Origin of the sequence: Cognatundibacterium crateris (assembly GCF_010078235.1) — a bacterium.
GTDB classification, from domain to species: Bacteria; Pseudomonadota; Gammaproteobacteria; order Burkholderiales; family Burkholderiaceae_D; genus Undibacterium; species Undibacterium crateris.
In genome coordinates this window covers 229,827-345,169 of sequence record NZ_JAABOS010000002.1, presented here as the reverse complement: position 1 = coordinate 345,169, position 115,343 = coordinate 229,827, and the positions used below count along the sequence as shown (strand labels likewise).

Annotated in this window: 105 protein-coding genes (2 of these 105 cut by a window edge); 54 read left to right on the top strand and 51 right to left on the bottom strand. The window is 51.7% G+C overall.

The window, feature by feature from the left end:
• The 5 genes from EYB48_RS04755 to EYB48_RS04735 all read right to left on the bottom strand — a co-directional run.
• Positions 1-605 carry the 5' portion of an ABC transporter substrate-binding protein gene (locus tag EYB48_RS04755; protein ID WP_162019157.1) on the bottom strand. Its footprint begins 697 nt before the window's first position, so 605 of the gene's 1,302 nt are visible here — the first part of the coding sequence; the start codon lies at positions 603-605; its stop codon lies off the left edge, out of view.
• Positions 606-700: 95 nt separating this feature from the next.
• On the bottom strand, positions 701-1,759 hold the full coding sequence (locus EYB48_RS04750) for a branched-chain amino acid ABC transporter permease (RefSeq protein ID WP_162019156.1): 1,059 nt from the start codon (positions 1,757-1,759) through the stop codon (positions 701-703).
• Positions 1,760-1,930: 171 nt separating this feature from the next.
• Complete coding sequence (locus EYB48_RS04745) at positions 1,931-2,827, bottom strand: branched-chain amino acid ABC transporter permease (RefSeq protein WP_186904022.1); 897 nt, start codon at positions 2,825-2,827, stop codon at positions 1,931-1,933.
• Between the two features lie 27 nt (positions 2,828-2,854).
• Positions 2,855-3,643, bottom strand: coding sequence for an ABC transporter ATP-binding protein (locus EYB48_RS04740; protein ID WP_162019154.1), 789 nt, complete (start codon positions 3,641-3,643; stop codon positions 2,855-2,857).
• A 9-nt stretch (positions 3,644-3,652) separates the two neighbouring features.
• Positions 3,653-5,599, bottom strand: a complete 1,947-nt coding sequence (locus EYB48_RS04735; protein WP_162019153.1) for an AMP-dependent synthetase/ligase — start codon at positions 5,597-5,599, stop codon at positions 3,653-3,655.
• A gap of 311 nt (positions 5,600-5,910) precedes the next feature.
• Between EYB48_RS04735 and EYB48_RS04730 the strand changes: the two genes are divergently transcribed.
• Positions 5,911-6,609, top strand: a complete 699-nt coding sequence (locus EYB48_RS04730; RefSeq protein ID WP_162019152.1) for a Crp/Fnr family transcriptional regulator — start codon at positions 5,911-5,913, stop codon at positions 6,607-6,609.
• On the top strand, positions 6,606-7,436 hold the full coding sequence (locus tag EYB48_RS04725; protein WP_162019151.1) for a Rossmann-like and DUF2520 domain-containing protein: 831 nt from the start codon (positions 6,606-6,608) through the stop codon (positions 7,434-7,436). Before EYB48_RS04730 ends, EYB48_RS04725 begins: the two co-directional genes overlap by 4 nt.
• On the opposite strand, the gene EYB48_RS04720 is transcribed toward EYB48_RS04725, so the two are convergent.
• Together EYB48_RS04720 and EYB48_RS04715 are read right to left on the bottom strand one after the other, a co-directional pair.
• The gene (locus tag EYB48_RS04720) at positions 7,421-8,881 is read right to left on the bottom strand and encodes a sensor domain-containing diguanylate cyclase (protein ID WP_235934908.1); all 1,461 of its coding nucleotides are present in this window, start codon (positions 8,879-8,881) and stop codon (positions 7,421-7,423) included. The two genes, EYB48_RS04725 and EYB48_RS04720, sit on opposite strands and share 16 nt — an antisense overlap.
• A 268-nt stretch (positions 8,882-9,149) precedes the next feature.
• Positions 9,150-9,716 carry a glycine zipper 2TM domain-containing protein gene (locus EYB48_RS04715; protein ID WP_235934907.1) on the bottom strand — a complete coding sequence of 189 codons (567 nt, stop codon included), beginning with the start codon at positions 9,714-9,716 and terminating at the stop codon, positions 9,150-9,152.
• Positions 9,717-10,048: 332 nt separating this feature from the next.
• Between EYB48_RS04715 and EYB48_RS04710 the strand changes: the two genes are divergently transcribed.
• The 12 genes from EYB48_RS04710 to EYB48_RS04655 all read left to right on the top strand — a co-directional run bounded on the left by EYB48_RS04710 (position 10,049) and on the right by EYB48_RS04655 (position 24,476).
• On the top strand, positions 10,049-11,080 hold the full coding sequence (locus tag EYB48_RS04710) for an AI-2E family transporter (protein WP_162019149.1): 1,032 nt from the start codon (positions 10,049-10,051) through the stop codon (positions 11,078-11,080).
• Between the two features lie 133 nt (positions 11,081-11,213).
• Complete coding sequence (locus tag EYB48_RS04705) at positions 11,214-11,516, top strand: antibiotic biosynthesis monooxygenase family protein (protein ID WP_162019148.1); 303 nt, start codon at positions 11,214-11,216, stop codon at positions 11,514-11,516.
• A 140-nt stretch (positions 11,517-11,656) separates the two neighbouring features.
• The gene (gshA, locus tag EYB48_RS04700) at positions 11,657-12,955 is read left to right on the top strand and encodes a glutamate--cysteine ligase (protein ID WP_162019147.1); all 1,299 of its coding nucleotides are present in this window, start codon (positions 11,657-11,659) and stop codon (positions 12,953-12,955) included.
• A gap of 72 nt (positions 12,956-13,027) precedes the next feature.
• A complete protein-coding gene (gshB, locus tag EYB48_RS04695; RefSeq protein ID WP_162019146.1) occupies positions 13,028-13,969 on the top strand; it encodes a glutathione synthase in 942 nt (313 codons plus the stop codon).
• Positions 13,970-14,084: 115 nt separating this feature from the next.
• Positions 14,085-14,483 carry a PTS sugar transporter subunit IIA gene (locus tag EYB48_RS04690; protein ID WP_162019145.1) on the top strand — a complete coding sequence of 133 codons (399 nt, stop codon included), beginning with the start codon at positions 14,085-14,087 and terminating at the stop codon, positions 14,481-14,483.
• A 37-nt stretch (positions 14,484-14,520) separates the two neighbouring features.
• The gene (locus tag EYB48_RS04685) at positions 14,521-14,790 is read left to right on the top strand and encodes an HPr family phosphocarrier protein (RefSeq protein ID WP_162019144.1); all 270 of its coding nucleotides are present in this window, start codon (positions 14,521-14,523) and stop codon (positions 14,788-14,790) included.
• 96 nt (positions 14,791-14,886) lie between these two features.
• The gene (gene ptsP, locus EYB48_RS04680; RefSeq protein WP_162019143.1) at positions 14,887-16,641 is read left to right on the top strand and encodes a phosphoenolpyruvate--protein phosphotransferase; all 1,755 of its coding nucleotides are present in this window, start codon (positions 14,887-14,889) and stop codon (positions 16,639-16,641) included.
• A gap of 236 nt (positions 16,642-16,877) precedes the next feature.
• Positions 16,878-18,029 carry a homoserine O-succinyltransferase MetX gene (gene metX / locus EYB48_RS04675; RefSeq protein ID WP_235934906.1) on the top strand — a complete coding sequence of 384 codons (1,152 nt, stop codon included), beginning with the start codon at positions 16,878-16,880 and terminating at the stop codon, positions 18,027-18,029.
• Positions 18,026-18,634, top strand: a complete 609-nt coding sequence (metW, locus tag EYB48_RS04670) for a methionine biosynthesis protein MetW (protein WP_162019141.1) — start codon at positions 18,026-18,028, stop codon at positions 18,632-18,634. Before metX ends, metW begins: the two co-directional genes overlap by 4 nt.
• Positions 18,635-18,765: 131 nt before the next feature.
• Positions 18,766-19,674, top strand: coding sequence for a M48 family metallopeptidase (locus tag EYB48_RS04665; RefSeq protein WP_162019140.1), 909 nt, complete (start codon positions 18,766-18,768; stop codon positions 19,672-19,674).
• Between the two features lie 643 nt (positions 19,675-20,317).
• On the top strand, positions 20,318-22,699 hold the full coding sequence (locus EYB48_RS04660; RefSeq protein WP_162019139.1) for a TonB-dependent receptor: 2,382 nt from the start codon (positions 20,318-20,320) through the stop codon (positions 22,697-22,699).
• Positions 22,700-22,802: 103 nt separating this feature from the next.
• The gene (locus EYB48_RS04655; protein WP_162019138.1) at positions 22,803-24,476 is read left to right on the top strand and encodes a bifunctional metallophosphatase/5'-nucleotidase; all 1,674 of its coding nucleotides are present in this window, start codon (positions 22,803-22,805) and stop codon (positions 24,474-24,476) included.
• 61 nt (positions 24,477-24,537) lie between these two features.
• On the opposite strand, the gene EYB48_RS04650 is transcribed toward EYB48_RS04655, so the two are convergent.
• Positions 24,538-25,314, bottom strand: coding sequence for an exodeoxyribonuclease III (locus EYB48_RS04650; protein WP_162019137.1), 777 nt, complete (start codon positions 25,312-25,314; stop codon positions 24,538-24,540).
• Positions 25,315-25,645: 331 nt separating this feature from the next.
• On the opposite strand from EYB48_RS04650, the gene EYB48_RS04645 reads away from it, so the two are divergent.
• From EYB48_RS04645 to EYB48_RS04630, 4 genes are all read left to right on the top strand, one after another.
• Entirely contained in the window at positions 25,646-26,488 is an 843-nt protein-coding gene (locus EYB48_RS04645) for an ABC transporter permease (protein ID WP_328823249.1), read from the top strand.
• On the top strand, positions 26,478-27,806 hold the full coding sequence (locus EYB48_RS04640) for an ABC transporter ATP-binding protein (protein ID WP_162019135.1): 1,329 nt from the start codon (positions 26,478-26,480) through the stop codon (positions 27,804-27,806). The genes EYB48_RS04645 and EYB48_RS04640 overlap by 11 nt, the downstream gene beginning before the upstream one ends.
• Entirely contained in the window at positions 27,803-31,438 is a 3,636-nt protein-coding gene (locus tag EYB48_RS04635; protein WP_162019134.1) for a glycoside hydrolase family 99-like domain-containing protein, read from the top strand. The genes EYB48_RS04640 and EYB48_RS04635 overlap by 4 nt, the downstream gene beginning before the upstream one ends.
• Positions 31,439-31,665: 227 nt before the next feature.
• The gene (locus EYB48_RS04630; protein ID WP_162019133.1) at positions 31,666-32,778 is read left to right on the top strand and encodes a glycosyltransferase family protein; all 1,113 of its coding nucleotides are present in this window, start codon (positions 31,666-31,668) and stop codon (positions 32,776-32,778) included.
• An 89-nt stretch (positions 32,779-32,867) separates the two neighbouring features.
• Here EYB48_RS04630 and pyrE read toward each other — a convergent pair whose 3' ends face one another.
• The 4 genes from pyrE to gatC all read right to left on the bottom strand — a co-directional run bounded on the left by pyrE (position 32,868) and on the right by gatC (position 36,905).
• Entirely contained in the window at positions 32,868-33,533 is a 666-nt protein-coding gene (pyrE, locus tag EYB48_RS04625; protein WP_162019132.1) for an orotate phosphoribosyltransferase, read from the bottom strand.
• A 12-nt stretch (positions 33,534-33,545) separates the two neighbouring features.
• Positions 33,546-35,012 carry an Asp-tRNA(Asn)/Glu-tRNA(Gln) amidotransferase subunit GatB gene (gene gatB, locus EYB48_RS04620; RefSeq protein WP_408058260.1) on the bottom strand — a complete coding sequence of 489 codons (1,467 nt, stop codon included), beginning with the start codon at positions 35,010-35,012 and terminating at the stop codon, positions 33,546-33,548.
• A 118-nt stretch (positions 35,013-35,130) separates the two neighbouring features.
• Positions 35,131-36,585, bottom strand: coding sequence for an Asp-tRNA(Asn)/Glu-tRNA(Gln) amidotransferase subunit GatA (gene gatA / locus EYB48_RS04615; RefSeq protein ID WP_162019130.1), 1,455 nt, complete (start codon positions 36,583-36,585; stop codon positions 35,131-35,133).
• Positions 36,586-36,602: 17 nt separating this feature from the next.
• Entirely contained in the window at positions 36,603-36,905 is a 303-nt protein-coding gene (gene gatC, locus EYB48_RS04610) for an Asp-tRNA(Asn)/Glu-tRNA(Gln) amidotransferase subunit GatC (protein WP_162019129.1), read from the bottom strand.
• A gap of 372 nt (positions 36,906-37,277) precedes the next feature.
• Between gatC and EYB48_RS04605 the strand changes: the two genes are divergently transcribed.
• The 6 genes from EYB48_RS04605 to EYB48_RS19355 all read left to right on the top strand — a co-directional run bounded on the left by EYB48_RS04605 (position 37,278) and on the right by EYB48_RS19355 (position 44,406).
• On the top strand, positions 37,278-38,321 hold the full coding sequence (locus tag EYB48_RS04605) for a rod shape-determining protein (protein WP_110256286.1): 1,044 nt from the start codon (positions 37,278-37,280) through the stop codon (positions 38,319-38,321).
• 161 nt (positions 38,322-38,482) lie between these two features.
• The gene (gene mreC, locus EYB48_RS04600) at positions 38,483-39,592 is read left to right on the top strand and encodes a rod shape-determining protein MreC (protein WP_162019128.1); all 1,110 of its coding nucleotides are present in this window, start codon (positions 38,483-38,485) and stop codon (positions 39,590-39,592) included.
• Positions 39,589-40,107, top strand: coding sequence for a rod shape-determining protein MreD (mreD, locus tag EYB48_RS04595; RefSeq protein ID WP_162019127.1), 519 nt, complete (start codon positions 39,589-39,591; stop codon positions 40,105-40,107). Before mreC ends, mreD begins: the two co-directional genes overlap by 4 nt.
• Positions 40,108-40,134: 27 nt before the next feature.
• Positions 40,135-42,132 carry a penicillin-binding protein 2 gene (gene mrdA / locus EYB48_RS04590; protein WP_162019436.1) on the top strand — a complete coding sequence of 666 codons (1,998 nt, stop codon included), beginning with the start codon at positions 40,135-40,137 and terminating at the stop codon, positions 42,130-42,132.
• Between the two features lie 2 nt (positions 42,133-42,134).
• A complete protein-coding gene (gene rodA / locus EYB48_RS04585; protein ID WP_162019126.1) occupies positions 42,135-43,247 on the top strand; it encodes a rod shape-determining protein RodA in 1,113 nt (370 codons plus the stop codon).
• A 10-nt stretch (positions 43,248-43,257) separates the two neighbouring features.
• The gene (locus EYB48_RS19355) at positions 43,258-44,406 is read left to right on the top strand and encodes a septal ring lytic transglycosylase RlpA family protein (RefSeq protein WP_268895115.1); all 1,149 of its coding nucleotides are present in this window, start codon (positions 43,258-43,260) and stop codon (positions 44,404-44,406) included.
• 43 nt (positions 44,407-44,449) lie between these two features.
• On the opposite strand, the gene rsmI is transcribed toward EYB48_RS19355, so the two are convergent.
• Complete coding sequence (gene rsmI / locus EYB48_RS04575) at positions 44,450-45,370, bottom strand: 16S rRNA (cytidine(1402)-2'-O)-methyltransferase (RefSeq protein WP_162019125.1); 921 nt, start codon at positions 45,368-45,370, stop codon at positions 44,450-44,452.
• A 48-nt stretch (positions 45,371-45,418) separates the two neighbouring features.
• Here rsmI and EYB48_RS04570 point away from each other — a divergent pair, with 48 nt between their 5' ends.
• The 5 genes from EYB48_RS04570 to EYB48_RS04550 all read left to right on the top strand — a co-directional run bounded on the left by EYB48_RS04570 (position 45,419) and on the right by EYB48_RS04550 (position 49,800).
• Positions 45,419-45,802 (top strand): YraN family protein, encoded by a 384-nt coding sequence (locus tag EYB48_RS04570; RefSeq protein WP_162019124.1) that lies wholly within the window; start codon positions 45,419-45,421, stop codon positions 45,800-45,802.
• Positions 45,803-45,893: 91 nt separating this feature from the next.
• Complete coding sequence (locus EYB48_RS04565; RefSeq protein ID WP_162019123.1) at positions 45,894-46,490, top strand: phosphoheptose isomerase; 597 nt, start codon at positions 45,894-45,896, stop codon at positions 46,488-46,490.
• The gene (locus EYB48_RS04560; RefSeq protein WP_328823248.1) at positions 46,483-47,142 is read left to right on the top strand and encodes a BON domain-containing protein; all 660 of its coding nucleotides are present in this window, start codon (positions 46,483-46,485) and stop codon (positions 47,140-47,142) included. The genes EYB48_RS04565 and EYB48_RS04560 overlap by 8 nt, the downstream gene beginning before the upstream one ends.
• Positions 47,143-47,195: 53 nt before the next feature.
• Complete coding sequence (locus EYB48_RS04555) at positions 47,196-47,789, top strand: LemA family protein (protein ID WP_202927670.1); 594 nt, start codon at positions 47,196-47,198, stop codon at positions 47,787-47,789.
• 28 nt (positions 47,790-47,817) lie between these two features.
• Positions 47,818-49,800, top strand: a complete 1,983-nt coding sequence (locus EYB48_RS04550) for a M48 family metallopeptidase (protein WP_162019121.1) — start codon at positions 47,818-47,820, stop codon at positions 49,798-49,800.
• A 65-nt stretch (positions 49,801-49,865) separates the two neighbouring features.
• Here the strand turns inward: EYB48_RS04550 and EYB48_RS04545 are convergent, their stop codons facing one another.
• Entirely contained in the window at positions 49,866-50,558 is a 693-nt protein-coding gene (locus EYB48_RS04545; protein ID WP_202927669.1) for an NUDIX hydrolase, read from the bottom strand.
• A 244-nt stretch (positions 50,559-50,802) separates the two neighbouring features.
• On the opposite strand from EYB48_RS04545, the gene prs reads away from it, so the two are divergent.
• The gene (gene prs, locus EYB48_RS04540) at positions 50,803-51,657 is read left to right on the top strand and encodes a ribose-phosphate diphosphokinase (protein ID WP_162019120.1); all 855 of its coding nucleotides are present in this window, start codon (positions 50,803-50,805) and stop codon (positions 51,655-51,657) included.
• A gap of 2 nt (positions 51,658-51,659) precedes the next feature.
• Positions 51,660-53,129: a nicotinate phosphoribosyltransferase gene (locus tag EYB48_RS04535; protein WP_162019119.1), complete on the top strand. Its 1,470-nt coding sequence runs from the start codon at positions 51,660-51,662 to the stop codon at positions 53,127-53,129.
• A 117-nt stretch (positions 53,130-53,246) separates the two neighbouring features.
• Here EYB48_RS04535 and EYB48_RS04530 read toward each other — a convergent pair whose 3' ends face one another.
• From EYB48_RS04530 to EYB48_RS04510, 5 genes are all read right to left on the bottom strand, one after another.
• Positions 53,247-53,672: a BLUF domain-containing protein gene (locus EYB48_RS04530; RefSeq protein ID WP_162019118.1), complete on the bottom strand. Its 426-nt coding sequence runs from the start codon at positions 53,670-53,672 to the stop codon at positions 53,247-53,249.
• Between the two features lie 71 nt (positions 53,673-53,743).
• Positions 53,744-54,469, bottom strand: a complete 726-nt coding sequence (gene folE, locus EYB48_RS04525; protein WP_162019117.1) for a GTP cyclohydrolase I — start codon at positions 54,467-54,469, stop codon at positions 53,744-53,746.
• A 52-nt stretch (positions 54,470-54,521) separates the two neighbouring features.
• Positions 54,522-54,764: a cysteine-rich CWC family protein gene (locus tag EYB48_RS04520; RefSeq protein ID WP_162019116.1), complete on the bottom strand. Its 243-nt coding sequence runs from the start codon at positions 54,762-54,764 to the stop codon at positions 54,522-54,524.
• The gene (locus tag EYB48_RS04515; RefSeq protein WP_162019115.1) at positions 54,761-54,973 is read right to left on the bottom strand and encodes a zf-HC2 domain-containing protein; all 213 of its coding nucleotides are present in this window, start codon (positions 54,971-54,973) and stop codon (positions 54,761-54,763) included. The genes EYB48_RS04520 and EYB48_RS04515 overlap by 4 nt, the downstream gene beginning before the upstream one ends.
• 67 nt (positions 54,974-55,040) lie before the next feature.
• Entirely contained in the window at positions 55,041-55,601 is a 561-nt protein-coding gene (locus EYB48_RS04510) for a sigma-70 family RNA polymerase sigma factor (protein ID WP_162019114.1), read from the bottom strand.
• A gap of 133 nt (positions 55,602-55,734) precedes the next feature.
• Here EYB48_RS04510 and argB point away from each other — a divergent pair, with 133 nt between their 5' ends.
• The 5 genes from argB (at position 55,735) to EYB48_RS04485 (ending at position 60,126) form a co-directional block, all read left to right on the top strand.
• Entirely contained in the window at positions 55,735-56,667 is a 933-nt protein-coding gene (argB, locus tag EYB48_RS04505) for an acetylglutamate kinase (protein ID WP_230403863.1), read from the top strand.
• A gap of 3 nt (positions 56,668-56,670) precedes the next feature.
• Positions 56,671-57,411: a pyrimidine 5'-nucleotidase gene (locus tag EYB48_RS04500; RefSeq protein WP_162019113.1), complete on the top strand. Its 741-nt coding sequence runs from the start codon at positions 56,671-56,673 to the stop codon at positions 57,409-57,411.
• A gap of 385 nt (positions 57,412-57,796) precedes the next feature.
• Positions 57,797-58,639: a PhnD/SsuA/transferrin family substrate-binding protein gene (locus EYB48_RS04495; protein WP_162019112.1), complete on the top strand. Its 843-nt coding sequence runs from the start codon at positions 57,797-57,799 to the stop codon at positions 58,637-58,639.
• A gap of 282 nt (positions 58,640-58,921) precedes the next feature.
• Complete coding sequence (slmA, locus tag EYB48_RS04490) at positions 58,922-59,497, top strand: nucleoid occlusion factor SlmA (protein WP_162019111.1); 576 nt, start codon at positions 58,922-58,924, stop codon at positions 59,495-59,497.
• 173 nt (positions 59,498-59,670) lie between these two features.
• The gene (locus tag EYB48_RS04485; protein WP_162019110.1) at positions 59,671-60,126 is read left to right on the top strand and encodes an Mpo1 family 2-hydroxy fatty acid dioxygenase; all 456 of its coding nucleotides are present in this window, start codon (positions 59,671-59,673) and stop codon (positions 60,124-60,126) included.
• On the opposite strand, the gene EYB48_RS04480 is transcribed toward EYB48_RS04485, so the two are convergent.
• Positions 60,120-61,421, bottom strand: coding sequence for a sensor domain-containing diguanylate cyclase (locus EYB48_RS04480; RefSeq protein WP_162019109.1), 1,302 nt, complete (start codon positions 61,419-61,421; stop codon positions 60,120-60,122). The genes EYB48_RS04485 and EYB48_RS04480 overlap by 7 nt on opposite strands.
• A gap of 244 nt (positions 61,422-61,665) precedes the next feature.
• Between EYB48_RS04480 and pabB the strand changes: the two genes are divergently transcribed.
• Positions 61,666-63,546: an aminodeoxychorismate synthase component I gene (gene pabB, locus EYB48_RS04475; RefSeq protein ID WP_328823247.1), complete on the top strand. Its 1,881-nt coding sequence runs from the start codon at positions 61,666-61,668 to the stop codon at positions 63,544-63,546.
• Positions 63,547-63,561: 15 nt separating this feature from the next.
• On the opposite strand, the gene EYB48_RS04470 is transcribed toward pabB, so the two are convergent.
• The 6 genes from EYB48_RS04470 to gpmA are packed head-to-tail and all read right to left on the bottom strand — an operon-like array spanning position 63,562 to position 69,419.
• On the bottom strand, positions 63,562-64,350 hold the full coding sequence (locus EYB48_RS04470; protein ID WP_328823246.1) for a spermine/spermidine synthase domain-containing protein: 789 nt from the start codon (positions 64,348-64,350) through the stop codon (positions 63,562-63,564).
• The gene (locus EYB48_RS04465; RefSeq protein ID WP_162019108.1) at positions 64,347-64,994 is read right to left on the bottom strand and encodes a glutathione S-transferase family protein; all 648 of its coding nucleotides are present in this window, start codon (positions 64,992-64,994) and stop codon (positions 64,347-64,349) included. Before EYB48_RS04465 ends, EYB48_RS04470 begins: the two co-directional genes overlap by 4 nt.
• 46 nt (positions 64,995-65,040) lie before the next feature.
• A complete protein-coding gene (locus EYB48_RS04460) occupies positions 65,041-65,802 on the bottom strand; it encodes a HesA/MoeB/ThiF family protein (RefSeq protein ID WP_162019107.1) in 762 nt (253 codons plus the stop codon).
• 42 nt (positions 65,803-65,844) lie between these two features.
• Positions 65,845-67,314 carry a S41 family peptidase gene (locus EYB48_RS04455; protein ID WP_162019106.1) on the bottom strand — a complete coding sequence of 490 codons (1,470 nt, stop codon included), beginning with the start codon at positions 67,312-67,314 and terminating at the stop codon, positions 65,845-65,847.
• Positions 67,315-67,328: 14 nt separating this feature from the next.
• The gene (locus tag EYB48_RS04450; RefSeq protein WP_162019105.1) at positions 67,329-68,666 is read right to left on the bottom strand and encodes a murein hydrolase activator EnvC family protein; all 1,338 of its coding nucleotides are present in this window, start codon (positions 68,664-68,666) and stop codon (positions 67,329-67,331) included.
• A gap of 6 nt (positions 68,667-68,672) precedes the next feature.
• Positions 68,673-69,419, bottom strand: a complete 747-nt coding sequence (gpmA, locus tag EYB48_RS04445) for a 2,3-diphosphoglycerate-dependent phosphoglycerate mutase (RefSeq protein ID WP_162019104.1) — start codon at positions 69,417-69,419, stop codon at positions 68,673-68,675.
• A 211-nt stretch (positions 69,420-69,630) separates the two neighbouring features.
• On the opposite strand from gpmA, the gene EYB48_RS04440 reads away from it, so the two are divergent.
• From EYB48_RS04440 to EYB48_RS04420, 5 genes are all read left to right on the top strand, one after another.
• Positions 69,631-70,032 (top strand): rhodanese-like domain-containing protein, encoded by a 402-nt coding sequence (locus EYB48_RS04440; RefSeq protein WP_162019103.1) that lies wholly within the window; start codon positions 69,631-69,633, stop codon positions 70,030-70,032.
• Positions 70,033-70,045: 13 nt separating this feature from the next.
• Positions 70,046-70,312: a glutaredoxin 3 gene (gene grxC, locus EYB48_RS04435; RefSeq protein ID WP_162019102.1), complete on the top strand. Its 267-nt coding sequence runs from the start codon at positions 70,046-70,048 to the stop codon at positions 70,310-70,312.
• A 208-nt stretch (positions 70,313-70,520) separates the two neighbouring features.
• Positions 70,521-70,994 (top strand): protein-export chaperone SecB, encoded by a 474-nt coding sequence (gene secB / locus EYB48_RS04430; RefSeq protein WP_162019101.1) that lies wholly within the window; start codon positions 70,521-70,523, stop codon positions 70,992-70,994.
• A gap of 49 nt (positions 70,995-71,043) precedes the next feature.
• Positions 71,044-71,493: an SH3 domain-containing protein gene (locus EYB48_RS04425; RefSeq protein ID WP_162019100.1), complete on the top strand. Its 450-nt coding sequence runs from the start codon at positions 71,044-71,046 to the stop codon at positions 71,491-71,493.
• Positions 71,494-71,614: 121 nt separating this feature from the next.
• Complete coding sequence (locus EYB48_RS04420; protein ID WP_162019099.1) at positions 71,615-72,625, top strand: NAD(P)H-dependent glycerol-3-phosphate dehydrogenase; 1,011 nt, start codon at positions 71,615-71,617, stop codon at positions 72,623-72,625.
• Here the strand turns inward: EYB48_RS04420 and EYB48_RS04415 are convergent.
• The 10 genes from EYB48_RS04415 to EYB48_RS04370 form a co-directional block, all read right to left on the bottom strand.
• Entirely contained in the window at positions 72,611-72,829 is a 219-nt protein-coding gene (locus EYB48_RS04415) for a hypothetical protein (protein WP_162019098.1), read from the bottom strand. The genes EYB48_RS04420 and EYB48_RS04415 overlap by 15 nt on opposite strands.
• 68 nt (positions 72,830-72,897) lie before the next feature.
• Positions 72,898-73,422 carry a GAF domain-containing protein gene (locus tag EYB48_RS04410; protein ID WP_162019429.1) on the bottom strand — a complete coding sequence of 175 codons (525 nt, stop codon included), beginning with the start codon at positions 73,420-73,422 and terminating at the stop codon, positions 72,898-72,900.
• A gap of 215 nt (positions 73,423-73,637) precedes the next feature.
• On the bottom strand, positions 73,638-74,972 hold the full coding sequence (gene hslU / locus EYB48_RS04405; RefSeq protein WP_162019097.1) for an ATP-dependent protease ATPase subunit HslU: 1,335 nt from the start codon (positions 74,970-74,972) through the stop codon (positions 73,638-73,640).
• Between the two features lie 51 nt (positions 74,973-75,023).
• Complete coding sequence (gene hslV, locus EYB48_RS04400) at positions 75,024-75,560, bottom strand: ATP-dependent protease subunit HslV (protein WP_162019096.1); 537 nt, start codon at positions 75,558-75,560, stop codon at positions 75,024-75,026.
• Positions 75,561-75,753: 193 nt separating this feature from the next.
• Positions 75,754-77,205, bottom strand: coding sequence for an STAS domain-containing protein (locus EYB48_RS04395; protein ID WP_162019095.1), 1,452 nt, complete (start codon positions 77,203-77,205; stop codon positions 75,754-75,756).
• A gap of 284 nt (positions 77,206-77,489) precedes the next feature.
• Positions 77,490-79,481 (bottom strand): TonB-dependent receptor, encoded by a 1,992-nt coding sequence (locus tag EYB48_RS04390; protein WP_162019094.1) that lies wholly within the window; start codon positions 79,479-79,481, stop codon positions 77,490-77,492.
• A 91-nt stretch (positions 79,482-79,572) separates the two neighbouring features.
• Entirely contained in the window at positions 79,573-79,968 is a 396-nt protein-coding gene (locus EYB48_RS04385; RefSeq protein WP_162019093.1) for a hypothetical protein, read from the bottom strand.
• Between the two features lie 214 nt (positions 79,969-80,182).
• Positions 80,183-80,587, bottom strand: coding sequence for an RNA polymerase-binding protein DksA (dksA, locus tag EYB48_RS04380; protein ID WP_162019428.1), 405 nt, complete (start codon positions 80,585-80,587; stop codon positions 80,183-80,185).
• A 207-nt stretch (positions 80,588-80,794) separates the two neighbouring features.
• The gene (locus tag EYB48_RS04375) at positions 80,795-81,877 is read right to left on the bottom strand and encodes a CobW family GTP-binding protein (protein ID WP_162019092.1); all 1,083 of its coding nucleotides are present in this window, start codon (positions 81,875-81,877) and stop codon (positions 80,795-80,797) included.
• Between the two features lie 47 nt (positions 81,878-81,924).
• Entirely contained in the window at positions 81,925-82,392 is a 468-nt protein-coding gene (locus EYB48_RS04370) for a Fur family transcriptional regulator (protein WP_162019091.1), read from the bottom strand.
• Between the two features lie 253 nt (positions 82,393-82,645).
• Here EYB48_RS04370 and EYB48_RS04365 point away from each other — a divergent pair, with 253 nt between their 5' ends.
• Positions 82,646-84,613: a PhoX family protein gene (locus tag EYB48_RS04365; protein ID WP_162019090.1), complete on the top strand. Its 1,968-nt coding sequence runs from the start codon at positions 82,646-82,648 to the stop codon at positions 84,611-84,613.
• A gap of 107 nt (positions 84,614-84,720) precedes the next feature.
• Here EYB48_RS04365 and EYB48_RS04360 read toward each other — a convergent pair whose 3' ends face one another.
• From EYB48_RS04360 to dapF, 3 genes are read right to left on the bottom strand one after another with little or no spacing between them, the layout of a single operon-like run.
• A complete protein-coding gene (locus EYB48_RS04360; protein WP_162019089.1) occupies positions 84,721-85,659 on the bottom strand; it encodes a tyrosine recombinase XerC in 939 nt (312 codons plus the stop codon).
• A 6-nt stretch (positions 85,660-85,665) separates the two neighbouring features.
• Positions 85,666-86,325: a DUF484 family protein gene (locus EYB48_RS04355; protein WP_162019088.1), complete on the bottom strand. Its 660-nt coding sequence runs from the start codon at positions 86,323-86,325 to the stop codon at positions 85,666-85,668.
• A gap of 46 nt (positions 86,326-86,371) precedes the next feature.
• Positions 86,372-87,223 carry a diaminopimelate epimerase gene (dapF, locus tag EYB48_RS04350; RefSeq protein WP_162019087.1) on the bottom strand — a complete coding sequence of 284 codons (852 nt, stop codon included), beginning with the start codon at positions 87,221-87,223 and terminating at the stop codon, positions 86,372-86,374.
• 204 nt (positions 87,224-87,427) lie between these two features.
• Between dapF and EYB48_RS04345 the strand changes: the two genes are divergently transcribed.
• Entirely contained in the window at positions 87,428-87,898 is a 471-nt protein-coding gene (locus EYB48_RS04345) for a porin family protein (RefSeq protein WP_235934904.1), read from the top strand.
• Positions 87,899-87,973: 75 nt separating this feature from the next.
• Here the strand turns inward: EYB48_RS04345 and EYB48_RS04340 are convergent, their stop codons facing one another.
• Entirely contained in the window at positions 87,974-90,289 is a 2,316-nt protein-coding gene (locus EYB48_RS04340) for a methyl-accepting chemotaxis protein (protein ID WP_162019085.1), read from the bottom strand.
• Between the two features lie 310 nt (positions 90,290-90,599).
• Here EYB48_RS04340 and EYB48_RS04335 point away from each other — a divergent pair, with 310 nt between their 5' ends.
• The 3 genes from EYB48_RS04335 to EYB48_RS04325 all read left to right on the top strand — a co-directional run bounded on the left by EYB48_RS04335 (position 90,600) and on the right by EYB48_RS04325 (position 96,279).
• Positions 90,600-94,181: an indolepyruvate ferredoxin oxidoreductase family protein gene (locus tag EYB48_RS04335; protein ID WP_162019084.1), complete on the top strand. Its 3,582-nt coding sequence runs from the start codon at positions 90,600-90,602 to the stop codon at positions 94,179-94,181.
• Between the two features lie 242 nt (positions 94,182-94,423).
• On the top strand, positions 94,424-95,896 hold the full coding sequence (locus tag EYB48_RS04330) for a peptide MFS transporter (protein WP_202927667.1): 1,473 nt from the start codon (positions 94,424-94,426) through the stop codon (positions 95,894-95,896).
• On the top strand, positions 95,893-96,279 hold the full coding sequence (locus EYB48_RS04325) for a DUF423 domain-containing protein (RefSeq protein ID WP_162019083.1): 387 nt from the start codon (positions 95,893-95,895) through the stop codon (positions 96,277-96,279). Before EYB48_RS04330 ends, EYB48_RS04325 begins: the two co-directional genes overlap by 4 nt.
• Before the next feature lie 59 nt (positions 96,280-96,338).
• On the opposite strand, the gene EYB48_RS04320 is transcribed toward EYB48_RS04325, so the two are convergent.
• Positions 96,339-96,950, bottom strand: a complete 612-nt coding sequence (locus EYB48_RS04320) for a glutathione S-transferase family protein (protein WP_162019082.1) — start codon at positions 96,948-96,950, stop codon at positions 96,339-96,341.
• A gap of 231 nt (positions 96,951-97,181) precedes the next feature.
• Between EYB48_RS04320 and EYB48_RS04315 the strand changes: the two genes are divergently transcribed.
• Entirely contained in the window at positions 97,182-98,477 is a 1,296-nt protein-coding gene (locus EYB48_RS04315) for an acetyl-CoA hydrolase/transferase family protein (RefSeq protein ID WP_408058259.1), read from the top strand.
• Between the two features lie 95 nt (positions 98,478-98,572).
• A complete protein-coding gene (locus tag EYB48_RS04310; RefSeq protein ID WP_162019080.1) occupies positions 98,573-98,803 on the top strand; it encodes a DUF4124 domain-containing protein in 231 nt (76 codons plus the stop codon).
• On the opposite strand, the gene EYB48_RS04305 is transcribed toward EYB48_RS04310, so the two are convergent.
• From EYB48_RS04305 to EYB48_RS04295, 3 genes are all read right to left on the bottom strand, one after another.
• Positions 98,800-99,390, bottom strand: a complete 591-nt coding sequence (locus EYB48_RS04305) for a hypothetical protein (RefSeq protein WP_162019079.1) — start codon at positions 99,388-99,390, stop codon at positions 98,800-98,802. The two genes, EYB48_RS04310 and EYB48_RS04305, sit on opposite strands and share 4 nt — an antisense overlap.
• A 162-nt stretch (positions 99,391-99,552) precedes the next feature.
• On the bottom strand, positions 99,553-100,407 hold the full coding sequence (locus tag EYB48_RS04300) for an AraC family transcriptional regulator (protein WP_162019078.1): 855 nt from the start codon (positions 100,405-100,407) through the stop codon (positions 99,553-99,555).
• A gap of 61 nt (positions 100,408-100,468) precedes the next feature.
• Positions 100,469-100,903, bottom strand: a complete 435-nt coding sequence (locus tag EYB48_RS04295) for a GyrI-like domain-containing protein (RefSeq protein ID WP_162019077.1) — start codon at positions 100,901-100,903, stop codon at positions 100,469-100,471.
• A gap of 251 nt (positions 100,904-101,154) precedes the next feature.
• Between EYB48_RS04295 and EYB48_RS04290 the strand changes: the two genes are divergently transcribed.
• The 4 genes from EYB48_RS04290 to EYB48_RS04275 all read left to right on the top strand — a co-directional run bounded on the left by EYB48_RS04290 (position 101,155) and on the right by EYB48_RS04275 (position 107,147).
• The gene (locus tag EYB48_RS04290) at positions 101,155-102,120 is read left to right on the top strand and encodes an alpha/beta fold hydrolase (RefSeq protein ID WP_162019076.1); all 966 of its coding nucleotides are present in this window, start codon (positions 101,155-101,157) and stop codon (positions 102,118-102,120) included.
• Positions 102,121-102,280: 160 nt separating this feature from the next.
• Positions 102,281-104,689 (top strand): TonB-dependent receptor plug domain-containing protein, encoded by a 2,409-nt coding sequence (locus EYB48_RS04285; protein ID WP_162019075.1) that lies wholly within the window; start codon positions 102,281-102,283, stop codon positions 104,687-104,689.
• A gap of 755 nt (positions 104,690-105,444) precedes the next feature.
• Positions 105,445-105,687, top strand: coding sequence for a helix-turn-helix domain-containing protein (locus EYB48_RS04280; protein ID WP_162019074.1), 243 nt, complete (start codon positions 105,445-105,447; stop codon positions 105,685-105,687).
• Between the two features lie 68 nt (positions 105,688-105,755).
• A complete protein-coding gene (locus EYB48_RS04275; RefSeq protein WP_162019073.1) occupies positions 105,756-107,147 on the top strand; it encodes a CoA transferase in 1,392 nt (463 codons plus the stop codon).
• A 15-nt stretch (positions 107,148-107,162) separates the two neighbouring features.
• On the opposite strand, the gene EYB48_RS04270 is transcribed toward EYB48_RS04275, so the two are convergent.
• The 4 genes from EYB48_RS04270 to EYB48_RS04255 form a co-directional block, all read right to left on the bottom strand.
• Positions 107,163-107,705 carry a DUF2726 domain-containing protein gene (locus tag EYB48_RS04270; RefSeq protein WP_328823243.1) on the bottom strand — a complete coding sequence of 181 codons (543 nt, stop codon included), beginning with the start codon at positions 107,703-107,705 and terminating at the stop codon, positions 107,163-107,165.
• Between the two features lie 420 nt (positions 107,706-108,125).
• Positions 108,126-108,854 (bottom strand): alpha/beta fold hydrolase, encoded by a 729-nt coding sequence (locus EYB48_RS04265; RefSeq protein WP_162019072.1) that lies wholly within the window; start codon positions 108,852-108,854, stop codon positions 108,126-108,128.
• A gap of 87 nt (positions 108,855-108,941) precedes the next feature.
• Positions 108,942-109,631, bottom strand: a complete 690-nt coding sequence (locus EYB48_RS04260; RefSeq protein ID WP_162019071.1) for a DUF1045 domain-containing protein — start codon at positions 109,629-109,631, stop codon at positions 108,942-108,944.
• The gene (locus EYB48_RS04255) at positions 109,631-110,515 is read right to left on the bottom strand and encodes an amino acid ABC transporter substrate-binding protein (protein WP_162019070.1); all 885 of its coding nucleotides are present in this window, start codon (positions 110,513-110,515) and stop codon (positions 109,631-109,633) included. Before EYB48_RS04255 ends, EYB48_RS04260 begins: the two co-directional genes overlap by 1 nt.
• Before the next feature lie 681 nt (positions 110,516-111,196).
• Between EYB48_RS04255 and EYB48_RS04250 the strand changes: the two genes are divergently transcribed.
• Positions 111,197-112,351, top strand: coding sequence for an alpha-D-ribose 1-methylphosphonate 5-triphosphate diphosphatase (locus EYB48_RS04250; RefSeq protein ID WP_162019069.1), 1,155 nt, complete (start codon positions 111,197-111,199; stop codon positions 112,349-112,351).
• An 89-nt stretch (positions 112,352-112,440) separates the two neighbouring features.
• On the opposite strand, the gene EYB48_RS04245 is transcribed toward EYB48_RS04250, so the two are convergent.
• From EYB48_RS04245 to queC, 3 genes are all read right to left on the bottom strand, one after another.
• Entirely contained in the window at positions 112,441-113,868 is a 1,428-nt protein-coding gene (locus tag EYB48_RS04245; protein ID WP_162019068.1) for a bifunctional serine/threonine-protein kinase/universal stress protein, read from the bottom strand.
• A 2-nt stretch (positions 113,869-113,870) separates the two neighbouring features.
• Positions 113,871-114,614 (bottom strand): metallophosphoesterase family protein, encoded by a 744-nt coding sequence (locus EYB48_RS04240; RefSeq protein ID WP_162019067.1) that lies wholly within the window; start codon positions 114,612-114,614, stop codon positions 113,871-113,873.
• 239 nt (positions 114,615-114,853) lie between these two features.
• Positions 114,854-115,343 carry the 3' portion of a 7-cyano-7-deazaguanine synthase QueC gene (gene queC, locus EYB48_RS04235; protein ID WP_162019066.1) on the bottom strand. 233 nt of this gene lie beyond the right edge of the window, so the window shows 490 of its 723 coding nt (coding positions 234-723); the start codon falls outside the window, past its right edge; its stop codon occupies positions 114,854-114,856.

Here is a 115,343-nt window from a genome sequence, read left to right as displayed (position 1 = left end):
ATTTTGATGAGTTCAAAGCCGTACTGCTTGGCCTGGGCTTCCAGTACCGGGATAGGTTCTTTACCGAATGCCGAGTCGTGGTACAGGTGGACGATTTTTTTTCCTTTGAGTTTGTCCAGGCCACCGGCTTTATCACCCAGGTATTTGGTCATGGCCGCAGCCTGATTCCAGTAGCTGGTGATGAGTGGGAAAATATATGGGAACACTTTGCCGTTAGCCGCATCGGAACGGCCATAACCGAGCGTGGTCATGGGGATTTTGTCGTCTGCCACGCGATCCAGGATGCCATACGCGATACCGGTGGACAGCGGTTCTATCAGTGAGGCACCACCCTGGGCTTTTTTCAGACGCTCATAACATTCCACCCCGCGTGAAGCGTTGTATTCAGTTTCGCATTCTTCCCAGCTGATTTTGACGCCGTTCAGTCCGCCTTTGGCATTGACCAGATTGAAGTAATCAATCGCGCCGCCAAAGAAGCCCGAGCCGCCCGCTGCATACGGTCCGACGCGGTAGGACAGGACAGGAATAAACTGCTCATCAGCCTGCGCTGTGACAGTCAGACCACATAGTGCAGAAGCCAGTAATACAGATTTCATCAGTTTCATGGTGTCTCCTTCGTGTTGTCAGTTACTGCGTTGCGGCCCTGACCCGGATGGGTGGCGGGCTCTTTTGTGGGTTAAACCAGGTAAAGCTCACATCCTTAATGCGGGAAAGGCCATAGCCTTAATTTTTCTTTGGCGATTTGCCATAGACGCGCCAGTCCGTGCGGCTCCACGATCAGGAAGAAAATGATCAGTGCGCCAAACACCATCAGCTCCAGATTCGATGCCACATGGGTAGGCAGCGCCAGTGTATGTGCCAGCAGATTGAGCACTACCGGCAGCAGCACGATAAAGGCCGCACCCAGAAAGGAACCCAGGATAGAGCCGACGCCACCGATAATAATCATGAACAAAATACGGAAAGACAGATCAAGGTTATAGGCCTCAGGCTCGACCGTGCCCAGATAGGCATACGCATACAAGGCACCGGCGATGCCGCAGTAAAACGAGGACACTGCAAATGCCAGCAGTTTGGTGCGCATCAGCCGGAAGCCGATCACTTCCGCTGCCACGTCCATGTCACGCACTGCCATCCATGAGCGTCCTACATTCGAGCGCACCATATTCTTTGCCAGCAGGGCCAGCACCGCGACGATCAGCAGGGTCAGCAGATATTTTTTGAGCGGTGTGTTGAAGGCATAACCCGCAATGACGATTTCCTGCGCGGTGATCACGCCCGATGTGCTGTAGTTGGTGAACCACTGAATTTTAGTCAGACACCAGACCACAAAAAACTGCGTCGCCAGCGTCGCTGCGGCCAGATAAAAGCCACGGATACGCAGCGAAGGCAGGCCGAAAGCGATACCGACCAGTGCAGCACAGATACCGCCCAATACAAAGGCCAGTAACACCGGTATGCCGGGCAGACGCAGCATGAAGTTATACGAAGCAAAGGCGCCGACCGCCATGAAGGCCGCAGTGCCGAGCGAGAGCTGACCCGCATAGCCGGTCAGGATATTGAGACCGAGTGCCGCCAGCGAAAAAATCAGGAAGGGGATGAAGATCGCAGAAAATGCATAATCCGATGCCAGCCAGGGTACGGCGATCAAGGCGAGCAAGAGCAGGATCGCGATCCCTATGCGGTCCTGGCGCAGCGGGAAGATCTGACTATCCGACTGGTAGCTGGTTTTGAATTGTCCGGCTTCACGATAAAACATAGTCTGTCCTTATAGTCTCAATACGGATGCGGCTTTCAGGGCGATTTGGGCTGGAAAGGCAATCCCGCTGCGGGTGTGCTGTTTTAAAAGTCCAGTTCAAACGCAGTAAAAAGCGCATTTCAACTCTCATTTCAATTCTCATTTCATCAGCCAGATCAACTGTGTGCGGCTTTAAATACGCCGGATAATTTTTTCACCGAACAGCCCCTCAGGTCTGACCAGCAGGAATAGCAGCGCCAGTACATACGGGAACCAGCCCTCAATCCCACCGCCCACCAGCGGGCCGATATATACCTCGGCCAGCTTTTCAGACGCACCGATGATGAGTCCGCCGACAATCGCGCCCGGCACCGAGGTGAAGCCACCCAGGATCAGCACCGGCAAGGCTTTGAGGGCGACAAAGGTCAGCGCAAACTGCACGCCATTACGCGCACCCCATAACAAGCCGGCCACCAGTGCCACAAAGCCGGCTACGGTCCAGACGATGGCCCAGATCTGCTGCAACGGAATACCAACTGCCAGTGCGGCCTGATGGTCGTCAGCCACGGCGCGTAAAGCACGTCCGATTTTTGTTTTGGAAAACAGCAGCGCCAGTGCCGTGACCAGTAAGGCGCAGATCAGCGCCGCGATCACATCAAACTGCGAAACCAGGATGTTGTAGTGTTCCATCACATATTCGATAGGCACATCTTCTATCGGCAGAGTGAGTTTATGCGGTTGCGAACCCCAGATCAGCTGCGCTAATCCTTCGATGAAAAACGTCAGTCCTATGGTCGCCATGAACAGGGTAATTTCCGGCTGATTCACCAGCGGCCGCAATACCACGCGTTCTATCGCCAGACCCAGCAGCACCATCACCAGCATGGTCAGCGGAATCGCGAGCCACATCGATAACTGGAATTTCTCGCTGAGCCCGACGCAGGTCAGCGCCGCAAAAAATACCATCGCACCCTGAGCGAAATTGAACACGCCGGAGGCCTTGTAAATCAGTACAAAGCCGAGCGCCACCAGTGCATACATCACACCGGATAACAAACCGCCGATCAGCACTTCAAAGAAAAAATTCAGATTCATGATTTGCCCTTAATGACAGTCTCAGTGCGCCACGCCCAGATAGGCGTTAATCACTTCCTGGTTGGCCAGCACTTCTGCCGGTGTGCCATCGCCGATTTTTTTGCCATAGTCGAGCACCACCACGCGGTCGGAAATATCCATCACGACGCCCATATCATGTTCGATCAGGACGATAGTGGTGCCGAACTGATCATTGACATCCAGTATGAAGCGGCTCATGTCCTGTTTTTCTTCCACATTCATGCCCGCCATCGGCTCGTCCAGCAACAGGATTTCCGGCTCTGCTGCCAGTGCCCGGCCCAGCTCCACGCGCTTTTGTAAACCATAGGACAGGCGGCCTACCGGCGTTTTCCGGATATGCTGAATTTCCAGAAAGTCGATGATTTGTTCGACCTTGTGTCGATGTGCGATTTCTTCTTTTTGTGCAGGTCCCCAGTACAGCGCCTGCAGTAAAAAATTACTGCGCATCTTCAGATTGCGTCCGGTCATGATGTTATCGAGCACACTCATGCCTTTGAACAGCGCGATGTTCTGGAAGGTGCGTGCAATACCGCTTCGTGCAGCAGCATAGGTATTCATGTCCTTGCGCACTTGTCCACGATAAGTGATCTGACCCTGCTGTGGCCGATACACGCCATTGATCACATTCAGCATAGAACTTTTGCCTGCGCCGTTAGGCCCGATGATGGCGCGGATTTCATGTTCCCTGACATTGAACGAGATATTGGTGAGTGCCTTCACCCCGCCGAACGCAAGGGAGATACCTTGCAGGTCGAGGATGACGTCGCCGGTTTGTCTGCTGTGATTCATGCGCTCTCCTCAGGCAGCGTGCTGACGGGCAGCGAAAGTGGTGGCATCGCTGATGTGCAGATCAGCACAGACTTTGCCCTGACGGCCATCTTCAAATTTGACCTGGGTTTCTATGTATTGCGAACGCAGCCCGGCATACATCGCATCGATCAGGACCGCATATTTATCGGCCACAAAGCGGCGTCGTACTTTGCGGGTGCGGGTCAGTTCATCATCATCCGGGTCCAGTTCTTTATGCAGTACCAGGAAGCGTTGTATCTGGGTGTCGGCCATACCGGCCTCACTGGCCAGACCGGCATTCACTTTTTCTATGCAGGACAGGATCAGTTGATAGGTCTCGGCCTTGGCGGCCAGATCGGTATAGCCGGAATACGCAATGCCGCGCCGTTCGGCCCAGTTGCCGACCGCTTCCATATCGATATTGATGAAGGCACAGACATGCGCACGTTCATGACCGAAGGCGACCGCCTCTTTGATGTAGGGGAAAAATTTCAGTTTGTTTTCGATATAGTTGGGTGCAAACATGGCACCCGATTGCAGCTTACCGACATCGGCCGCACGGTCTATGATTTTCAGATTGCCATCCTGATCCAGGATGCCGGCGTCGCCGGTATGGAAGTAGCCCGCACTGTCTATCACTTCTGCTGTTGCGTCTGGCCGTTTGTAATAGCCAGTCAGCATCGCTGCGGATTTCACCAGCACTTCCCCATTGTCTGCCAGCCGCAGATCAACGCCGGGCGCGGCGCGGCCTACACTGTCAAACTGGATTTTTCCATCCGGTTGCAGGCAGACATAGGCACAGGTTTCGGTCGCGCCATACAGTTGTTTCAGGTTGATACCTATCGAGCGGTAGAAGCGGAATAAGTCTGGCCCGATGGCAGCACCGGCGGTGTAAGCGACGCGCACGCGCGACAGCCCCAGTACGTTTTTGAGCGGTCCGTAAATCAGGAATTCACCAAGCTGATACTGCAGCCTGTCAGTCAGTGCGACCGGTTTGCCATCCAGGATGTCAGCGCCACAGCGGCGCGCGACTTCCATGAAATGCTGAAACAGTTTTTGCTTGAACTGACCGGCATCTTCCATCCGTATCATGACGGTAGTCAGCATGTTTTCAAACACCCGTGGCGGGGCGAAATAATAGGTGGGGCCGACTTCGCGTAAGTCGCTCAATACGGTTTCTCCCGATTCCGGGCAATTCACGGTAAAGCCGCTCACCAGCGCCTGCGCAAATGAAAACAGGTGGTCACCGACCCAGGCCATGGGCAGATAAGACAGGATGTCTTCGTGTTCATTTAAGCGATCGAAGGCCACGCCACCTTCGGCCGCAGTCATGAACGCGCGGTGGCTTTGGCACACGCCTTTGGGCTTGCCGGTGGTGCCTGAGGTGTACAGCATGACGGCGGTGTCTTCGGCGGCACCGGCTGCAATCTGCTGCAGATAGAAATCGGGATGGGCTGCATCATAGTCACGCCCAGCCTGCTGCAGACTGGCATAAGACACCAGCTCAGGCTGCTGATAATGGCGCATGCCGCGTTCATCTTCAAAGCAAATGTGGGCGATGCCTGCATAGTGGCTGCGGATTTCCAGCAGCTTGTCGACCTGTTCCTGATCTTCCACCACCGCATAGGTGATTTCGGCATTTTCGAGTACATAGGCCATGTCGGCAGCGGGCGCATCCTGATACAGTGGCACGGCGATTCCGCCCAGACTTTGGGCGGCCAGCATGGCCCAGTACAGGCGCGGACGGTTATCGCCGATGATGGCCAGATGCATACCGCGCTGAAAGCCACGTGCGGCCAGGCCACAGGCGAGGGCACGCACTTCCGCATTGACCTGCTGCCAGCTCCAGGTTTGCCAGATGCCCAGATCTTTCTCACGAAAAGCCGGATGATGCGGACGCAGCTTGCCATGCGCCAGCAACAAGGCCGGAAAGGTCTTGTTCGTTGTACTTGTCATGTCTCCACCATCTGCCTTCCGGCATAGCGCGCAGACTCCGGTTTCTGTGTACCGATAATCCATGCGTTCAGGTTTGTAATACTTATTCAAGTTAGTTCGGGAAGTGTCCTGAGCTTTACTTACGACAGTCTTACTTGTGTACACAGAGCGGGTTCGGCATCAAACAACAGCGCATGCCCGCAGAGGAGGGCTTACAATGCTGCTCTGTGACAGATTACGGGCTGAGTCTAGCGGTGTTCTCCAACTCCCTGCTGTCGTTTGACTGACAATCTGAGTAATTGAGACAACTTTCGGTGGTGCGTTGCACAAACATGAATACATCCAACAGCGATCCAGAACTGCGTTTTCAGCACACCATGTGGGCCAGCATGCTGGCGCCGGAACATATGCAAAAAGTCAGGGACGAAGTGACAGAGCGCTTTGTACCGGCCGGTGCGTTTGTGTGTCGTAAAGGCGATACGGTGGATCACTGGATGGGTGTGATCGACGGTTTTTTAAAGATGAGCAGCATCTCGCCGGAAGGAAAAACCGTGACCTTCAGCTGTATGCTGGCAGGCGGCTGGTTCGGTGAAGGTTCGCTGCTCAAGACTGAGCCCCGGCGCTATGATGTGGTGGCTTTGCGCGATACCCGGGTTGCCTTCATGCCGCGCACGACCTTTAACTATCTGCTCGATCACAGCATCCCGTTTAACCGCTTCCTGCTACATCAGCTCAACGCACGGCTGGGTTTGTTTATCTCGCTGGTGGAATACGACCGTATGCTGGACCCCGATACCCGGGTGGCGCGTTGTCTGGCCGCGATGTTTCATCCTTATCTGAATCCTGCCAGCAGTATGCAATTGCAGATTTCTCAGGAGGAGATAGGCTATATCAGCAGCGTGTCGCGTCAGCGCGCCAATCAGGCGCTGCAGTTGCTGGAGAAAAAGCAGTTATTACGGGTCGATTATGGCGGCATCACGATACTCAATCTGGATGGCTTACGCAGTTTTCCGCAGGAGGCTGAACTGTGAAAACACTGTCCATCATTGGTGCGGGCCGGGTCGGCCAGACGCTGGCGCGGGTCTGGCATCAGCAGGCGGTATTTCGTATCGGCCAGGTCATTAACCGTAGTCCGGCCAGCACTACCCATGCGTTGACTGTGATCGGTGCCGGGATCGCTGCAAGCTGGCCAGATTTGCAGCCAGCCGATATCTGGATGTTGAGCGTGGCAGATGATCAGATCAGTCAGGTGGTCGCGCAACTGGTGACCAGCGCTGTCTTGCGGCCTGGTGATGTGGTGTTTCATTGCAGCGGTGCCAAAGCCTCGCTGTTGCTGGCACCGGCGGCACAAGCAGGCGCATGCACTGCAAGCGTACATCCGGTGCGCAGCTTTGCTGATCCTGTGCAGGTGGCGGCGGATTTCGCGGGCACCATATGCAGTCTGGAAGGCGATGTACAGGCCTTGATACTGATAGAGGCCGCCTTGCAAGCCGTCGCAGCGCAAACTGTGCGGATAGAAGCAGAACACAAGCTGGTGTATCACGCGGCAGCCGTGATGGCGAGTAATTATCTGGTGACGCTGATGGATACGGTATTAGCGACGTATCAGGCGGCGGGCATTCCACTTGAGATGGCACAGGCGATGGCGGCGCCGCTGGCAAGGCTGTCGCTGGAGAATGTGTTTAGCTTAGGCGCAGAGCGCGCGCTGACCGGGCCGATTGCGCGCGGCGATATGGCCTTAGTGCAGCAGCAGGCGACGGCCTTGACGCAGGCCTTGCCTGCAGCCGGTGCGCTGTATCAGGCGCTGATTGCACCGACTCAGGCACTGGCCGCCCGCCGTACTCACTCTGAGAAATAAACGCTGTTGCGTCCGTTCTCTTTCGCCTGATACAGCGCCAGATCGGCTCGTTCAAATACGCTGTCTTCACTCTCGTTTTCACGGCACTGTGCGACCCCCATACTGACGGTGACAGACAGGCGGCCGCGGGTTAAGTCGGTAGTGCGTGAAAAATCATTATTGGCGATGGTGTTGCGCAGATTTTCTGCAATCGAGGTGGATTTTTCCAGCGTACAGTTTTTCAGCAGCACCAAAAATTCTTCACCGCCCCAGCGGCAGATCACATCGCTTTCCCGCAATGAACGTTTGGCGATGGCAGCGACTTCCTTCAATACGTGATCACCCACCATGTGACCTTGCTTGTCATTGATTTTTTTAAAGAAATCCACGTCGAACAGAATCACGCACATAGGCTGGCGCGTACGTTCGCTATCGAGCAGTGCTTGCTGAAATACGAAATCAAACGCATGGCGGTTCAGCAGATTCGTCAGCGCATCAGTGGAAGCAGATTTTTCCAGACGTGTCTGGTAGCGCCGCACAGAAATCAGCACTATTCCCGCGACCAGCAGAGTAATGCCTGCACTGATGGCGATATTGAGCAGGAAAACGTTCTGCAAAGGCTTGATATCGGCATTGGTTTCCTGCTCCACCAGTAAATACCAGCCCAACTCAGGGATGTAGCGTGAATTCAGCAATACCGTACCATTATTGCCCATGTACTCCAGATGGGAGGAGCTACTGCTGTGGTTACTAAGTATCTTATCGCTGATACTTTGTATGCCGCTCATCGCTTGCAGGCTGCCGCCGGTTTTACCGAAATTACTGCCGTTCAGCGTCACTTTGCCTTTCTGATCGACGAAAAATATTTTCCGGTCAAAGCGCTTCTGATAGCTATCGATCAGATGCTTTAGGGTATCGAGGGTCAGTCCTACGCCGGTCGCACCGAGAAATTCACCCTGATAATCGAATATGCGGTAATTGACGAAAATCGTGACCGTATCATGATTTGCCTGATCCTGATCGACATTGGTTTCATACTGGGTCTTGAGATTTTTGACACGGAAAAACCAGGAATCACGCGGGTCGCCTTCTTTAATTTTTTTGAGCAGACCTTCGGAATGATAGTAATTGCGGCTTTTTTCTGAAATCAGAAAGCTGGATACCGCATTGTTTTTTTGTTTGATTTCTTTCAGATATTTGGTAATCAGTTCCTGATCTTCTTCGCCATTCAATATCCAGTCTCGTAGAAAAGTGTCATGCGCCATTTGTGAAGAGACGAAAACCGGACGCAGGATGTCTCGCTGGATCTCAGAATAGACATTGTCACCAGTCAGCGGCAAGGTTTGTTCGGAGATGCTTTGCTGTATCGTGTCACGCGAGACGATATAAGCAGCAAAAGTGGTGAACACAAAACCGGCAATCAGGATCAGGGATAACCATACCAGCAGACCGTATTTTTTTAACATGTTTTTCATGGACTGGAGACGGAGCGTAAGCGATGGATTTGCCGCATGATCATACTATAAAGCGCTGCGCTTTCTGTGGCTTATGCAACTTGTTTTTGGGAAATATTGACGAAAAAAATGCCGCAAATCGCGGCATTTTTTTCATTTCGGACTATTTTTAACTGTTTTGCCAGTTTTTTCAGGCAAAGGACTGATGCAAAATTACCACGGTCGCTGAGCAATATCGCGAAAAGTCATCAAACTACAGGCAGCTTATACGCTCTGCCTCTCAAGGACGCGGTGTCAGCGCAACATGCAGGCGCAGACGTGAACCCGGGTCATACGGCATGACCGTGGTATAGGTGCGGTTATGGTATTCATAAGTAACCGCATAGCCATTGGTACGTGTTTCCCAGCTGTCTACATTCCGGCATTGACGCACAGGACGGGTTTCATAGCTGGATTGGTTATTGTAATTGTTGCTATTGGTATTGTTGTTATCCATGCGGTCACCGACCAGCGCGCCGGCAATTGCACCCGCTGCGGCAGCTGCAATACGGCCATTGCCACCGCCAACCTGGCTACCCAATAAACCACCGGCCACGCCACCCAGAATAGCACCGCCATTGCTGCGCTCTGCCTGACGTTCCGGCTGGCGATAACGTTGGGTGGTTTCGTATTCGGTACGGCAATCCTGACGCGGTACGTTGATTTGCTCCATTTGTGGCGTGACGCTGATTACACGTGCAAAATCTTCAAAGTCGGCTGCATGTGCAGTTTGCACCGCGCCGCCCACCGCGATCAGTGCGCTCAGTATCATCCAGTGTTTACTTGTCGTTTTACGTGTCGTTTTCATATTAGCCTCATTGCGAATTGTCACGAATTAGTCAGCATTAAACGCCACAAGTTCCGAAAAGGAATACAAACTTAGTGTAACTTAGTTTAACGGCGCATATCCTGCTACCTTTGGTATTGCCAGTATCGGCATCTTGCTTGTGAGTAGTGTTACTCATTCCCGTATTATTGCAATCGGAGTAATTCTGCCAGGTTTTTACCGTCGCTGACCGGACTGGCTTTATGCTTAAATGAGCGCCTTATCAATGTACACCTTACTTTGCCGCTACGAACATGTTGCCTGGTGCAATCATTGACCACGCGCTGCAATCTGTAACTCTTGAAAGGATAAATATGGCCGCTAAGCCTTTGACACCCGCACTGCAAAGCTTGAATTCCTGCGATTATGCTTCTTATGTACTGGCTGGCGTGGGTCTGCTGCTGGTGTTAAAAGCGGGTCTGGTGCTGGCTTTGTTTGCGGGTTTGCTGGTGTATTCCCTGATTCATGTGATGACGCCGGGCATCGCGCGCCGTTTCAGTCACCGGCAACCACGTATGATTGCTGTGGTTTTTCTTTCTTTTATATTGATCAGCGCCATTCTGGCGTCGTCCTGGGGCTTGCATGTGTTTTTCCGTAGCGATGCCGGCAATCTGCATAGTCTGCTGCAAAAACTGGCGGATATTATCGAGGCTTCGCGCCATCAGGTGCCTGAGTGGGTGGGTGCTAACTTGCCGGAAGATGTAGCCGCTTTGCAGGAAATACTGATACATTGGCTCCGAGAGCATGCTGGCGAAGCCAAACTACTGGTACCCGAAGCAGGTCATATGTTGGTGCATCTGCTGCTGGGCCTGATCATAGGCAGTATGGTGGCTTTGCGCGATGTGAGTAGCGATGTGCAACACAAACCATTCGCCGCAGCCCTGATACGCCGCATCAGTAATTTGGGAAATGTGTTTCATAAAATCGTGTTTGCCCAGGTGCAGATTTCCCTGATCAATACCGTCATGACGGCGATTTACCTGGCTGTCATACTGCCCTTGTGCGGCATACATCTGCCACTGGTCAAAACCATGATCGCAATTACTTTTGTGGCCGGGCTGATTCCTGTGGCGGGCAATATTATTTCGAATACGGTCATTGTCATTGTTGCCCTGTCTCATTCCCTGCATGTGGCGCTGGGTTCTTTGTTATTTATGGTGGTGATCCATAAAGCAGAATATTTCCTGAATGCCAGAATTATCGGCGCGCAAATCAATGCACGTGCCTGGGAATTACTCACTGCGATCTTAGTGATGGAGACCTTGTTTGGTGTGCCAGGATTGGTGGTGGCACCGGTGTTTTATGCATATCTCAAGCTGGAATTGAGTCAGCGTGAACTGGTCTGAGCCTGAAAATTTTTCATCGCAAGGGGATTTTGGCCTGTAGCGGATTATCTTGCGGCGCAATAAAGTATGGAGTGATGCCATAATGGAGAGCAAAGATTTCTTCTACTTTCCTCCATTTGCCAGAGAGCCCCTCATGATTCTTGAACTCGCAGATATCCGCATCCATCCTGGACAACAAGCTGAATTTGACCAGGCTATACAACGTGGCCTGACCGAAGTGATTTCTCAAGCCAAAGGTTTTGCCGGGTATAAAGTCAATAAAGGCATAGAATCCCCAGAGCGCTATATCTTGACGATATTCTGGGAAACCCTGGAAAATCACACGGTTGATTTCCGGGAATCTGCGGCATTTTTGCAGTGGCGTGCTATCGTGGGCCCTTACTTTGCCGCACCGCCCGTGGTGGAGCATTTCACTCTGCTGACCAAATCATCCTGAAACTTGTAGGGATATAGCTAGAATTGACTTGATTCCTGCGGTTTCGTCCCAAGTTAGTTCTATCTTTATTGATTCGGCGCATTTCATAGTATTTTTACTATGGCCGCCGGGTCACCGGCAGCTCAAACGCAAAGGTCACTATGGTTCCGCATCTGGTCACGGCTCTCAACGGGCCCCTGCACGATCTCGAAAAGAAAATTCTGGAAGCAACGCCCGCCATCGAGCGTTGGTTCCGTCTCGAATGGCAGGAACATACCCCACCATTTTATTGCTCGGTAGACTTACGTAACGCCGGTTTCAAGCTGGCGCCAGTCGATACCAATCTGTTCCCGGGCGGATTCAATAATCTGGCCACGGAGATGTTGCCTTTGTCGGTGCAGGCAGCGATGGCCGCCATCGAGAAATATTGCCCTGATGCAAAAAATCTCTTGCTGATTCCGGAAAATCACACCCGTAACATGTTCTATTTGCAGAATGTGGCAAGGATGATCAAGATTTTCCGCCAGACTGGCCTGAATGTACGCCTGGGCTCTTTGTCCGCCGAAGTGACTGAGCCTGTGACCATAGACTTGCCAGATGGCGAGCAACTGATACTGGAGCCGTTGGAACGTTCTGCCAATGGACGCAGGCTGGGCTTGAAGAACTTCGACCCGTGTACCATCGTGTTGAATAATGATTTATCGGCTGGTATTCCCGCTATTTTAGAAGAGCTCAATGAGCAGACTCTGCTGCCGCCGCTGCACGCCGGATGGGCCATGCGGCGTAAGAGCAATCACTTTGCCGCTTACGATGAAGTCGTGAAGAAATTCGCCAAGATGGTGGATATTGATCCGTGGATGCTGAATCCGTTTTTCCTGAAAGTGAAAGACGTGAATTTCCATGAACGTACTGGCGAAGATGCGCTGGCCGCAGCGGTCGATACCATCCTGGCCAAGATACGCAAAAAATACAAAGAATACGGCATCAAAGAGAAACCCTTTGTCATCGTCAAAGCCGATGCCGGAACCTATGGCATGGGCGTAATGACGGTGCACAATTCGGATGAGGTCCGCGACCTGAACCGTAAGCAACGCAATAAAATGTCCGTCATTAAAGATGGCGTGGAAGTGCGTGATGTGATTGTGCAGGAAGGCGTGTACACCTTTGAACAGGTGCATGAATCGGTCGCGGAACCCGTGGTGTATATGATAGATCGCTATGTAGTCGGTGGTTTCTACCGCTTCCATGAAGACCGCGGCGTCGATGAAAATCTGAATGCACCGGGCATGCATTTCGTGCCGCTCGCGTTTGCACAGCAACACGCGGTACCGGATATGCGGGCCAAACCCGGCACTGCTGCGCCGAACCGCTTTTATATGTACGGTGTGGTGGCGCGTCTGGCTTTGTTAGCGGCGTCGCTGGAGCTGGAAAGAACGGATCCGAATCCTGAAATTTATTAATCTCAGGACTACAGCACGAAGGCACTTGTGCTGTGGCAGACTACCAATGATGTCTAAACTGGAATACAGGCTATGAAAATTGCATTTCTGACCGACCCTTTAGCGCAGTTTAAAACCTATAAAGATTCCACTTTCGCCATGATGCGCGAAGCTGCAAAGCGCGGATACACGATTTACGCCTTCGGCCCTGAGCAGTTGGCGTTGGAATCCGGCCAGGTGGTGGCGAATGTGGCACGTATCACGCTGACGGGTGACGCAGACGATTGGTATCGTGCTGAAGCGCCGCAAGCCATGCCGCTGCACGCATTCGACGCTGTGTTACAGCGCAAAGATCCGCCGTTTGATATGGAATACATTTACGCCACCTATCTGTTAGAGCTGGCTGAATCCCAGGGCGCACGCGTTTTTAACAAACCGGCTGCGATCCGTAATCACAATGAAAAACTCAGTATCGCCCAGTTCAGTCAGTTCACCACACCGACCCTGGTCACGCGTGATGAGCAGCGTATCCGTGCATTTCACCGTGAACATCAGGATGTAATACTGAAGCCCCTCGATGGTATGGGTGGTGCTGGCATTTTCCGTATCGGTGCCGATGGCATGAATCTGGGTTCAGTGATTGAAACCCTGACTTTGCAAGGCGCGCGCACTATCATGGTGCAGCGTTATATTCCGGAAATCGTGCATGGCGACAAACGCATTTTGTTGATTGGCGGCAAGGTCGTGCCGTTTGCACTGGCCCGTATTCCTCAGAATGGTGAAGTACGTGGCAATCTGGCTGCCGGTGGCGTCGGTGTGGCGCAGGAATTGTCGGCGCGCGATCTTGAGATTGCGCAGACACTGGCACCTGAATTGTATAGACGTGGATTGTTGCTGGTAGGATTAGATGTGATCGGTTCCTGTCTGACCGAAGTCAATGTGACCAGTCCAACCTGCTTCCAGGAAATTACGCAGCAAAAAGGCTTTGACGTGGCGGCGATGTTTATCGATGCGCTGGAACAGGCGCTGGCATAGGGCTGGCTTCGTATTGACGCGGCGTTGGACTTGACAAGTAGTCTGGCTCAGCGAAAACTCAGGCTTTTGCAGAGTCGTTGGAGACTCAGCGTTTACAACAGGTAATCAGGTAACTATGGTCGGTATCCTTTTAATGACACATGCTCCGTTGGGCTCGGCATTTTTACAGGCTGCCTCCCATGTATTCCGCGCGATACCTGAACGTCTGGAAGCCATTGATGTGATCGCCGATCAGAACACAGATCAGGTGCATCAGCTGGCGTTGGAAGCGGTACAGCGACTCAATAGTGGGTCAGGTGTGTTGGTGTTGACCGATATCATGGGGGGGACGCCATCGAATTGTTGTCGTCAGCTGGGTGAGCCTGATCAGGTCGCCGTCATTGCGGGTATCAGTCTGCCTATGCTGCTGCGGGCCTTAACCTACCGTCATGATGCGCTGGACGTGGTGGTGGAAATGGCATTGGCAGGTGGACAAAACGGGGCAACGCGGGTCGATAGCCGGGTACGCATCTGACACAAACCAGAACGATAAAAAAACAGAAAGAATAAGCATGATTCAACAAGAAATTGAAATCGTTAATAAGCTGGGTTTGCATGCACGTGCATCGGCAAAATTTACCCAACTCGCGAGTAAGTTCAAAAGTGAAGTCTGGGTAACCCGCAACGGACGCCGTGTGAATGGCAAGTCCATCATGGGCGTGATGATGCTGGCAGCTGGAAAAGGCAGCAAAATCCTGCTGGAAACCGATGGCCCCGAAGAGCAGGCTTGTTTTGACGGACTGCTGGCTCTGATTAACGATAAGTTTGGTGAAGGCGAATAACAGCGCGAGATACACAGGGCACAGGCAGCCCGGCTGTCTGTCTCCTTAACCTGAGCTTACATCAGGGCACAATAACGAAAATTTGGGGGATACAGCATGGCATCATTTACATTGCAAGGCATCCCGGTTTCGCGTGGTATCGCGATAGGCAGGGCGCATCTGTTACGACCTGCTGCACTGGATGTGCAGCATTATCTGGTGGCTCAGGAGCAGGTTGAGGCCGAAGTGTTACGGCTGCAGGATGCGATTGCTCAGGTACATAAAGAATTACAGGCCATCTGGGCCGATCTTCCTCAGGACGCACCGACCGAGCTGGGTGCGTTTCTTGATGTCCACGCGCTGATCCTGTCTGATCCCATGGTGTCAGAAGCACCGCTCGATATTATTCGTACCCGCCATTACAACGCAGAGTGGGCCTTAGTCAGTCAGGTCGATGAATTGTCAGCCCAGTTCGATGAAATCGAAGACGACTATCTGCGTGAACGTAAAGCCGATATCCAGCAAGTGGCAGAACGTGTGCTCAAGGTCCTGACTGGCTCTGCCAACGCCGTTCCGCGCTCAGATGGTATTGATGAGCGCAGTGCCAATATGATCGTGGTCGCCAGAGATATCTCTCCGGCTGACATGATGCAATTCCGTGATGATGCTTTCAGTGGCTTTGTGACTGATGAGGGTGGACAAAATTCACATACCGCCATCGTCTCGCGCAGTCTGGGCATCCCAGCCGTGGTCGGCATGGGCAATGCGTCGCGCCTGATTGAACAGGATGACTGGCTGATTATCGACAGCGATGCAGGCGTGGTGATCGTTGCTCCGACGACTCAGGTGCTGGAGCAATACCGTGAACGTCAGAGTCAGTTATTACGGCAAAAGAAGAAGCTGTCGAAACTGAAGAAAACGCCTGCCATCACGCAGGATGGCGTGGAAATCACGCTGCTCGCTAATATCGAATTGCCCGAAGATACCGCGCATGCGATGGATGCCGGCGCCAGTGGCGTTGGCCTGTTCCGCTCCGAATTCCTGTTCATGGAACGCAGTGGGCACGAACATAAATTGCCCACTGAAGATGAACAGTTTGCCGCTTACAAGGCGGCCGTGACTGGCATGAAGGGTCGACCAGTCACCATACGCACGCTCGACGTCGGTGCTGATAAACCTTTGGACGCAAGTGAACACCAGATACTGAATCCGGCCTTGGGCTTGCGGGCGATACGCTACTGCTTGTCTGAACCGCAGTTATTCATGACGCAGCTGCGTGCCATTCTGCGGGCTTCTGCATTTGGGCCAGTGAAAATGTTGATTCCTATGCTGGCACATAGCATGGAAATCGAACAGTCGCTGGCTTTGATTGCGCAGGCTAAAGCTGAGCTCACCGCGGAGGGCATAGCATTTGACGCAGCGATACCGGTTGGTGCCATGATAGAGATTCCCGCTGCAGCGCTGGCCTTGCCTATGTTTGTCAAAAAACTGGATTTTCTGTCGATAGGAACCAATGACCTGATTCAGTACACGCTGGCGATAGACCGGGCTGATCATGAGGTTGCGCATCTGTATGACGATTTGCATCCGGCTATTCTGCAATTGATGCAGATGATCGTCAGTACTGCTGATAAAGCAGAGATACCAGTCTCGATTTGTGGTGGAATGGCGGGCGATATCCGTTTAACCCGTCTGCTGATCGCCATGGGTTACCGCGAGTTATCGATGCCTGCTGCCTTATTGCCTGAAATTAAACAGGCTGTCTTGAATACCACCCTGGAAAATCTACAGGCACCACTGAAGAAAATTTTACGCAGTTTTGATCCCCTGCAAATACGGGAACACCTGGCGGCAATGGAGCAGTCCGGCTAGCCGCTGTCCGGATGTAAGCCCGATTCCGACGCTGTTGTTTGACGGCAGAGCCGGACTTGTTTATCCTTACTCAGTAGCGCCGATTTGAGAATCAGCTTGCGGGCGCTTTCCGGATATCTTCCGGATAATAAATACGGCTAAAGCGAGCTTGAATGCAGCTTATCCTTCCCCATTCAGCCCACCTTTTAGCCTTCCTTCACAGTTATTTTGACGGGATATTCCCGATGGAAGAGTGTATGTCTGACTCCCCCGGATCTGTAGGCATCGTGACGCCACAAGCGTTTCGTTTCGAACAGCCACTGGCATTGCAAAGCGGTGCCAGTATCGCCGGTTACACCTTGATGGTGGAAACTTATGGTGAACTGAATGCGGATAAATCCAATGCCGTTTTAATTTGTCACGCCCTGAATGCCTCGCATCATGTGGCTGGTGTGTATGCCGATCAACCGAAAAATCTGGGTTGGTGGGATAACATGGTCGGCCCCGGAAAACCGGTCGATACCACGCGCTTCTTCGTGATCGGTATCAATAATCTGGGTTCCTGTTTTGGCTCGACTGGCCCTATGCATGAGAACCCGGCGACTGGCAAACCGTATGGCGCAGATTTTCCTGTGATTACCGTGGAAGACTGGGTCAATGCCCAGGCGCGGGTGGCTGATCAGTTTGGGATACAACAGTTTGCTGCCGTGATGGGTGGTTCGCTGGGCGGTATGCAGGCGCTGGCCTGGAGTATTTTGTATCCGGATCGCTTGCAACATTGCGTGGTCATCGCTTCCACGCCCAAACTGTCCGCCCAGAATATTGCCTTTAATGATGTGGCACGTCAGGCGATACTGACTGACCCGGATTTTCATGGTGGTGATTTTTATGCCCATCAGGTGGTGCCGCGCCGTGGATTGCGGGTAGCCAGGATGATAGGTCATATCACTTATTTATCCGATGACGATATGGCGGAAAAGTTTGGCCGTGATCTGAAGAGCGGAGATTATCAGTTCGGTTACGGTGTCGATTTTGAAATTGAATCCTACCTACGCTATCAGGGCGATAAATTCTCAGACTATTTTGACGCGAACACTTATTTGCTGATTACCAAAGCGCTGGATTATTTCGATCCGGCGCGCCATACCGGTGGCGATCTGGCGCAGGCTTTGGCACAGACCAAGGCGAAGTTCCTGATTGCCTCATTCACCACAGACTGGCGCTTTTCACCTGAACGCAGCCGTGAAATCGTGCGGGCCTTGGTCAGCAACCGCCGCACCGTGACGTATGCAGAAATCGATGCACCGCATGGACATGATGCCTTCCTGCTGGATGATGTGCGTTATCTGAAACTGGTGGGCGCTTATTTTGACCGTATTGATGCAGGATTGAAAGGACAGGCAGCATGAATTTCGCAGAATTGAACCAGCTACGTCCTGACCTGGCTTTTATCGCTGATTGGGTGCAAGCAGGATCGCAAGTGCTGGATGTGGGTTGTGGCGACGGTGTGATGCTTGATTATCTGCAGACAGATAAGCAATGCAGCGGCTACGGCATAGAAATCGCAGATGACAAAGTGCTGGCCAGCGCGAAGCGCCATGTGAGTGTGATTCAGCAGGACATGGAGCATGGTCTGGGCATGTTTAATGATAATGCCTTCGATACCGTGCTGTGCTTATCCTCGCTGCAGATGATGAAGCATGTGGAGCCCTTGTTGCGCGATATCGCCAGAGTAGGGCGCGAAGCGATCGTTTCGTTTCCCAATTTTGGTTACTGGCCACACCGTAGCGCATTATTACTCGGCAAAATGCCCGTGTCGAAATCCTTACCTTATCAGTGGTACGACACGCCTAACGTGCGTTGCGCAACGATTTATGATTTTGCCGACCTGGCCAATGAAGTCGGCCTGGAAGTCATGCAATGCGTGGCTTTGCATGAAGGGCAGCCTATCCATGTATTACCAAACTGGCGCGGCAGTCTGGCGGTATTTCGCTTGAGAAAGAAAAACAGCTGAAGCCTGCAGTGCAGCGACGCTGAGTCCATTCATGGGGTTTGGGATTGTGGAATGTGAAACTTTGCCATACTTTGCTTGAAAACCGGCAAGGCTGTTACCATCTTGTTTCCATTTCCCATGAATGTATGTTTATGAAACCGCCCTATTTGAAATCATTGCTGGCAACATGCCTGAGTCTCACGCTGGGTATGGCGATTCCGGTGCTTGCGCAGGACAATGCGCAGCATGAGGGTGTCAGTGTCGGCAATATGTCTATCATGCGCAAGTTTGCACCTACCGGTACCTTGGAAAAACAGGCCGCTGCGCAATATAGCCAAACCTTGCAACAAGCTCAGCAGCAACGTGTCCTGGGTCCGGATGATCATCCTCAAGTTGTTCGTTTGCGCAGCATTGCCAAAAAGCTGATTCCGTTTGCGTTGCCTTGGAATGAGCGTGCTAAAGACTGGAAGTGGGAAGTCAATTTGCTGGGCTCCAAGCAAATCAATGCGTATTGCATGCCTGGAGGAAAAATTGCTTTTTACACTGGTATCCTCGACATCCTGAAGCTTACCGATGATGAAGTTGCGATCGTAATGGGACATGAAATCGCGCATGCCTTGCGTGAACACGGCGCTGAGCGTGCGGGCAAAGCTGCAGTTGCTAATTTTGGTGTGAAACTGGCAGAAATTGTTGCTGCAGCCAAGGGCTATGATCCTTCTATTGCAGGTACCGTGGCGGGTGGATTTGCGAATGTCAGTATGCTCAAGTTTTCACGCGATGACGAAACTGAGGCTGATGTAGTTGGTTTGGAAATTGCTGCCCGCGCTGGCTATGATCCGCGTGCTGGTGTGAGCTTGTGGCAAAAGATGGGCATGGTCAATAAAAACTCGCCACCACAATGGTTATCCACCCATCCTGCAGGAAAAACGCGCATCGATGAAATTCGTCGTCACTTTCCTGAAGTAATGCCTTTATATGCACGTGCAAAATCGCTGCCTTTGGACAGGATTCCTGCTTACCAAACCAATGTAAAAGGCATTGCCCCAATCAGCTATCCATAATCAAGCTACAGGTGGCAGAGTGTCGTCTGCGGCCTGGTTTTTGCCAGACTTTAGCCCCATGTCATGAAAATTAATTTTCATGACATGGGGCTTTTCTCATGAAAAGTCGGTAAAATCCGGGTAATACGTCAAAATAATGACAAAAATATTAACTTTGTGGTGTGTATGTGACATATTTTTTGCAGAAAAACCACTTTGTCATCAACCTTTCACAATTGGGTGTAACACTTTGTAAGGTGTAAAAATTTCTGTGCTAGACTTATTTCACATATCAATATATCTGTTTCAGTAAGTTTGCAAAGCAGCAAATTTTTTGTTGAAGATGCCCCAAAATTAGACGATGTCAGAAATCGTCTGTTTTTTTGTTCCAAATAGCAATCGTTTGCGCAATATGAAAAAGTAGCTGTTTTCCGCAGTTGCACAAAGTATAGCAATCGTTTGCGCCTGATCGGATCAGGCCCTTGGGATAGGGGCTATCACCGAAATGAAATAGTTATAGCAGACTCAATAGTTTTCAAAAAACCGATATTCGGGAATACAAAGTGTGGTGATGGAGATGTCATCAAGCTGTGTTGAAGGCTTGAGATGATAGACAAGGTTTAACGCAATCTTTATTTATCTGTAATCTGATCAGGAGCAGTCAATGAAACAAACTAAGCAATCGTCTGCATTTCCATCGCGTTTGTCGATGGTCGCAGTAGCATGTCAGATCGCATGCCTGGGCATGTCTTCCGCTTATGCGCAACAGGCCACTACCAGCAATGATCCGGTAGATTCCAAACAAGTGACCATCACTGGCAAAAAAGTCGGTATGGGTCTGATGGTGCAGGAAAACGCGCCTAAAGCACGCAGCACGATCACCGCAGAAGAACTGGCTAAACAGCGTCCAACCGGCAATGCGTATGAAGCACTGGAACTGATGCCAGCGGTTAACAGCTACAACTACGACGCAACTGGTTTGTTCGGTGGTGGTCTGACTCTGCGTGGTTTCAACAGCGACCAGATCGGTGCAACCATCAATGGCGTGCCGGTTAACGATTCCGGTAACTTTGCAGTTTACCCACAAGAATTTGTTGATCAGGAAAATACCTGCACACAATTCGTGACTCAGGGTTCTACCGACGTTGACTCCCCACAAATTGGTGCGACCGGTGGTAACTTCGGTATCACAACTTGCGATCCATCCAAAGAAAAACGTTTCCGCTTCATGCAGACAGTTGGTGGCTTGCACCTGACTAAAACTTATCTGCGTTACGACACCGGTATGGTGTTGGATAACAAAGCGCGCTTCTTCATTTCTTATTCCAATGCACAAGCAGACAAATGGAAGGGTGATGGCGGTGCACGTCGCGACCACGTCGATATGGGCTTCCGTACTGACTTCGATCGTTTCAACTCTGTTTCCGGTACCATCCTGTACAACCGTGCAGTGAATCAGAACATCAGTTCTTTCAGCCTGGCTGATCTGAACAAAAATGGCTACTACTACGACTACTCAACCAAATTCATTGGCCATGTCACACCGACCAAGGGTAAGGCAGATAGCGACCCAAGTCAGGCAAATGCAGATTCTTACTACATGCTGACACAAAATCCGTTTGAAAACGTGATTGCATCTACTACCATCAAGGCACGCTTTGGTGAGAACACTGACGTAAAAGTTATTCCTTACTACTGGTATGGTTATGGTAACGGTGGTGTGCAACAAAAACTGGTTTCTGAAAATGGTTTCCTGAATCCGGCAACTGGTAAAAATACTGTTGGTGTGGACTTGAATGGTGACGGTGATACTTTGGATAAAGTAATCGTTGCTAACGCAAGTGTGACGCGGACTAACCGTCCTGGAGTTACTGCGTCGTTGACGCACCAATTCGATAACCATCAAGTATTGGTTGGCTTCTGGTACGAACGTGCAACGCACGAGCAATTTGGTCCTATGGTTGCTGTTGGCGCAAACGGTGAGCCGGCAGATATCTGGTTGAAGGAAGGTCGTATCCAGCGTCCGGATGGCAGTTTATATCAATCACGCGATTGGAAAACAATTAGTACTGGCTATCAGATTTTTGCTCAGGACACCATCAGCCTGATGAATGATGCGTTGACACTGAACTTTGGTGTACGCGCTCCGACAATGAAGCGCGATTTCACCAACTTCGCTAACGAAGGTGCAGGTACCAGCTACAACATCAGCAAGTCTTATTCTGAAATTTTGCCGCAATTGGGCGCACGCTACCAGATCGATAATAACAATCAGGTATTCGCAAGTCTCGCAAAAAATATGAAAGCACCGCCAAACTTCATCTATGCAACGACTGGTAACGTCGTGCTGGTGAATGGTGTAGCAACAATGCCAGTTGATGTCAAAGCTGAGACTTCCTTCAATCTGGACTTAGGCTATCGTCATCAAAGCGACAAGTTGACTGGTCAGGTCACTGTGTACGCAGTCGATTTCCGCGACCGCCAGGCGACAGCTTATGACGTAGTAACAAACACCAGCAGCCTGACCAGTGTCGGTAAAGTCAAGACTAAAGGTTTCGAAGTTGAACTTGGTAATACGCCAGTCAATGGCTGGTCTTTCTATAGCTCTTTAGGCTATGCAAAATCTGAAATTCAAGCAGATTTGCCAGTCAGCAAAACAGCATTTTTACCAACTGCTGGTAAAGAAATGACGTTGACACCGAAGTACAAAGCAGGTCTGAGTGCTCAGTATGAAACCGGTGTATGGTATGCGCGTCTGAAAGCTAAATACACAGGCAAACAATGGGCGACCATGACCAATGATGAATTGGTTCCTGCGTATACCCTGGTAGGTTTCGATGCTGGTTATCAGTTCCCAAATACTGGTTGGATGAAAAAACCAACTTTGCGTCTGAACGTAGCTAATCTGCTGGACAAGCAATACCGCAATCCATCCAGCTTCAACGTAACGAATGCTAAGGCATACGGTAGTGCTGGTGCGAAAACAGTGTTCTACTACCTCGGTGCACCACGCTTCACATCGATCACTTTCTCCGCAGATTTCTAATCTGTTCTGAGTCAGTATCCTGCTGCTGTCTTTAGCAGCAGACAATTCAGAAGGTCTGCAAATCTCAGGGTTTGCAGACCTTTTTTCTTGCTATTCCGGAGTCATGATGTATTCATCCAAAATTCTTTCAGTCAGCTTGTTAGCCTTATTGTTACCCGCTTGCGCGCTGAAACCAGCAGCACCTGAGCAGGTAACCATATTTAGTATTAATGATTTTCATGGAAACTTGCAGTCAGAGCAGCCGGTACCTTATCAGTTCCCTCAGAGCCTCAATGGGAAAGTGGTCAATGGTGCCGCTGGCGGGTATGCGTTTCTGGCTGCAAAACTGAAGGAGCGGCGTGCCGCGGTGGGGGCCAGTATCTTGGTCGGTGCAGGCGATTTGATGGGCGCATCGCCGATGGGTTCCGCTTTGCTCAAGGATGAGCCTGTGGTGGAGGCACTTAATCGTATTGATTTAAGTGTGACGGCCGTTGGTAATCATGAGTTTGATTCCGGTACCGCAGATCTCATGCGTCGTATTCAGGGTGGCTGCCCGCAGGCAGGTTGTGCTTTTAGCGATTTCAGCGGCGCACGCTACGCTTATCTGGGCGCGAATGTGATCGATAAAACGACCAGACAAGCATGGTTGCCGCCTTATGTAGTACGCCAGGTGGGTAATCTGAAAATCGGTTTTATCGGTGCCGTGACTGCGGATGTGCCTAACCTGGTTGCAGGCGACGCAGTGAAGCAGCTCGAATTTGAAGATGAAGCACAGGCGATTAATCGCTATGTGCCTGAACTGCAAAAGCAAGGTGTAGACGCAATCGTTGTGTTAATCCACGAAGGCGCCAATTTCAAAGGTTCAGAGAATGATCCGACTTATCGCTGCGAAGGTTTGCAGGGACCTGTCATAGGCATTGCCAATCGCATCGACCCAGCAGTGAGTCTGATCGTGTCCGGACATTCACATCAGGGCTACACCTGTAAAATCGGTAACAAACTGGTGGTGCAGGGACGTAGTTATGGGGCATTTTTAACAGAGTCAACCCTGAGTATCGATAAGGCCAGCCGGCGTGTGGTCAAAGTGGAAGCGGTCAACCATCTGATCGATCAGCAGCAAATCGTGCCAGACGCTGCTGCGCAAAAGCTGGTGGCAGAAGTCTCGCGCCTGACAGCATCGATGCGCTCTCGGCCGGTGATTAGCCTGAATAAACCATTGCTGCGTTTTAGTCAGGACAAGGTGTTCGATAGTACGCTGGGTAACCTGATCGCTGACGCGCAATTGCATCATGCTCAGCATATCGGTCAGGCGGATATCGCGTTCATGAATTCTGGTGGAATACGTAACGACTTACCTTCGGGGGCGAATGCCGGTCCGGTACAAATCAATTTTGGCGATCTGTACGCTGTGCAGCCTTTTGGTAACGGCGTTATCCGTTTAAAAATGACAGGCGAACAAATCCGTAATGTGTTGCAGCAGCAATGGCAAAACCGGCCAGCTGGCGATGTGAAAAAATTGTTTGTTTCGGATGGTTTCAGCTATGAATGGCATCAAAATGCCAGTGCTGCTGAGCAGCTCCAGAATCTGCGTTTACATGGTGAGCCGCTTGCAAAGGATAAAATGTACACCGTGATTGTGAACAGCTTTCTTGCCGACGGTGGTGACGGATTTACCGTATTCCGGCAGGCCAGTGAGCGTTCTCTCATAGGGCGGGACCTCGATGCGATGGAGTCGTACATCCGCGAAGCTGGTCGAAAAATTGAGCAAATACCGGTCGACCGGGTAATCCTGAAATAAAAAAAAGGCTGGAATTTTCCAGCCTTTTTTTCAACAGTTAGTTGCTTGAGGTGCTAATTGTTCAGTCCTGATAATGGATTATCAGTGGCGAGTGATCTGAAAAGCGTTCGTCCTTGTAAATACTGGCTGCGTGCGCTTTTTCTGCAATACCAGGGGTTGCCACCTGATAGTCAATACGCCAGCCTACGTTATTTGCCCAAGCCTGACCACGGTTGCTCCACCATGTATAGCATTCGCTGGTGGTATCCGGATGCAGCCGGCGGTAGGCGTCGACCCAGCCCAATTCATCAAACACCTGCGTCATCCAGGCGCGTTCTTCAGGCAGAAAGCCGGAATTTTTCTGATTGCTCTTCCAGTTTTTCAAATCAATTTCTTTGTGCGCGATATTCCAGTCGCCACATATCACCAGCTCGCGTCCTTCCGCTTTCAGTGCGGCCAGATGCGGCAGGAATTCCGCCATGAAGCGAAACTTCGCTTCCTGTCTTTCAGGAGACGAGGAGCCGGATGGGCAATAGACAGAAATGACGGACAGATTGCCAAAGTCGCAGCGCACATAGCGCCCCTCAGCATCGAACTCCGCGCTGCCAAAACCTATGTGGACTTTATCCGGCTGCTGCTTACTGTACACACCGGCACCGGAATAGCCTTTTTTCTCGGCATAGTGAAAATGGCCATGAAACCCATGCGGATTCAAAAAATCCACCGTCATATCCGTAGCCTGTGCCTTGAGTTCCTGCACACAAACAAAGTCAGGATCTTGTTTTTTCATCCAGTCAAAAAAACCTTTTTTAGCAGCAGAGCGGATGCCGTTCAGATTGGCGGAGATGATTTTTTTCATTGTGTAATTTGATAGTGCGTAGATAAATGGTCTGCAAAATTGAATATGGGTGACGTCATTGAGGAGCAATTTACTAAGTAAAACTTAGCATTCGCCCATACGTCCTATCGACAAATATAGGGAAGCGAATGTATGGACTGATATAATGCAAAATAATTTTACATTTTGCAAAGTTGAAACACTTTGAAAAAAATGTGTCAGTTTTAATTGATTTAAGCTATGTTCTTCTTGCTGTTGAGCTGCACTATAATTTTCGATGTGCATGCTTCGTCAGGCAGCTTAAATGCGATTTTTTACAACTAAAGTCGCACTTTAGTTTAAGTTTAAATTTTTGGAAAGTCTTCCATTGAATCCGCACGCAGTACATTCAATCTCACCTCTCACGCTGTTCCGGTCATGTAAGCAAAATAGAGGCTTAATCCTAAGCCTCGTTATACGTGAAGTTTTGGGGCGATACAAAGGTTCTGTCATGGGATTGTTCTGGTCCTTCTTCAATCCAATTTTGATGTTGGCCGTATACACCTTTGTTTTTAGTGTTGTCTTCAACGCGCGCTGGACCGTGAACAGCACATCTAAGACAGAATTTGCGTTGGTTTTGTTTGCCGGGCTATTGATATTCAATGTTTTTTCTGAGTGTGTTATGAGAGCTCCGGGATTGATTCTTGGAAACGTGAATTACGTGAAGAAAGTCATTTTTCCATTGGAAATTTTACCTATCATTGCCCTAGGTGCTTCATTTTTTCATTTTCTGATCAGTCTTTCTGTATGGCTGCTTTTTTATCTTATTTTTTTTGGATTGCCTTCAGTTTACTTTCTATGTTTGCCCTTAGTTCTGATACCACTGCTATTGTTGGCATTGGGACTGTCATGGTTTTTGTCGTCGCTAGGCGTGTACATCCGGGATATCGGTCAAATCATTGGCGTAACGATTTCCGTTTTGATGTTTATGACGCCGATTTTTTATCCGCTCAGCGGCTTGCCACTAGAATATCAAGACTTTATGCAGTTGAACCCGATGACTTTTATCGTTGAACAGGCGCGTAATCTGATGATTTGGGAAAAACCAATGAATTGGCAGCTGTGGTCAATTTGGACGGCGTTTTCTTCAGTTATCTCCATGCTGGGTTTTGCATGGTTTCAAAAAACACGCAAGGGGTTTGCTGATGTCCTCTGAAATAGCAATCTCCGTTGAAAATTTAAGTAAGTGTTACCAGATTTATGAAGCACCTGGCGATAGACTTAAGCAAATGTTTTTTGGTAGCAGGAAACAGTATTTCCGGGAATTTTGGGCACTCAAAGAAGTATCTTTCACAATTGGACGTGGTGAGACGGTTGGTATAGTTGGTCGCAATGGAAGTGGAAAATCTACTTTGTTGCAAATGATTTGTGGAACACTTTCCCCAACTACAGGAACAGTAACGACCAACGGTCGGGTTGCCGCTTTATTGGAGTTAGGTGCAGGATTTAATTCAGAATTTACTGGCCGGGAAAACGTCCTTTTAAATGCCGCGATTTTGGGATACCCAAAAGAGCTGATGGTAGAAAAAATGGATGATGTACTTGCGTTTTCTGAACTTGGAGACTTCCTCGATCAGCCCGTGAAGACGTATTCTAGTGGGATGTATTCGCGCCTGGCGTTTTCTATTGCGATACATGTTGATCCTGAAATTCTCATCATCGATGAAGCATTGGCTGTAGGTGACGCTCGTTTTGTGGCTAAATGTATGCGTCGCATTAAAGATATCCAAAAAAAAGGCGCAACCATACTTTTTGTTAGTCATGACGTAAGTTCAATTCGTACTCTATGTGACAGAGCAATTTGGATTGATAAAGGCTGCATGGTTGAAGAAGGTGACGTTTTCCCTGTTAGTGGTCGCTTCATGGAATTTATGTTCCGTGATGAAATAACAAAAGATGATTGCGTTAGAGACGAGATAGTTCATCAAATTCCAGATGACGTCATAGAAACTTCAAATAATGAAGTGGCAGATGCTGTGACGATTGGCATCGGGCAAACTCCTGGCAATGCGCTTGATACACGGCCAGTAACCCACTGGGGATCACATAAAGGATTAATTTTATCTGCAGCAATCTGTGACCAGTCGGGGAATCGTAAGGACGTGCATCGATGGGGAGAGCAACTTAACATTGTGGTTGAAGTTCATATCCCACAAGAAATTTCCAGGGAGTTTTTAAGCGTTGCAGTGTCGATCAAAGATTTGAAAGGCAATGATTTAATAGTTTCTACAACTCATGATTTTGGTAACCGTCAGCTAACAACATTTGAAAAAATGCGTGTTGAGTTTAGTTTTATCAATCCACTGGTAACGGGTAAATATTTACTGGTTGCAGCTGTAGAGAATCGACAACACCGTGATATCCATTATTACGAGTATGTAGAAGGCGCACATTATTTTTCATCTTTGTCAAATGAACGCTTTTTTGGATTATTTCAACCGACAATAGAACAGCAAGTATTAGTTAAACAATGATAAACAACAGTGCAATTAATTCAGACCGTTATTGGGATACACGGTTTTCTGAAGATTGGGAATCCTGCCAAGGGCCCAATCAATCAAGATTTTTTGCGCGGATCGCAATTTCGCTACTTCCGCCTTGGTTTCTTGATCAGATGCGAAAGCATAAGCTCACATTGGCAGATTGGGGATGTGCTCAAGGCGATGGAACCGATGTTTGGGCGAGTTATGTTGATTCAAGTCAGCTGATTGGTGTCGATTTTTCCGGTGTAGCCGTGGCGCAAGCAAGCGAAAGATATCCAGCTATACGTTTTCTCAATGAAAATTGGTTGGAGAAAAATGGCGATGAATGCGAGCAGTTCGATTTTGTTTTTTCTTCAAATACCTTAGAACACTTTCATCGTCCGTATGAAACCCTGGATCTTGTTTCAATACATGCGAAAAAGGGAATTCTTCTCGCTTTGCCATATAAAGAATTCAACAGGATAGATGAACATTTCTATTCGTTCTTGCCCGAAAATTTGCCAGTCATACTTGCCAATGGGTTTAAGTTGGTTTGGTCTAAAGTGATAGATTGCCGTCCTTTACCAAATACACTTTGGGGCGGTGATCAAATTATTTTGCTTTATGCTGACCCAGCATGGTTCGATGGGCTCCAGCTTAAGCTGGACGACTACGCTATTGAACGGAGTGATACATCAACCGAAATTAAAGGTTTACTAAGCGATCTGGAAAATGCGCGTAAAACGCATGCGAGTGACCTTGCTCAGCTTCATAAAATGCAAGAGTTAAACTCTCAATATGAACATCAAATCGCAAATCTAAGCCAGGCTGTAATTGAACGGGATACATGGCTTTCTCAATGTACAGAGCAAATATATCGTCTTGAGAATAGTACTTCATGGAAATTGACAGCCCCCTTGCGTAAAGTGGTAAACGCTTTAGGTTTTTTGGGTCAGACTGAAAGTCAGCGCTCTGAAAATTCTTCCTCTTTGTGGCAAAAGCGAGCTGCATATTTGCTCGCTCGCTTGAAGCAGGGAGTGCAAAGGCATGGTGTAATAAGTTCAATTCCACTAGGTACTCGCGCAGCTTATACTTTGGGATCAGCTTGGGTCGGAAAGTTATTCAAGCATAGAAGTTATCATCAAAGATTGCGTAACTTGAGCAAAATCATATCAACGCAAACGCAATTTGTAGATTTGTTTCATGTGCCCATGGGATGGAATACCCCTCTGTTTCAACGTTTTCAGCATATGTCATTGCAAGCTGTACAGTGTGGTGGCTTAGCACTATACGGTGGTCATTTGCAAGTTGATAAAGATCTTTTCGTCTATAAAAAAGCGGAAGGAAATGTCATCGTATTTGATGCATTGGATTCAAGGGTTGTTCAATGTGTTTTCGATGCGCTTAAAAAAATAAAGCAACCGAAGATATTACGATTACAGTCCATCGATCTTGCCACGACAATTATGGATGTCGAACGATTTCTGCAGGATGGGTTCAAGGTTGTATACGAATACATTGATGAAATAAGTGAAGAAATCACCGGGACAATTCCGGGATTTGTAATCGAACGTCACAAATGGTTATTGCAAAATAACGAGATATTGGTGGTTGCAACCGCGGATAAATTGTATGACGAAGTATTGAAATACAGAAATTCAGGAGCAATACTTTCGACGAATGGTGTTGATTTAGCTCACTGGCGTCAACCCGTTGCTAAAGCGCCAGCTGATCTTGAAGCTGCCATGCAAAATGGCAAGACAATTGTTGGTTATCACGGCGCATTAGCAAATTGGATTGATTATGAATTGCTAACCAAGATAGCTGATGATGGTAGATATTCCCTGGTATTGATAGGGTATGAACATGATTCATCATTTGCTGAAAGTGGTTTAACAGAACATCCTAACGTGTTTTTCTTGGGAAGTAAGTCTTACTTCATGTTGGATCAATATGTGGCATTTTACGATGTAGGGATATTGCCGTTTAAGCGCTATAAACTCACCGAATCTGTCTCACCAGTAAAATTGTTTGAATACATGGCTGCAGGTAAGCCGGTCGTGACGACGGATTTGCGTGAATGTACAAAATACGAATCCTGTTTATTCGCTGATTCACACGAGACTTTCCTTGAAAATTTGTTTATTGCAGTTGCAGCTAAAGATGATGAAATGTACAAAGCTGCTCTTGCATATGATGCAGAACAAAATTCATGGCTAAGGAAAGCGCGTTCTGTTTTCCAATTGGCTGGCGTTGAATTTAAGGCCGATGTCATTGAGAATGGCGATGGGGATTTCAATAATCAAGTAGAGCAAGACGAAAAAATGAAACGAAAACTATATCAATTTTTACGCCAAACTTATTGGCAATTGCCATTGTCGGAAAACACGAAGGAAAATATCGTTGTACAAGCTCGTGCGGTTTCAAGAAATTTGAAAAATAAACTGAATCCGGACCCGGCAAAGTTTGCTGGTAAGAACGATCAACTTGCTGAATATGTTAGCCAGGTACTTGCAATACCTGGAAAGGTTGGCGATGAAAATGTCACTATTTCTACAGATAGTTATGTTCGTAAGAGTAATGATCCAAAAGTACTCGCGTATTACCTGACTCAATTCCACCCAACGCCAGAAAACGATGCTTGGTGGGGAAAAGGAGTTACTGAATGGAATAACGTGTCACGTGCGGTGCCTCAATATGTAGGACACTATCAACCGCGCTTGCCAGGAGAGTTAGGTTATTATGATTTGAGAATCGAAGATAATATTCGCAGACAAGTCGAACTTGCTCAGATGTACGGCGTATATGGTTTTGTTTTTTACTATTATTGGTTCGACGGCACCCGTCTATTAGATAAGCCGCTCGATATGTTCCTCAATTGCAAAGACATTGATTTTCCTTTCAGTCTTTGCTGGGCAAATGAATCTTGGACGCGCCGTTTCGATGGTTCCTCTGGAGAAATTCTCATTAAACAGAGTGAAACAGTTGAAAGCTATACTGCATTCATTGATAGTGTTATACCTTACATGAAGGATTCCAGATATATCCGCGTAGACGGTCGTCCTGTATTGACCGTATATCGCCCATCGTTTGTCCCTGAGTGTGCAAGTACTTTGGCGAGCTGGCGTGCACATTGCATCGAAGCTGGCGTTGGTGATCCATATATTATTGGTGTGAAGGAGCACACGTGGGATGCTGATTTACTGGCGCTTGGCTACGATGCTCAAAGTGAATTCCATCCCGGTACTTTATTCAGACATTGTGAAGATATCAGTGCCAAATTTTCATATATGCGTAAAGATTTTGGTGGCATGGTGCTCGATTACAAAGATATCGTAGAGAAGAAAAAATACTTCCGTTATGATCATCCTAAATTGCATCGAGCAGTAATGCCTATGTGGGATAACACTGCACGCCGTGATAATAAAGGCATGATATTTGATGGGGCTACACCTGCGTTGTACAAGCAATGGTTAAAAGACGTTTTTGTAGAAGCTAAACAGAGAAAAGATCTGGCAGAGCCATTTATCTTTATTAATGCTTGGAATGAATGGGGTGAAGGCGCATATTTAGAGCCGGATAAGCGTTACGGCTATGCCTACCTGGATGCTACGCGGCGAGCAATAGAAGAGACCAGGGAGTGAAAGTAACCAGATCGTAGCAGGTATTCGTCCGGAAGCAAGTCAACATGGCGCCAGTAATACTGGCGTTGCAGACCGTAAAGCAAGTTGACATGTGTGTTCTGGTAAGCGTGGAATACTGCCAAATAGGTATGTCCTGATTCCGAAAAAATTGATCTGATTCTGACGCGCTGAGCTGAAGAGTCAGATTTTTTTTAATTTGATTTACGTATTTTCTTGAAATTTACGCCGTGAACTTATTATTTTTTGCACCTGTCCCCTATCAGAGTTACTGGCAGCGCCCACACTTTATGGCGCAGGCCTTGCTTGGTGGTGTATATGAAAAGCTAATCTGGATCGATCCGACGATTACCCGATTACCTCAAATCTCCGATTTCATCTACTTCAGCAAAAAAAGTAGCGACTTAATTGAGGGTAAAGTTCCTCCCCAAATTGAAGTAAAAAAAATACGCAGTTTGCCAATTGAGCCATTGCCTTTAATCAATCGTCTCAATGACATTTTGTTCTGGGAAAATATCAAGACAGAACTGCGTACTCTACTTGCAGATGGAGAATGGGACATTGGTGTCGGACGTCCGAGCAGGATTGCGGTTTGGGCCGTGAATGCTTTGCCAGCAAGAAGTGTATTTATGGACGTCATGGATGACTTCCCCGCGTTTTATCGCGGGTTATCCAAGGTTTCCATGAAGAACAGCACACGACGCGTAGCAGCGAAATGCGACTATATTTTTTGCAGTGATTCCACACTATCAAGCAAGATTAGCCAATATGAAAATACAGCAGATATTTCGCTGGTGCCAAACGGCTATGACATGAAACGTTTGCCTGCAATTTCTCAAGCTGCCAGCAACAATATTATCGGCTTCGTCGGTACGATCGCATCGTGGTTTGACTGGGAATTGGTCATCGAATTGGCGTTGGCCTTACCAGCGCAGCAGGTGCGCCTAATCGGTCCGCGTATGGAGAATCTACCATCAAATTTACCGCCGAATATAGAGTTGCTACCAGCATGTTCGGTTGAGCAAGCGATAGAACATTGCCGGAATTTTACTGTAGGTCTAATACCTTTCAAAATGAATGAATTGACCGATTCGGTCGACCCAATTAAATATTATGAATTAAGAGCCTTAGGTATTCCTGTCTGGAGTACTGCATTTGGAAGTATGAAACATCGCTTTTTCGAACCGAATGTGAAGCAGATTAGAAAAGGCATGGATTGGGGCGCACTCTGGGAAGAAGCAACTCGCAGTAAAATTGAATTTGAAGATATCAAATCATTCAGATCTGAAAATGACTGGTCTAAAAGATTTCAATCTATGGCTGATCGCTTGAGCGCAAAATAAGTTCTTACTCAATTTAGTACAAGTCATTCGCAACTGTTGGATAGCGCAGTACCTGCATTTAGCGGTGCAGGTACTGCCAAGCGAATAAGTTAAACTGCGCCGTACTTTTCCCTATACGTCGCCACCGCATCTTTATGCCGGGTCAATTCTGCACCAGCGCCTGCTGCGGACAGGTAGTCAAACAAATCGTTCAGATTGCCGATGGAAACAACAGGCATGTTGTAGGTCTGACTGACTTCCTGCACTGCTGAGTGTGCTGACAGCGCATCGTCCTTACCCGAACGTTCCATGCGGTCGAGTGCAATCAGTACGGCAGCTGGCGTAGCGCCCGCTGCACGTATCATGTCTACCGATTCACGCACTGAAGTACCGGCGGAAATTACGTCGTCGATGATGACGACGCGGCCCTGCAACTGGGCGCCGACGATAGTGCCGCCTTCGCCGTGGTCTTTGGCTTCTTTGCGGTTGTACGCGAAAGGAACATTGCGGCCACGCGCAGCCAGTGCGACTGCGGTTGCGCTGGCCAGCGTGATGCCTTTATACGCCGGGCCAAACAGCATGTCGAATTCCACACCGGAATTAATCAGCGTATCAGCATAAAAAGCTGCGAGCTTGCCCAGATTTGCGCCATCGTTAAACAGCCCGGCATTAAAAAAATACGGCGACAGGCGACCTGCCTTAGTGACGAATTCGCCGAAGCGGATCACACCTGCATCGACAGAAAAACGAATAAATTCCTGACGTAAGTTACTCATCAATATCTCCTCTTAGCCTGCGAGTTTCTTGCGCAGTAATTCATTGACCTGGGCAGGATTACCTTTGCCCTTAGTCGCTTTCATGGCCTGACCGACCAGTGCATTAAATGCCTTCTCTTTACCGGCGCGGAATTCATCGACCGATTGCTGATTAGCAGCCATGACTTCATCAATAATTTTTTCCAGTGCACCGACATCAGAAATCTGTTTGAGACCTTTTGCGTCGATAATCTGATCGGCCAGATTCAGGTCGGTACTGCCAGCCTGCCACATACCGGCAAACACTTCTTTGGCGATCTTATTGGAGATCGTGCCATCGGCAATACGTTGCAACAGTAAGCCACTTTGGGCCGCGCTGACAGGAATAGCGGCGATGTCCACGCCTTCACGATTGAGGGTAGAGGCCACATCGCCCATCATGAAGTTAGCTGCTGTTTTCGCGAGGCTCACACCCGCGGTCTCTACCAGCGCAACATAGTAATCAGCCATGCCTTTAGACTGGGTCAGCACGGTCGCATCGTATTCTGGCAGCGCGTATTGTTCAACAAAACGCTGACGCATCGCAGCTGGCAGTTCCGGCATGGTTTTGCGGACTTCATTGATCCATGCTTCGCTGATGCGCAGCGGTGGCAGATCCGGGTCAGGGAAGTAGCGGTAATCCTGAGAATCTTCTTTGCTGCGCATGGAACGGGTGACTTTTTTGTCCGGATCGTACAGACGGGTTTCCTGTACCACGCGGCCGCCATCTTCTATCAATTCGATCTGACGTCTTACTTCGTAATTGATCGCTTCTTCGAGGAAGCGGAAAGAGTTGAGGTTTTTGATTTCGCAGCGTGTGCCAAACTCCTGTTGGCCGACCGGGCGTACCGAGACGTTTGCATCACAACGGAAGGAGCCTTCCTGCATATTGCCATCGCAAATGTCCAGCCACATCACCAGTGAGTGCAGTGCCTTGGCATAGGCTACTGCTTCAGTCGCGCTGCGCATCACTGGCTCAGTCACGATTTCCAGCAACGGAGTGCCGGCACGGTTCAGATCGATGCCTGTCATACCCTGGTAATCTTCGTGCAAAGATTTACCGGCATCTTCTTCAAGGTGAGCGCGGGTCAGCTGTATCTGATGTACTTCCGCCTTGCCGTCTTTTTCCACGATACAGGGGACATAGCCGCCTTGTACTACCGGGATTTCAAACTGGCTGATCTGATAGCCTTTTGGCAGATCCGGATAAAAGTAGTTTTTACGTGCGAAAATGGATTCCGGCGCGATGGTGGCACCGACTGCCAGACCAAACTGTATCGCCTTTTCCACCGCACCTTTGTTCATGACTGGCAGTACGCCAGGCAGAGCCAGATCTACCGGGCTGGCCTGGGTGTTAGGTTCGGCACCGAATTGAGTGGATGAACCACTGAAAATTTTAGAGTGGGTTTTGAGCTGCACATGTGTCTCAAAACCGATAACGACTTCCCATTGCATATGTATTCCTTCGTATCTGGTTGGCGCTGACAGATGCTGTTGTCTGTCAGCTGCACCTGACTGAGTCGTTGCTGCAAGCTGCAGTTGTGGCTTACGCTTTCAGTCAAGCTGTATGTTTGAGCACTTATTCCGGGCTGCGCTGATGCCAGTCTGTGACTTGCTGATATTGATGCGCGATATTGAGTAACTTCGCTTCCGCAAAATAATTTCCTATCAGTTGCAGTCCAACTGGACGACGGGCATTTTTGTCGCCCTGACCGAAACCGCAAGGGATAGACATACCAGGCAAGCCAGCCAGGCTGGTCGACAGGGTGAAAATATCAGCCAGGTAATTCGCCAACGGATCGTCGGATTGTGCGCCTATGTCCCAGGCTACCGTCGGTGCTACCGGTCCCATAATCACATCGCACTGTTCAAAGGCTGTAGCGAAATCCTGCGCGATCAGACGGCGGATTTTTTGCGCCTGCAAATAGTAGGCATCATAGTAGCCATGCGACAGCACATACGCGCCGACCAGAATACGGCGTTTCACTTCAGCGCCAAAACCTTCAGTACGCGACTGGCGATACATATCGTCCAGGTCGGTATAGCTGGCGGCGCGGTGGCCATAGCGTACACCGTCGAAGCGCGACAGATTAGACGAGGCTTCCGCCGGTGCAATCACATAATAAACCGGGATAGACAACTCTGTTTTTGGCAGCGAGATATCGACCAGGGTTGCGCCCAGCTTCACATACTGGTCCAGTGCCGCGCGTACAGCCTGTTCCACATCCGGTGCCAGTCCGGCGCCAAAGAATTCTTTTGGTACGCCGATGCGCAAGCCTTGCAGTGACTGATGCAGATCGCGGTTAAAGTCTTCCGGCTGACGTTCCAGCGAGGTCGAGTCTTTGTCATCGAAACCGACCATGGCGTTCAGCAGCAAGCCGCAATCTTCCGCTGTCTGCGCCATCGGGCCGCCCTGATCCAGCGAAGAAGCAAAGGCGATCATGCCATAGCGCGACACGCTGCCGTAGGTAGGCTTGATGCCGGTAATGCCGCAGAACGAAGCTGGCTGGCGGATAGAGCCGCCGGTATCGGTGCCGGTGACAGCCGGTGCCAGTCGCGCCGCAATCGCTGCTGCGGAACCACCCGAAGAGCCGCCCGGCACAGCGGATTTGTCCCAGGGATTACGTACCGGGCCAAAATAAGAGTTTTCATTCGACGAGCCCATTGCGAATTCATCGCAGTTGAGCTTGCCCAGCGTAACCATGCCGGCCTGTGCCAGCTTATCGACTACCGTTGCATCGAAAGGGCTGACATAGTTTTCCAGCATGTGCGAGCCGGCGGTAGAGCGCAGATTGCGGGTCACGAAAATGTCTTTGTGGGCAATCGGAATGCCGGTCAGTGCCGTGGCTGTGCCCGCTGCGATACGTGCATCCGCAGCGGCTGCTTGCTCCAGCGTCAGTGCTGTATCTACATGCAAAAACGCATTCAGATCACTGGCGGCGATACGGTCGAGAAAATGTTGGGCCAGTTCAGTGGCGCTCACCTGCTTGCTTTGCAGCATGGCAGATAGTTGTGCGAGAGTTTTAGTATGCATAATCAATTCCGGAATACTTATTCGATTACCTGAGGAACCAGGTAGAGGCCATCCTGGGTCGCAGGTGCAGGTTGCTGGTAAGCTGCGCGCTGATTGCTTTCGGTGACTACGTCTTCACGCAGACGCAAAGCCAGCTCGGGCAGCAAAGCTGCAATCGGGTGACTCAGGGGTGCGACGCCCGTGGTGTCTATGGCTTTAAGTTGTTCAGCCAGCGAGAAAATGCCATTGAGCTTTTCCAGAGTGGAATCGGCTTCAGGGCCAGATACATTTAGCTTTGCCAGTTTGGCAATGCGCGTTACATCATCAAGTGTCAGTGACATAGTTAATCGGCGTTCGCACGCATCAAAGTGTCAAAAAGGGGATCAGTGGCCCGGTACAAATTATCGGAAAATGCGCGAAATTCCGTGGCAGAGAGCGAAGTTTTTTGAAATCGGTCTGCGCTTAAATTTGCATCAAAGCCAATTAATTATTTATAAACATCGATATGAGCACTTTTAGGCATTGGTATCGAGTAAATTTAAGAAGATTATAAGGTAGAATGGTGGGTCAATGCCCTAAATGGCACGCTAAATCCTGTAAGTCGATGCAGAATGGATTTGTCAGCGCAACGCCGTGTGCCGTAGGGAGAAAAAATTTTGTGGCTAGCCCATCAGCGTGGCTGGACACCTCAATAGTTAAATACAGGACAATACATGTTTGGTTTTTTACGTAGTTATTTCTCGAATGATCTCGCAATCGATCTGGGTACCGCAAATACTCTGATTTATGTCCGTAGCCAGGGCATTGTCCTTGATGAGCCCTCTGTCGTGGCGATACGCCAGGAAGGTGGCCCTAACGGTAAAAAGACTATCCAGGCAGTTGGTAAAGAAGCGAAGCAAATGCTGGGCAAGGTACCTGGCAATATCGAAGCCATCCGCCCGATGAAAGACGGCGTGATCGCTGACTTTACCGTCACTGAGCAGATGCTCAAGCAGTTCATCCGCATGGTGCATGACACCAAGTTCTTCAAACCATCCCCACGTATCATCATCTGTGTTCCTTGCGGTTCTACCCAGGTTGAGCGCCGTGCTATCCGTGAATCGGCACTGGGTGCAGGTGCTTCCCAGGTGTATCTGATCGAAGAACCGATGGCGGCTGCGATCGGTGCCGGTCTGCCGGTATCGGAAGCGACCGGTTCTATGGTGGTCGATATTGGTGGCGGTACGACCGAAGTCGGTATCATTTCGCTCGGTGGTATGGTCTATAAAGGCTCGGTGCGCGTCGGTGGCGATAAGTTTGATGAAGCGATCGTCAACTATATCCGTCGCAACTACGGCATGCTGATCGGCGAACAAACTGCAGAAGCAATCAAAAAAGCGATAGGTTCTGCCTTCCCGGGTTCCGAAGTCAAGGAAATGGAAGTCAAAGGCCGCAATCTGTCCGAAGGTATCCCGCGTTCGTTCACGATTTCCAGCAATGAAATTCTGGAAGCGCTCACAGATCCGCTGAATAACATCGTTTCTGCTGTTAAAAATGCGCTGGAACAGACCCCGCCGGAACTGGGTGCGGACATCGCAGAAAAAGGCATGATGCTGACCGGTGGCGGTGCTTTGCTGCGCGATCTGGACCGCCTGCTGATGGAAGAAACCGGCTTGCCGGTGATCGTTGCAGAAGATCCGCTGACCTGCGTGGTACGTGGTTCCGGCATGGCGCTGGAACGCATGGATAAGCTGGGTTCGATTTTCTCTTACGAGTAATCTGAACAGCAGACTGTCCGTGACAAATAAGACATGGACAGTCACTGAACATATTGCAGAGCCGGCTGCTGATCTGTCGGCTTTTTGCTTTCAGGAGCGCAGACTGCACTGGCTGTACTGCGGTCGGGACGGGCAAACCGGTTTTAGTTGATGGATACAGTATGGATTACAGTCCGCCACCACTTTTCAAACAAGGCGCATCAGCGCGTGCCCGCGCCATCTTTTTTGCTGTTCTGGCGATCTTCCTGTTAGTTGTTGATTCCCGTCTCAAGTCACTGAACCTGGTGCGTCAGGTAGTCGGTACCGTGTTGTATCCAGTTCAGATGCTGGCTGTGCTGCCGAGCCAGGCCGTCCGTGATGTTTCGCATTATTTTGTGAGCAGCAGCGAACTGCAGACAGAAAATGCACGCATACGACGCCAACAGACCCAACATGCCGATGCTCTGCAGCAGAGTGCCCAGTTACAGGCAGAAAATGCCCATTTACGCCGCTTGCTGGATGCGCGTGAACGCCAGCCGGTTAAGTCGGTGCTGACAGAAATTATCTACGATGCACGTGATCCTGCTACCCGCAAGGTCATCGTCGATCGTGGTATCAAGGATGGGATTGCAACTGGCCAGCCGGTGATCGATGATCAGGGTGTGGTCGGTCAGGTGACGCGGGTGTTTCCGCTGACAGCAGAGGTCACTTTACTGACCGACAAAAATCAGGCGATACCGGTACAGATATTGCGCAATGGCTTGCGCAGTGTGGCCTATGGCCGTGGTCAGTCGCCGTATCTGGACATGCGCATGACCGCCAATGCCGACGTACAAAAGGGCGATCTGCTGGTGACTTCCGGTCTGGACGGCATTTATCCGCCAGGTCTGGCGGTTGGTAAGGTCGAGCAGGTGGAAAACAAAGCGAGTTCGACCTTTGAAAACATCATCTGCCTGCCCGCCGCTGGTGTCGATCGCAATAAGCAGTTACTGGTATTGCAGGTCACGATGGATAATCTGCCCAAGCCGGATACCGAAGACGTGCGCGCCAAAAAAGAAAAAATTAACCGTCGTGTTACACGCGACAGTCTGCCAGTCGCGAACGATATCAAACCCGTTGATCAGAATCCGGCCGCACAGCCAGCCTCGCGTGAGGCGCAGTCGCCGCCAGTTGATAGCGTGAAACCTGCTGCTCCTGCCACAGCGCCGACCCCAAATACTCCTGCATTGCCGGTAAAAGAAGCGGCAGCTAAAGTGAGCGGCAAAGATGAAAGAAAGGATGCGCCGAAATGACCCACCCGCATTACATCCTGTTGCCGGTGAATCCGCTGTTTATCGCCTTCAGTTTTGCATTTGCCTTCCTGCTCAATTTCCTGCCCTGGGGTTCCGCCATGGGGGTGCCGGATTTTGTGGCGCTGGTGTTGGTATTCTGGACTATTCATCAACCGCGTAAAGTCGGCATAGGCGTGGCGTTTGCGATGGGTTTGCTGATGGATGTGCATGATGCGATTCATCTGGGTGAAAATGCACTGGCCTATACCTTGTTATCTTTTTTCGCGATTACTATTCATCGCCGCGTATTGTGGTTCGCTCCATTGACGCAAGCGCTGCATGTGTTCCCGCTGTTTTTATTTGTACAGAGTCTGCAGATTGCAGTACGTCTGATCGTTGCACCAGATGCGCATTTTCCGGGCTGGCTGTATTTTGCACAGAGCCTGGTCACTACCGCGCTGTGGCCAATAGCCGGTTATCTGTTACTCGCGCCGCAGCGTCGCGCCATCGACAAAGATGACACACGTCCAATCTGAGTCTGCCTGGAAACGACCTGAATCATGATGAATGAACTTAAGAATACGGAACGCGAGATTTACTTCTTCCGTATGCGCCTGATTTTTATCGGCGTCTTTGTTTTTTTCTGTTTCGCCCTGCTGATTTCGCGCTTTGTCTGGCTTCAGGTCATCAAGCATGATGACTACATGTTGCTGGCAGATGAAAACCGTATCGATGTGGTGCCAGTCGTGCCTAACCGCGGTCTGATCATGGACCGCAATGGCGTGATCCTGGCGCGTAACTACTCGGCCTATACGCTGGAAATTACACCGTCCAAGATTAAGCAGGACATGGACACGCTGATCGATAACCTGGCTGAGCTGGTCGATATTCAGCCCAAGCATCGCAAGCGTTTCCGTAAGCTGCTGGAAGATTCCAAGAACTTCGAAAGTGTGCCTATCCGTACCCGGCTCACCGATGATGAGGTGGCACGCTTTATCGCGCAGCGTTTTCGCTTTCCGGGTGTTGATATTCAGGCCCGCCTGTTCCGCCAATATCCGCAAGGCGATTCGGCTTCGCATGTCATCGGTTATATAGGCCGCATCAGTCAGAAAGATGCAGAACTGATCGACGAACGTGAAGACGCAGCCAACTACAATGGTACCGATTACATTGGTAAAGAAGGGCTGGAGAAGAGTTACGAAAACCTGCTGCATGGGACTACAGGGTTTGAACAGGTGGAGGTCTCAGCCGGTGGCCGTGCGGTACGCACGCTGTCACGCACACCGCCGATGTCGGGTAAAAACCTGATCCTCTCGGTCGATATCGAATTGCAGAAAGTGGTGGAAGAGGCCTTCGGTGATCGTCGCGGCGCACTGGTCGCGATCGAACCGGAAACCGGCGATGTGTTAGCCTTCGTCTCTAAACCGACCTACGATCCGAATCTGTTCGTGGAGGGTATCGACCAGCAAAGCTGGAATGAGCTCAACACCTCCGAAGACAAGCCCCTGCTGAACCGCCCGCTGACTGGTGCCTATCCGCCGGGTTCGACCTATAAGCCTTTCATGGCATTGGCCGCGCTGGAACTCGGTAAGCGCACACCGAATCAGGCTATCGCTGATCCCGGCTATTTCACTTTCGGTAATCATACCTTCAAAGACGATAAGCCTGGTGGTCACGGTATGGTCGATATGTATAAATCCATCGTGCATTCCTGCGATACCTATTACTATATGCTGGCCAATGACATGGGGGTCGACGCCATGCATGACTTCATGAAGCCTTTCGGCTTCGGTCAGAAGACTGGCATCGATCTGGAGCATGAGCGTTCTGGCTTACTGCCTTCCACCAGCTGGAAGCGCAAGGCCTTCAAGAAGCCGGCTCAGCAACGCTGGGTGTCGGGTGATACGATTTCGCTCGGGATCGGGCAAGGGCAAAACACCTTCACCCCTTTGCAGATGGCGCATGCAATGGCAACCCTGGCCAATAACGGCATCGTGATGAAGCCGCATCTGGTCAAGATTATCGAAGACCCTAAAACTAAGGAACGCGAGCTGACGGTGCCCAAAGAAAGCTTCCGCATTCCCTTGAAGCAGGAAAATATCGATATCGTCAAAAATGCGATGGTCGGTGTGGTGAAAGAGGGAACCTCGGCACGGGTATTTGCCAATACTGAATATCAGTCTGGCGGTAAGACCGGTACCGCGCAGGTGGTGGGACTGAAGAGAAACGAAAAATATGATGCCAAGCGCATGGCCGCTCGTCATCTCGATCACTCTTTATACATCGCTTTTGCGCCGTCGGATAAACCGAAGATCGCGATCGCGATCATTGTAGAAAATGGTGGTTTCGGTTCGGAAGCGGCAGCGCCTATCGTGCGCAAGGCTCTCGATTATTATTTGCTGGGCAAACGCCCGCAGGATAAAGAGCGTAAAGATCCTCAGCCTCTGCCTAAGCCACAAAGCGACATGGCCTTATATCGCTCCGATACCGAAGTCAAAGCGCCTGCAGAGCCTGAGCCGGGACCGAAACCCGGTGGTGAAACTCTGGGAAACAAGGATTAAGCATGAATAATCATGGTGTTCACTGGCGCGCATTGCGCTCCCGCCTGATGGTGTTTGACGCACCGTTGGCGATATTGATTTTTCTGATCCTTTCCTGCGGCGTGATTACTTTGTATTCCGCTGGTATGGATTTCCCGGGACGGGTGGAAGATCAGATGCGCAATATCGTGGTATCGTTTTTTATCATGTGGGTGGTGGCGAATGTACCGCCGCAAACCCTGATGCGCTTTGCTATCCCTATCTATACCTTTGGTGTCGCGATGTTACTGGCCGTTGCCATGTTCGGCATGGTGAAGAAAGGTTCCCGCCGCTGGATTAATGTCGGTATGGTGATACAGCCTTCAGAAATGATGAAAATTGCGACGCCGCTGATGTTGGCCTGGTATTTTCAAAAACGCGAAGGCGCTTTGCGGGTCAAGGATTTCGTGATCGCCAGCGTGATACTCGGTATTCCGGTTGCGCTGATTGCTAAACAGCCCGATATGGGAACCGCTTTGCTGGTGGTCGCGGTTGGTTTTACCGTCATTTTTCTGGCCGGCTTATCCTGGAAAGTCTTATTGTCCGTATTAGGTTTTACTGCGGTGGTGATGCCTACTCTGGTCTGGCCTTATCTGATGCATGATTACCAGCGCGACCGCGTGCTGACCATGCTGGACCCAACCCGTGATCCGCTGGGTAAGGGCTTTCATATTATTCAGTCCACCATTGCGCTGGGCTCAGGCGGGATGACAGGCAAAGGCTGGCTCAAGGGCACGCAAGCCCATCTGGAATTTATTCCTGAACATACCACCGACTTTATTTTCGCCGTGTTCTCGGAAGAGTTTGGCTTTGTCGGCAATGCCATTCTGGTGACTTTGTACTTTCTGCTCATCATACGTTGCCTGATGATAGCCGCGAATGCGCCTACGCTGTTCAGCCGCTTACTATCTGGATCAATCACCATGATTTTCTTTACCTATGCCTTTGTGAATATGGGCATGGTCAGTGGCATTTTGCCGGTGGTGGGTGTGCCTTTGCCTTTCATGAGTTACGGTGGCACCGCACTGGTGACACTGGGAATGGCGGCAGGCATGATGATGAGCGTACAACGTAACCGTAAACTGGTGCAGACATGATGGGGCATACATGATACAGCGATCACCCTTGCAAACCAGCGCCGGTCCAGTGACTGTGCCTTGCCAGACTTTGCCCTACGCGCTTATGCAGCAGCATATTGCCCCGGCTCTGATGGTGCTGAGTGCGGCTTTGCTGACTGCTTGCGGCAGCACGCCACACGCCCCGGCACCGGTGCAGGAAACACGTCCGGTCACGGCTAAGCCTTCCGGCACACCGGTACTGCCAAAAGCGAATTCGGGTAAGGGTGGTTATTACAAGGATGATGGTCCGGGCGATAATCCACCGGAAGGCCTGGAATTCACGGTCGATCCGATTCCGATGGTCGAGAGTTTTTCGCGCAGCGCCAATAAACCCTATGTGGTGTTTGGCAAAACCTATACCCCGATTGCCGATAGCACCACGCCCTTTATCCAGCGCGGCGTAGGCAGCTGGTATGGCAAAAAATTCCATGGTCAGCGTACCTCATCGGGCGAGCCGTATGACATGTACAAAATCACTGCCGCCCATCCTACGCTGCCTATCCCGTCTTACGCGCGCGTGACCAATCTGGGCAATGGCAAGCAAATTATTGTACGCATTAATGACCGTGGTCCGTTTCATGCCAGCCGCATCATCGATCTCTCTTATACTGCTGCACTGAAGCTGCAAATTCTGGGTAAGGGCAGTAGTCAGATCGAAGTCGAACGCCTGCTGCCAGCCGACATAGAACGCATGGCAGAAAACCGCAAAAATCAAGCCGTTCCAGTCAGTCAGCCCGCATCCGTGCTGGCGAATAACACAGTTCCTGTGCGTGTGCCGGAAGCGGCAGCCGTGGTCAGTACCTCACCGGTACCAGCACCGGCCAGCGTGAATATGGAAGCCTTAAATACAGCACAGGATGGCAGGCCAGTAGAAAAACTCAGTACGGTTGCTGCTACGCCAGCTACCAGCGGCTTTTATCTGCAATTCGGCGCCTATGCGATACGGGCGAATGCAGAAAACATCATGGGACATCTGAAAGGCAAGGCAGACAATCGCTTGCCGGGCTTTGATATTGTGCAGCAGGGTAGTCTCTACCGCCTGCTCAGCGGGCCGTTCAATAGCCGTGCCGAGGCCCAGCAAGTGTTAGCGCAAGTCGGCGATCTCGGGGTAGGGCGGCCTATTGTGATACAGCGCTGATCAGGCCGCCAAGTGGCGTGGCGCTTATGGTCACGATCAGGAATTACTCTTCTTCGCCAGCCTCTGATTTCATGCTCAGCGCGAGCTGGTACAAGGCATTTTTTTTCTGACCAGTCAGTTGCGCCGCCAGGCTGGCAGCTTGTTTGAGCGGACATTCCTGCAGCAGAATTTGCAGCACGCGCCGTGCTTCCAGCTGATCGGCCTGTTCCGCCTGTGCCTTGCCTTCGATAATCAGCACATATTCGCCCTTGAGCCTATGCGGGTCAGCCGCCAGCCAGCCAGGCGCCTGCGCTAAAGGGCAACGATGGATTTCTTCAAACAGCTTGCTCAATTCACGCGCAAATACGATGCGGCGCTCGCCGCCGAACGCTTCCAACATGGCTTGTACTGATTCTTCGATGCGGTGCGGCGCTTCGTAAAAAATCAGGCTGGCCTGCATGCTCTCCAGCTGTTGCAGGATGCTGGTGCGCTGTCCCGCTTTACTGGGTAAAAAACCGGCGAAGTAAAAATGCTCATCCAGCAGACCGCTGGCGGATAAGGCCGATATCGCGGCCGAGGCGCCGGGCAGTGGCGTGACCGGAATACCAGCTGCTTTAAGTTCATTGACGATTTTGGCACCCGGGTCTGAAACACCGGGCGTGCCTGCATCCGACACCAGTGCGATGCGTTCTCCAGCTTGCAGGCGTTGCAGGATTTTGCCTGCGACTTCACGCTCATTATGCTGATGCGCCGCGATCAGCGGTTTTTGTATGCCGTAACGGCTCAGTAATTGCGCGGTATTGCGCGTATCCTCACAGGCAATCGCGTCAGCCAGCGACAGCAGATGCAGCGCGCGCAGCGAAATATCGGCAATATTCCCTATCGGTGTCGCAACCACGTAAAAAGTACCGGCAGGATATTGCTGTCGGGTGACTGCTTCGATTAAGGTAGGGTGTGTGAATGGGGTGGATTCAGTGAGGCTCATAACTGTCCATTTCTGTGAAATCAAACGCTCAATCAGGCATTGTACGACATGAAGCGAGAAACCCGACCGCAAACTGCTGCACCGGACCGCAGAACGCCGCAGCGCCGGCGTGGTGATGCCGGTGAGGCGCTGGCCTTAGCCCATCTGGAGCAGGCCGGGCTGCGGCTGGTGCAAAAGAATTTTCTATGTCAGGGCGGAGAAATCGACCTGATCATGCAAGACCGTGAGACACTGGTCTTTGTGGAGGTACGCAGCCGTGCCTCAGCCAGCTTTGGCGGGGCTTTGGCCAGCATTACTCCGGCCAAGCAAAGGAAGTGGCAACATGCTGCCCAGGTGTACCTGATGGGGCTTCGTTCACAACCTGCCTGCCGTTTTGACGTAATTGCCATAGAAGCGGGTAAAATCACGTGGTTACAGAACGTCGTCCTTTAATAATCCCGGGATGGTCGCCAGATGGAACTGCTTTGGACTGCATGTTGTCCAAGCCCGTAACAACCGGTGTCATGCCTGAATCCGACTCATTATGACGAATCAAAGAATTGTGGCGCACTTCAAAGAAAGTGCCGAATTAAAAATGCGTGCAGCCGAAGAGCTGGCGCAGCCTATAGAGCAGGCCGTGGAACTCATGTTCCTGGCGCTATCTAATGGCAATAAGATTATGGCTTGCGGTAATGGCGGCTCCGCCGCTGATTGCCAGCATTTTGCAGCTGAGCTGGTCGGGCGTTTCGAACGTGAGCGCCTGCCGCTGCCAGCGATGGCGCTGACTACCGATAGTTCTATTTTGACGGCGGTGGCCAATGATTATAGTTTTCAGGAAGTGTTTTCCAAGCAGGTGCAGGCTTTCGGCCAGTCCGGTGACATCCTGCTCGCCATCACCACTTCCGGTAATTCAGTCAGCGTGATCAATGCGATCAATGCTGCACTGGAGCGCGATATGCGGGTTGTGGCGCTGACCGGTAAAGGCGGCGGCGCGGTGAATCAGCTGCTCAGCGATGCCGATGTACATATCTGTGTGCCGCATGACAGAACCGCGCGCATCCAAGAAGTACATTTGCTGACGATACATTGTTTATGCGACGGGATAGATTCCGCGCTGTTTGGAGGAGATGTGGATGACTAAAACTAAATGGCAAACTCTGGCGCGCCCGGTCGCCACCATTAGCCTGTGCCTGGCTGCTGCAGCCAGTCTGCAGGGCTGTGTGGAACTGGTGATAGGCAGTGCCGTGATGGGCACCTTTGCCGCCACTGACCGCCGTACTTTCGGTGCCCAGACGGAAGACAAGAGTATCGTCTTTAAAGGTGAAGTGCGTATTTCCAAAGCACTCGGCGATAGCGCGCATGTCAATGTGAATGCCTTCAACCGCCGTGCCCTGCTGACAGGTGAGGTCGCCGATGAGGCAGCGCGCCTGCGTGCTGAAAACGAAATGCGTGCAGTCGAAGGCGTGGTCTCTGTCATGAATGAGTTGCAGGTATCCGGTATTTCCAGCCTGTCTTCGCGTTCGAATGATGCGCTGATCACCACCAAGGTGAAAGCCACTTTCGTCGATACCAAAGACATGTTTGCCAGTGCCTTCAAAGTCGTTACCGAAGGCGGTGTCGTGTTTCTGATGGGACGTGTGACCCAGCGTGAAGGCGATCGTGCCGCTCAGGTAGCAGCCAGCATCAGCGGCGTCAGGAAAGTGGTGAAGGTATTCGAATACATTTCTGAAGCCGAGCTGCAGGAAATGACGGTGAAACCGAATACCAACCCGAGCACAACGACTAACAACTGATAGATTTCTGAACCGATGCCAGCGCATCGGTTTTTACTTTTTGCATGGAGCGTATGATGACTACATTGATCGTGATTCTCGTTATCCTGGCTGTACTGGCATTTTGGGTCATCGGTGTGTACAACCGCCTGGTCGGTTTGCGTAACCGTTTTAAAAACAGCTTTGCCCAGATCGACGTGCAACTCAAGCGTCGCTATGACCTGATCCCGAATCTGGTTGAAGTCGCAAAAGGCTATATGAAGCATGAGCGCGAAACGCTGGAAGCGGTGATCCACGCGCGTAATCAGGCAGTCAGTGCCAGCAGCAAAGCGGTGCTGGACCCGGCCGATGGCGCCTCAGTGCAGCAACTGGCCGCAGCAGAAGGCACACTCACGGCTTCGCTGGGTAAGATGTTCGCGCTGTCGGAGTCCTATCCTGACCTGAAGGCAAATCAGAACATGATACAGCTGACCGAAGAGCTGACCAGTACCGAAAACAAAATCGCGTTCACCCGTCAGGCCTATAACGACAGCGTCATGCAGTACAACACCAGTGCCGAACAATTCCCGGGTTCTGTGATTGCCGGTATGTTTGGCTTTCATACCGCTGAACTGTTACAGGCGACTGAGGCACCGGAAGAGCGTAAAGCAGTCAAAGTGTCGTTCTGATCCCATCCTGACACTGGCGCGATAGCCTATGAATTTCTTCGAACAGCAGGATCACGCTCACCGTGAGAGTAAGAAGCTGATTTTTCTTTTTATTCTCGCGGTGATTGCCATCGTGATCACCATTAATCTGAGCCTGGCCTTGCTGTGGCAATGGTATAGCGCCGGAACCCCGGGCGGCGGCCGCTTGCCAGCCGGTTTTTATCTGATGACCTCGGCCGCGGTATTGTTGTGCATAGGTGCCGGTACCGCGTTTGAAATGTTCCGTCTGCGCGATGGTGGTGATGCGGTGGCACAGATGGCTGGTGGTCGGCTGGTTGCGCCTGATTCACGTGATATTCACGAGCGTCGTTTGCTTAACGTGGTTGAGGAAATGTCGCTCGCAGCCGGTATCGCTTGTCCGAACGTGTATCTGCTCGATGAAGAAGATGCGATTAATGCCTTCGCTGCCGGTTATCACCAGAACGAGGCAGTGGTGGCGGTCACGCGCGGCACTTTGCACAGACTGACGCGGGATGAATTGCAAGGCGTGGTGGCGCATGAATTCAGTCATATCCTGAATGGCGATATGCGCATGAATATCCAGTTAATCGGAGTTTTATTCGGCATCCAGATGCTGGCCTTGTTTGGCCGTGGGCTGATCGAATGGGGTGCACGTTTCGGTGGCTCGCGCAGTCGTGATGACAAAGGGCCGCCTATTGGTCTGGTGATGCTGGCTGCTGGCGTGGTGTTATTTGTACTTGGTTATCTGGGCATTTTCTTTGGTCGCCTGATCCAGTCCGCCGTTTCACGCCAGCGTGAATTTCTGGCCGATGCCAGCGCAGTCCAGTTCACGCGTAATCCTCAGGGCATAGGTGGTGCTCTGCAAAAGATAGGTGGCCTGACAGAAGAAACTGGCTGTGGCTCACGTATCGAGAGTCAGCGCGCTGAACAGTTATCGCATTTATTCCTGGGTGCAGCCAGACCTAATTTTCTGTCAGGCCTGTTTGCCACCCATCCACCGCTGGAAGAGCGGCTGCAACGCGTGTACGGCCGTCAGGTACGTTTTGTACAGGCCGAAGAACTGAACGACAACGAGTTTGGTGATACACCGGCGGCCGCATCCGGTTTCGCCGCCGCAGCTTCAGCTCCAGTCTCAGCCTCAGCCTCAGCCTTCCCATCAGGTGGCAACCAGAATGTGCAATGGGGACATCACGGCAGCGCTACAGCCGCATCGGGTGCCGCCTATCCACAAACTGCAGTGTCAGGCACAGACGATATGAGTTTGCTGCAATCCGCCTGCCGTGAACCGCAATCTGCACGTGCGCTGATGTGTGCTTTGCTGCTGGATGTGACGCAATTACAGGCGTATCAGCTGCAATGGCAATACATACAGCAAGCGGCACCTGAACTCGCTGTGCAGGTCAAGGCTTTGCAGATCGCGCTTGCCAATAGCGGTAACAGTGCACGTCTGCATTGGATAGATCTGGCCATGCCTGCACTCAAATCCTGCTCTGAACAGCAAAAAGCCAGTTTGCTACAACTGGTCGCACAATTGACCGGCGCCGATGGCAAGCTCAGTGAAAATGAGTTCGTGCTACAAACTGTGCTGGAACGTCGCTTAAGTCCGAATGCTGCGCGTGCGGTGAAAGTGCGTTACGCCGATCTGACGATGCTTAAAGGCGAAACCGCATTGCTGATTTCGCTGCTGCTCAGCGGCAGTGGAAGCCAGCGCACGCAGGGTTTTGCTGCTGCCAGTGCGGTGTTACCGGCATTGCGTTTGCAAACCACCGATTTGCGCGAATTCGCTCAGCCGGGTCAGCTCGATTATCAGGAAGTCAGGCGGGCGCTGGCGCAGCTTAATCAGCTGGCACCGCTCGCCAAACCCTTGCTAATCCGCGCCATGCTGGCTGCCATTCAGGCACAGCAGGGACTGGATGATCAGCGCAAGCAGGAATTATTGCGCGGCGTATGCGCCGCCATCGATGTGCCTATCCCCGATCTGCAAAGCATGCGCGACGCGCTGGCGCGTTGAAGCAGTAATTGCGCAAAGCAGGGGAGTGCTGCTTATCCCTGCTTTACTGCGCTTGAAAGTGACTATCACAAGCCGCGCTTCAGCATTTGCAGTGCCTGCAGATAGCTGGATTTGAGCCGGTACAGTTGCGCTGGCCGGTGCGCACCGGACGCGGTAAATTGTCCATCGATGGCTTCCAGCATATCCATTTCAGTCATCTTTCTGCGGAAGCTCACCTTGTTAATCGCTTCACCAAGCAGCGCTTCGTACACCCGTTGTAGCTGTGGCAGGGTGAAGCTCTGTCCCAGCAAATAGCAGGGCAAAGAGGAATACTGGCTTTTACTGCGCAAGCGTGCGACTGCGGCTGCCAGAATGGTGTCATGGTCGAAAGGCAGTGACATGGTGGCGTCAACACTCACCAGATTCAGGCCGGATGAGCAGGCCGGTTCAATCACGTCAAACGGTACCAGCGCATAATAGGCGATCGACACCGACCAGCCACGCGGATCACGTTTCGGCCCGGAAAACGTCGCCAATTGTTCAAGATAAGGGGCGTCTATGCCAGTTTTTTGCTTGAGCACCCTGAATGCCGCCGCATGCGTATCTGCATCTTCTTCGGCGTGAATATATCCACCGGGCAGGGTGGCGCTATCTTGAAATGGTGGCTTATCCCGCTGCAATAATGCGACTTTCAAGCCTGTCTCATCCAGGGTCAATAAGACGACATCTACCGTACAAATCACTTCACTCACCGAATTCTCCGTTTTCTCCGTTGTCATGACTCTGCATGTATAACCTGTATTGTTATCCGACAATTACCTCTGACACAAATCACTTCGCATTTCCCGGGAAAAATAGTAAGTCACCCGCACTGTGTTTAGAATAAAACAGTTAGTTGCAATATTAAACTAAGTTGCCTATAATGGCTTCACTGTTTGCTGTTTATGGCAAAAAGTAAATCTTCTTGAATTACAGTTGTATAACGAGGATGCTGTTTCCGCTTTCTGTCAATAAGGATTTCCGATGCTCAGTTCAAATTCATATCGCTATTTTTTGCCCAACCTTGATCAGGTAGGGGTGCTCTATAAGCAGTTTGAATTCCGTAGCGGTGAGCACCACTTCCAGCTGCCACAGCTGGAGCACAAGCCGGTACAGATATTATTCAAATACAGCGGCGATCAATCGATGATGCAATTGCTGTTGTTCACCGATGCCTTACGACGTCAGGGATTGAATGACATCCATTTGTTCATGCCGTATTTTCCTGGCGCACGCCAAGACCGTGTTTGTAATCCGGGTGAACCCTTGTCCGCCAAGGTGTATGCCGACCTGGTCAATCACCAGCATTACAGCAGTGTGCATATATTTGACCCGCATAGTGACGTGATCAGTGCCTTGCTTAATCAGGTACACATCACCAAGAATCACCGTTTGATCAAGGCGGTTGTCGATGACTTGAATACTGATATCACACTGGTTTCACCGGATGCGGGTTCGAATAAAAAGATCTTCGAATTGTCCGCTTACTTAGGTGGACTGCCTGTGGTCAGGGCTGACAAAATTCGTGATGTTAAAAATGGCGCAATCGTCGGAACCGAAGTGTTTTGCGACGATCTGTCTGGGAAGACCGCATTGATCGTAGACGATATCTGTGCCGGTGGCCGTACCTTCATCGAGCTGGCGAAAAAGCTCAAAGCCAAACACTGTGCCAAAGTTGTGCTGGCAGTCTCGCATTACGAGGGCAGTGCACAAATCAGTCAATTGCAGGAAAGTGGCATCGATGCTGTCTACACCACCAACAGTATGCAGACACAGAGCAGTTCTGACTTTTTAATCGTCAAAGATATTTGGGCATTCATGCCCGTACAAGGAGAATAACAATGAATTTGAATCCGGTTACCGCTATAGATGGCTATAAAGTCGATCACCGCCGTCAATACCCTGACAATACACAGATTATCTTCAGCAATCTGACTGCCCGTGCGACACGCAGGGAATACACCAAGGAAATGGTGTTCTTCGGTTTGCAGTATTTTGTCAAAAACTTCCTGATCAAGACCTGGCAAGAAAACTTTTTTGCGCAGCCCAAAGAAGCGGTGGTTCGCCAGTTTTCAAGACGAATCAATAATTATCTGGGCCCGAATAATGTAGGAACGAAGCACATAGAAGAACTGCATGATTTAGGGTATCTGCCCATCAAAATCCTGGCTTTGCCTGAGGGTACTGTGTATCCGGTCAAGGTGCCATGCCTGGTGATTTATAACACCGACCAACGCTTTTTCTGGCTCACTAATTACCTGGAAACCATCTTGTCGACCAATGTCTGGGGCATGTGCACCAGTGCGACCACTGCGCATGAATACAGAAAAATTCTGACTGCCTACGCGAAGGAAACTGATGGCAATCTCGATTTCGTGACCTGGCAGGGACATGATTTCAGTTTCCGTGGCATGTATGGTGCAGAAGCCGCGACCATGAGCGGTGCCGCACACTTACTGAGCTTCAGCGGCACCGACACCATACCGGCTATCGACTTTTTGGAAGACTATTACGGTGCCAACAGCGATCTGGAACTGGTGGGTGGCAGTGTTGCCGCCACCGAGCACTCCGTGATGTGTGCCGGTGGTATGGACAATGAACTGGAAACTTTCCGTCGTCTGATTCAGGATATCTATCCGGCCGGCATCGTCAGCATCGTGTCCGACTCCTGGGATTTCTGGCAAGTGATGACCGACTTCACCGTCAAGCTCAAAGCCCAGATTCTGGCACGTGAAGGCAAAGTCGTTTTCAGACCAGATACCGGTTGCCCGGTCAAAATGATCTGCGGTGACCCCGATGCCCCCGCTGGTACACCCGAATTCAAAGGTGCAATCGAATGTCTGTGGGAAGTATTTGGTGGAACCGAAACAGCGCAGGGATATAAGCTGCTCGATCCGCATGTGGGCCTGATCTATGGCGACTCGATTACGATTGAGCGCGCCACGGCGATTTGCCAGGGCCTCAAGGACAAGGGCTTTGCCTCGACCAATGTGGTGTTCGGGATAGGCAGTTATACCTACCAGCATGTGACCCGTGATACCGATGGCTTTGCCGTCAAAGCGACCTTCGCCAGAATTGCAGATGAAGACCGCGAGATTTTCAAAGCACCGAAAACCGGTGACGGTACCAAAAATTCCGCAAAAGGTCTGGTCGCCGTTTTCCAGGACAAAGACGGTGATTTTTATCTCAAAGATCAGGCCAGCTGGGACGAGGTCAATCATTGTGCCTTTGTGCCAGTCTTTGAAAACGGCAAACTGCTCAACGAAGTCACGCTGGCAGAAGTCAGAGCCAGGTTAGCGGCGAGCCTGTGAGCAGCAGCCATCTGCGTCTGAGTCTGCGTGGGGAGTTCCGTTTGTAATTCGCTCAAAAAAAGAGGCTGCCCGCAGGCAGCCTGTTTTTTGTTTGTGCGGCCCGGATGCGTAATGTACTCAGGTACGCCCGACGATGGATGCCGTCGCCATCAATTCGTCGATCAGCGATAACAGCATTTTGCCGGACATGGTGTAGGGGTCCAGCACCGGCAGCGGTGAGTATTTGAGCACGGTAGATGGATTGATGCGCGCCATATTGGCCTGACCCATGGTCCAGCTTGGGTAGCGCCGTTCCTGGATTTCTTCATAATCGAGCAGCATCACATCTTTGTGGCGAGTGTCTTTCAAAATGTGGCCGTACAGGGCATTGACCGCTTCGCGACCGCCTTCCAATACCTGAATAAATACCTGATCGGTATGGCATAGCACGCCGGTGATGCCATGCGCCGGATTATGGGTGCGTGAAGCTTGTAATATCGATTGCACCAGGTCGCAGGGACTGGTTTCGGTCGGACGGCTGGCATATAACAAACGGACTAGCATGATAATTCCCTGTCTGGATGAGCGTGGAATAGAGTGGATCAGCGCATAAATACGGTATCAGGCCAACAGATTCAGCGTTTGATCAGCGATAAGAATTCACGGCGCAGATTCGGGTCTTTCAGGAAAGAACCGTGCATCACGCTGTTAATCATTTTGGATTCGGAATCCTTCACACCGCGCCAGTGCATGCAGAAGTGATCGGCTTCCATCACGACCGCCAGACCATCCGGCTGCATTTTTTCCTGCAGCGTATCGGCCAGCTGCACGACGGCTTCTTCCTGAATCTGCGGACGGCTCATGATCCATTCGGCGATGCGCGCATACTTGGACAGGCCGATCAGATTGGAATGCTCATTCGGCATCACACCTATCCAGACCTTGCCGATGATGGGGCACAGGTGATGTGAGCAGGCGCTGCGCACGGTGATCGGGCCGATGATCATCAGCTCATTCAGATGCGAGGCATTCGGAAATTCGGTGACGGATGGCATAGGCACATAGCGGCCACCGAACACTTCATTGATAAACATTTTGGCGACACGGCGGCCGGTATCCTGGGTGTTGTGATCGCTTTCGGTATCGATCACCAGGCTTTGCAGCACGGCGCGCATTTTTTCTTCTACCTCTGCCTGTAGTTCAGCCAGTTCGCCGGCTTCGATGAAGCGCGCGATATTGTCATTGGCGTGAAAGCGCGTATTGCTGGCGACGATGCGCTCGCGTATGCGCTGTGACACAGGGATATTGACCGCTTTATAAGCGATCGTTGCGTTGGGAGCGATGGGGGTCTCGTTAGACATACTGAATTCCTATCAGGAAGGCCGATTTGCCAGAGCGCGTATGGTAACTGAATTAATCTGTTTGTGTTTTTTCCGCTTGCGCTTTCTGTCCTTGCTGCATTTCCTGCTGTTCTTTCAACTCCTGCAGTACCTGTGGCAGACAGCGTGGACATAGGCAACTGCTGAGACCGCGTGCCGCCAGTATTTGCAGGCTGTCGGTATCGATGGCGGGCAGGCTCACACACCAGCAATCCTGCCCGGTCCGGTCAGCCATGGCGCAGGTAAACGGCTCAGCACAACGTGCACACTGGCTCATGGCGGATCCTGACGCTGATCTGCGCCCAGGTACCTGGGCAATTCGCGCATGGCATGTCTTAAGCTTTGCATCTGCTGATTGAAATTGGTACATGCCTTGCACATAGACAGATGGAGCTGCAGGCGGGTACGTGCGGAGAACGGCAGACGCCGGTCCATGCCTTCAGACACCAATTGATGCGCTTGTTTGCAACTGAGTAGGATACGCATGGCTTGCTTGTATTTTGTTAGTAGTTAGGGGTGAGTGAATAATCAACGCAATGCTGAGAGCTGCGCTTTAGCGGGCATACCAGTTCAAATCCAGGCATTCACGCAGCCGCAGCCGGGCGCGATACAGCACTACCCACAGATTAGACGCAGTTAAGCCCAATTCCTTACAAATTTCTTCGGTATCGAGTTCCAGCCATTCGCGCATCATGAAAACCCGGGCTGTTTTTTCCGGCAGTTTTTCCAGGCAGGCTTCCAGTACGCGGAAAAAATCCTTCTGTTCCAGCTCGCTGTCGGGGCGTGCCCAGGCTTGCGGCTGCGATACCGTATGTCCGTTGGCCAGAAACAGCTGATCGATCAGATCGCTGTCATCCCCGTCTTCATTGGTCTCCAGCCGGTTTTCCTTCTGTGAGGCGCGTAAATGGTCGATGATCTTAAATTTCAGGATGCCGGTCACATAGGTGCGCAGACTGGATTGCCCGGCATAGCTGTCCGGCTTTTCCAGTACCGCGAGCAGCGCTTCCTGCACCGCATCTTCGGCGGCGGCCTCCTGTCGCAATTGTAAAAAAGCAAAGCGCAACAAGGCCGGACGTAATTCTTCTAATTGTTGATGCAGACGGGTCAAAGGCATGATGGCGGCGATTTCAGAATTTGCGTCAGGTTGAGCAGAAGTTTCCTGTAAAATTCGGGGCGAACAAGAACTCGTATCAGGCTACTCGGTCAACAGAGTTCCTACCCTTCATGATATTCAGGATACCGTCATTATGAGCGATTTGAACCCAAACGCGGCTGCACCCAACGCACCTATCGATAAATTAGCTGGCGTTGAGCCTGCTATTAAAGCAGAAATTCTGGCAGAGGCGCTGCCCTATATCCGTAAATTTCACGGTAAAACTATCGTCGTGAAATACGGTGGAAATGCGATGACAGAAGAACGTCTGAAGCACGGCTTTGCACGTGATGTGATTTTGCTCAAGCTGGTTGGTATGAATCCGGTCGTGGTGCATGGCGGTGGCCCACAGATCGACAATGCGCTCAAAAAGATGGGTAAGCAAGGGACTTTTATTCAGGGCATGCGTATCACCGACGAAGAAACCATGGAAGTGGTGGAATGGGTACTGGGCGGTGAAGTGCAGCAGGATATCGTGATGCTGATTAATCATTACGGTGGCCAGGCGGTAGGTCTGACCGGTAAAGATGGTGGATTGATCCGTGCACGTAAGATGATGATGCCTGACCGTGAAAATCCGGGTGAAATGCTGGATATCGGCTATGTCGGTGAAATCGACGCGATCAATCCGGCCGTCGTCAAAGCGCTGCAGGATGATGCCTTCATTCCTATTATTTCCCCTATCGGTTTCGGTGAAGACGGTCAGGCATACAACATCAATGCCGATCTGGTGGCCGGTAAGATCGCTGAAATCCTGAAGGCAGAGAAGCTGATCATGATGACCAATATCCCCGGCGTGCTGGATAAACAGGGTAATCTGGTGACGGACTTGTCAGCACGTGAAATCGATGAGATGTTCGCTGATGGCACCATTTCCGGCGGTATGCTGCCTAAGATTTCCTCGGCGCTGGATGCCGCCAAATCGGGCGTGAACACTGTCCATATTATCGATGGCCGTATCGAGCACTCTCTGCTGCTGGAAGTGTTGACCGAACAGGCGTTCGGTACCATGATCCGCAGCCACTAAGTCATGCTGGTAGTCCGGCAAGCGGCCTTGCGCAGCACTGCTTCTGCGCGGCGCCGCATCTGGTTATTCGATCTGGACAATACGCTGCACAATGCCTCGCATGCGATTTTCCCGCAGATTAACCGTAATATGAATGCCTGCATCGCCCGTGTACTGGGCGCTGCCGGCCAGCCGGACGACGAAGCCAGTGTCAACGCCTTACGCCAGTTGTATTACCAGCGCTATGGCGTGACCATGCTGGGCATGGTCAACCATTATGGCGTCAGGGCTGAAGAGTTTTTACAGCAAGCTCATCAGTTCGATGATCTGCCTGCCATGATCCGTGCCGAACGTGGCCTGGCGCGCCGCCTGCGTGCACTGCCTGGCCATAAAATCCTGCTGACCAATGGCCCGCAACAGTATGCGCGTCAGGTGCTGCAGCATCTGAAGCTGCATAAGCATTTTTCCCACCATATCGCGGTCGAGTCCATGCGTGTGCATGGCAAGCTGCAACCTAAACCATCCCGCCCTTTTTTACGCCGTTTGCTGGCCAGACATCGCTGGTCTGCGCGTGACTGCATCCTGGTCGAAGACAGCGTCGACAATCTGCGTGCCGCCAAGCGTGAAGGGCTGAAGACGGTACTGTTGCATGGCTATGTGCCGCGTCAGCAGCAACAGCGCCCGCCTGCTCAGCATCGTGCCGCTTGTATCGATTACCGCTATGCCTCAGTCCGGCATTTATTACGTGCTGTGGGAAGAATTTAGCGCCATCCTGCGGCCTTTGAATTAATATTGATAACATTTGTTACAGTCATACACCAGGCTTATAACAGACATGTGACAATAAAATGCTTAAATTTTGAGCAGAAGCTTGATTTATCCCTTAAAATTCGCTCTGTAAATTTCCATGTGGAAATATTAAATTCAGATTGGACAGACGCAAACTCGTTCCGGCAAGGCAAAACCAAGCACGGACGACCCTGGCCTCAACATCGCTGTCGTGTTACTGCGGCTGTCCTCAGAATCACCTATCTGCAAGCTGCAGACCCGCTGTACGCCTACGCGCAAAACGCTGATTCTCCTGATTATCCGACCCCGCCCGGCATTTCTGACCGGGTGTGGCCCATTTTTTTTAAAATTTATTGAGACGATGAAATTAAACTTAATTAAATCCCTGTCCGCCAGCTTGTTAGCCCTGTGTGCCTCCGTACCTTTACTGGTCAATGCGGCACCTGCACTGCGCATGGTGGTGCAGGAAGGTACTTCAAGCAGTGGCGAGTCCGAGTACAGCACACGTAAATACCAGCAACTGGCCAGCGTACTGAGCACCTATCTGAAACGTGAAGTTCAGGTAACCGGCTTATCGCCTTCGCGTCAGTTTGATGCTGATCCTCTGCGTCAGGCCGATATCCTGATTGCACGTCCGAATGCGGTAGCTGGTATGGCGATACAGACTCTGGGCTATACCACCGTGGTTGGTCTGGATTCCGGCGTGAAAAGTCAGACGGTATTGATGGGACCACCTGGCCTGAAAAAGTTTATTAAATCGCCTGAAGAATTGAAAAAACTGCGTTTTGCCATGCCACCGGCTGACAGCGAAATCACGCGTGAAGCGCTGCGTATGCTGGCTGGCATGGGTGTGAATCCCGATGCACTGACTGTGTATAACGTCAATTTGCAAGCCACCATTCCATTCGCATTGGAAAACAAAATGGCGGATGTCGGCGTGGTGAAATCCGATGCAACTGTGTTCGCTAAAATGACTGCTGCCGGTCACGTTGTTTTGGCCGATGGTGAAAAAACTGCACCGTGGGTGATGCTAGCCAATAAGAAAATGGGTGACGAACAGGTGGATCAGTTACGCATGGCCGTGATGAGCATGATGAATAATGCAGAACACAAAGCCGTGTTGCAGAATATCCGTGTGCAGAATGTGGTGGATGTGGATCCTAAGCTCTACGTCAATGCTTATCGCCGTTATAGCCTGCGCTAAGCGGCCAGCCAGGAAAACTGGCTGAAATTTGGCTTGGTTTTACCTTATTTGGCTGTAATCTGCGCTGTCAAGTACTGCAGGAAAATTAAAGTTTGCAAGATTGCTTCACACAGACCGTGGGTTTCACATAGAATCTGGAACCCCGCTTGATTCATGCTGCCAGCTACAGATGGCAGTACCGGTTGCCGAAGCAAGTAGCGGAACAGCTGAAAATGCGTGCACCTGAACGGTGTGTGGATGTTCTTCGTACACTTAGTACCCAGTTAAACAGATCAGAGAAAAATGGCTAGTACCAAACCCGGCGAGCGTAAACTACAGATTTTGCAGACGCTGGCAGCAATGTTGGAAAATCCGAAAGGCGAGAAAATCACCACGGCAGCCTTAGCTGCCCGGGTGGCGGTGTCAGAAGCGGCACTGTATCGCCATTTCGCGAGTAAGGCACAGATGTTTGAAGGCCTGATTGAATTCATCGAAGCTTCGGTGTTCGGGCTGATCAATCAGATCACTGAACAACAGGAAGAGGGCATTCTGCAGGCACAGGCAATTGCCCAGATGTTGCTGAACTTTGCAGAAAAAAATCCCGGCATGACCCGGGTTTTGACCGGTGATGCGCTGGTCAATGAAGATGAGCGTTTGCAGGCCAGGATGAATCAGTTTGCTGACCGCATAGAAATGGCATTCCGCCAGGCGCTGCGGCTGGCAGTAAGCCAGGGTAAGATCGCTGATGCAGAAGCCGCTGCCCGTGCCAACATGTTGACCAGCCTGGTATTTGGACGTTGCTTACGCTACGCCAAAACCGGCTTTAAACAGTCCCCGACCGAGGGTGCTGCATTACAAATCGCCATCTTATTGCACTGAATTGCAGCCGCAGACACAAAGCAGAGTTCTGCTTTGTGTCATGCTGCGTCGCATGAAATGTTTTCTCCCTATAGTTTCCGATTCCCCAGTATGATCGGGAGCATTGTCTGAAAAACAGGCAATGTTCGTATTTCAAGATCAAACCTGCACAGACGGGCTTATCAGGAGACAACATGGAAACCACAGGACTACCCGCCAAACGGCGTCAAATCGATGTACTGCTCAGCAAATACGCAGAGAGTCATCTGCATCCCACCAATGAATTAATACACTGTGTCTGCGTACCAGCTATCGTATTTTCCTTGCTGGGTCTGATCTGGGCGCTGCATCCGCTCGCAGCCTACGCGATGGTGATGACCAGCCTGATTTACTACTTTTCTTTATCTACCCGTTTTGCGCTGGGGATGTTGCTGATGTCCGCCGCGATGCTGGCTGTTTTGCAGCAATTGCCGCAACAGGGCGTCTGGCAAATTTCACTCGCCGTCTTTGTGCTGGCCTGGATAGGACAGTTTATCGGTCATCGCATAGAAGGAAAAAAACCTTCGTTTTTCGATGACCTGCGGTTTTTGCTGGTGGGTCCCTTGTTTGTGCTGGGATTGTTGTACCGTCGTCTCGGTATCAGCTATTGAGCTGTTTTGGCGTCTGGCAGCGCGCTGTTCGGGTCATACAGGCGCCAGGTATTGCGGCCAGCAGCTTTTGCTGCCTGCAATGCCAGATCGGTATTGCGCAGGAACAGGCGCTGTTCATGTGCATGTAAAGGGCAGCATGAAATACCGATACTGCCTGTGATCAGTAGTGAACTGCCATTCAGTATCAGTGGCCGGCGCAAGGCCTGCAGCAGGCGTTCCGCCAGCTGACGCACGGTATCCAGCGGGCCAGCTGCTGGCAGGATTACCGCAAATTCGTCAGCACCGACCCGGCACAGGGTATCGGTATTACGCAAAACTTCCATCAGACGCTCAGACATCGCGATCAATACCTGATCGCAGAGGTCATATCCCAGCTTATCCGAAATCGTTTTGAACTGATCAAGGTCGATAAACATCAGCGCCATCATCTCATTATTGCTAATCGCCTCTTCCACGCAATTGGTAATCAGTTTGTGGAAATAATGGCGGTTGGGCAGCTTGGTCAGGCTATCGTGATTCTCAAGGATGCTGATACGGTTTTCCATATCGCGTCTTTCTCTGGCCTCTGCGTGCTGATCAGATTCCCAGCTTTCCATCCTTGCCAGCATCAGGTTGCAATGCGTATGCAGGCTGCCAAAGTCGCGTATCCGGTCGGCCGGTGCGCGCAGGCTGTAGTCATTCAGCGTGGCAGATTTTTCTAAGACTGAAGCCAGGTCGGCGACGGGTTGCAAGGTCTGCAGATGTTTTTTGGTCAGCAGGTAAGCAGCACCCACAGCGCTGGCCAATGCGAACGGCAGGCCTGCTAACAGGATCAGCAGCAGATGCAGGTAGAGTGCAGTCTGACTGATTTCGACATACAGGTGACCACGTACATCGACCGAATCCTGGACCGGGGTACGTATCGTCATGGTCGTCAGCTGAGCTGATAACTCGCTCTCTGTGGTCAGCTCCACGGTCTTCATGCCATCCGGGTTCAGCAGATTGCCCTTGTCCCAGGCGACGATGGCGGCACCGTCTTTATTGAAGACGGCGATCGAAAGCATGCGCTTATCATGGGCTGCATTCAGCGTCAGATTCTGTACCCCGCGCAAATCACCGGTAATGATGCTGTCGGACAGATTATTGGCCAGCGTTTTCGCAGTTAACAGAAATTCTTCCCGCATATGTTGCTGCATCAAAGCGACACTGACCAGGCTGATACTGAACAATGCTGCCATCGCTGCAGCGATGGTATAGATCAGATTGTAGCGGAGTAGCTTCAGTCCGACTGGTAATCCGAAGGGAAGTATATTCATGTGAAACTCTGGCAGGGCGGTAACGGTATTATGGCTGTTAAGCAAAGCGCTGATTTAGCAATTGCGTGCGCAATATACCTTGCTGTGGTTTCTCTGTCACATGATCATTTGTAAAAATGACCTCAATCCGTAGTTTCCCTTATCGGGTTGGCGTCAAATTCTCTCTGGCCGATGCCGCCAGCAGCGCTGCACAATCGCGCAACTGCAGGTAAACTGCGTACCACTTTTCTGATTTTTTTATGCCGTGACCACCACTACGCTCCCCACGAATGCGATGTCAGCTGAAATGAATGCCGCCAGCTGTTTCGCCTTGCTCGATGATGCGCAATCTGCACAGGCGGATTCCCGTCTGTATCACACACTGCACAGCGTGCTCGAATGCCGCGACGCGGCCAGCTGGCCGCTGTTTCTGCAGCAGCTGGAGCAGGCTTTGCAGCAGGGCTTGTATGCGATCAGCCTGCTGTCGTACGAAACCGGCGCAGAATTACACGGCATCGCAGCACGTGAAACAGCGCCGCTGTCGCGCATCCTGCTGTTTTCCTATTGCCAGCATCTGACCTCGCAACAGGTACAGGATTGGCTGCAGCAACAGCCGGAAAGCCGCGATGTGGCGGGGATCGCGGCTATTCGCGCTAATGTGGACGAGGCCAGCTTTAGCGCAGCCATTGCGCGGGTGCAGGATTACATTCGTGCCGGTGACACCTATCAGGTGAATTACACCTACCGCCTGCATTTTGACAGTTTTGGTGAGCCGCTTGCGCTGTATCAGCGGCTGCGCGCACGCCAGCCGGTACCCTATGGCGCGCTAATACGCTTGCCCGATGGTGGCGCGATCTTATCGATGTCGCCGGAACTGTTTATCCGCCATCAGGACGGGCAATTGCTGGCACGTCCTATGAAGGGTACTGCTGCTGCGACGGGGGACGCGACGCGCGATGCGCAGATTGCCGCTGAGCTCGCAGCGGACAGCAAAAACCGTGCTGAAAATCTGATGATCGTAGATTTGCTGCGTAATGATTTGGGCCGTATCGCAGAAACCGGCAGCGTGACTGTGCCGCGTTTGTTTGAAGTGAACCGCTTTTCCAGCGTGTTGCAGATGACGTCCACCATACAGGCGCAGTTGCGCAGCGGGCTTGCGCTGACTGAAGTGCTGACAGCTTTATTCCCTTGCGGCTCCATCACCGGCGCACCAAAGCGCCGCACCATGCAGATCATCCGCGAACTGGAAACGGAGGCACGCGGCATCTACACCGGTGCGATAGGCTGGTTTGATCCACCTTCAGCCGGCCAGGCAATTGGTGACTTCTGCCTGTCGGTGCCGATTCGCACGCTGCAGCTCGCAGCACCTGAACTGCAGCAGGGCCGGCAAGTCAGACGCAGTGTGATGGGCGTGGGCGCAGGCATCGTGTATGACAGCGTGGCGGCGGAAGAATTTGCTGAATGTCAGCTCAAGGCACGTTTCCTGACGGGCTTGCAGGCACCGCTGGCGCTGTTCGAAACCATGTATGCCACGCGCGAACAGGGTGTACGCCATCTGCAACGGCATCTGCAGCGCTTACAGCATTCTGCCACGTACTTTGGCATCGCACAGGATCTGTCAGGCTGGCAGCAGGCGCTGGAACAGACCTGCGCCGGGTTGGTGCCAGAGTGCGCTCACAGGGTCAAATTCCAGCTGCAGCCGGATGGCAGCTGGACTATCAACACTGCAGTGCTGAGCGCCTTACCGGACGTACCTAAGGTGATGCTGTCGCCGCATGTGATGCGCTCTGACCAGCTACTGCTCAGGCATAAAACCAGCTGCCGCGAGATTTATGATCAGGCCTGGCAGGCGGCTGAAGCGCAGGGTGCGTTTGATATGCTGTTTTTTAACCAGCATGGTCATCTTACCGAAGGCGGACGCAGTAATGTGTTCTTGTGTGTGGATGGCCAGTGGCTGACGCCACCGTTACAGGATGGTGTGTTACCCGGCGTGATGCGCAGTGTGTTGTTAGAGGACGCGCAGCTGGCGGCGCGTGAACAAACGCTGACAGGCGCTGATCTGCAGTGCGCCACGCATATCCTGTTGTGTAATGCCTTGCGCGGCGCGTTTAGTGTGCAGTTGATATCGGCAGAAGTTAGCCGCTGAAATTAAGCACTGAAGTTAAGCACTAACTTCCGCCATCCAGGCTTGCAAACCTTGGACCCATTTGGCGGCTGGCAGCTTAGTCTGCATACGGATGTTGAGTGCACGGTCATACAAAGCCTCAAAATCCACCACTGGCGCCTGTTTGAATGCAAGCGCAATGGTATTGGCATCATGCACGATAGGCAGCCAGACCACCGCATCGAAAGCCTGCTCCAAGGCCGCGATATTGGTATCGCAGTTTTGCCGGTAATTACGCGGATTACCAAACAGGTTCACGGTCAGCATACCGTCTGCACTCAGGGTATCGGCACAGGCCTGATAAAAGGCCGGGCTGGACAGTGCAGGTGCTTCCGCTGCCGCATCGTATAAATCCACTTGCAGGATATCGACACTGCCGGCATGAGCCGGATTGCTCACGTAATCCAGCGCATTCATGTTCAGTACCTGCAGCCGTTCATCATCTGGCGGCAAACGAAAATGCTGGCGGCAGGCTGTGATGACGGCCGGATTCAGTTCCACCGCTGTGACCCGGCTCTGCGGAAACTGGTGATAACAGAATTTAGTCAGCGCCGCCGCTCCCAATCCCAACTGTACGATATGCGCAGCCTGTTCGCGAAACAGCAGCCACATCATCATTTGCTGTACATATTCCAGCTCTATCTGATTCGGCATGGCGAGCCGCATCGCACCTTGTATCGCATCCGATGACAGATGCAGGGTGCGTACGCCTAAGTGTTCCTGGATGGTGACGGCAGGAGCGGATTCCAGCTGCTCCTGGCGGTAGGCTTGCTCCGCGCCGCTCACGACTGGACTTCCCTGGGCCAGGGATCAACCGCTTCAATTTCCATCATGCGCTGCCAGGCTGGTCGCTGTACCACACGCGCAGTCAGCGCGCGTAAAGCTGGCCATTCGGTTGCAGGATGCGGCATATTGCGCGACCAGCGCATCAGCATGGTCAGATACAGATCGGCACTAGTAAATTGCTCGCCGAGTAAATACGGACCCTGCTGGCTCAAATGGCGATCGAGCTGATCCCAGATGCGCGCGATTTTTTGTTGTATCGCCTGACTCAGCGCTTCCGGATGGCTGGCATTGCCCAGCTCTTGCGGATAAAACCAAAGCCGGAAACTGGCTTGCAGATTATGGCTGAGCGACAGCATCCACTGACGCCATAAATCATAGGCGACCGTGCCGCGCGCCGGTGCCAAAGCACTTTCAGGGTGACGCTCTGCCAGCAGCATGGCAATCGCCGCAGCTTCGGTATATGGCTGATCATCCAGCACCAGAGTCGGTACCACACCGTTGGGATTCAGACGCAGATAGGCCGGATCTTTTTGCTGCTGTTTGTCGATATCGACCAGCTGCAAACGATGTGCCGCACTGGTTTCCAGCAGCATCAGGTGGACCAGCATGCTGGCAGTGCCGGGGCTGTAGTACAAGGTGTACATGATGTTCCTTTCGTGTGAGCGAATTTGTGGTGGCGGATCTGCAGTCTTACTCTCTGCGGTGTCTGGCACCGCATACGCAGCATTCAGGATCGCGCTGCATACCGATGCTATTCCATTGCATACTCATGGCATCGAGTAATAGCATTCGTCCCTGCAAAGTCTGCCCTATCTGTAACAGCAGTTTCAATGCCTCAGCGGCTTGCATGGTGCCTATGATACCGACCAGGGGTGCAAACACGCCCATCTGAGAGCACAGTACTTCTTCAAATTGCTGGTCAGGCGGAAAAACGCAGGCATAGCAGGGCGATGATGGGTGCTCAGGCTGGTACACGCTGATCTGGCCATCAAAGCCTATCGCAGCGCCCGACACCAGCGCCACGCCATGCTGTACGCAAGCCTGATTCACCGCATGACGGGTCGCGAAATTATCACTGCAATCGAGTACCACGTCAGTGGCAGCAATCAGTTCAGACAGGCGTGCTGCATCTGCTTTTTCCTGTATTGCGGAAACCTGAATATCGGGATTGATTTGCTGCAGGCTGAGACGGGCCGATTCCACCTTAGGCATGCCGACGCGCGCTGTGCTGTGCAATATCTGTCTTTGCAGATTGGTCAGATCGACTTCGTCATGATCAACGATGCTGATGTGACCTACGCCCGCGCTGGCCAGATACAGTGCGGCCGGTGAACCCAGACCACCGGCACCGATGATCAGTGCATGCGCATTTAATAGTCGTTGTTGCCCTTCTATGCCTATCTGCTCAAGCAGAATATGGCGCGAATAGCGCAGCAGTTGTTGGTCATTCATAGGATAAAAAAAGGCCGCACCGGGCGGCCTGATTGAAGCGGATTATTTTTTCTTCGTTTCGGTTTTTGCGTCTTTACCAGACTTATCCGACTTTTCTGCTGCCTTGTCACCGTCTCTGTTGTCCTTCGGTTCCGTGACTTTGACTGGCAAACCTTTCAGATGATTCAGTGCCTGCGCTAACTGGAAATCTTCCTTGCTGCCATATTCCAGTGGTTTAACTTTTTTCGCTAGCGCGATCAGACGTTGCTCTTCTTCCAGCTCATCGACTTTAGGACGGGTGTTTTCTTTTTCCTTGTCATTGCTCAGGTGCTTTTGCAGATCGGCTTCGCGTGAGCGGAAGCTATTTAAACCATCGCCCTCTGCGGTTTCTTCCACGTTCAGATCGGGCACGATGCCTTTGGCCTGAATCGAGCGGCCATTCGGTGTGTAATAACGTGCGGTGGTCAGCTTGACTGCAGTGTCAGCAGAAATCTGGCGTATGGTTTGTACCGAGCCCTTACCGAAGCTTTGTGTACCGATGACGGTAGCGCGCTTGTAATCCTGCAGAGCGCCAGCCACGATTTCAGACGCCGATGCGGAACCGGTATTGATCAGCACCACCATAGGTACTTGTTTGATCGCGTCCGGCAGCTTGGCTAAAGGATCAGAAGCTGTGCGGCCAGCGTAGAATTCGCGTTTCGCAAAATAAGTGGCTTTCTGATCCGCCAGCTGACCATTGGTGGACACCACCGCCACGTCTTTAGGCAAAAAGGCGGCTGAAACACCAATCGCACCTGGCAGCACGCCGCCCGGGTCATTGCGCAAATCGAGGATCAGACCTTTGATGTGCGGATTTTGCGCATACAAGGCCTGGATTTTTTTAGACATGTCTTCGACCGTCGGCTCCTGGAACTGTGCGATACGCACCCAGGCGTAATCCGGTTCTACCAGTTTGGCTTTGACACTCTGTTGTTTGATGAGCTCGCGGGTAATGGTGACGACGATAGGTTTGTCTTCGCCTTTGCGTGCGATGGTCAGCGTGATCTTGGTATTGGGTTCACCGCGCATTTTTTTAACGGCTTCATCCAGTGACAATCCTTTGACCGTTTGAGAATCGAGGCGGGTGATCAGATCGCCTGGTTTCAGGCCAGCGCGGTAAGCCGGTGAGTCTTCAATCGGTGACACGATTTTGACATAGCCATCTTCCATGCCAACTTCGATACCCAGTCCGACGAATTTACCCTGGGTACCTTCTTTTAATTCTTTGAACGCTTTCTTGTCCAGATAAGCTGAGTGCGGGTCGAGCGAGGCGACCATGCCGGAAATGGCCTCAGTCAGCAGTTTATTGTCGCTGACTGGCTCCACATAGTCGGTTTTGATGAGGCCGAACACATCGGCCAGCTGGCGCATTTCTTCCACTGGAAGCGGGCTTCCCGCATTTTTTTGTGCCAATGCGGAGAATTGCATGGAGACGGCTACGCCAGCTACCATGCCCAGGCCGATCAGACCGAAATTCTTAAATTTGCTGCCCATGTTTCACCTAAAGCCTATTTAACGACGATCCAGTTCAGCGGATCAAATGCCCGTCCCTGATGACGGATCTCAAAGTATAAACCTGATTCTTCATTACCGCCGCTGTTACCTGCGCTGGCAATCACATCGCCAGCTCTTACGGTATCACCAACGTGTTTTAATACGGATTGATTGCTGCCATAGATACTCATGTAGGAGTCACCATGGTCGACGATCACCATATTGCCATAGCCTTTATACCAATCGGCAAAAATCACTTTGCCCGGTGCTACGGCGCGCACTTCTGCGCCTTCGCCAGCCTTGATGAATAAGCCTTTCCAGCTAGGTCCATCACCGCGGCGGCTGCCAAATTTCGCCAGAATATCGCCTTTGACCGGAAGGCGCATCTGTCCTTTGAGCCTGTCAAATTCACCAGCTGGCGGCAGATTAGATTTGGCTTGCTTAGGCGGTTCTTCCGGTTCAGCCGGTTTCACCACGACTGGTTTGCCCGATTTTTTGCTCTCCAGCGCGGCGAGTCTGGCTTTTTCTTTTTGTGCCGCGATTCTTTCCTGGCGTTGTTTTTCTTCCTGCTCGGCGCGCGCTTTTTCAGCTTTGGCCTGTTCTTCAATTAACTGATTCAGACGTGAGACCAGATTGCTGAGCCTTTGTTCATCTTTTTGCAGACTGTCCGCCTGTTTTTTTTGTGCGTGTAACTTATCCGACAACTGAACGACCAGGCCGGCATGTTTTTTCTTTTGTTTTTCCAGTGCTGCCTTGTGTTCTTTTTCTTCTTCGGCGATTTCGTCCAGTTCTTGTTTCGCCTGTTGCGCTTCCTTCGTGTTCTGCTCAACTGCCTTCATACTGCTGCGCAGGCTTTCTATCATTTTGGCCTGAGTTTGCGATACATAACCCATGTATTGCAGATCGCGGTTGATGCGGTTGGGGTTGTCACCGGACAGCAGCAGTTTCAGGCGATCACTGTCGCCATGCATATACTGACGCTTGAGGAAGCTGGACAACTGTTCTTTTTGCCTTGTGACTTGCGTCTGTAAAGCCTGCTGCTGTTCTGTCAGTTGTTTTAATCTTGCTTCGGTGTCGGCTTGCTCCAGCTGCAGATCGCGCAAAGAACGATTCGCTTCGGAGATCGCCTTTTCGGATTCAGCCAACACATCTTCTGCGTGGTCTTTGGCATTTTCCGTTTTGCTGATATCGGTTTTCAGTGCCTTGAGCTGCTGCTGTAATTCGGCACGATCCGCTTCAGCTTTCGATTTTTGCTGCGCGCGCGTCGGAGTTGCCGCCGACACGGACGCGCTGCCGCCTGCCAATGACAGGCACAGCAGCGCGCAAGCCGATATAAGTGTGGTCTGACGCATCCGCTCTTACTTGGCTTTACCCTGGCTGGCCACGGCATTCAGCGCTGCTTCAATTGCAGACTGGTCGCCCAGATAGTAGTGGCGTATCGGTTTCAGATCTGCGTCGAGTTCGTAGACCAGTGGCTGTCCGTTCGGAATATTCAGATTGACGATGTCATCATCGCTGATACCGTCCAGCATTTTGATCAGTGCACGCAGGCTGTTGCCATGGGCAGAAATCAGGATTTTTTTACCGGCGCGGATGGCGGGGGCAATGCTGTCGTCCCAGGCTGGCATCACGCGCGCGACGGTGTCTTTCAGGCACTCAGTCAGCGGGATTTGAGCACGGTCCAGGCCTGCATAACGTGGGTCATGGAAAGATGTGCGCGCATCATCAGCGGCCAGCGGGTTAGGCGGTGTGTCATAGCTGCGACGCCATACCAGCACCTGCTCGTCGCCATACTGGGCAGCTGTTTCAGCTTTGTTCAGACCTTGCAGGGCGCCGTAGTGACGCTCGTTCAGACGCCAGTCATTGACGACAGGCAGCCACATCATGTCCATCGCATCGAGTGTGCCCCAAAGGGTGCGGATCGCACGCTTCAGCACCGAGGTGTAAGCCAGATCGAAAGTGTAACCCGCTTCCTTGAGCAGTTTGCCAGCCTGAGCCGCTTCTGCCACGCCTTTCGGTGTCAGATCAACGTCGGTCCAGCCGGTGAAACGGTTTTCCAGATTCCAGGTGGATTCGCCATGGCGCATGAGAACAATTTTGTACATGATGTCAGCTATAGAAAGTTCGTAAAATAATTAAAAAGAAAAGCATCACGAAAAAAGCCTGTGCTCAGCACGGTGGCAGGGGCGGTTCAGCTTGATGAGCCGAACTGGAATCAGGCGCTGTTTTCGTGATGCATATCTGGAATAATATGCAGCGTCGCCATCTATTTTATAATGACGCGCTTCTGATAACCATTTTTACTACTGGAAACCTGTGAAATTCATTATTGATAATATTTTTCTGATTGGCATCGCCCTGATTTCCGGTGGCGCTTTGTTTTTTCCTATGTTGCAACGACGTGGTGCAAAAGTAACACAGCTGCAGGCAACGCAGTACATCAATCAGGGTAAGACACTGATCCTGGATGTCAGAAATGCCGAAGAATTTGCGGCAGGTCATTTACCGAACGCAAAACACATTCCTTTGCCTGAGTTGAATAATCGCCTGAAAGAGATAGAAAAATCTAAGAATCAGGTGGTTATCACTGTCTGCGCTTCCGGCGTACGCTCAGCCAGCGCTGCCTCCGTATTGGCAAAAGCAGGTTTTACCCAGGTGTTCAGCCTGGAAGGTGGCACGAATGCCTGGCGTGAGCAGGGCTTGCCTATCACTAAATGATCTGGAGAATACTGTGAAACCTCAAGTTACTATGTACAGCACCGCAGTTTGCCCTTACTGCACCATGGCGGAACGTCTGCTCAAATCCAAAGGGGTCGATGACATCGAAAAAATCCGGGTTGATCTCGATCCGGCAGTACGTGAAGCGATGATGCAAAAGACCGGACGTCGCACTGTGCCGCAGATTTATATCGGCGACACCCATGTGGGCGGCTTTGACGACCTGTCGGCACTCGACCGCGCGGGTAAATTGGATGGTTTGCTAAATCCTGCGACTTAAAAAGCGATTTCTGCAAGATTTTCTTCATGTTTGTGCTGCAAATTGCTGAATTTGCAGTCTACTTGCTACAATAGCTGCGCGCGATCTTGAAATGGTCGGAAACGGCCTTATCTGTGGCTCGTTGGGAAGAGATGGAGATCAAGCTTTTCAACAGACCTAGGCGTCTCGCTGTTCATTATTAATCTTTTAGAAATTAAGAAAGTCTCACATGTCTGACGAAAATCTGCAGCCCGTATTCCAAATTCAACGCGTTTATCTGAAAGATTTGTCGCTTGAGCAGCCTAACTCTCCAGCTATTTTCCTGGAACAGCAAAACCCAGGTATCGAAGTCTCCCTCGATGTAGGCTCTGAAAAACTGGCTGATGGCATCTACGAAGCCACAGTTACAGTCACAGTCACTGCAAAAATTGGCGAAAAAGTTGCATTCCTGGTTGAAGGCAAACAGGCTGGTATTTTCGAAGCACGCAATATCCCTGAAGATCAGCTCGATCCTTTGCTGGGTATCGGTTGCCCGAACATCATCTACCCTTACCTGCGTTCCAACGTAGCGGATGCGATCACACGTGCCGGTTTCCCACCGATCCACCTGTCTGAAATCAATTTCGAATCGTTCTACGCGCAACGTCTGCAGATCGCTGCAGAACAAGCCAACGCTGCTGAAGCACCGGCAACTATCCAGTAATCGCTGTTTTGAGCCTGGTCTGACCAGGCTCAATTGTTTGAAGCCTACTATGTCTGCACACCTTCCCCGTTACCTGATCGCTTTGAGCGCGCTGCTGTCTGTTGGACTGGCGCATGCGCTGGAATTCCGTTCCGTGGGGGCGGCTCCGGTCGTGATGTATGATGCACCCTCGGTCAAAGGCGGGAAACTGGCAGTCGCGCCGCGCGGTATGCCGGTTGAAGTGGTGTTTACGTCGGGTGCCTGGAGTAAGGTGCGCGATGCATCTGGCGAATTGAGCTGGATAGAGAGTAAAGATTTAATCGCACGTCGTCATCTGGTGATACGGGTTGCGAATGCGAAAGTGCGTGCTGCAGCCGATGAGAGCGCAGCGCTGGTATTCAGCGCAGACAAGCATGTATTGTTGGAAATGGCTGAACCCGCCACTGCTGGCTGGGTGAAAGTCAAACATCGCGATGGTCAGCTGGGATTTGTTAAAGCCAGCGAGGTCTGGGGTTTATAATTCAGGGATTGTTCGCAAACCCGTCCAGGCGGCGTGTAGCAGATAAAAAAAGGACAGCGTGCTGTCCTTTTTTTATCTGTTTCATGTCACCGGACATCATTATTTTTCATTTGGATAGCACATGAATATCAGCGTTTTAGGTGCCGGTGCCTGGGGAACTGCGGTCGCGATTGCGCTGACTGCAAAAAATCAGGTTCTGATGTGGGGCAGAAGTCCGCAAGCCATGCAAACCATGCTGGAGCAGCGCGAGAATACCCATTATCTGCCCGGCTATCCTTTGCCGGAGTCTTTGCAGCTGACTGCTGATTTTGATGCGGCGATCGCACATGCCAGTGGGCCGGATGGCTTGTTGATCATCGCAACTTCTGTTTCTGGTTTGCGTCCTACGCTGGAGGCGTGCAAGTTGCACCGGCCGCAGCGAGTGGTCTGGTTATGTAAAGGCTTTGAAGAAGGTACGCAGTTATTACCGCATCAGGTGGCGGAACAAATACTGGGTCAGCAATGTCAGCTGGGCGCGCTGTCTGGCCCTTCGTTTGCGCAGGAAGTGGCACAGGGCTTGCCATGTGCGCTCACGATTGCGTCCAAATCGCAGGATCTGTGTCAGCGCGTGGTGCAGGCTTTGCATGTGAATGCGATGCGGGTGTATTCCAGTGATGATTTGGTCGGCGTTGAAGTTGGTGGTGCCGTCAAAAATATTCTGGCGATTGCTACCGGTGTGGCCGATGGCCTGGGACTTGGGTTGAATGCGCGTGCGGCACTGATTACCCGCGGTTTGGCAGAAATTACCCGGCTCGGTGTGGCACTCGGCGCGCGCTCGGAAACCCTGGTTGGTCTGACCGGCCTGGGCGACTTGATACTGACTTGCACGGGTGATTTGTCACGCAATCGCAAAGTCGGGCTCGCTCTGGCACAGGGAAAAAGCCTGGCTGTGATCGTTGAAGAGCTGGGACACGTCGCGGAAGGCGTGCGTTGCGCGCAGGCAGTGCGTACATTGGCAGCCAGTCTGGCGATAGAGATGCCGATTACCAATGCAGTTGCCAGTGTCTTGTTTGATCAGGTTCCGGCGCAGCAAATGATACGCCAGTTAATGGCGCGCGACGCCAAACACGAGATCAGTTCAAAACCGGTGTGAGCCCCTGGCGGTGGGTAGTAGCAATACCCGGCTGATGACCGCTTCCGGTATCGCTTGCCGGCGCAGAAACACGGCCGCCAGTTCGGTGCCGAGTATGGTTGCATAATGAATCCCGATATCGACCAGCATACGTGTGGTGATATCGCGCCGTCTCAGTGGCTGCAGATGTTTTCTGCGGGTTTTGCGGTGTCGGCATCCGGACATGGCTTCCTCCTGCAAGCAGTGTAGAAGTCAGCCCGGGAAAATTCCAGTTCTGTTTTTCGTAATCTGACTCAGACGGATGGCAGTGAACCAAAGTCGGTTGCTGCTATGAACGCGGCGAGCATGCTTTCCAGACCTGCCTGATCTTCTGCATTAAAGCGTGCCAGACGCGGGCTGTCGATATCGAGTACACCATACAGCTTGCCATCTTTGATGATGGGGATCACGATCTCTGAGTTCGATGCGGAATCACAGGCAATATGGCCAGGAAATGCGTGTACATCCGGCACCAGGAAGGTTTTGCGCTCTTGCGCTGCAGAGCCGCACACACCACGTCCGAAAGGAATGCGGACACAGGCAACCTTGCCCTGGAAAGCACCAAGTAATAAATCACAAGGACGCCCCTGATCGGCTGTTCTGGCTTCGCTGCAGAAGTAAAAACCTGCCCAGTTCAGATCGCTGATGCTGTTAAAAATCAGCGCAGAAAATTGCGCGGCATTGGTCATCAGTGCGCGTTCGCCTTCCAGTATGCTGGCAAGTTGTTTGTTCAGCAGGTCGTAGTCAGGTTTGTCACTGGCTGCGGAGGTTTCAAACATAGGTGTCCCGGTAGTGGAAGATGTTGAATGAAATCCCGTCAGCAAGGCAGTTAACTTGCCGACGGTTGTTGGTACTAAGCGTGTTGCGGCGGGATGGTTTTTCTGTGCCGGCCGCGCCACATGATGACGCGTTGCCAGCTGAGAAGGCTCAACCCGGTGCCGCATTCTTTGGCGCGTTGCCAGCGCCTTATTGGCCATCCTGTTTTGCCTGAAGCTTATAACACATAACGGGACAAGTCCTCATCAACCGACAAGGCACCCAGCCGCGCTTCGACATAAGCCGCGTCGATGCTGATGGTCGTGCCGGAATTCTGATGCGCATCGAAAGAAATCTCTTCCAGCAGCTTTTCCATCACAGTGTATAAACGGCGCGCACCAATGTTTTCCGTGGTTTCATTGACGGAAAAAGCGATACCTGCGAGACGTTCCACACCTTCGGGCGTGAATTCTATTTGTACATCCTCGGTGGCCAGTAAGGCTTGATACTGACGTGTCAGGCAGGCATCGGTACTGGTCAGTATGCGTTCAAAATCTGCGATGGATAAGGATTCCAGCTCGACCCGGATAGGGAAGCGCCCCTGCAATTCTGGTATCAGATCCGAGGGTTTGGCCAGATGGAAGGCGCCGGAGGCGATGAACAGAATATGGTCGGTTTTGATCATGCCGTACTTGGTATTGACCGTGGTACCTTCCACCAGAGGCAGCAAATCACGTTGTACGCCGGCGCGCGATACTTCACCGCCGCCAGTTTCCGAGCGTGAAGCGATCTTATCGATTTCATCCAGGAATACGATGCCGTTCTGTTCCACATTACGGATGGCTTCCTGTTTCAGCTCTTCTTCATTGACCAGTTTGGCGGCTTCTTCCTCGATCAGCAGTTTGAAGGCTTCTTTGATCTTGAGTTTGCGCGCTTTTTTACGACCACTGCCCATGCCGGAAAACATGGTTTTAATTTGCTCGGTCATTTCTTCCATACCAGGTGGCGCCATGATTTCCATTTGCGCTGCCGGTTCTGCCACTTCCAGCTCGATTTCTTTGTCGTCCAGCGCACCTTCACGCAGACGTTTACGGAAAGTCTGACGGGTGCTGTTATCGCCAGCACTCTGTTCACCTTCCGGATGGATGCCGAAATCACGTGCCGGTGGCAGCAGGATGTCGAGGATGCGGTCCTCTGCCGCGTCTTCAGCACGCTGGCGCACTTTGCGGGTGGCGGATTCGCGGGTTTGCTTGATGCCGATATCGACCAGATCACGGATGATGGTATCCACATCGCGCCCTACGTAGCCGACTTCGGTAAATTTAGTCGCTTCGATTTTGATGAACGGTGCATCTGCCAGCTTGGCCAGACGACGTGCGATCTCGGTTTTTCCGACGCCGGTCGGGCCTATCATCAGAATATTTTTTGGTGTGATTTCATGGCGCAGCGGCTCTTGCACCTGCTGACGACGCCAGCGATTGCGCAAGGCGATGGCGACTGCACGTTTGGCTTTACCTTGTCCGACGACATGTTTATCCAGTTCGGACACGATTTCCTGTGGTGTCATATTCATATTTTTTCCTGTCTGCTTCTCTGTCAGCCTGCGTTACGGTGCAGGCGAGGATTATTCCAAGGTTTCTATGGTGTGCGACAAATTTGTATAAATGCACAGTTCACCGGCAATCGTCAGAGATTTCTTGACGATGTCTACCGGTGATAAATCGGTGTTTTCGAACAAGGCAATCGCGGCCGATTGGGCGAAACTGCCACCGGAACCGATCGCGCCTATGCCTTGATTCGGTTCAAGTACGTCGCCATTGCCAGTAATGACCAGTGTGGTGTCTTTATCTGCTACCAGCAACATCGCTTCCAGACGGCGCAGCATGCGGTCGGTTCGCCAGTCCTTCGCCAGCTCAACAGAGGCACGCATCAGGTGACCCTGATGTTTTTCCAATTTGGACTCAAAGCGTTCTATCAGCGTGAATGCATCAGCGGTGCCGCCGGCAAAACCTGCCAGCACTTTGTTGTGATACAGCTTACGTACTTTACGCGCCGTGCCTTTCATGACGATATTGCCTAGCGTGACTTGTCCGTCGCCACCGAGGGCAACAACATTACCGCGCCGCACGGTCAGTATGGTGGTGCCGTGAAATTGTTCCATATGAACCTCTCAAAATTGGAAAGGCATTCGTCGCACGACGAATGCCACAGGAAGCGAACTTCCGAATTGCTAGAAAATGGGGGGTAACTGCGGAATTACAAGAAGTGTTGAGCCGGTATCTGCTGTTTGCAGAGCGAATTCAGGTCAACTTTGCGCTGACGTACAGGATAAGGCAGCTGGAATTGCGTCGGAGTTAATGCTTACGCAAGCTGATGCTGGCGATATTTTTGAGACCCATGGCGTTGAATAACATCATGACCAGATAATTCACCTCGGTAAACTGGATGGACATACCAGGTTTGCCCGCTATTGGTGCCAAACCATTGAGCAATTCGGCTGTTGCACTGAACTCTACCCGTTCCAGCCGTGAGCAATCGAGTATCAGCGGATTGGTGTGATTGGCCTGATCTGCAATTTTTTTGAGCAAATCATCCATCTTGCCCTGGATGAGGGCAGGCATCGTAAAACGATCTGAGAAGGCGGCCTCTTCCTCGCGGTCTTCCTTCAGCGTGATTTCCGGGAAGGCACTGGTGATATTATTTTTTGGCGCATCAAACGACGGGGGGGAAACTTCAAAGGTCACGCAGTAATCCATGCTGACTTCTTCAAACGCGCGTTCAAAGTGCAGCAGTTGCAGTATTTCCAGCAACAACAACCAGGGTGCTTCCGTTTCATCACGGCGGCCAACTTGCAAAATGGCGCGTATGCGGTCCGCCAGGTCCTGTGCCCCTGCCAGCATCAGATCGTGATCTGATTTTTTTAAATTCTTCAGACAGCGCAATAACAGACCGCAGCCAACCGGATCGACTTCTTTGATGCGGCCAAAATCCAGCTTCAGGCTTTGGCTTCTGGCACCCTGAGTGTTGATCTTTTCGATGACTTTGATAATACCTGCATCGAGCTTGACCGGAAACAAAATAGTCGGTGTTGCAACGTTGCTGTCCTGGCTGATTTCCTGGTCAGCAGCATTGCCATGTTCTGGCCAAAGCGGTGGCGATGTTTCGAATTTGTTCGCATAGTCCAGCGACAGGCTTTCAAACATATGCTGGTTATTGGTCAGACGATACAGGTCGAACAGCATTTGCCAGCCGATTTCAGTCGCACTGCCCAAATTCTGATGATGAACCGCTGCTTGCAGCATATGCTCAGCGACTTCATTCTGCCCATTGGCGAATAGTATCGCGGCTTCTTCCAACACGGGAACCGACTCACTGTAGGCAATTGCATTGCCATGAATTTCGGTGTGCCCGCCGAGCAGATAGTCGGAAGGCATAGTCATCGGCAACGTCGTCTGGAAGTCCATGACGGAGGCGCGTTTTTCGATAGGCAGGGTATCTGCGGTCAGCGTTACTTCGCCAGTCACAGTGCCGGTGCCGGACTTGCTCAAATCAATTTTGGTCGCAACAGGGGGGCGAGTTTTCACGATGTCGCGAGACATCTCGAACTCTATCGCATCAATTTTTCTTTCAGTGGCACGTGCGATATGGCGTTGTGCAATGATGGAGTTGGTAAACAGATCACTATCCTGGAAGCCTGTGATCACAGTATTTCCAGATTTAGTACGGGTTTTTTTAGATGTGCTGCGCTCTGAGGCGCGCTCATCTTTTTTTCCACCCTTTTTACCGAACAGAGAAAAAATCCCCACTTTGATCCCGAAAAATTGTAGCTGAACTGTAGCTGTTAAACGACAAAATATTTACCGAGGTTCAAGTATATTCTGATTTAGAAGTGAAATGTAATCAGACTCCAAGCCTGTCAGAGGTTTTTAACTAAAGTTAAAAGTTGTTTTGTGGAAATAAACGGTAGTTAGGAGACAATCCTGTTGATTTCCAGCAAATTGGGGCGCTTTTTCACGCCCCAATTCGATTTCAGGGTTGACGGCAATGTACTGGAATTACAATTCGTAACAAAAAGCTGGGTAATCCTCACTTAAAAGCTGGTCCTGACACCTGCAATGAAGTGTCGCCCTGGCTGAGGCACACTGTCACGCAATACCGAGGTTGAGATGCGTATATCCTGATTCAGCAGATTTTTCGCCATCACAAACCAGGTCAGTTGTGCGCCTGCATACACCTGGGTATAGCTGAGGTCCAGATCGACTTTAGTATAGGAGGGCGTCACATAATTTTCAAAGCTGGCCAGTCTGTCCTGCTTTTGTGCGTGCAACACCTTTACCGATCCACGCCATGCCCCTTCGCGGTAGCCCAGATCGAGGCCAGTGCGGATGGCAGGTTGCAGTGGCAGATTACCGGCATTTTCCAGACGTCCGCGTGACATGTCTGCAAATGCACGGGCAGAAAAACCTTCACCTGTCTGATTAAAACTCAGTTCAGCTTCTGCGCCATGGATATTAGCGCGCGCTTGTGACCAGTAGCGGCGGCTGAATTCAGCGTCATCTGCCGGATTTCCCTCTTCATCCACTTTCACTCCATCGGTGTGGCCGTAGACATAATTTTGTACCTGGTTGTAGAAAGCATTGATTTTCCAGCGTACCAGGCCGTTTGTTTTCTGCAGGCTTAATTCCAGATTGCGTGATTTTTCTTTTTGCATATTGGGATTGCCAATATCAAAAGTCGCCGTGGATTCATGCGGGCCATTGGAATACAGCTCTTCGGTAGCCGGTGCGCGTTGGGCCAGTGAGTAGCTGAGGCCAGCAGCGTAGCCCGGCATGAATTGCCAGAGTCCGCCTAATGATGCCGAGTACAGGTCAAACTGACGCGCCGGCAAGCTGGCGATGGCCTCTGGTGTGCGTTTGACGTTTTCCAGGCGCAGCCCGGCACTGGTTAATACTTCGCCGATTTGCTTTTGTTCGACCACGAAGGCAGCCAAAGAATCCGATTTTGTCACGGGTACCGTATCCGCACGCCCGGTGGCAGCGGATAAGGCAGAGAATTTGACCGTTTCAAATTGCATTCCCCAGCTGCCCTGCCAGCCTTGCCAGGCATGATGATTCAGGACCAGGCGTCCTTCTGTGGATTGGTTTTTGAAGTTGGTGTTGGCGACGCCTTCCTCTGTTTTTTCCGTGTGCTGATAGTCCGTCGTACTCAGTTTCATACTGAGTGACTCAAAACCTGCCCAAGGGGCCAGCACTTTGCTGTCCAGATCAAACCGGTTTTGACGCATATCGATAAAGGATTTTTCTGCAGTCGGAATGCCGTAATGGTCATTCATCGTCTGCACTGCCGCGCCGACATATCCCCATTTCTGAATATACGAGCCGCCGAGCGTCAAACTGTGTTCACGGGTAAAACTGGATGGCAGTCTGCCGCTTGCAGAGTCCGCGTTGCCTGGGTTTGCCTTGCCGGGAATTGCGTAGTTATCAGTCTGACGGGCATTACCATCAATATGCCAGGCCAGCGCACCACTGGAGCCGTCAAGGCCGAACGAGCCGCTTTTTTCCTGATTGCCGCTGCCGGCGCGTAATTCCGCTTCGCCGCTTACTTGTTTGCTCAGGGTGGCAGGAATACGTCCGTCGATTACATTCACCAGGCCGCCTATCGCGCCGCTGCCATACAGCAGTGCTGCCGGGCCGCGCAGAATTTCGATTTGCTGGGCGGTTGCACTTTCACTGGCCACCGCATGGTCATTCGACAGACTGGAGACATCTGCGACGCCCATGCCGTTTTGCAGGATTTTGATGCGTGGGCCTTCCAGGCCGCGAATAATAGGACGCGAGGCACCTGCACCAAAGCCGGATGCCGACACACCGAGTTCGCCACCCAGCGTATCGCCCAAAGAGGTGCTGATTTTATTGCGTAATTCCGGGCCAGCCAGCACCTTGGCAGGTGTCAGCACTTGCATATCCTCGCCCTTACCCAAAGGATTTGAGGTGACGGTAACGGTGGAGATGGTTTCTGCAAAAGTTGGGCAGGCGAAGGCACTGAGGACTGCCGCGGCAGCCAGACGAAGTTGGTAAGACATAGATTTTCCTGAAACACGAATACGAAATGATGGTGCGCGGTGCTGTACGCAGACAGGCGCGCTCCTGAGGTGGCAACAGCCACCCGTTAGCTCAGAGGAGGGTATTTCGTGTGACAGGTGGTGCGCGGGAAGCGAATGCCAGCAGCAACTGTGCCAGCCAATCGGGTTTGGCAACCTGAGCAAGCGCAGGCGGCTGCACATTTAACAGCGGCACAACCGGTGGTATGAAAGTCAGATAGTCGGCGCAGGTACTGGCATCGGTTAATGCACAGGAGTGCAGCAGACTGTCATCGGACTGGCTTTCCGTGATATTCCAGACCGAATACGCCTGGCTGATCAGCTGTAATTGCGGTTTACCGCCTATCCAGTTCGCATGTGCGAGCCGGTGCGACAAGCCCGTCCACTGAGCCAGCAATAATGCGGGCAGCAGACACCAAAGCAGCCACAGGCGGCGTTGGTGGGGGGGACGTGCATGCGGTAAAGACATGTTCAGTGTGATTCAGTCAGAGTAGGGTTCCGTTGTTAGCGCTGACAACAAACGCTTATAGCAATACAATGCAGTCGTCTTGGCTGAGACGTCTGCATTGGGTCAAAGTTCCGCTACCTGCAAAAGATATGCAACAAAGTTGCGGTATCTGCCCAGAAAAAAGCGTGTATTGAATACACGCTTTTTATTATCCCGGTCAAAAATGACGCTAAGATTAATCGCCGTACAGTTTTTGTTTCATTTCACGTCTTTGCTGTGCTTCCAGCGACAAGGTCGCTGTTGGGCGTGCCAGCAGACGTGGTATGCCGATAGGTTCACCGGTTTCTTCGCACCAGCCGTAATCACCTTCATCGATGCTGGCGATGGCTTGCTGAACTTTTTTCAGCAGCTTGCGTTCACGGTCGCGGGTACGCAACTCTAACGCGTGTTCCTCTTCTATCGTGGCACGATCTGCCGGATCGGGAACAAGTACGGTTTCGCGAAGATGCTCGGTCGTTTCGTCGGCATTCTTCAATAAATCCTTTTCAAGCTGCTGCAAACGGGCCTTGAAAAATGCCAGTTGAGCAGCGTTCATATAATCCTGCTCTCCCATCGCGAGGATTTGTTCCTCGGTGAGCAGAGCTTCTGGGGCGCTGACTGTAGCAGTCGATTTAGTTGATTTGGTTGCCACTTCGCTTACTTTCGATACAACGGGTTAGTACATAGGACACGCTGAACACGGTGTTGCTTCAGCAGGAATATCCTCCCCTTACCAAACAGGCAGACGCATTTTGCAGCATCTGTCACTTGCAGTCCAGACAAGAATAGCTATTGGTAGCCCGTTAGTTTATACCAAACACTGCTCCAATCCTTGAATAAATATCTCTTTTGGTAGATTTTTGCCAATAAACACCATTTTGCTTTGCTTAATTTCACCTTCCGCCCACTTCATGCCGACATCTGTGCCCATGATTTGATGTACTCCCTGGAAAATGACTTTGCGGTCGGCGTTTTGCATATACAACACCCCCTTATAACGTAACATGCGTGGCCCAAAAACCTGCACCAGGCCGCCCAGAAATTCATCCAGCTGACCAGTGTTGAATGGCCGCTCGCTAGTAAATACGAAGGCTGCAATATCGTCTGAGTGATGGGCATGATGGTGGTTATGCGCACTATGCGCATGCCCGGTCTCATGCGTATGATGGTGATGTTCATGGCTGCAGTGCTCATCGCAATCTGCGTGTTCGTGCGTATGTTCGTGCGCTTCTTCGGCTTTCAGAAAGTCGGGGTCCAGTTCCAGTTTGGCATTCAAATGAAAGCCTTTGAGATCCAATACTTCTTTGATCGCGACCTGACCGAAATGGACTTCGCTGACAGTAGCGCGCGGATTCATGCGCAACAGCCGTGCGCGCAAAGCTGACACCGTGTCAGCATCGACCAGATCCGTTTTCGAGAGCAGGATTTTATCGGCGAAACCGACCTGGCGCTGGGCTTCTTCATGCTCATCAAGTTGCTGCATGGCATGTCGCGCATCTACCACAGTGACGACTGCATCAAGCATGTAATGCATGCCGACTTCTTCATCAACAAAAAAAGTCTGAGCGACTGGGCCCGGATTGGCCAGACCCGTGGTTTCTATCACCACATGATCAAAATCGATCTTGCCTGTCTGTTTTTGCTCTATCAGTTTGGCCAGCGCGACGATCAGATCGCCACGCACAGTGCAGCAGATGCAGCCGTTGTTCATTTCTATGATCTGCTCATTACTGTCTTGTAGCAGAATTTCATTGTCGATATTTTCCTGACCAAATTCATTTTCGATCACAGCGATGCGCAAGCCATGCTCTTCCTGCAGGATGCGGTTGAGCAGAGTCGTTTTACCAGCGCCGAGGAAACCAGTCAGTATCGTGGTGGGAATAAGTGCCATACAGTCTTTCTGCTTAATTTTTGCTTAATGATTCAGGAATGGTTTCATCAGGTCTGTGCACAGGCAGCGCACCAGCCCTTGATCGTCAGTTCAATTTCATGGCTCTGAAAGCCGCTGCCCAGCGTGGCTTGCAGGCTATGTTGCAATTGCTTTTGTACCGCAAGTGGCGCCTCGGTTCCGGTCAGGCAGAACACACGGGTGCAACGGGTACATTTGAAATGTCCATGCTGATGCTGTTGCTGCACACCTTGCACCTGTGCCTCATGGCTGGCGCTGTAACGGAACACGCGGTCATCGCCGGAAATTTTATGGATCAGACCCGCCTCGGTCAGGCAGTCCAGCGTGCGGTACAAAGTCACCCTGTCCATATCCGGAAAATCTTCCTGTACTTCTAAATGCGTCAAGGCGCGGCTGGCGCCCAGCAGCATGCTCAGCACATTGCGGCGCGCATCGGTATTGCGGATGCCGCTTGTTTCAAGCAGGTGCTGCGCCAGTTGGAGAGGTGAACGATTCATAGTGCAGGTCGAATTCTGAGAGGATGCTTATTATGCCTCAAAATGCAATTGAGTTGCAAAAATGAACGTGGTCCGCTTATTGCCCGCAAGCTTCAAATGACAAAACTAGCCTGGCCAATTCATGAACTTGTCACATTGGCTTCTTATACTCTGCCGCGACTTCTCCTGTTCCGGATATCCGTATTTCCATACATCTGGACAATTTCTTTATTAACCGCGTTCTGACGCTTGAGTGCTTTTTTTGGGTTGAATCATGTCTGATCAAATGAAAGCTGGCCGTCGCCAGGCATTAAAATTTCTCGCTGGTGCCCCATTGTTCCCTTTGGGTGCCATATCTGCATCTTCTTTGTTGACTGCCTGTGGCGGCGGTACCGATTTGCCTGCTGGCTCCGTGGTGCCGGTGCCGACTTTCGCATCCGCTGAGTTTGCCCCTATGGCTGCGCCAAGTCTGGCGAATGCCGCGGCGATGGCAACGACGACCGTAACGTCTGCATTGAACGTTAAGTTCAGCGATAACTCGGTACAGACTTACAAACTGGCTTACCAGCCTTTCTTCCTGACTGGTGACATGGTACCTGGCACTTCCGGCAGTAATGTACTGGCAGGCGGCTACTACGATATCAATAACAAGCCAATTATCGACAAAACTGTCGCAGGTAAAGAGCGTCAGTTCTTTTCAGATTCGCCAGACGGTACTTCTTTGCTGAGCGTTGCCAATCCTACAGTCACTGGTATCAAAGGTAAGGCTGTGTTTGCAGTGGTGCAGTTTGAGTACACCACCTGGGCACAGGATGGAAAAACCGATATGTACGGTGCATTGCCATCCCCAATCGCAGTACTGACACTGGATCAGGATCAGACGACCGGTAAGCTGAGCCTGGTTAAGTATCACAATGTAGATACATCGAAAGTGAATGGTTTGTGGATTACTTGCGGTTCCAGCCTGTCTCCATGGGGCACCCATCTGTCGAGTGAAGAATATGAGCCGGACGCATTCACCATCGCTAACAACACTATGTTCAGCGCCTACAGTACCAATCTGTACGGTGACGCGACTAAGGCCAATCCATACAATTACGGACATTTGCCAGAAGTGACGGTTAATCCGGATGGTACCGGTACCATCAAAAAGCACTACTGCCTGGGCCGTATATCGCATGAGTTGATACAGGTGATGCCGGATAACCGCACCGCACTGATGGGTGATGATGCGACTAACGGTGCATTGTTTATGTTCGTGGCAGACAAGGAAAAAGATCTGTCTTCCGGCAGCCTGTACGTAGCAAAAGTCGGTGCCGGATTCTCATTGGATGTGACGGCTGCCGGTGCGCCACTGAGCTGGATTAAATTAGGTTCCGCCACCAGTGCAGAAATCGAAGCATTGGCGCAGACCGTCAAGGCAACGGATATCATGGATGTGCGCACCTCGGATCCGGCTGATGCGACATTCACTAAGATCAATTTCAGTGGCAAAGTACAATGGGTACGTCTGAAAGCTGGCATGGAAAAAGCGGCTGCGTTCCTGGAAACGCATCGCTACGCAGCGTTGATGGGCGGCAGTATGGCTTTCACTAAGATGGAAGGCACTACCGTTAATGCGAAAGACAAGATTGCTTACTCCGCACTGCAAAACATGCAAAGTTCTATGGTGCGTGGCAATGCAGCATGGAATGAGGCGCATGGCGTGACCATAGACAAAGCCTTGAATGCGGGTGGTATTCTGGCGCACACCCTGGCTGGTTCGCAGAAGGACACGAAAGGTGCTGCAATCAACAGCGAATGGGTAGCGACAGTCACCAAGACCCTCCTGATCGGTGAAGACATCACCGCGGATGCACTGGGAAATACAGCTAATCCGGATAAAATCGGTGCGCCGGACAATCTGAAATTCTCGGAAAAACTGCGTACCCTGTTTATTGGTGAAGACAGCAGCTACCACGTCAATAACTTCCTGTGGGCCTATAACGTCGATACCAAGCAGTTGTCACGCGTTGCGTCGATGCCAGCTGGTGCCGAAGCAACCGGTTTGTCTGTGGTCGATGATCTGAATGGCTGGACTTACATCACCAGTAATTTCCAACATCCGGGTGACTGGGGTAGCATCCACAAAGTGGTACAGCCTACGCTGGATCCATTGGTACGTGCCAACTACAAAGACCGCTTTGCCGCAGCGGTTGGTTATTTGACTGCAGATATTGGCAGTGTGAAGTTAAATAAATAATTAAATCTTGGTATTGCTTTGAATCCGGAGCCTGAAAGCTTGGCTCCGGATTCAATTTGATAATTAAGTTTAAAAATGGGGAACTTAGTTTCCCATTTTTTTTGCATTCAGGTTCCGGAAGATTTTTTTGCTCTGGGGTGTGCCTGATCGTAGACTTTAGCCAAATGCTGAAAGTCCAGTGCGGTATACACCTGTGTCGCAGCCAGTGAACTATGCCCAAGCATTTCCTGTACTGCGCGGATATCGCCTGATGATTGCAGTACGTGTGCCGCAAATGAATGTCTGAGCATATGCGGATGCACATTGGCAGGAATGTCCAGTGACTGCGCATGCGCCTTGATTCTGAGCTGTACCAGGCGGGGTGACATACGGGTGCCGCGCTCGGTCAGAAATAAGGGATGCGGATCGGCTTTTAATAAAGCACCGCGCACAGCAATCCAGGCACGCAGCGCTGTCAGCGCATGGCTGCCTACCGGTACGATGCGCTGCTTATTTCCCTTGCCGGTCACATGCACTTCTGCCTGCTCCAGATCGACATAGGCTGCAGACTGGTAATTCCCTTCGTGCACAGCTTCAATATCCAGACTGACCAGCTCTGATACACGCAAACCGCTGGAGTACAGCAATTCAAACATGGCACGGTTGGCATATGCGGTGGGACTATCGCTGCTTTGTTGTGACACCAGGCGCGATGCATCATCCGGCCCCAGTGCTTCGGGCAGCGGCGCGTTTTTTTTGGGAGCACGCAGGCCTTGTAGTGGATTGACCGTAATTTTCTGTTGTTCACACAGCCATTGAAAATAACCACGCCAACTCGACAGTTTGCGTGAAATGCTGCGTGGATTCAGGCCGCTGCCATGCAATTTCGCCGAAATGCGGCGTAATTGCGTGGTGGTCAGCGTGGCGACAGAATGTGGCTGAGCAAGTGCAACTAATTCCCTCAGGTCGAGCGCGTAACTGTTCAAAGTGTGCGCGGACAAGCGGCGCTGACTATGCAGTATATCCAGATAAGCGGAGATATCTGCTGCAGACTCAGCCTCGCTCATGGCAGCTTACTGCTGTATCAGGCAGGCCAGTGCCGCGCTGGTGGTGTCTGCAATCTGCACCAGGAAATCCGTTGCCATTTCTTTGGTGTAGCGTGCCGGATCGGGAGAACCCAATACCAGCAAACCAAACACCGCAGCACCGGCCTGCGTGCGCAGCGGCAGCATGGCGATGGATTTAACAGCGGCGTCGCTTTCTATCCAGTTGGCTGCTTCAAATTCCTGATTCGCGCCGCAAAATGGAGCTTGCAGGCCTCTGGCGAACAGGCGTGCATCGTCATTGACGGATTCTGCAAACCAGGTATGGGCAAATTCCGGTGCCACATTCCACAAACGTAAAGTCGCATGCGGCAAATCGAAGATATCCTGCAGACCTCGGGTCAGAATATGTGGCAGATCAACGTCATTGCGCGCCATCAGCAATTCCCGCGTCCAGCGCTGGAATTTCCTGGTGATATCGTGATTCTCTTCAGCGTTGCGCATCAGATCAGACAATTTCAATTCCAGCGTACGGTATTTTTCACGCACCACTTCCATCTGTCTTTCCTGCAGCGAGATGGCACGACCCATCACCGGGCTGGTCAGTTTGATGGCACTCAGTAATTCAGCATGTTCTTCGAAAAATTGCGGATGCTGGATAAGATAGGTTGCGATATCAGTTGAATTCATGGGCTATAGCTATACACAGAGTTGCGACAGGCAAAAGTCTGCCGTCTTATAGATTAATTTCGCCTTCAAATACCGTCACGGCAGGGCCACTGAGCATGACCGCTTGTTCAGGTCCGGCCCAGGCAATCGACAGTTCGCCGCCGCGCGCCGAGACCTGCACCGGGCTATCCAGCAGGCCGCGCCGGATACCGGCGACGACTGCAGCACAGGCACCGGTGCCACAAGCCAGCGTCTCACCTGCACCACGTTCAAATACGCGCAGCCGGATATGATGGCGGTTAACGATTTGCATGAAACCGGCATTGATACGGTTCGGGAAGCGTTCATGGTTTTCAATTAGCGGGCCATCCTGACTGACCGGCGCACTGTCGATATCGTCCACCACCTGCACTGCATGCGGATTTCCCATCGATACCAGCGAGAACAGCGTGGTCTTGCCGTTTATTTGCAACGGCCATAACTGATCATCACCCTGCGGCGTGGCGACTAAGCCATTGACGTCAGCCGGGACCCTGGCTGGTTCAAGTACAGGTGCGCCCATATCCACGGTGATGCTGCCATCGGCTTCCAGGCGTGGTTCTATCACACCGGACATGGTTTCTACACGTATGCTGGATTTGTCAGTCAGTTTCTTGTCTGTGACAAAGCGTACAAAAGCGCGCGAGCCGTTACCGCACTGCTCAACTTCTCCGCCATCGGCATTAAAAATACGATAGCGAAAATCGACGTCAGGCGCGATGCTGGCCTCGACCACCAGGATCTGATCAGCACCGATGCCAAAACGTCGGTCGCCTATGCGGCGGTACTGATCGGGGCTCAGTTGTATGGATTGACTGATGGCATCGATGACGACAAAGTCATTTCCTGCGCCATGCATTTTGGTGAATTTGAGTTTCATGCGTTCATTATATCGCGTGAAACTGTACTGAACGGTAAGCAGCTTTGCAATTCCTGCCTACATATGGCGGCAGCAAAACCGGATATGCTCACCGCTGCTGATAAAACAACAGAAATGTTAAAAACTATGACTTAAGTCAATCTTTAGTTGTAAAATGCGCACCGGTCATTTTAAATGATTATGTTATTTACAATAAAAGGATACATGATGTTGAAAAAATTGAGTATTGCAGCTGCTATCGCAGTGCTGTCTATCTCCGCTCAAGCTCAGACAGCAAATGCTGTTTACGTTGGCGCTGATGTTGGTTCTACAACTATTGACGGCTTGTCCGGTAACAAAACTAGCTACGGTGCTTTGGCTGGTTACAAATTCAGCGAAAACGTTGCTGCTGAAGTGGCTTATCGTCATTTATTCAAGGCAGAGTCTGGTTCCAAATCAACTGACTTAAACCAAGCTATGATCTCTGTTCTGGGTATCGTTCCAGTCAGCAAAGAATTCCAAGTATTTGGTCGCTTGGGTTATAACACCGTTAAAGGTGATTCATCCGTTTCCAGCGCTTTATATGGTGTTGGCGTTCAGTACCAGTTCACAGCGAACATCGGTGCACGTCTGGAATTCCAAAAACCAGGCAGCGACACTAAAAACTTCAGCGCTGGCGTAACTTACGCATTCTAAGCGTCAGTTCTTCAGTCTGAGTTTTGTCAGAAACGGCTACTGTATTCAGTAGCCGTTTTTTATTTTAAGTCGAGTTCAGTGTTTATAAACACCACAGCCTATCACCAGTTCTTCGCTGACTCTTTCGATGTAAGAGCTTTTGTGCTCGACTTTCTGAGTCAGTGGATTGAGGATGCTGTAGTCTACCCAGCCGCCTTTGGCGGGCAAGGCAAACGCATCCTGTACTAATTGGCGTCCGTTTAATCCGGGGACATTGAATAAATTGACCTTCAGTTTTTCAGCGTTACCTCCAAATGCGCGGTACTGACCCTGGCGGTCAAACGCAAACACATACATATCGCGATCGGCAAACTGTTGTTGCTGGTTGGCGGTAATCAGTGACAAGGCCGCCTGGGATTTGTCACGATATAAGGCGACCGCAATTTTCACCATTTTCAGTGCTTCATCGGCAGTGCCCTGACGTAGTTTAAAAGTGGATACTGACCTGGCCAGCAAGCCGGCCCGCTCTTCCAGTTCCATCGCATTAAACTTGGCATGATCAGCCATCTGACCATTGCTTTGCGTGATTTCATCGAGATGATGCAAGGCTTCTGAAATCTGGGCCAGCCCATTACTTTGCTCGACGGAGGCGACAGAAATCACGTTGATATTGCTGGCCAGCTCGCGGATGCCGGTCACGATATCTGTCAGGGTTTGATTGACCTGATTGATTTGTGCTACGCCATGTTTGACCTGATGGACCGATTCTTCTATCAGTTGCCGGATCTGGCGTGAAGAATCGGCACTGCGTTGGGCCAGGCCGCGTACTTCTGATGCGACCACCGCAAAACCGCGTCCCTGTTCGCCTGCTCTGGCCGCTTCGACTGCCGCATTGAGTGCGAGGATATTGGTCTGGAATGCGATGCCATCGATGATGCTGATGATGTCCTGCACTTTTAATGCGCTGCTCTGTATGCCTTGCATGGAAACGACCGCTTCCTGCATAGTGCCGCCGCTGGATTCGGCGATGGCCTGAACTTTTGAGGCGAGCTGATCGACCGCGGTTGCACTGTCGGCATTTTTTCTGACGGTATCAGCCAGATCTTCTACGCTGGCAGAGGTTTGTTCGAGGCTGGAAGCCTGCTGTTCAGTGCGTGCAGATAGCTCGCTAATGCCTGAGGCCAGATCTTCACCTAACTGGCTGACCATACAGGAATTGCTGCGCACATTTGCTACCAGTGCGGATAACTGATCATTCATGCTTTCCAGCTTACCGCCGGTAAGCGCCAATTCATCTGCGCCATCGATATGTATGCGCCGGGTCAAATCGCCGGATGCAACTGCCTGCGCTGAGATATCGAGTGCCCGTAATGCCGCCATAAAGCCACTATAGAATGCCATCAGCACGTAGATCGCAGCGATAAAACTCAATATGGTCGTGATCACGATGATATTGCGACTGAATTGCAAATCGCTGACACGCTCGCTCAGTAAGCCAGTCAGCCGGTCTTCCAGCTTTTCCTGTAGTGCCAATGCCAGTTCTATGGTCTTAGTACCTTGTGCAAAGTAGGTTTTGGCATCGCCACTCACTTCGTCTGCCAGCAGCAATTTGGTCGCCAGTGCAATAAAGGACTCACTCGCTTCAAATGCGTCTTTGCGCGAGCTCAGTATGGTTTCTCCCGAACGTTGCAACGGCCCTTCCAAACTGGAGAGTGCCTTCATCGCTGCGCGCAGTGCATCGATACGTGAGTAGATTCCCGCTTTATCAATGAATTCCATTTTGCCAGTACGGATATAGCCCGCACCTAAACCACGCAACAAGGCCAGATGCTCGGTCCAGACCGGGATTTTTAAGATCGTCGCATCCATCAGAAAATAGGTATTGGCGGCGGGATCGAGCAGCAAACCGCTTTGCTCAGCGAGCAGCGTGGAAAATTCCAGAATACGGCTGACTAAGGCATTGTGCTGACGGATGCTGTCAGCCGCAGTTGCGGCGATCTGGCCGTTGGCGAGCCGGGTCAGTTCAGCTTGCAATACGGCCCAGTCTTTATCCAGACTCCAATCCGGATGCTGGCTGACGTCCTGACTAATGATTTTCAGGCTGTCAGAGAGTTGCGAGCGGGTGGCACTCAGCGCATCGTCGACGGGTTCAGCGGCGAATTTCAAATTCACCTGGCCACGGTGCTTTTGGGTTTGTATCACCAGCGTCATGATATGACGGCTTACTGCGACGCCCATGTGTTCGTTTTCTGCCACACTGAGTTCGGCATTGATTTTACCCAATATGAACAGGCTGAGGCCGAATATAGGGATGATCAGAATGGCGAACATGCCCAGTAATTTCACACGCAGGCTGAGATGGCTCATCAGTAATGCGGCGGGTGCGAGTAGACGACGTAACAGCGTGGACATCAAATCCTCCTGTTGTGTACAGAGTAGCGCGGGTTGCTAATTGTTACATATTTCAATGGGGAAATGCGCATAGTGATAAAAAACAACATGCCTGAAATTTAAGCAATTTCCTCAGGGTAGCAAGCCAGTACACTTTATGAAAGTGTCAGTCATACTGTACTGGTCATTTTCTGGGTACCTGTACATGGGGATGGTGCAAACAGCATGTTAATGTGCGCCCGGACTGAACAGGATATGATGCACCCACAAGGTGATTCTGCAGCAGGGCGAAGACCATTCGCCACTAAATATATAAAAGCACGGAGACCCCATGAACGCACCCCACCAAGCCGAGCAGCAGGCGCTGATCGACAATTCTATTTCCCTGGACGACAAATACACACTGGAGCGCGGACACGCGTTCATGACGGGCACGCAGGCCCTGATACGCCTGATGATGCTGCAACGTCAGGCGGATGAAAAAGCGGGTTTGAATACCGCCGGCTTTATCAGTGGTTATCGCGGTTCACCGCTAGGAAATGTCGATCTGACCGCAGCCAAAGCGAAAAAACATTTAGGCAAATATCACGTCAAATTTCACCCTGGTGTGAATGAAGATCTGGCCGCTACTTCGGTCTGGGGTACGCAGCAGGTCAATATGTTCCCCGATGCGAAATACGATGGCGTATTTGCGATGTGGTACGGTAAGGGCCCGGGGGTTGATCGTTGTGGTGACGTGTTCAAACATGCGAATCTGGCAGGCACCTCTAAGCATGGTGGTGTATTGGTGGTGGCGGGTGATGATCATGCCGCTAAATCCTCGACTGCAGCGCATCAGTCTGAGCACATACTGAAAGCTTGCGGCATACCGGTGTTATATCCGTCTACCGTACAGGAATATCTGGACTACGGTCTGCACGGTATCGCCTTGTCGCGCTATACCGGTTTGTGGGTCTCGATGAAATGCGTGACCGATATCGTGGAATCCGGCTCTGTGGTGGAAATCAATCCTGACCGCGTACAACCGGTGATTCCTGAAGATTTTGTATTGCCTGCTGACGGCGTCAATATCCGTACCCCGGACCCTGTGCTGGCGCAGGAAGTCCGCATGAATAACTATAAATGGTATGCCGCGCTGGCCTATGCGCGCGCTAATAAACTAAACCAGATTATCTGGGACAGCCCGCATGCCAAGATCGGTATTATCACTGCCGGTAAATCTTATCTCGACACCCGCGAAGCGCTGGCGGATCTGGGCATCGATGAGCAAATCGCCAAAGACATCGGCATCCGCCTGTACAAGATAGGCATGACCTGGCCACTCGAGTCGGAGGGTGTGCGTGAGTTTGCTCAGGGTCTGGAAGAAATTCTGGTGGTCGAAGAAAAGCGCCAGATTTTGGAGTATGCACTCAAAGAAGAATTGTATAACTGGGCCGATGAAGTTCGCCCACGCGTAGTCGGCAAATTTGATGACAGCGGCGAATGGAGCAATCTGCATGGTTCTGGCCATGGCGAATGGCTGCTGCCAGCAACCTATGAACTGAGCCCGGCGCAGATTGCACGTGCGATTGCTTCGCGCGTCACCCGCTACTTCGCCGGTCATCCGGTTGAACAAAGCGTCAAGAAGCGCGTTGCCTTCCTGGAAGCCAAAGAAGCGGCGCTGGCGAATGTCGGCAAGCCTGATCCTATGAAGGACCGCGTACCGCATTTCTGTTCCGGTTGTCCGCACAATACCTCGACCCGTGTACCGGAAGGCAGCCGCGCGCTGGCTGGTATCGGTTGCCATTACATGGTGACCTGGATGGACAGAGAAACCTCTACTTTCACCCACATGGGTGGCGAAGGCGTGACCTGGGTAGGCGCAGCGCCGTTCACCAATGAAAAGCACGTGTTCTGTAATCTGGGTGACGGAACTTACTATCACTCCGGTTTGCTGGCGATCCGCGCTGCGGTATCCGGCGATGTGAACATCACTTATAAAATCCTGTTCAATGATGCAGTCGCCATGACTGGTGGCCAGGAATTCGATGGCCCGCTGGACCCGGGCATGATCTCGCGTCAGATCGCGGCGGAAGGTGTGAACCCGATTATCGTGGTCACCGATGAACCGGAAAAATATCCGGCGGGTTATCCGTGGGCGGCCGGTGTGACGGTGCGTCACCGTTCAGAACTCGATGCGGTACAGCGCGAACTGCGTGAATGCAAGGGCGTTTCAGCCATGATTTACGATCAGACCTGCGCTTCCGAAAAACGCCGTCGCCGCAAAAAAATCGACAAAGATGGCAAGCCTGGTTTCCCTGACCCGGCCAAACGTGCCGTCATCAATGAAGCGGTATGCGAAGGTTGCGGCGATTGCTCAGTACAGTCTAACTGCTTGTCAGTCGAGCCTTTGGAAACCGAATTCGGCCGTAAGCGTCAGATCAACCAGTCATCCTGCAACAAGGATTTCTCTTGCGTGAATGGCTTTTGCCCTAGTTTTGTGACGGTGGAAGGTGGCAAGCTCAAGAAGCCGGCCAAGCTGAAAATTGAAGCGGGCAACGCGCTGGATGTGAAGACCCTGCCGTATCCGGCACTGCCATCGACCGCCACACCGTTTGGCGTGCTGGTGACAGGTGTGGGTGGTACCGGTGTTATCACGATCGGTCAGATCATGGCGATGGCCGCGCATTTGCAAGGCAAAGCCTGTTCCGTGCTGGACATGACAGGGCTGGCGCAAAAAGGTGGCGCGGTGATGTCCCATGTGCGTCTGGCAGATAAAGCCAGTGATATTCAGTCGACCCGGGTTGGCACCGGTATGGCGGATCTGGTCATCGGTTGCGACCTGATCGTGACAGCCGGTAAGGATGCCTTGTCACGCATGGGTGAGGGCCGTACTTTTGCCGCCATCAATGCGAATGGTACACCGACTTCGACCTTCATTAAAAATCCTAACTGGCAGTTCCCGGGCGAATCGGCAGAAAACGATATCCGCAAAGCCTGCGGTGCTGATCGTGTGGATCTGATCGATGCAGCTTCGATTGCGACGGCCTTGATGGGCGATAACATTGCGACCAATATGTTCATCCTCGGTTATGCCTGGCAAAAAGGCTGGGTGCCGCTGGAAGAAGTCGCGCTGATGCGTGCCATCGAACTCAATGGCGTTTCTATCGATTTCAATAAACAGGCATTCAACTGGGGACGTCTGGCCGCGCACGATCTGGCGGCCGTTAAACGTCTGGCGACACCAGCGCAAGTGGTGGAAATCAAACGTCAGCCTACGCTGAATGAAGTCATAGAAAAACGCCTGGCCTTCCTGACCGATTATCAGAATGCCGACTACGCAGCAATGTACAAAAACTTTGTTGAGCAGGTCAAAGCGGCGGAAGAAAAAGTCGTGGCAGGTGCGCCATTGCGTTTGACTGAAGCGGTAGCGAAATATCTGTTCAAGCTGATGGCGTACAAAGACGAATACGAAGTCGCCCGTCTGTACACCGATGGCAAATTCCAGAAAAAAGTCGCTGACATGTTTGAAGGTGATTATCAGATTCACTTCCATCTGGCGCCACCGATGCTTGCCAAGCGTGATGCCAAAGGTAATCTGCTCAAGAAACAATATGGTCCATGGATGATGAAAATGTTTGGTGTACTGGCCAGTATGAAGTCTTTACGTGGCACCAAGCTGGATGTGTTCGGCTATACCGAAGAGCGTCGCACAGAACGTGAATTGCCAGTCGCGTACCGTCAAACCATTATGCAGTTGCTGCCATTGCTGAATGCCGATAATCTGGCCAAAGCGGTGGCGATCGCTGCGATACCGGAAGATATCCGTGGATACGGTCATGTGAAGGAACGTCATCTGGTGGCAGCGAAAAACAAAGAAGCGGGCTTGCTGGCTGAGTTTCACAGCGCCGGGCAGCAACAGCGCGCAGCCTGATTCTTAGGGTGTCCGGGATGAACACCTCCCGGACGCGCGTATCAGACTCTGTGTTCAGCATCAAAATATGAAAAGGTCAGCTATGCTGACCTTTTTTTATCCATGTCAGCTGACCAGCCACCAAATAAGAAATATAAAAAGCCTGTACGCGTACCACGCATGGCCGCCGCCGTGCTTTACAATGCTGCGCAGCTATAGCGCGGGCTGACACGCGTACGCAAAGACATTTTCAGGAGACCAACTTGTCTATCGCCAAATTTAAACAAGCATCCATACCGGAAGGTTCGGCAGCCTTATTTTTTATCCAGATTTTCGCAACGCTGGGTTTTGCCGTTCTGTATTCGACGCTGGTCTTATATGCGACCAAAAAACTCAGTTTCAGCGTCAAGGATGCGACTGCCATCATGGGCGTGTTTGGCGCCTTCAATTATGGCTTGCACTTGTTTGGCGGTTATCTGGGCGGCCGCTTCATCAGTAACCGCAACCTGTTTGTCGGCGGCATGCTGCTGCAGGTGCTGGGTTGTGGCTGCATTTCTCTGGGTAGTGCAGAGCAGTTGTACTGGGGGCTGGGCTTATTCCTGACCGGCAGCGGCTTGAATGTGACCTGTATCAATATGATGCTCACACAACGCTTCAAGCCTGAGGACGACAGACGTGAAAGCGCGTTTTTGTGGAATTATGCGGGCATGAATCTGGGTTTTTTTGTCGGCTTTACCGCAGCCGGACATTTCCAGTTGCAGGAAAATTATTCTGGCCTGTTTATTTTTGCGACCGTAGGCAATTTCATGGCGATCGTGCTGGCGCTGGCGAACTGGCGGCGTCTGAAAGATCTGAACACGCCTTTGCTGGAAGCCGGTAAAGAGGAATTCAATAAACGTCTGCTGGTCGGTCTGGCAGTGCTGGTCGGTCTGGTGCCGGTGATTTATTTCATGCTGCATAAAGCCGAGCTGACCGGTAATCTGGTGCTGATTATCAGCATTATGATAGGTCTCATCATGCTGTATCTGACGCTCAAGCATGAGGATAAGCGCGAGCAGCGCAATATGATTGCCTACCTGTTGCTGACGCTGGGTTCGCTGGTATTCTGGACCTTGTATCAGATGGCACCGATGGGTTTACAACTGTTCGCTGTCAATAATGTGGACCGCATGGTATGGGGCGTCGAAGTCGCGCCGCAGTGGATACAGAATATCAACAGCTTTGTGATTATGGTCGGTGGCCCTTTGATGGCGATGTTTTTCCAGTCACTGCGTAAAAAAGGCTGGAATGTGGATGTGCCCGCACAGTTCTCGACTTCGCTGATCCTGATCGGCATAGGCTTTCTGGTGTTACCGCTGGGGATTACATTTGCTGCCCAAAACGGCATGGTCGCTTTCAAATGGATCTTCATCAGCTACCTGTTACAGAGTATCGCCGAGTTACTGATTTCCCCTGTTGGTTATGCCATGATAGGTAAGCTCGCACCAGCCCGTTATCAGGGCGTGATGATGGGAACCTGGATGCTGACCACCGGTACCGCGTCGATACTGGCCAGTTATTTCTCCGGTCTGATTCCTGAGGCTGGCGAAGGCATGGCGGTGGCGACTAATCCGACTTACCATCATATCTTCTCTATGCTGGGCTGGGGCAGTGTAGGCGTAGGCGTGTTGATGGTGGTAGTGATTCCTTTCCTGCGTAAGCTGATCAGTAACGCCAGCGAACCGAGGTCAGTATGAAGCCGCGCATCGTCATTACAGCTGCAGCGTTCAGTATGCTGATCGCGGTGGCGGCCGGTGCATTTGGTGCGCACGGTCTGAAGGCAGTGTTAAGCACAGAGATGCTGGCTATCTGGCAGACGGCAGTGCATTATCAGATGGTGCATGGACTGGGGTTGCTGGCAGTCGGCATACTGATGCCGCAATGGCCGCAGGCAAAACGGCTGGCGCTGGTGGCGACCGCCTTCGTCATCGGCATATTCCTGTTCAGCGGTAGTTTATATGTACTGGCCCTGACGGGAATACGCTGGCTCGGTGCGGTCACGCCTTTGGGTGGGGTGGCATTTCTGGCTGGCTGGTTGCTGCTGGCAATCAGCGCCTGGCAGCAGACTTCTGATGAATAAAAAAACCGGCCAGGCCGGTTTTTTTATATGTATTTCACAAGTATTGCAGATATAGCGCTTTACTCGCCGTTTTTTGCCACCGCACGCTGATAGGCAGGTCGCGCCTCGATCAGCTCGGTGAAGCGGGTCAGATTCGGGAATTTGTCCTTGCCCACGGTACGCACCACTGACTGGATCGCAAACGACAATTGGATGTCGGCACCGGTCAGATGATCGCCGACAAAGAAATCACGTCCTTGCAGTTCCGCATTCAAATAACCAAAGTGATTCGCGATTTCGCTGTGTATGCGCGGATGCAAAGGGGTGCCGGCTTCGCCCAGACGGCCTACATACAGGTTGAGCAGCAGTGGCAGCATGGCGGAGCCTTCTGCATAGTGCATGAATTGCAGATAGCGATAGTAGTCCGGGGTACCGGCTGGTGGTGCAAACTGGGCGCGGCCATAGGTATTGATCAGATATTCCAGTATCGCACCGGATTCAATCAGCACCAGGCCCTGATCCGCCAGCACGGGCGCTTTGCCGAGTGGATGTATTTGCTTCAGTTCAGGAGGTGCCAGCCGGGTTGTTGGGTCACGGTCATAGCTGATGACGAGGTAATCCAGGCCCAGTTCTTCCAGCATCCAGGTAATGCGGCGTGAGCGGGATTGTTTCAGGTGATGGACTTCTATCATGGGTGGTCTCCGGTTCGGTCAGACAGGATTTGTATTATGCACATAAAGCGCAATGCTTGCTGAGCGGCAAACATTTTTTCTTTTATTGTCGCGCCAGACGCAAACTGCACAGCCGCGCTTGCGATACAACAAAGCCAGTGCAGAAATGTCGTTGAACTGACTGCGCCATATCCCGATGCGGCATAGCATATCTAATCATATCCAATACCCATAAAATCAGGAGGAGCTATGTTGTCAGTACAGCAGCAGTACACAGAAAAGCATTGCATGCCGGAAGAGGCTTTACAGGTCATACACAATGGTGACTGGATCGTGGTACCGACCGGTGTGGGTGAGCCGCCAGCCTTACTGACTGCCCTGTCAGAACAGCGACGCCATTTTCAGAATATCCGTGTGGCGCAGATATTAGCGGTACGCAAATACGGCTATTTCGATCCCGCCACCGAGCAGCATGTAAGGCATGTGGCTTACTTTTTTGGTGCTGCTTCGCGTCCGGGCGGACAGGCCGGGCAGATCGATTTTATTCCCAGTTATTTTTCTGAAATGCCGATGTTGATAGAGCGCGGGCTGATGCCGGTCGATGTGGTATTCGCAATGGCTTCACCCATGAATGAAGAAGGCTATTTCTCGCTGAGTCTGGCGGCCGATTACACCATGGCTGGGATCGCGAAAGCGCGCGCAGTCGTGCTGGAAGTCAATCCTAATGTGCCTTTCGCTTACGGCAACTGCCATGTCCATATTTCCCAGGTGACGCGCCTGATTGAAAGCACAGAGCCTGTCACGGAAGTCGGCTTGCCGGTGATCGGTACGGTGCAGCAAGCCATAGGTCAGTATGTGGCGGAGATGATAGAAGATGGCTCGACTTTACAAATCGGTTATGGCGGAATTCCCGATGCCGTGGTCATGCAGCTGGTACAGAAAAAAGACCTGGGCATCCATACCGAAATGATAGGCGATGGCATTTTGAAGCTGATAGAAAGCGGTGCGGTCACTAATCGCCGTAAGAATTATTTGCCCGGAAAAACGGTGGCAACCTTCGCGCTGGGTTCGCGCAAACTGTACGACTACATGCATCAGAATCCTGCGCTGGAAATGCATCCGGTCGACTTTACCAATGACCCGTATCTGGCCGCAAAAAATGATCAATTGGTGGCGATTAATGCGACGCTGCAAATCGATTTGCTGGGGCAATGTGGCTCGGAAAGTCTGGGACATCTGCCTTATTCCGGTACCGGAGGTCAGGTCGATTTTGTGCGCGCAGCGAACCGCTCACGCGGTGGAAAAGCTTTTATCGTGCTGCCATCTACTGCTAAAAATGACAGCATCAGCCGTATCGTGCCAACCTTGACACCGGGTACGCATGTCACGACCGGCAAAAACGATATCAATTACGTGGTCAGTGAATACGGTGTGGCCCAGCTCAGAGGTAAATCAGCGCGTCAGCGTGTATTGGAAATGATCGCCATTGCTCATCCTGACTTCCGTCCAGAGTTGCGCGATCAGGCGCGCCATCTGCAATTGCTGTAAAAAAAGCTACAAAATAAAGCAAATTCAGGCACAATCGCACCGGTGCTGCCTGTACGTACAGGCGCGATTGATCAGCGTGAATCTAAAGGCAGAAAATGAAAAATATAGTCGTATGCAGCGTGTTGATGCTGGCTGCTGTGGCTCAGGCACAGACGCCAGTGTTCAAATGTGAATCAGGTGGCAAAGTCACCTGGTCAGACAAGCCTTGTGGCAGCAATAGTAAAGTGGTCAAGGTCAAGCCGCTGGGATCGGGCGAGCACAAGAACCCGGCCGCTGGTAAATACACGCCTCAGCCAGTCTCAACGCCATCGCCGCAGAAGCCTTAAGCCGGGTTCGCGCTATGCATCTGACGTGCCAGCAGCGCCGCCAGTATCAGTAAACGCAAGGGCGACTCTGGTGCCAGCCCGGGATTTAATTCCAGCAGATAGGCATGGTGGTGATTGCGTAATTCCTTAGGCAGTGACCAAGGATGATCCGACACACAGGCCAGTTCCTGGCCATTCTGCATAAAGCGATACAAAAAATTCTCCTGGTCGCTGTGCAGTTCCCCGATAAAACGCTCATCCGGATCCAGGATGCGAAAACTGCCAGTTCGCTGGCGCATGCGCTGGCAATACCCAACCAGTCCGCCATTGCCATCGTAAATCGCAATTTTGACTGCCAGTAAGGAAAAGCATTTCTGCAAACGCAGTACACGCTTGCCTTCCGGTGTACGCAGTTCCGCATGCAGAGGACGCAATACTTCCCAGTTCAGGATGCGTAGCAGCCGCGTGAAATGCCTGTGTTCTAATTCTCTGCATTCAATAATCGGTTGCTGAGTCAGCGGATCAAAGATGTCAAAATGCTTGCCCATCTCCAGCAAACCCAGCTGTTGCTGAACAAAAAATTGGTTTTTGCGTAAAACGGCATGCATGGAGACGGAGACTTTGCGCTGAAAGGCGCAAAGATAGCTGCGTTCAGCAGCAGGCATCAAGTAAGAAAATGTAAGTTAACCGCATCAAACATGACAAGGTGTGAGTGCCATGTCTGAGTGCCTGGGAACTTAGCCGCAAGCCTCAGAGCGCAGGTATCAGGCTCAGCGTAAAGGCAGGTAGATGTCGGTCAGTAAATCGGCTGGTGCCGTGCAGCGTGGATTGTTCAGGTAATCTTCAAATGGCGGCGCATCAGCCGCTTCCAATCCCGAGGCGGGCAGCCACTGGCCACAGAACCATTGGTAGACCGCTTGCATGGCGGAGTACGGCCCCTGATAACGCAATACCGCATATTTACCGGCCGCCAGACGCTGCTGCGTAAAAGGGGCTTCCACCGCATCTTGCCAACCAGATGGCAGGGAAATGCAGGCGAAAGAGCGCAGCTCTGCTTCCGGCGTCACCACCGGATCGTCCAGGAAAATCCCCAGCCAGCGCGTTTCCGCATTCATCCAGCCGCGAGCACCCGCATGGCTGTTGAGCAGATCAAAGGACTGGCTGATGCCCATATAGCTGCCACGATGCGCCAGCTGTAAAACCGGGATGGCGTCGATTTCACGGATACTGACCGGATAAGCGGCGAGCTCGGGCGCGGTAGTCGGTAAAGTCATGGTCACTCCTTGTTGACGAAAGCGGGCGGGTGGCAAACCGTAACTCTGTGAAAAAGTCCGGGTAAAGGATTGCAGATTCGGATAACCAACCTGTGCCGCGATCTGGCTGATGCGCAGGTCGCTGCGCAATAGCAAGGCAGCTGCCTTTTGCAGACGCAGACGTTTGACCGTGGCAATCACACTTTCACCATGCACACCCTGATAAATCCTGTGCCAGTGATAGACCGACATGCAGGCCAGATCAGCCAGTTGTTGCAGATCTAAAGGCTGATCCAGATGTTCATGCAGATAGGTAGTCACGCGCGCTAATCGGCGTTCGTAACTTTGCTGCAGCGGACTGATCGATGTCATGGAATGCGGCTCTTCTTTGTTTGCAGGGGCATTGGATATTGGATCATGGCGCTGTCAGTTGTCACAGGCTGCGCGGTTTGATACCTATGTAAATCATGCCAGATTCAGGCCCCAGATATTCTTCAAAATCAGTGCCATAGGCGCGCTCATACTCGTGCTGGTGCGCAAAGTGTTCCCATATTGTTTGCCATGTCTGGATAATCGCGTCCGGCATGGCACCTTGGGCTGGAAACGCCAGATAGCTGCCGCTTTGTATCTGAACCCCAGGCTGCGTATCTGCACCAGCTTTGACGCCTGCTGTGACATTGAATTCGCCATGCAGGTCCGATTCATAATGCGAATATACGCCGTACATTCGTTGGCTGAGGTCGGGCTGGCTGGCAAAGAAGCTGCCCCATAAGCCCGGGATGCGGCCACCAGGGCCAGTCTCGGCCGCGTTGCTGGTGCGGACACAGGCGCCACTGACATAAAATCCTGCTATCTGTTGTTGTTTCATTGTTCTGCACTCCGTTTTTTGATGTTATCCGGCGTAGTCTGCGACTAAGCCTGGATGCTTGTGGTTGCAGCGTACTGCTAAGGACTTACCAGTTCTTCTGGCTGAATCAACACTGCGTAAAAAAAGCATAGCACGCCATCATTTCACAAATCTTGCGGAGTTTTTTGCTATGGGCACTGTTTCCTGTGTGAATAGCATGGGAAAATAGCAGCCGCTGCCAGTTCTGGCCTGTTTCCCTGAAAGTAAGTTGCATGAGTGTTCGTTTTCGTTTGCCCGTTGTGATGGCAGGTATTGCTGCTGTATTTGCGCTGTGTGTGATGGCTGGTATTGCCTGGAACTGGGCGCCTGACCGTCCGTTGCAGGACCTGACACAGCAATGGGCACCTCCACCTTCACGCTTTATCGACGTGAATGGCTTATCGGTACATATCCGTGATGAAGGCGTGGCCGATGACCCTGTGCCGGTCTTGTTGATACACGGCACCTCATCCAGTCTGCATACCTGGGAAGGCTGGGTCAGTATCTTGAAAAAAGACCGGCGCGTGATCAGCATGGATTTACCCGGCTTTGGTTTGACCGGGCCGAATGCGGAGCAGGATTACAGCAACGCCGTCTATACCCGTTTTATACTGGACCTGATGGATCAGTTACATATCCGTAAAGCGGTCCTGGCTGGCAATTCACTGGGTGGCGAAATCGCCTGGAACGTGGCGGTGGCGGCACCTCAGCGCGTCGATAAACTGATACTGGTGGATGCTGCGGGCTATGCGTTTAAGCCACTTTCAATTCCTGCTGGTTTCCAAATTGCGCGGATACCGATTTTATCCTGGTTCATGGATCACACCTTACCCGCTTCCATGCTGGAAGAGAGTGTCAAGGATGTGTACGGGAATCCGGAAAAAGTCAGCCCGGCACTGCTGGCGCGTTACCGTGCGATGACCGTACGTGCCGGTAACCGTGCCGCTTTACGCAAGCGTATTCGCACCCTGAATCTGGGTGAAAATGCAGCCGATATTCAGCGTATCCATGTGCCCACGCTGATACTCTGGGGCGGCAAAGATAAACTGATACCGCCTGAAAATGCAGCCTGGTTCGCACGTGATATCGCGCAGTCCAGACTTATCATGTTTGATGAACTGGGCCATGTGCCGCAAGAAGAAGCGCCATTCGTGACCGCTGCCGCAGCCCGAATTTTTCTGGCACGTGACACGCGCTGAACACCTGGTGTATGCGCAGCAGCTTATATCTTTTAACTATGTCGACATAAAAATAAGGTCGTTTGCACACCGCATCTGTGCCCGTATGATCTGTTATCCCTCATGCCTTGAAGCGCATGGCAACACAGATTCCATACTTATATTTCAGCAGAAAGCACAGATGAAGCCCAATACAACGATCCGCGTCACAAGCGACGCCATCCCATTTTCCCGCTTGCAGTTATCGAGCCTGATTGCGACGCTGTTTATCACAGGCCTGAGCCCGGCAGCCTTCGCTCAGGTCAGCGCAGACAGCGATGCAGCACAGGTGATTGTGACCGGTACCCGCAGCGTCAAACGCACCGTGTCCGACTCCGAAGCGCCGATTGATGTACTGAGCAATAAAGATTTGCAGAATACCGGTAGCCTGGAACTGGGAACCGCACTCACTAAACTCTTGCCTTCACTGAATTTTCCGCGTCCAGCGGTGGCTGACGGTACCTCTTCTAACCGTCCGGCTCAGCTGCGCGGTTTGTCACCGGATCAGACCTTGGTGCTGGTCAATGGCAAACGCTGGCATACCACAGCGGTAGTGAATGTGAATGGCACAGCCGGACGTGGTTCGGCACCGGCTGATCTGAATACTATCCCGGTATCGGCGATTGAGCGGGTAGAAGTATTGCGTGATGGCGCTGCTGCGCAATACGGCTCGGATGCGATTGCGGGCGTGATTAATATCATTCTCAAAAAAGGCGCGGAAGGCGGTGAAATCCAGCTCGGTGGCGGACGTACCAGTCAGGGCGATGGCAATCAGCGCAGTATCAGCGCTAACTTTGGCACTCAGCTGGGTGATAAGGGCTGGGCACGCTGGACTGTGGAACAAAAGCATCAGGGTGATACCAACCGCGCCGGGCCCGATTTGCGTAATCCGCTTGAGCCCTTGTATGGCCGCGTGAATCAGAAACAGGGTGACCCTGATCTCGGGCAAATCCAGTTCGGCGTGAATGCCGGTCTGGCATTAAGTGACGATCTGGAGTTATATGGCTTCCTGCAATACAGCCAGCGCAAGACCGATGCCGCCGCTACCTGGCGCACTGCGTACAGCAGCGGTACCACACTGCGCTCACCTTTATATCCGCAAGGATTTTTGCCGAATCTGGCGGCTAATAATGAAGACTTGTCGGCCGTATTAGGTTTGAAAGGCAAGACCGCAGGCTGGCGCTGGGATACCAGCCTCAATAGCGGCAGCAACAGCTTCAGCCTGGATGTAAACAATAGCGCCAACCTGAGTTTAGGTGCCGCCAGCCCGACCAGTTTTTATGCCGGCAAGTTGAAAAATACCCAGACTCTGCTGAATCTGGACGCAGCCACTGAGCTGGATATTCCCGGCTTGTCGAATCCGGCCACGCTGGCGCTGGGCGCTGAATACCGGCGTGATCAGTATGCGATTTCCGCCGGTGAAGTGAATTCCTACAGCGGTAGCGGCGCTCAGGGCTTTTCTGGTTTCCAGCCTTCGAATGCAGGTAGTTTCCAGCGCCATAACCTGTCTTTTTATGCGAATCTGGAAGCAGAAATTTCGCGTCAGCTCAGCGCCTCGGTGGCAGTCCGTCATGAAAACTACAGTGATTTTGGCAATGTGACTTCGGGCAAATTATCGGCGCGCTATGTCGTGGTGCCGGAACTGGCTTTCCGTGCCGCCATCTCTAACGGCTTCCGCGCACCTTCACTGGCGCAGCAGAATTACACGATTTCCACCACCAATCTGATCACCATTAACGGCAGCTCGCAACTGGTGGATACCGGTACGTTTGGTGTCGCTACTGCGGCAGCCAAGGCGCTGGGTGCGAAGCCACTGCAAGCCGAAACTTCACGTAATCTGAGCCTGGGTACGGTGTGGCAACCAGTGCGCCAGGCTTCGCTGAGTGTGGATGCCTATCAGATCGATATCGATAAACGCATCCTGTACTCGGGCAATCTGGTGTTACCCGCCAGCCTGCAATCCTTGCTGGCGAAGCAGGGCGTACTGGTCGGCGCCGCACGGTATTTTGCGAATGCCTTTGATACCCGCACCCGTGGTGTGGATGTAGTTGGCACCTACCAATGGCAGCTGGCGGATAAAGACACACTCGGCCTGACTCTGGGCTATAACCGCAACACGACCAGCGTCAGCGGAGTCGCTGCCAACCCCGATATTCTGACGCAAAACAATCTGACTTTGATCGATAAGCAAACCATAGAACGTGCCACCCTGAGCAGCCCGAAAGACAAGCTCAGCCTGAGTGCTGACTATGCAAGCGGTGCCTGGAACCTGCACACTCAGGTCACACGTTATGGCAGCTTTGTTTCACCGCAAAATAATCCTGCGCTGGATCAGACTTATAGCGCCAATATCGTCGCCGATATCGCCATCAGTTATCGTAGCGGCCGCTGGAAACTCAGCGCTGGTATCGATAATCTGAACGATAAATATCCGGACAAAGTGACTTCTAACGGCAACCTGAACACCGGTGGCACACTAGCTTACAGCACCTTCTCTCCGTATGGTTTCAATGGCCGTTATCTGTACGCCAAAGCCAGCTACGCCTGGTAAGCTTTCACCGCCACACCCTAAAAAAAGCCGCTGATGCGGCTTTTTTTACGTTACTGCTCCGAGACATAAAATAATTAATTAAATTAAAAAAATTTTCGACAAACAGTAAATTTATATTGAATTACATATGCATTTGCAAATGTGACTCCGTTTATCGCACATCAATGGAGTCCGGCTCATGTCTCTTACTTCTCGCCCTAAAGCGACACATATCCGTTAGTTCAGCTCTTACTTTCTGTGGCTTAATACATTTGTGATCTGTTTCTTACCGTCGGGCGCCCTAGGCTCGTCGTGCAAATCTGGATGGCACCGTCAGGACAGCAAGGCATACTCAGTTTCTTCTCTCATACAGCGATGTACAGGGAATGATATACCTCGCCCGGCAAGGCATAGCGCAGGAAAAACGATGGATGGCGACCACGATTGTCTTGCTAAGCATTGCCTGCCTGGTCTGAATTTTCATACAAATTTACAACATGCTGAGTTTTTTCTATCAGGGTGAGATTTTTAACCGACAGGCAGTTCGTTGCGCACAGTATGGATTCTGGCTTTATCTCGCCTTGACTTAATGTGTTTATAGCTGGCAATTGATTGCCATTATTTCGACCAGAGGGGCCGTGCAACTTTGGACAAACTTTGCAGATTCTTTGTTTGTTGAGCTTGTAAATTTGGGTATCGCGAAGTTGCTTGTTTGGGCCTTAGAAATTGGAACAGAGCTGAATGAAGATGCAGCACTGGTCATTTGAGGAGCAGTGATGGCGATAATTGTTAATCTGGACGTCGTACTTGCTCAACGAAAAATGCGACTCAATACACTGGCTGAAGCTGTGCAAATTACGCCACAGAATCTCTCAGTCTTAAAAACCGGTAAGGCCAAAGCGATACGCTTTGATACCCTGGAAAAAATTTGTGAAGTTCTGCAATGCCAGCCGGGTGATATCCTGGCTTACAGTCCGTCAGCATCAGGCAACGAAAATTCACACAATAAGGAAAACTGATCGGTATTCAGTAGCGATATTTATGCGATCATCAATGCTCACAGCTTTTTATCGTCACGGAGGATGGTATGGCGCACGCATTGCTGGAGCAGTTGTGGACACAGGCTGGGGCGGATGTCGATTTTTGTCAGCGCCTGCAATTCACTGGAAGCGATATCCAGTTACCATCGACTTTCGCAGTCGGTACGCTGGCTTCGGCCAGTATTGCGGCACAGGCGCTGGCAGCGCAGCAACTGTGGGAAACGCGTGGCGGTGTAGAGCAGCAAATCCGTGTCGACCAGCGTCATGCACTGGCGATGTTTCGCAGCGAACGCTATCTGCGTATCGATAGCCAGGTACCTGAAGATACCTGGAGTCCGCTGACCGGCTACTATCCAACCGGTGATGGGCGCTGGATACAATTGCACACTCATTTTCCACATCACAGCGCCGGTGTTTTGCAGGTATTGGACAGTGCGGCGACACGGGAGGCTGTGGCCGCCGCCATCCTGCGCTGGAAGGCAGAGGAATTGGAAGCGGTGTTAGCGCAGGCTGGTATGTGCGCTGCCATGATACGCACTGAGCAGGAATGGGCGCAGCATCCGCAGGCGCAGGCCATCGCGGCTTTGCCTGTAGTTGAAATTCGCCGTATCGGCGATGCGCCAGTACAGCGTTTGCCATCGGCCACCCGCCCTTTGTTGGGGATTCGGGTGCTGGATTTGTCGCGTGTGATCGCAGCGCCGGTGGCTGCGCGCACGCTGGCGCAGCATGGTGCCGATGTGCTTGCGGTCGGTGCTGCCCATTTGCCGGAAATTCCTTTGTTGGTGATGGATACCGGGCGCGGAAAACGTAATACCCGCATCGATTTACGTAGTGCACCAGGACTGCAGCAAGTGGCACAGCTGATGCAACATGCCGACGTATTCCTGCAAGCTTACCGGCCAGGTGCACTGGCACAGTTTGGGCTGGATGCAGAAACCCTGGCTGCACGTTATCCCGGCATCGTGGTGGTCGGTTTGTCCGCATATGGGCAGCAGGGGCCATGGTCGCAAAGACGTGGTTTTGACAGTCTGGTGCAGTCGGCCAGCGGAATCGCGGATACTGAGGGTCAGGCGGCACATCTGAGCGGACCTGGCAAGCTGCCCTGTCAGGCATTGGATCATGCAACGGGTTATCTGGCGGCATTCGCTACGATGATTGCCTTACACCGCAGAGCGACCGAGGGCGGCAGCTGGCAGGTTCGCGTATCACTGGCCCAGACCGGGCGATTGCTGCAATCGCTGCCCAGATACGCCTTGAACGCACATGACGCTGAGTTAACGGCCGCAGAAATTGCAGCGTATTCTGAAATCACTGCCTCTGGCTTCGGTCAGATGCAGGCGATTCGTCCGGTGGAACACATGCCGGCTTGTCAGCCTTACTTTTTCCTGCCGGCGATGCCACGCGGTACCCATGTACCGCAATGGGGGCAGGGTACATAAAGTGGCAGGCCTGGCTTAAAGAACGTTAGCCACAATCTGTTTGAATTCGCGGTCTAGCTGTTCAGGGTGGGCGCTGCGCGTGATCACGGGTTCAGAAAAGGCAGCGCGGATCGCAGCTTCATCGGGCAAAAGTTTGACGTGCCAGTGTATCAGGCGCAGACCCGCATCTTTACAGGCCTTGGTTTTTTGATAGTCGGTTTCGTGACGATGTGCATTCTCGTTTCCATCATTCAGTTCTATCACTGCCAGCACAGAAAAGTCTTTATTGCAGATCACGTAGTCAAAACTCAGCTGATTAATACGCTGATGCCATTCCAGCAGATTAGCCCCCTTTTTAACGCCCAGTATGCGCGACATCTGTACCTGGCTCAGCACGATATGCTCGGGTAAAGCAGCCGTCAGCCGGTGGAACAAAATCTGTTCTGCTGCACCAAGCGGACGGCGCAGGCAATAAGGCCAGTTAGTATCGGCAAATTCAGGCTGATCTTGTTTGCGTATCAGACGGCTGGCTATCCACATCAGCAGCAACAGCGTCAGGGTAAAAGCAAGATATTTCACAATAGACTCCAATCCCGATTTAGTTAAATAAAAGACATTAATCACATATTGACGTATTGCTAACTACTTGGCAATATCATTTTAGTAATTATTCTGATATTTACAAATAAATATTTCGATTTTTTCTTTTGAATGCAGGCATTAGATTGGATGTATTAAGGAAAAATGCATGGTTTTTCCATATTTAATTCGTATTCTTGCGTATTCCAGACGGAATGTTTGATTGTTGCAAAAATTATAAAAATATGATTTTTATCTGAATGAGTTAGGGGATGGCTTGCTGAATAAGGGAGATGGCGGATCAGGCTAAATCTGGAACCAAGGGCAAACTTTGCTGTGTGCCTCAGTGTAACGGCACAGCATGCGAGCCTATGCAATGTAGAGAGAAACAATAGCTGTGTTAGGTAAAGATAAGACCAGTTAACACTCTGTGCGGGCCAGTATGCTGGCTCCTGGGTTTAAAAAATCCAGCAACAACTGACTGACGCGCTCAGCTTGTTCGAGTACCGACATATGGCCGCAATCATCCAGAATATGGCAGACCGCATGTGGTGCTGCGGCTTGCATATTGCGTGTTTCCTGTAGCGTGCGCATTTGATCGTCGCGGCTGGCGAGTAGCAGCAAAGGGCAGCGCAGTGCCGCCAGCGCAGCATGGCCGTCGGCACGGATGACGCCGAGTTGTTGACGGAATCGCTCAACGCCTAAATCGAGTGACATAGACTGCAGTAAATCCAGTAAAGCTTCGCGTTCAGGATGGGCCGGATGGACTGCGCGCTGCAATGCCGTGCGGGTTTGTCCGCGATACGGAAAAGTTTGCAGCATACGGATTTGCTGCTGATTCCTTTGCACCTCTTCCACACTCGAAGCGCGCGCCGAGGTATTGAGCAGACTCAGGCTACGCACCCGCTCGGGCGCGATGGCGGCTAAATGACGCGCTACATAGCCGCCCATGGAAAATCCGATCAGATGACATTGCTCAGGTAATTGCGGCAGCACGTGCAGCGCCATCGCTTCTATGCTGTCGCCTTGCAGCGGGCTGCATAGTATCAACGGGCCCCGTGTGGCGAGCGCTGGCTGTACCGCATGCCACAGGCGTGCGTCACACATGAAACCGGGTATCAGGACCAGAGGCAGGGAGGTAGCAGTCATCAGTAAAACCAGGGCCGGGCGTAGAAAAACGGCTATTGTAACCGCAGCCTGTACACGTCAGGCTGACAGCAGCGCGGCTGACTCTGCTTAGCCTGCAGCGAATGGAAATTGTTGCAGCAAGATGAAAGGTGCGCCAGCTTCGCTTTCATAGCATAGCGAAATGCCTTCTATGCACAGTGGTTCAGTCAGCGCGAAATGCCGTAGTGCTGCCTGATAAATCGCGTTGGCAGAATCCGTGTTATCGAGCGCATCGGTCAGGGTCAGATGAAAGCGAAATTCTTCTTCGGTATAGGGATAACCCCAGTGCGATAACAGGCGTAACTGGCGCGCACTCAATTGCTGTTGCTGCCGCTTTGCCAGTTCTTCTGGACGCAGTGGTGCACGCAAATGATCAAACTCACGCACACTGTGCATGGCCAGGGCATTGATCTGACTTTCATCCCCTTGCGGCCGTAAAGCCAGAAACTGACCCATACGGCTGACCTGAGGCGAGGGGATGGTGATGGCGCTGCGGCTGGCGCAGAAGGCTTGCAGCGCCTGTTCCAGGTCGGCACGCTGATATCCTTCCGCCAGACGGAAAGGCGCTTTCAGCGTGGCATGAAAACCATAGCGTCTGGCGTCGCGCGTCAGGGTATGTAAGACCTTGGGCGCGACGTCAGTTACGCGCAGTTGCTGTCCCTCCCGCAGGTCACGGATATCGCGGCCCAGCCACAGATTACCGGCTTGCAGCCAGACCGGGTTGGATACGGGGGAAAAGTAAAGCGCGTAACGGGCCATTAGTCACCTACCTGATCACTCGGAAAACGCAATGAATCGCGCAATAAAAAACTCATAGGCATGGACAGATTCGCACCCTTGGGCGGAATCGCGCGCATAAACCAGCGTTCGTAAATTTTATAAATTTCACCGTCGTGGATGATGCGCAGCATTTCCGTATCCACGATTTTTTTAAAGGCCAGATCATCTTTTCGCATCATGATGGAATACGGCTCTATTGATAAAGGATCGCCGATCACCATGAAATCCGCAGGCTTTTTCGCTTCTGCTTTCAGACTATAGAGTAAGACATCATCCATAGGAAAGGCATCGGCTTTACGTTCTTCCACCAGCCGGAAAGATTCCTGATCACTATTGCCCTCGATCAGGCGGATATTGAGGGAATTAATGTCGTTATGCTGGGCCAGCAATTGCACGGTGGTGGTGCTTTTGGTGGTCACGATAGTCCGGTTACGGAATTGATTCCAGTTTTTGATGCCGCTGTCGGAGCGTACCAGCGCTTTGACTGAAGAAAAGAAATGCGGAATCGTGAACCCGTATTTTTTGCGGCGCTCGGCATTATTGGTGGTGCTGCCGCATTCCAGATCGATTTTATCTTCCGTCAGCGCACTGAAGCGGGTAGTCGAATCGACGGGTACATAAAGTACTTTCAGATTGGGCAGCTTTAATTCTTTTTTCACCGCATCAGCGACCTTATTGCACAGTTCTATCGCGTAGCCATTCGCTTGCTGATTGCTGTCAGTGAACGCAAACGGCGGCGTCTCGCGCACACCGATGCTCAGTGTCTGGGTTTTGCGAATTTTACTGACCGTGTCAGCGGCGCTGGCAAAGCCAGATGCGAGCAGGGTACTGAGTAAGACTGCGATGTGTAGAGAGCGTTGCATACTAGGGCCTGTTAACAGTTAAATTACGTGTGCGAAAGGGGTAAAACAGTTGCAGGGCTAGGCGCAACCCGCGCAGCAGTGTGATCACTGTCAGCGGGATGCAACAACGCCATGCGGCTGTTTTCCCCCTTTCCCTCCGGGTTCAAGCCAAAACGTGTGCTGGACTGCGTTGCGTGCCTTGTCAGGGGCACCAGCCCTGACTGCGACACACGCCTTGCCAGCTCACGTTTTGGCTTGAACGCATCTCGCAATTTAAATGTTAACAGGCCCTCGATCCTTGTGAACAGCTTAAGCGTTGTACAAACAGGTATGCGCAGTGTCATAGAATTTTCGTGTTGGACCTTTGATACAGCTCAGCGAAGTTCCGGCCAATAACAGCTATAACCAGCAGTAACTGGCAACGCACACCGCTTGGTACAGACTGCGCGTATTCTTGCTGCAAGCATCGCCCGCACTGCATCTTCCCTAAGTTATCAGTCCTTTCAGGAAATAATTCACGAAAAAAACGCACAAAGCACAGTAAAAATTCTGTAAGTAAAGATACCAGTAGACAAGAATTATTAGACTGATATTTACAAATATTACAATATTTGCAAATATAAACAATATTCATTCATAGACACATTTCCTTCAGGAAAACGTGTTAGTGTTTTTCGAGATTTTTTTGTAGATAGGCGTGTTATGGAGACTTTTTCGCTTCCCGATATTGCGATACGAAATGCCCGTATTGTGACTGCGACCCAGGCCATGACGGGCAGTCTTTCAGTCAGTCAGGGTAAGTTTGCCGACATCCATGCTGGCAATGCGGGCCTGATTGGGGAAGACTGGCAGGGTGACTATGTATTGCCGGGCTTGATAGAGCTACATACCGACAATATGGAAAAGCATCTGATGCCGCGCCCCAAGGTCAACTGGCCGGTCTTGCCTGCCATTATTGCGCATGATGCGCAGATCGTCGCAGCCGGTATCACCACCGTACTGGACGCGATTTCGGTTGGGGATATCGAGCCGGACAGCCTGCGTACCCAGACCTTACACAGTTGCGTTCAGGGTCTGAGCAAGGCGGCGCAGGCCGGAGTGTTGCGTGCAGACCACTTGCTGCACCTGAGGCTGGAACTGGCAGAACCGGATCTGCTGCAATTGTTCACACCTTTCCTGGATGATGCACGCTTGCGGCTGGTGTCGCTGATGGATCATACGCCGGGTCAGCGTCAGTGGACGGACCTCGATCATTACCGCACTCATGTGACTGGCAAACGTGGCTGGAGCCATGAAAAAGTCGATCAGATGCTGACGCTGTCACTGCAGCGGCAACAGCGTCATGTGGCGGCAAACCGGCAACAGATCGTGCAGTTATGCCGCCAGTCGGCATCCCGCATTCCGCTCGCTTCACACGATGATACGACGCTCGCGCACGTGCTGGAAGGTGTAGCCGATGGCGTCACGATATCCGAATTTCCGACTTCGCTGGAAGCCGCGCAGGCAGCACACGCACATGGTTTGGCGATCGTGATGGGCGGCCCAAATTGCGTGCGTGGCGGCTCGCACTCCGGCAATGTGTCGGCCATGGAGCTGGCCAGACTGGGCTTACTCGATATTTTTTCTTCCGATTATGTACCCGCCAGCTTACTGCAGGCGGCGTTCTGTTTACAAAATGCCGATTACAGCCTGCCTGCGGCGATCGCCACAGTGAGCCGCAATCCGGCCCAGAAACTGGGGCTCACAGATCGCGGAGAAATTGCACCTGGCTTGCGTGCCGACTTCCTGCGGGTACGCCTGATTGATGGCATGCCAGTCGTGCTCGGCGTCTGGAAACAGGGACGGCAGTTGTTTTGAGTTTCAGCAGTTTTAGCCGTTTTAGCGGTCCAGCCTACATCAAACCCAAGGAAATATGCGGCTGTCGGGGCAAAAATGCCCTGAACGCCTTATTTATCGCTGTTCTTCACTACCGTGACCGTGCAATTCGCTTCTGCCACTACCTGGGCCGATACGCTGCCCAGATAGCGGCGCAAAGCTGAACTGCCGCGTGAGCCTATGATGATGTGGTCGACATCATTGTTATGCGCATAGTCGATGATGGCAGTCGCCGGATCGGGCGCTTCCAGCACATGGAAAGTGATTTTGTCGGCTGCCATTTGCAAAGGCCGCGCCCAGTGTTTTAGATCAACCAGTTGTTTGACATGGATATTCTGACCTTGCTGGATCAGGCTTTCATCCATGCCTATGCGGCTGGTCTTGCGTATGGTCAGACAGGCTAGCCGTGCACCGGGTTCGGTTTGCAGCATGCGGCGTGTGATCTGGCGCAGCTGTTCAGCCAGCGCCTCTGAGCCATGGGTCAGATCGAGTGCGGCCACGATGATGGGGGCCTTGGCTAATTGTTCCGACACCGTGTGCTGCAACAGCGGTTCCGAACCGGCCACCTTTAAGCGCCGTTTAAACATCGCCAGATAGCCATCCTGTTGTTGCTTGCCAGCGCGCGCGGTCAGGGTCAGCTGATCGGGATTCTGTAGCAGAAAACCGAGCTGCGCGGCAGTATCAAAGCGGTCCTGAGGATTGACTTCCAGACAGCGCAAGATGATTTCCTGCAGCCAGGCCGGCAGGTCGGGGCGATGCTGACGCGGCGGAATAGGATCGCGGTATAGCCGTTTCTTCAGTCCAGCCACCGAGGTCGGATGACCATAAGGACGTTCGCCGGTCGCCAGGTGATACAGCAGTACGCCTAGCGAAAACAGGTCACTGCGTGGTTCATTGCGTACCCCCAGTACTTGCTCGGGCGAGATATACGGGCCGGTTCCCATCGGCAGGCGGAATTCTTCATCGAGCAGGTCAGGCAGGCGGTCGTGACGCGATAAACCAAAATCGATCAGCACCGCCAGGCCGTTGCGGAACATGATGTTGCTGGGCTTGATATCGAGATGGATCACATGCTGGCGATGCAAATCATGCAGCGCATAGGCAATCCGTATGCCAGTGCTGACCACCTCTTCTATCGGTAACGGCGCCTGTTCAAAGCGACTGCGCAGCGATTCGCCGGCGATCTGCTCCATCACGATATAGGGCTGGGCATCAAAGTCACCTGAGCCGAAATAGCGCGGCACATGCGGCCCTTTGAGTTTGGGCATAATCATCTGCTCAACTTCAAAGGCCACAATTGCGGTTGGATCATCGCTGGAATACAGCAGCGGCACCTTCATGATCAGCGGTGGCACAGCCTGTTCCAGCCCGGGTTTGCCAAGATGGCGTGCGCGCAGATCGGTGATACGCCATAACGCTGCCATGCCGCCGGTATGGAGTTTTTCTTCCAGCCGGTAGCCGTCGAATTCCATTCCTGCCTGCAGGCTGCGTGCGTTCATGCCTAATTTCCTGTCAGTAAACGGTTCGCCAGTGTCGCCGGTAAGCCAGCTGCCAGCACTTTTTGCGCCGCGCTGTCGTGGTCATACGGCACGCGGAAAAAAGTCAGCTCCTGGGTTTCGGTATCAAAGCTGGCATAGCAAGCGGCCGGATTGCCATCACGTGGCTGCCCGACCGAGCCAGGGATGGCCAGCCAGCGACGCTGGCGCGACAGCGGTATGCTGTTTTCCGGCGTCGGCAGAAATTCGCCAGTCTTGCCGGTCATGGTCATGTGATACAGGGTAGGCGCATGCACATGACCGCAGAAGGTGATCTGGGCTTTGCACGCATGCATACTGCGCATCGCTTCCATCACACCATCGATGTATTCCCATTTATCGGGTGCCCAGGCATTTGCATGCACCAGCAACACCTCGTCCAGCTCCACCCGGTAAGGCAGGGCGCGCAGGAAATCCAGCTGCGTCTGGCTGAGCTGGGAGCGGGTCCATTCGACTACCTGACGCGCGACCGGATTCATGCCTTGCCGCTCTTCCTGAAACAGCCCCGCATCGTGGTTGCCCATGACCACCTGCGCCCCGCGTTCTGTATACTCCATCACGGTTTGCACCACCCAGCCCGGGTCTGCGCCATAGCCGACCAGATCACCTAAAAACGCATATTGGGATACGCCTTGTTGTTGCGCATGCGCGAGGCAGGCTTCCAGCGCTTCGCGGTTGGCATGGAGATCGGTCATTAAGGCAAGCAGCATGGTGATCCGTCAAAAAAGTGATAAAAACCAGAGTCTGCCAGCCTGCTTACTACGCGTTCTGCAGACAGAAACAGCTTCTTCTTAGGACTGACGCAAAATTGTCCCGGCAAGGCTTGGCGACGCAGGCAGTACGCATAGTACGACAAGGAGCCATAACGCAGCTGGGGCGGTTTTGCGTAAGTCCTACCTTAGACTTAGTGTAGCGGCACAGCCTAACACCAGACTTACACGGCGGCTGGTCAGGCGGCGCTGTATTGCTGATAACCGCGTGCACGTAATTCACAGGCAGGACAAGTGCCGCAGCCATAACCCCAGTCATGCAGCGCGCCGCGTTCGCCCAGGTAGCAGGTATGGGTATCCTGCCGTATCAGATCCACCAGAGGCTGACCGCCAAGCTGCGCAGCCAGCGACCAGGTTTGGGCTTTATTAATCCACATCAGCGGTGTTTCCAGTTTCAGGCGGGTCGCCATGCCCAGATTCAGCGCGACCTGCAGTGCTTTCATGGTGTCGTCGCGGCAGTCGGGATAGCCGGAAAAATCAGTCTCGCACATGCCGCCGACCAGCACATTCAAACCACGGCGGTAAGCCAGCGTCGCTGCCACCATCATGAACATCAGATTACGGCCGGGTACGAAAGTATTCGGTAAGCCGTTTTCCTGCATCTCGATCGCGATATCTTCTGTCATCGCGGTATGGGACAGCTGAGAAATCAGGGACAGATCTATCATA

Coding starts and splice junctions, on each gene's coding strand:
- EYB48_RS04750 (WP_162019156.1), bottom strand. CDS start 1,759: ATGTTTTATCGTGAAGCCGGACAATTCAAAACCAGCTACCAGTCGGAT.
- EYB48_RS04740 (WP_162019154.1), bottom strand. CDS start 3,643: ATGAATCACAGCAGACAAACCGGCGACGTCATCCTCGACCTGCAAGGT.
- EYB48_RS04735 (WP_162019153.1), bottom strand. CDS start 5,599: ATGACAAGTACAACGAACAAGACCTTTCCGGCCTTGTTGCTGGCGCAT.
- EYB48_RS04730 (WP_162019152.1), top strand. CDS start 5,911: ATGAATACATCCAACAGCGATCCAGAACTGCGTTTTCAGCACACCATG.
- EYB48_RS04720 (WP_235934908.1), bottom strand. CDS start 8,881: ATGTTAAAAAAATACGGTCTGCTGGTATGGTTATCCCTGATCCTGATT.
- EYB48_RS04715 (WP_235934907.1), bottom strand. CDS start 9,716: ATGAAAACGACACGTAAAACGACAAGTAAACACTGGATGATACTGAGC.
- EYB48_RS04710 (WP_162019149.1), top strand. CDS start 10,049: ATGGCCGCTAAGCCTTTGACACCCGCACTGCAAAGCTTGAATTCCTGC.
- EYB48_RS04705 (WP_162019148.1), top strand. CDS start 11,214: ATGATTCTTGAACTCGCAGATATCCGCATCCATCCTGGACAACAAGCT.
- gshA (WP_162019147.1), top strand. CDS start 11,657: ATGGTTCCGCATCTGGTCACGGCTCTCAACGGGCCCCTGCACGATCTC.
- gshB (WP_162019146.1), top strand. CDS start 13,028: ATGAAAATTGCATTTCTGACCGACCCTTTAGCGCAGTTTAAAACCTAT.
- EYB48_RS04690 (WP_162019145.1), top strand. CDS start 14,085: ATGGTCGGTATCCTTTTAATGACACATGCTCCGTTGGGCTCGGCATTT.
- EYB48_RS04685 (WP_162019144.1), top strand. CDS start 14,521: ATGATTCAACAAGAAATTGAAATCGTTAATAAGCTGGGTTTGCATGCA.
- ptsP (WP_162019143.1), top strand. CDS start 14,887: ATGGCATCATTTACATTGCAAGGCATCCCGGTTTCGCGTGGTATCGCG.
- metX (WP_235934906.1), top strand. CDS start 16,878: ATGTCTGACTCCCCCGGATCTGTAGGCATCGTGACGCCACAAGCGTTT.
- metW (WP_162019141.1), top strand. CDS start 18,026: ATGAATTTCGCAGAATTGAACCAGCTACGTCCTGACCTGGCTTTTATC.
- EYB48_RS04665 (WP_162019140.1), top strand. CDS start 18,766: ATGAAACCGCCCTATTTGAAATCATTGCTGGCAACATGCCTGAGTCTC.
- EYB48_RS04660 (WP_162019139.1), top strand. CDS start 20,318: ATGAAACAAACTAAGCAATCGTCTGCATTTCCATCGCGTTTGTCGATG.
- EYB48_RS04655 (WP_162019138.1), top strand. CDS start 22,803: ATGATGTATTCATCCAAAATTCTTTCAGTCAGCTTGTTAGCCTTATTG.
- EYB48_RS04650 (WP_162019137.1), bottom strand. CDS start 25,314: ATGAAAAAAATCATCTCCGCCAATCTGAACGGCATCCGCTCTGCTGCT.
- EYB48_RS04640 (WP_162019135.1), top strand. CDS start 26,478: ATGTCCTCTGAAATAGCAATCTCCGTTGAAAATTTAAGTAAGTGTTAC.
- EYB48_RS04635 (WP_162019134.1), top strand. CDS start 27,803: ATGATAAACAACAGTGCAATTAATTCAGACCGTTATTGGGATACACGG.
- pyrE (WP_162019132.1), bottom strand. CDS start 33,533: ATGAGTAACTTACGTCAGGAATTTATTCGTTTTTCTGTCGATGCAGGT.
- gatA (WP_162019130.1), bottom strand. CDS start 36,585: ATGCATACTAAAACTCTCGCACAACTATCTGCCATGCTGCAAAGCAAG.
- gatC (WP_162019129.1), bottom strand. CDS start 36,905: ATGTCACTGACACTTGATGATGTAACGCGCATTGCCAAACTGGCAAAG.
- EYB48_RS04605 (WP_110256286.1), top strand. CDS start 37,278: ATGTTTGGTTTTTTACGTAGTTATTTCTCGAATGATCTCGCAATCGAT.
- mreC (WP_162019128.1), top strand. CDS start 38,483: ATGGATTACAGTCCGCCACCACTTTTCAAACAAGGCGCATCAGCGCGT.
- mreD (WP_162019127.1), top strand. CDS start 39,589: ATGACCCACCCGCATTACATCCTGTTGCCGGTGAATCCGCTGTTTATC.
- mrdA (WP_162019436.1), top strand. CDS start 40,135: ATGAATGAACTTAAGAATACGGAACGCGAGATTTACTTCTTCCGTATG.
- rodA (WP_162019126.1), top strand. CDS start 42,135: ATGAATAATCATGGTGTTCACTGGCGCGCATTGCGCTCCCGCCTGATG.
- EYB48_RS19355 (WP_268895115.1), top strand. CDS start 43,258: ATGATACAGCGATCACCCTTGCAAACCAGCGCCGGTCCAGTGACTGTG.
- rsmI (WP_162019125.1), bottom strand. CDS start 45,370: ATGAGCCTCACTGAATCCACCCCATTCACACACCCTACCTTAATCGAA.
- EYB48_RS04570 (WP_162019124.1), top strand. CDS start 45,419: ATGAAGCGAGAAACCCGACCGCAAACTGCTGCACCGGACCGCAGAACG.
- EYB48_RS04565 (WP_162019123.1), top strand. CDS start 45,894: ATGACGAATCAAAGAATTGTGGCGCACTTCAAAGAAAGTGCCGAATTA.
- EYB48_RS04560 (WP_328823248.1), top strand. CDS start 46,483: ATGACTAAAACTAAATGGCAAACTCTGGCGCGCCCGGTCGCCACCATT.
- EYB48_RS04555 (WP_202927670.1), top strand. CDS start 47,196: ATGATGACTACATTGATCGTGATTCTCGTTATCCTGGCTGTACTGGCA.
- EYB48_RS04550 (WP_162019121.1), top strand. CDS start 47,818: ATGAATTTCTTCGAACAGCAGGATCACGCTCACCGTGAGAGTAAGAAG.
- EYB48_RS04545 (WP_202927669.1), bottom strand. CDS start 50,558: ATGACAACGGAGAAAACGGAGAATTCGGTGAGTGAAGTGATTTGTACG.
- prs (WP_162019120.1), top strand. CDS start 50,803: ATGCTCAGTTCAAATTCATATCGCTATTTTTTGCCCAACCTTGATCAG.
- EYB48_RS04535 (WP_162019119.1), top strand. CDS start 51,660: ATGAATTTGAATCCGGTTACCGCTATAGATGGCTATAAAGTCGATCAC.
- EYB48_RS04530 (WP_162019118.1), bottom strand. CDS start 53,672: ATGCTAGTCCGTTTGTTATATGCCAGCCGTCCGACCGAAACCAGTCCC.
- folE (WP_162019117.1), bottom strand. CDS start 54,469: ATGTCTAACGAGACCCCCATCGCTCCCAACGCAACGATCGCTTATAAA.
- EYB48_RS04520 (WP_162019116.1), bottom strand. CDS start 54,764: ATGAGCCAGTGTGCACGTTGTGCTGAGCCGTTTACCTGCGCCATGGCT.
- EYB48_RS04515 (WP_162019115.1), bottom strand. CDS start 54,973: ATGCGTATCCTACTCAGTTGCAAACAAGCGCATCAATTGGTGTCTGAA.
- EYB48_RS04510 (WP_162019114.1), bottom strand. CDS start 55,601: ATGCCTTTGACCCGTCTGCATCAACAATTAGAAGAATTACGTCCGGCC.
- argB (WP_230403863.1), top strand. CDS start 55,735: ATGAGCGATTTGAACCCAAACGCGGCTGCACCCAACGCACCTATCGAT.
- EYB48_RS04500 (WP_162019113.1), top strand. CDS start 56,671: ATGCTGGTAGTCCGGCAAGCGGCCTTGCGCAGCACTGCTTCTGCGCGG.
- EYB48_RS04495 (WP_162019112.1), top strand. CDS start 57,797: ATGAAATTAAACTTAATTAAATCCCTGTCCGCCAGCTTGTTAGCCCTG.
- slmA (WP_162019111.1), top strand. CDS start 58,922: ATGGCTAGTACCAAACCCGGCGAGCGTAAACTACAGATTTTGCAGACG.
- EYB48_RS04485 (WP_162019110.1), top strand. CDS start 59,671: ATGGAAACCACAGGACTACCCGCCAAACGGCGTCAAATCGATGTACTG.
- EYB48_RS04480 (WP_162019109.1), bottom strand. CDS start 61,421: ATGAATATACTTCCCTTCGGATTACCAGTCGGACTGAAGCTACTCCGC.
- EYB48_RS04465 (WP_162019108.1), bottom strand. CDS start 64,994: ATGTACACCTTGTACTACAGCCCCGGCACTGCCAGCATGCTGGTCCAC.
- EYB48_RS04460 (WP_162019107.1), bottom strand. CDS start 65,802: ATGAATGACCAACAACTGCTGCGCTATTCGCGCCATATTCTGCTTGAG.
- EYB48_RS04455 (WP_162019106.1), bottom strand. CDS start 67,314: ATGGGCAGCAAATTTAAGAATTTCGGTCTGATCGGCCTGGGCATGGTA.
- EYB48_RS04450 (WP_162019105.1), bottom strand. CDS start 68,666: ATGCGTCAGACCACACTTATATCGGCTTGCGCGCTGCTGTGCCTGTCA.
- gpmA (WP_162019104.1), bottom strand. CDS start 69,419: ATGTACAAAATTGTTCTCATGCGCCATGGCGAATCCACCTGGAATCTG.
- secB (WP_162019101.1), top strand. CDS start 70,521: ATGTCTGACGAAAATCTGCAGCCCGTATTCCAAATTCAACGCGTTTAT.
- EYB48_RS04425 (WP_162019100.1), top strand. CDS start 71,044: ATGTCTGCACACCTTCCCCGTTACCTGATCGCTTTGAGCGCGCTGCTG.
- EYB48_RS04420 (WP_162019099.1), top strand. CDS start 71,615: ATGAATATCAGCGTTTTAGGTGCCGGTGCCTGGGGAACTGCGGTCGCG.
- EYB48_RS04415 (WP_162019098.1), bottom strand. CDS start 72,829: ATGTCCGGATGCCGACACCGCAAAACCCGCAGAAAACATCTGCAGCCA.
- EYB48_RS04410 (WP_162019429.1), bottom strand. CDS start 73,422: ATGTTTGAAACCTCCGCAGCCAGTGACAAACCTGACTACGACCTGCTG.
- hslU (WP_162019097.1), bottom strand. CDS start 74,972: ATGAATATGACACCACAGGAAATCGTGTCCGAACTGGATAAACATGTC.
- hslV (WP_162019096.1), bottom strand. CDS start 75,560: ATGGAACAATTTCACGGCACCACCATACTGACCGTGCGGCGCGGTAAT.
- EYB48_RS04390 (WP_162019094.1), bottom strand. CDS start 79,481: ATGTCTTACCAACTTCGTCTGGCTGCCGCGGCAGTCCTCAGTGCCTTC.
- EYB48_RS04385 (WP_162019093.1), bottom strand. CDS start 79,968: ATGTCTTTACCGCATGCACGTCCCCCCCACCAACGCCGCCTGTGGCTG.
- EYB48_RS04375 (WP_162019092.1), bottom strand. CDS start 81,877: ATGGCACTTATTCCCACCACGATACTGACTGGTTTCCTCGGCGCTGGT.
- EYB48_RS04370 (WP_162019091.1), bottom strand. CDS start 82,392: ATGAATCGTTCACCTCTCCAACTGGCGCAGCACCTGCTTGAAACAAGC.
- EYB48_RS04365 (WP_162019090.1), top strand. CDS start 82,646: ATGTCTGATCAAATGAAAGCTGGCCGTCGCCAGGCATTAAAATTTCTC.
- EYB48_RS04360 (WP_162019089.1), bottom strand. CDS start 85,659: ATGAGCGAGGCTGAGTCTGCAGCAGATATCTCCGCTTATCTGGATATA.
- EYB48_RS04355 (WP_162019088.1), bottom strand. CDS start 86,325: ATGAATTCAACTGATATCGCAACCTATCTTATCCAGCATCCGCAATTT.
- dapF (WP_162019087.1), bottom strand. CDS start 87,223: ATGAAACTCAAATTCACCAAAATGCATGGCGCAGGAAATGACTTTGTC.
- EYB48_RS04345 (WP_235934904.1), top strand. CDS start 87,428: ATGATGTTGAAAAAATTGAGTATTGCAGCTGCTATCGCAGTGCTGTCT.
- EYB48_RS04340 (WP_162019085.1), bottom strand. CDS start 90,289: ATGTCCACGCTGTTACGTCGTCTACTCGCACCCGCCGCATTACTGATG.
- EYB48_RS04335 (WP_162019084.1), top strand. CDS start 90,600: ATGAACGCACCCCACCAAGCCGAGCAGCAGGCGCTGATCGACAATTCT.
- EYB48_RS04325 (WP_162019083.1), top strand. CDS start 95,893: ATGAAGCCGCGCATCGTCATTACAGCTGCAGCGTTCAGTATGCTGATC.
- EYB48_RS04320 (WP_162019082.1), bottom strand. CDS start 96,950: ATGATAGAAGTCCATCACCTGAAACAATCCCGCTCACGCCGCATTACC.
- EYB48_RS04310 (WP_162019080.1), top strand. CDS start 98,573: ATGAAAAATATAGTCGTATGCAGCGTGTTGATGCTGGCTGCTGTGGCT.
- EYB48_RS04305 (WP_162019079.1), bottom strand. CDS start 99,390: ATGCATGCCGTTTTACGCAAAAACCAATTTTTTGTTCAGCAACAGCTG.
- EYB48_RS04300 (WP_162019078.1), bottom strand. CDS start 100,407: ATGACATCGATCAGTCCGCTGCAGCAAAGTTACGAACGCCGATTAGCG.
- EYB48_RS04295 (WP_162019077.1), bottom strand. CDS start 100,903: ATGAAACAACAACAGATAGCAGGATTTTATGTCAGTGGCGCCTGTGTC.
- EYB48_RS04290 (WP_162019076.1), top strand. CDS start 101,155: ATGAGTGTTCGTTTTCGTTTGCCCGTTGTGATGGCAGGTATTGCTGCT.
- EYB48_RS04285 (WP_162019075.1), top strand. CDS start 102,281: ATGAAGCCCAATACAACGATCCGCGTCACAAGCGACGCCATCCCATTT.
- EYB48_RS04280 (WP_162019074.1), top strand. CDS start 105,445: ATGGCGATAATTGTTAATCTGGACGTCGTACTTGCTCAACGAAAAATG.
- EYB48_RS04275 (WP_162019073.1), top strand. CDS start 105,756: ATGGCGCACGCATTGCTGGAGCAGTTGTGGACACAGGCTGGGGCGGAT.
- EYB48_RS04265 (WP_162019072.1), bottom strand. CDS start 108,854: ATGACTGCTACCTCCCTGCCTCTGGTCCTGATACCCGGTTTCATGTGT.
- EYB48_RS04260 (WP_162019071.1), bottom strand. CDS start 109,631: ATGGCCCGTTACGCGCTTTACTTTTCCCCCGTATCCAACCCGGTCTGG.
- EYB48_RS04255 (WP_162019070.1), bottom strand. CDS start 110,515: ATGCAACGCTCTCTACACATCGCAGTCTTACTCAGTACCCTGCTCGCA.
- EYB48_RS04250 (WP_162019069.1), top strand. CDS start 111,197: ATGGAGACTTTTTCGCTTCCCGATATTGCGATACGAAATGCCCGTATT.
- EYB48_RS04245 (WP_162019068.1), bottom strand. CDS start 113,868: ATGAACGCACGCAGCCTGCAGGCAGGAATGGAATTCGACGGCTACCGG.
- EYB48_RS04240 (WP_162019067.1), bottom strand. CDS start 114,614: ATGCTGCTTGCCTTAATGACCGATCTCCATGCCAACCGCGAAGCGCTG.